Source organism: Marinobacter albus (assembly GCF_030238305.1).
Taxonomy (GTDB): Bacteria; Pseudomonadota; Gammaproteobacteria; order Pseudomonadales; family Oleiphilaceae; genus Marinobacter; species Marinobacter albus.
This window is the reverse complement of the sequence record NZ_JASSQD010000002.1, coordinates 1-115343: the sequence shown is the minus strand read 5'-3', so window position 1 is coordinate 115343 and position 115343 is coordinate 1. Positions and strand designations below refer to the sequence as shown.

At 61.1% G+C, this 115343-nt stretch carries 91 protein-coding genes, 1 tRNA gene and 2 riboswitches (1 of these 94 running past the window's edge); of the genes, 61 read left to right on the top strand and 31 right to left on the bottom strand.

Going from position 1 to position 115343, the window contains the following annotated elements; genetic code table 11:
- Window positions 1-19, top strand: partial view of an ABC transporter substrate-binding protein gene (locus QQF73_RS12060; RefSeq protein ID WP_285368353.1) — the end only. 1091 nt of this gene lie to the left of the window's left edge; 19 of the gene's 1110 nt are visible here — the last part of the coding sequence; its start codon lies off the left edge, out of view; the stop codon is at window positions 17-19.
- Window positions 20-51: 32 nt separating this feature from the next.
- Here QQF73_RS12060 and QQF73_RS12055 read toward each other — a convergent pair whose 3' ends face one another.
- From QQF73_RS12055 to QQF73_RS12025, 7 genes are all read right to left on the bottom strand, one after another.
- Window positions 52-885 (bottom strand): flagellar motor protein MotB, encoded by an 834-nt coding sequence (locus tag QQF73_RS12055; RefSeq protein ID WP_285368352.1) that lies wholly within the window; start codon window positions 883-885, stop codon window positions 52-54.
- A 4-nt stretch (window positions 886-889) separates the two neighbouring features.
- Window positions 890-1663 carry a motility protein A gene (locus QQF73_RS12050; protein WP_285368351.1) on the bottom strand — a complete coding sequence of 258 codons (774 nt, stop codon included), beginning with the start codon at window positions 1661-1663 and terminating at the stop codon, window positions 890-892.
- A 54-nt stretch (window positions 1664-1717) separates the two neighbouring features.
- On the bottom strand, window positions 1718-2545 hold the full coding sequence (gene aroE, locus QQF73_RS12045; protein WP_285368350.1) for a shikimate dehydrogenase: 828 nt from the start codon (window positions 2543-2545) through the stop codon (window positions 1718-1720).
- Window positions 2535-3464: an oxygen-dependent coproporphyrinogen oxidase gene (gene hemF / locus QQF73_RS12040; RefSeq protein ID WP_285368349.1), complete on the bottom strand. Its 930-nt coding sequence runs from the start codon at window positions 3462-3464 to the stop codon at window positions 2535-2537. The genes aroE and hemF overlap by 11 nt, the downstream gene beginning before the upstream one ends.
- 8 nt (window positions 3465-3472) lie before the next feature.
- Window positions 3473-4045: an L-threonylcarbamoyladenylate synthase type 1 TsaC gene (tsaC, locus tag QQF73_RS12035; protein ID WP_285368348.1), complete on the bottom strand. Its 573-nt coding sequence runs from the start codon at window positions 4043-4045 to the stop codon at window positions 3473-3475.
- 43 nt (window positions 4046-4088) lie between these two features.
- Entirely contained in the window at window positions 4089-5273 is a 1185-nt protein-coding gene (dprA, locus tag QQF73_RS12030) for a DNA-processing protein DprA (protein ID WP_219867495.1), read from the bottom strand.
- A gap of 73 nt (window positions 5274-5346) precedes the next feature.
- On the bottom strand, window positions 5347-6363 hold the full coding sequence (locus QQF73_RS12025; RefSeq protein WP_219867494.1) for a LysM peptidoglycan-binding domain-containing protein: 1017 nt from the start codon (window positions 6361-6363) through the stop codon (window positions 5347-5349).
- Window positions 6364-6770: 407 nt separating this feature from the next.
- Here QQF73_RS12025 and def point away from each other — a divergent pair, with 407 nt between their 5' ends.
- The 8 genes from def to QQF73_RS11985 all read left to right on the top strand — a co-directional run bounded on the left by def (window position 6771) and on the right by QQF73_RS11985 (window position 14951).
- Window positions 6771-7274: a peptide deformylase gene (gene def / locus QQF73_RS12020; RefSeq protein ID WP_218636151.1), complete on the top strand. Its 504-nt coding sequence runs from the start codon at window positions 6771-6773 to the stop codon at window positions 7272-7274.
- Between the two features lie 98 nt (window positions 7275-7372).
- Window positions 7373-8308: a methionyl-tRNA formyltransferase gene (gene fmt / locus QQF73_RS12015; RefSeq protein WP_285368347.1), complete on the top strand. Its 936-nt coding sequence runs from the start codon at window positions 7373-7375 to the stop codon at window positions 8306-8308.
- Between the two features lies 1 nt (window position 8309).
- Window positions 8310-9611, top strand: coding sequence for a 16S rRNA (cytosine(967)-C(5))-methyltransferase RsmB (gene rsmB / locus QQF73_RS12010; protein WP_285368346.1), 1302 nt, complete (start codon window positions 8310-8312; stop codon window positions 9609-9611).
- Window positions 9608-11011 carry a Trk system potassium transporter TrkA gene (gene trkA / locus QQF73_RS12005; protein ID WP_219867491.1) on the top strand — a complete coding sequence of 468 codons (1404 nt, stop codon included), beginning with the start codon at window positions 9608-9610 and terminating at the stop codon, window positions 11009-11011. The genes rsmB and trkA overlap by 4 nt, the downstream gene beginning before the upstream one ends.
- Before the next feature lie 124 nt (window positions 11012-11135).
- Complete coding sequence (gene glyQ, locus QQF73_RS12000; RefSeq protein ID WP_219867490.1) at window positions 11136-12161, top strand: glycine--tRNA ligase subunit alpha; 1026 nt, start codon at window positions 11136-11138, stop codon at window positions 12159-12161.
- A gap of 2 nt (window positions 12162-12163) precedes the next feature.
- On the top strand, window positions 12164-14245 hold the full coding sequence (gene glyS / locus QQF73_RS11995; RefSeq protein WP_219867489.1) for a glycine--tRNA ligase subunit beta: 2082 nt from the start codon (window positions 12164-12166) through the stop codon (window positions 14243-14245).
- Between the two features lie 36 nt (window positions 14246-14281).
- Window positions 14282-14839, top strand: a complete 558-nt coding sequence (gene gmhB, locus QQF73_RS11990) for a D-glycero-beta-D-manno-heptose 1,7-bisphosphate 7-phosphatase (protein ID WP_219867488.1) — start codon at window positions 14282-14284, stop codon at window positions 14837-14839.
- Window positions 14840-14874: 35 nt separating this feature from the next.
- Window positions 14875-14951, top strand: a tRNA-Pro gene (locus QQF73_RS11985).
- A gap of 24 nt (window positions 14952-14975) precedes the next feature.
- Here the strand turns inward: QQF73_RS11985 and QQF73_RS11980 are convergent.
- A complete protein-coding gene (locus QQF73_RS11980; protein ID WP_324124956.1) occupies window positions 14976-16697 on the bottom strand; it encodes a phospholipase D family protein in 1722 nt (573 codons plus the stop codon).
- A gap of 68 nt (window positions 16698-16765) precedes the next feature.
- Here QQF73_RS11980 and QQF73_RS11975 point away from each other — a divergent pair, with 68 nt between their 5' ends.
- Window positions 16766-18049 (top strand): sensor domain-containing diguanylate cyclase, encoded by a 1284-nt coding sequence (locus tag QQF73_RS11975; RefSeq protein ID WP_219867487.1) that lies wholly within the window; start codon window positions 16766-16768, stop codon window positions 18047-18049.
- Window positions 18050-18123: 74 nt separating this feature from the next.
- Window positions 18124-18495, top strand: a complete 372-nt coding sequence (locus QQF73_RS11970; RefSeq protein WP_219867486.1) for a VOC family protein — start codon at window positions 18124-18126, stop codon at window positions 18493-18495.
- Between the two features lie 55 nt (window positions 18496-18550).
- Here the strand turns inward: QQF73_RS11970 and QQF73_RS11965 are convergent, their stop codons facing one another.
- Genes QQF73_RS11965 through ptsP form a run of 3 tightly spaced genes read right to left on the bottom strand, consistent with a single transcriptional unit; the run spans window position 18551 to window position 24110 of the window.
- Window positions 18551-20308 (bottom strand): PTS fructose-like transporter subunit IIB, encoded by a 1758-nt coding sequence (locus QQF73_RS11965; RefSeq protein WP_219867485.1) that lies wholly within the window; start codon window positions 20306-20308, stop codon window positions 18551-18553.
- Window positions 20305-21279, bottom strand: coding sequence for a 1-phosphofructokinase (gene pfkB / locus QQF73_RS11960; RefSeq protein WP_285368345.1), 975 nt, complete (start codon window positions 21277-21279; stop codon window positions 20305-20307). The genes QQF73_RS11965 and pfkB overlap by 4 nt, the downstream gene beginning before the upstream one ends.
- Window positions 21279-24110, bottom strand: coding sequence for a phosphoenolpyruvate--protein phosphotransferase (gene ptsP, locus QQF73_RS11955; RefSeq protein ID WP_285368344.1), 2832 nt, complete (start codon window positions 24108-24110; stop codon window positions 21279-21281). The genes pfkB and ptsP overlap by 1 nt, the downstream gene beginning before the upstream one ends.
- 131 nt (window positions 24111-24241) lie before the next feature.
- Between ptsP and cra the strand changes: the two genes are divergently transcribed.
- Entirely contained in the window at window positions 24242-25273 is a 1032-nt protein-coding gene (gene cra / locus QQF73_RS11950) for a catabolite repressor/activator (protein ID WP_285368343.1), read from the top strand.
- Here the strand turns inward: cra and QQF73_RS11945 are convergent.
- From QQF73_RS11945 to QQF73_RS11935, 3 genes are all read right to left on the bottom strand, one after another.
- Complete coding sequence (locus QQF73_RS11945) at window positions 25200-27476, bottom strand: ATP-dependent DNA helicase (RefSeq protein ID WP_285368342.1); 2277 nt, start codon at window positions 27474-27476, stop codon at window positions 25200-25202. The two genes, cra and QQF73_RS11945, sit on opposite strands and share 74 nt — an antisense overlap.
- Window positions 27473-29179 carry a VRR-NUC domain-containing protein gene (locus QQF73_RS11940; RefSeq protein ID WP_285368341.1) on the bottom strand — a complete coding sequence of 569 codons (1707 nt, stop codon included), beginning with the start codon at window positions 29177-29179 and terminating at the stop codon, window positions 27473-27475. Before QQF73_RS11940 ends, QQF73_RS11945 begins: the two co-directional genes overlap by 4 nt.
- Before the next feature lie 69 nt (window positions 29180-29248).
- Window positions 29249-29686, bottom strand: a complete 438-nt coding sequence (locus tag QQF73_RS11935; RefSeq protein WP_219867479.1) for a DUF4864 domain-containing protein — start codon at window positions 29684-29686, stop codon at window positions 29249-29251.
- Between the two features lie 165 nt (window positions 29687-29851).
- Here QQF73_RS11935 and recC point away from each other — a divergent pair, with 165 nt between their 5' ends.
- Genes recC through recD form a run of 3 tightly spaced genes read left to right on the top strand, consistent with a single transcriptional unit; the run spans window position 29852 to window position 39413 of the window.
- A complete protein-coding gene (gene recC, locus QQF73_RS11930) occupies window positions 29852-33457 on the top strand; it encodes an exodeoxyribonuclease V subunit gamma (protein ID WP_219867478.1) in 3606 nt (1201 codons plus the stop codon).
- Window positions 33454-37182: an exodeoxyribonuclease V subunit beta gene (gene recB / locus QQF73_RS11925; protein WP_285368340.1), complete on the top strand. Its 3729-nt coding sequence runs from the start codon at window positions 33454-33456 to the stop codon at window positions 37180-37182. The genes recC and recB overlap by 4 nt, the downstream gene beginning before the upstream one ends.
- Window positions 37179-39413, top strand: a complete 2235-nt coding sequence (gene recD / locus QQF73_RS11920) for an exodeoxyribonuclease V subunit alpha (protein ID WP_285368339.1) — start codon at window positions 37179-37181, stop codon at window positions 39411-39413. Before recB ends, recD begins: the two co-directional genes overlap by 4 nt.
- Here recD and QQF73_RS11915 read toward each other — a convergent pair.
- Window positions 39400-41226, bottom strand: coding sequence for an ABCB family ABC transporter ATP-binding protein/permease (locus tag QQF73_RS11915; RefSeq protein WP_285368338.1), 1827 nt, complete (start codon window positions 41224-41226; stop codon window positions 39400-39402). The genes recD and QQF73_RS11915 overlap by 14 nt on opposite strands.
- A 101-nt stretch (window positions 41227-41327) precedes the next feature.
- Here QQF73_RS11915 and QQF73_RS11910 point away from each other — a divergent pair, with 101 nt between their 5' ends.
- The 3 genes from QQF73_RS11910 (at window position 41328) to QQF73_RS11900 (ending at window position 45405) form a co-directional block, all read left to right on the top strand.
- The gene (locus QQF73_RS11910; RefSeq protein ID WP_219867474.1) at window positions 41328-43118 is read left to right on the top strand and encodes an ABC transporter transmembrane domain-containing protein; all 1791 of its coding nucleotides are present in this window, start codon (window positions 41328-41330) and stop codon (window positions 43116-43118) included.
- 92 nt (window positions 43119-43210) lie between these two features.
- Window positions 43211-44488, top strand: a complete 1278-nt coding sequence (gabT, locus tag QQF73_RS11905) for a 4-aminobutyrate--2-oxoglutarate transaminase (RefSeq protein WP_219867473.1) — start codon at window positions 43211-43213, stop codon at window positions 44486-44488.
- Between the two features lie 155 nt (window positions 44489-44643).
- Window positions 44644-45405 carry a VC0807 family protein gene (locus QQF73_RS11900; protein WP_219867472.1) on the top strand — a complete coding sequence of 254 codons (762 nt, stop codon included), beginning with the start codon at window positions 44644-44646 and terminating at the stop codon, window positions 45403-45405.
- Window positions 45406-45510: 105 nt separating this feature from the next.
- On the opposite strand, the gene gyrB is transcribed toward QQF73_RS11900, so the two are convergent.
- The 5 genes from gyrB to dnaA all read right to left on the bottom strand — a co-directional run bounded on the left by gyrB (window position 45511) and on the right by dnaA (window position 53141).
- Window positions 45511-47925 carry a DNA topoisomerase (ATP-hydrolyzing) subunit B gene (gene gyrB / locus QQF73_RS11895; RefSeq protein ID WP_219867471.1) on the bottom strand — a complete coding sequence of 805 codons (2415 nt, stop codon included), beginning with the start codon at window positions 47923-47925 and terminating at the stop codon, window positions 45511-45513.
- An 80-nt stretch (window positions 47926-48005) separates the two neighbouring features.
- Window positions 48006-49133 (bottom strand): DNA replication/repair protein RecF, encoded by a 1128-nt coding sequence (gene recF / locus QQF73_RS11890; protein WP_219867470.1) that lies wholly within the window; start codon window positions 49131-49133, stop codon window positions 48006-48008.
- 123 nt (window positions 49134-49256) lie between these two features.
- Window positions 49257-50528, bottom strand: a complete 1272-nt coding sequence (locus tag QQF73_RS11885) for an ABC1 kinase family protein (protein ID WP_285368337.1) — start codon at window positions 50526-50528, stop codon at window positions 49257-49259.
- A 10-nt stretch (window positions 50529-50538) separates the two neighbouring features.
- Window positions 50539-51642, bottom strand: coding sequence for a DNA polymerase III subunit beta (gene dnaN, locus QQF73_RS11880; RefSeq protein ID WP_285368336.1), 1104 nt, complete (start codon window positions 51640-51642; stop codon window positions 50539-50541).
- Between the two features lie 56 nt (window positions 51643-51698).
- Complete coding sequence (gene dnaA, locus QQF73_RS11875) at window positions 51699-53141, bottom strand: chromosomal replication initiator protein DnaA (RefSeq protein ID WP_228743508.1); 1443 nt, start codon at window positions 53139-53141, stop codon at window positions 51699-51701.
- Window positions 53142-53798: 657 nt separating this feature from the next.
- Between dnaA and rpmH the strand changes: the two genes are divergently transcribed.
- The 6 genes from rpmH to QQF73_RS11845 all read left to right on the top strand — a co-directional run bounded on the left by rpmH (window position 53799) and on the right by QQF73_RS11845 (window position 58685).
- Window positions 53799-53933, top strand: coding sequence for a 50S ribosomal protein L34 (rpmH, locus tag QQF73_RS11870; protein WP_008940054.1), 135 nt, complete (start codon window positions 53799-53801; stop codon window positions 53931-53933).
- A gap of 12 nt (window positions 53934-53945) precedes the next feature.
- Window positions 53946-54353 (top strand): ribonuclease P protein component, encoded by a 408-nt coding sequence (rnpA, locus tag QQF73_RS11865; protein WP_219867466.1) that lies wholly within the window; start codon window positions 53946-53948, stop codon window positions 54351-54353.
- Entirely contained in the window at window positions 54353-54643 is a 291-nt protein-coding gene (yidD, locus tag QQF73_RS11860; RefSeq protein WP_285368335.1) for a membrane protein insertion efficiency factor YidD, read from the top strand. The genes rnpA and yidD overlap by 1 nt, the downstream gene beginning before the upstream one ends.
- A 4-nt stretch (window positions 54644-54647) precedes the next feature.
- On the top strand, window positions 54648-56351 hold the full coding sequence (gene yidC, locus QQF73_RS11855) for a membrane protein insertase YidC (RefSeq protein ID WP_219867464.1): 1704 nt from the start codon (window positions 54648-54650) through the stop codon (window positions 56349-56351).
- 73 nt (window positions 56352-56424) lie between these two features.
- The gene (mnmE, locus tag QQF73_RS11850) at window positions 56425-57795 is read left to right on the top strand and encodes a tRNA uridine-5-carboxymethylaminomethyl(34) synthesis GTPase MnmE (RefSeq protein ID WP_219867463.1); all 1371 of its coding nucleotides are present in this window, start codon (window positions 56425-56427) and stop codon (window positions 57793-57795) included.
- A gap of 143 nt (window positions 57796-57938) precedes the next feature.
- Entirely contained in the window at window positions 57939-58685 is a 747-nt protein-coding gene (locus QQF73_RS11845) for a substrate-binding periplasmic protein (protein WP_285368334.1), read from the top strand.
- Between the two features lie 29 nt (window positions 58686-58714).
- Here the strand turns inward: QQF73_RS11845 and thpD are convergent, their stop codons facing one another.
- Together thpD and QQF73_RS11835 are read right to left on the bottom strand one after the other, a co-directional pair.
- Complete coding sequence (gene thpD / locus QQF73_RS11840; RefSeq protein ID WP_219867462.1) at window positions 58715-59650, bottom strand: ectoine hydroxylase; 936 nt, start codon at window positions 59648-59650, stop codon at window positions 58715-58717.
- Window positions 59651-59808: 158 nt separating this feature from the next.
- Window positions 59809-61629, bottom strand: a complete 1821-nt coding sequence (locus QQF73_RS11835; RefSeq protein WP_285368333.1) for an acyl-CoA dehydrogenase C-terminal domain-containing protein — start codon at window positions 61627-61629, stop codon at window positions 59809-59811.
- Window positions 61630-61877: 248 nt separating this feature from the next.
- On the opposite strand from QQF73_RS11835, the gene QQF73_RS11830 reads away from it, so the two are divergent.
- Genes QQF73_RS11830 through QQF73_RS11820 form a run of 3 tightly spaced genes read left to right on the top strand, consistent with a single transcriptional unit; the run spans window position 61878 to window position 66717 of the window.
- Window positions 61878-62438: a DUF3833 domain-containing protein gene (locus QQF73_RS11830; protein ID WP_219867460.1), complete on the top strand. Its 561-nt coding sequence runs from the start codon at window positions 61878-61880 to the stop codon at window positions 62436-62438.
- A 35-nt stretch (window positions 62439-62473) separates the two neighbouring features.
- A complete protein-coding gene (locus tag QQF73_RS11825) occupies window positions 62474-63568 on the top strand; it encodes an efflux RND transporter periplasmic adaptor subunit (protein WP_219867459.1) in 1095 nt (364 codons plus the stop codon).
- Between the two features lie 2 nt (window positions 63569-63570).
- On the top strand, window positions 63571-66717 hold the full coding sequence (locus tag QQF73_RS11820) for an efflux RND transporter permease subunit (protein ID WP_219867458.1): 3147 nt from the start codon (window positions 63571-63573) through the stop codon (window positions 66715-66717).
- A gap of 7 nt (window positions 66718-66724) precedes the next feature.
- Here QQF73_RS11820 and QQF73_RS11815 read toward each other — a convergent pair whose 3' ends face one another.
- The gene (locus QQF73_RS11815) at window positions 66725-67999 is read right to left on the bottom strand and encodes a sensor domain-containing phosphodiesterase (RefSeq protein WP_285368332.1); all 1275 of its coding nucleotides are present in this window, start codon (window positions 67997-67999) and stop codon (window positions 66725-66727) included.
- A gap of 634 nt (window positions 68000-68633) precedes the next feature.
- Between QQF73_RS11815 and mnmG the strand changes: the two genes are divergently transcribed.
- The 16 genes from mnmG (at window position 68634) to QQF73_RS11735 (ending at window position 85325) form a co-directional block, all read left to right on the top strand.
- Window positions 68634-70520, top strand: a complete 1887-nt coding sequence (mnmG, locus tag QQF73_RS11810) for a tRNA uridine-5-carboxymethylaminomethyl(34) synthesis enzyme MnmG (protein ID WP_219867456.1) — start codon at window positions 68634-68636, stop codon at window positions 70518-70520.
- Between the two features lie 9 nt (window positions 70521-70529).
- On the top strand, window positions 70530-71174 hold the full coding sequence (rsmG, locus tag QQF73_RS11805; RefSeq protein WP_285368331.1) for a 16S rRNA (guanine(527)-N(7))-methyltransferase RsmG: 645 nt from the start codon (window positions 70530-70532) through the stop codon (window positions 71172-71174).
- 21 nt (window positions 71175-71195) lie between these two features.
- On the top strand, window positions 71196-71990 hold the full coding sequence (locus QQF73_RS11800) for a ParA family protein (RefSeq protein ID WP_219867454.1): 795 nt from the start codon (window positions 71196-71198) through the stop codon (window positions 71988-71990).
- Between the two features lie 60 nt (window positions 71991-72050).
- Window positions 72051-72926 (top strand): ParB/RepB/Spo0J family partition protein, encoded by an 876-nt coding sequence (locus QQF73_RS11795; RefSeq protein ID WP_219868112.1) that lies wholly within the window; start codon window positions 72051-72053, stop codon window positions 72924-72926.
- Window positions 72927-73196: 270 nt separating this feature from the next.
- On the top strand, window positions 73197-73598 hold the full coding sequence (locus QQF73_RS11790) for a F0F1 ATP synthase subunit I (RefSeq protein ID WP_219867453.1): 402 nt from the start codon (window positions 73197-73199) through the stop codon (window positions 73596-73598).
- Window positions 73599-73617: 19 nt separating this feature from the next.
- Complete coding sequence (gene atpB, locus QQF73_RS11785) at window positions 73618-74490, top strand: F0F1 ATP synthase subunit A (protein ID WP_219867452.1); 873 nt, start codon at window positions 73618-73620, stop codon at window positions 74488-74490.
- 73 nt (window positions 74491-74563) lie between these two features.
- Entirely contained in the window at window positions 74564-74821 is a 258-nt protein-coding gene (gene atpE / locus QQF73_RS11780; protein WP_012138088.1) for a F0F1 ATP synthase subunit C, read from the top strand.
- Between the two features lie 64 nt (window positions 74822-74885).
- Window positions 74886-75356: a F0F1 ATP synthase subunit B gene (locus QQF73_RS11775; protein WP_219867451.1), complete on the top strand. Its 471-nt coding sequence runs from the start codon at window positions 74886-74888 to the stop codon at window positions 75354-75356.
- Window positions 75357-75371: 15 nt separating this feature from the next.
- Window positions 75372-75908: a F0F1 ATP synthase subunit delta gene (locus QQF73_RS11770; protein ID WP_285368330.1), complete on the top strand. Its 537-nt coding sequence runs from the start codon at window positions 75372-75374 to the stop codon at window positions 75906-75908.
- 28 nt (window positions 75909-75936) lie between these two features.
- Window positions 75937-77481 (top strand): F0F1 ATP synthase subunit alpha, encoded by a 1545-nt coding sequence (gene atpA, locus QQF73_RS11765; protein ID WP_219867449.1) that lies wholly within the window; start codon window positions 75937-75939, stop codon window positions 77479-77481.
- 75 nt (window positions 77482-77556) lie between these two features.
- Window positions 77557-78420, top strand: coding sequence for a F0F1 ATP synthase subunit gamma (gene atpG, locus QQF73_RS11760; protein ID WP_219867448.1), 864 nt, complete (start codon window positions 77557-77559; stop codon window positions 78418-78420).
- A 56-nt stretch (window positions 78421-78476) separates the two neighbouring features.
- Window positions 78477-79871 (top strand): F0F1 ATP synthase subunit beta, encoded by a 1395-nt coding sequence (gene atpD, locus QQF73_RS11755; protein ID WP_219867447.1) that lies wholly within the window; start codon window positions 78477-78479, stop codon window positions 79869-79871.
- A 47-nt stretch (window positions 79872-79918) separates the two neighbouring features.
- Window positions 79919-80341: a F0F1 ATP synthase subunit epsilon gene (locus tag QQF73_RS11750; RefSeq protein WP_041341952.1), complete on the top strand. Its 423-nt coding sequence runs from the start codon at window positions 79919-79921 to the stop codon at window positions 80339-80341.
- Window positions 80342-80490: 149 nt separating this feature from the next.
- Window positions 80491-81858 carry a bifunctional UDP-N-acetylglucosamine diphosphorylase/glucosamine-1-phosphate N-acetyltransferase GlmU gene (gene glmU, locus QQF73_RS11745; RefSeq protein ID WP_219867446.1) on the top strand — a complete coding sequence of 456 codons (1368 nt, stop codon included), beginning with the start codon at window positions 80491-80493 and terminating at the stop codon, window positions 81856-81858.
- Between the two features lie 27 nt (window positions 81859-81885).
- Window positions 81886-83718 (top strand): glutamine--fructose-6-phosphate transaminase (isomerizing), encoded by a 1833-nt coding sequence (gene glmS / locus QQF73_RS11740; protein ID WP_219867445.1) that lies wholly within the window; start codon window positions 81886-81888, stop codon window positions 83716-83718.
- A 97-nt stretch (window positions 83719-83815) separates the two neighbouring features.
- Window positions 83816-83914, top strand: a riboswitch (glycine riboswitch).
- A 166-nt stretch (window positions 83915-84080) separates the two neighbouring features.
- Window positions 84081-85325, top strand: coding sequence for a D-amino acid dehydrogenase (locus QQF73_RS11735; RefSeq protein WP_219867444.1), 1245 nt, complete (start codon window positions 84081-84083; stop codon window positions 85323-85325).
- Window positions 85326-85349: 24 nt separating this feature from the next.
- Here QQF73_RS11735 and QQF73_RS11730 read toward each other — a convergent pair whose 3' ends face one another.
- The 5 genes from QQF73_RS11730 to QQF73_RS11710 all read right to left on the bottom strand — a co-directional run bounded on the left by QQF73_RS11730 (window position 85350) and on the right by QQF73_RS11710 (window position 90342).
- Entirely contained in the window at window positions 85350-85817 is a 468-nt protein-coding gene (locus QQF73_RS11730) for a MarR family winged helix-turn-helix transcriptional regulator (RefSeq protein ID WP_219867443.1), read from the bottom strand.
- Between the two features lie 83 nt (window positions 85818-85900).
- A complete protein-coding gene (gene aliB, locus QQF73_RS11725; protein ID WP_285368329.1) occupies window positions 85901-87040 on the bottom strand; it encodes a cyclohexanecarboxyl-CoA dehydrogenase in 1140 nt (379 codons plus the stop codon).
- Window positions 87041-87061: 21 nt separating this feature from the next.
- Window positions 87062-87844 (bottom strand): enoyl-CoA hydratase-related protein, encoded by a 783-nt coding sequence (locus QQF73_RS11720; RefSeq protein WP_219867441.1) that lies wholly within the window; start codon window positions 87842-87844, stop codon window positions 87062-87064.
- 32 nt (window positions 87845-87876) lie between these two features.
- On the bottom strand, window positions 87877-88644 hold the full coding sequence (locus tag QQF73_RS11715; protein WP_219867440.1) for an SDR family NAD(P)-dependent oxidoreductase: 768 nt from the start codon (window positions 88642-88644) through the stop codon (window positions 87877-87879).
- A gap of 33 nt (window positions 88645-88677) precedes the next feature.
- The gene (locus tag QQF73_RS11710; RefSeq protein WP_285368666.1) at window positions 88678-90342 is read right to left on the bottom strand and encodes an AMP-binding protein; all 1665 of its coding nucleotides are present in this window, start codon (window positions 90340-90342) and stop codon (window positions 88678-88680) included.
- Window positions 90343-90540: 198 nt separating this feature from the next.
- Between QQF73_RS11710 and QQF73_RS11705 the strand changes: the two genes are divergently transcribed.
- The 3 genes from QQF73_RS11705 to QQF73_RS11695 all read left to right on the top strand — a co-directional run bounded on the left by QQF73_RS11705 (window position 90541) and on the right by QQF73_RS11695 (window position 93399).
- Entirely contained in the window at window positions 90541-90714 is a 174-nt protein-coding gene (locus QQF73_RS11705; RefSeq protein ID WP_219867439.1) for an enoyl-CoA hydratase-related protein, read from the top strand.
- A 259-nt stretch (window positions 90715-90973) separates the two neighbouring features.
- On the top strand, window positions 90974-92479 hold the full coding sequence (nhaB, locus tag QQF73_RS11700; RefSeq protein WP_219867438.1) for a sodium/proton antiporter NhaB: 1506 nt from the start codon (window positions 90974-90976) through the stop codon (window positions 92477-92479).
- Window positions 92480-92568: 89 nt separating this feature from the next.
- Window positions 92569-93399 (top strand): substrate-binding periplasmic protein, encoded by an 831-nt coding sequence (locus QQF73_RS11695; RefSeq protein WP_219867437.1) that lies wholly within the window; start codon window positions 92569-92571, stop codon window positions 93397-93399.
- Between the two features lie 15 nt (window positions 93400-93414).
- On the opposite strand, the gene QQF73_RS11690 is transcribed toward QQF73_RS11695, so the two are convergent.
- The 3 genes from QQF73_RS11690 to QQF73_RS11680 form a co-directional block, all read right to left on the bottom strand.
- The gene (locus QQF73_RS11690) at window positions 93415-94044 is read right to left on the bottom strand and encodes a DUF3047 domain-containing protein (RefSeq protein ID WP_425607960.1); all 630 of its coding nucleotides are present in this window, start codon (window positions 94042-94044) and stop codon (window positions 93415-93417) included.
- Between the two features lie 184 nt (window positions 94045-94228).
- Window positions 94229-95134 carry a response regulator transcription factor gene (locus QQF73_RS11685; protein ID WP_219867436.1) on the bottom strand — a complete coding sequence of 302 codons (906 nt, stop codon included), beginning with the start codon at window positions 95132-95134 and terminating at the stop codon, window positions 94229-94231.
- On the bottom strand, window positions 95121-98504 hold the full coding sequence (locus QQF73_RS11680) for a hybrid sensor histidine kinase/response regulator (RefSeq protein WP_285368328.1): 3384 nt from the start codon (window positions 98502-98504) through the stop codon (window positions 95121-95123). Before QQF73_RS11680 ends, QQF73_RS11685 begins: the two co-directional genes overlap by 14 nt.
- Before the next feature lie 398 nt (window positions 98505-98902).
- Here QQF73_RS11680 and urtA point away from each other — a divergent pair, with 398 nt between their 5' ends.
- From urtA to QQF73_RS11605, 15 genes are all read left to right on the top strand, one after another.
- Window positions 98903-100081, top strand: a complete 1179-nt coding sequence (gene urtA / locus QQF73_RS11675) for an urea ABC transporter substrate-binding protein (RefSeq protein ID WP_416383209.1) — start codon at window positions 98903-98905, stop codon at window positions 100079-100081.
- Between the two features lie 83 nt (window positions 100082-100164).
- The gene (urtB, locus tag QQF73_RS11670; protein ID WP_218636084.1) at window positions 100165-101091 is read left to right on the top strand and encodes an urea ABC transporter permease subunit UrtB; all 927 of its coding nucleotides are present in this window, start codon (window positions 100165-100167) and stop codon (window positions 101089-101091) included.
- Between the two features lie 9 nt (window positions 101092-101100).
- The gene (urtC, locus tag QQF73_RS11665; protein ID WP_285368326.1) at window positions 101101-102333 is read left to right on the top strand and encodes an urea ABC transporter permease subunit UrtC; all 1233 of its coding nucleotides are present in this window, start codon (window positions 101101-101103) and stop codon (window positions 102331-102333) included.
- Window positions 102333-103091: an urea ABC transporter ATP-binding protein UrtD gene (urtD, locus tag QQF73_RS11660; protein WP_219867433.1), complete on the top strand. Its 759-nt coding sequence runs from the start codon at window positions 102333-102335 to the stop codon at window positions 103089-103091. The genes urtC and urtD overlap by 1 nt, the downstream gene beginning before the upstream one ends.
- 2 nt (window positions 103092-103093) lie before the next feature.
- A complete protein-coding gene (gene urtE, locus QQF73_RS11655) occupies window positions 103094-103783 on the top strand; it encodes an urea ABC transporter ATP-binding subunit UrtE (protein WP_285368325.1) in 690 nt (229 codons plus the stop codon).
- A gap of 14 nt (window positions 103784-103797) precedes the next feature.
- Window positions 103798-104844 carry an aliphatic amidase gene (locus tag QQF73_RS11650; protein ID WP_285368324.1) on the top strand — a complete coding sequence of 349 codons (1047 nt, stop codon included), beginning with the start codon at window positions 103798-103800 and terminating at the stop codon, window positions 104842-104844.
- A 15-nt stretch (window positions 104845-104859) separates the two neighbouring features.
- A complete protein-coding gene (locus QQF73_RS11645; RefSeq protein WP_285368323.1) occupies window positions 104860-105903 on the top strand; it encodes an AAA family ATPase in 1044 nt (347 codons plus the stop codon).
- A 101-nt stretch (window positions 105904-106004) separates the two neighbouring features.
- Window positions 106005-107237 carry a formamidase gene (gene fmdA / locus QQF73_RS11640; RefSeq protein WP_285368322.1) on the top strand — a complete coding sequence of 411 codons (1233 nt, stop codon included), beginning with the start codon at window positions 106005-106007 and terminating at the stop codon, window positions 107235-107237.
- Window positions 107238-107242: 5 nt separating this feature from the next.
- Window positions 107243-107596 (top strand): zinc ribbon domain-containing protein, encoded by a 354-nt coding sequence (locus tag QQF73_RS11635; RefSeq protein WP_219867428.1) that lies wholly within the window; start codon window positions 107243-107245, stop codon window positions 107594-107596.
- Window positions 107597-107680: 84 nt separating this feature from the next.
- Window positions 107681-107894: riboswitch (cobalamin riboswitch) on the top strand.
- A 110-nt stretch (window positions 107895-108004) separates the two neighbouring features.
- Window positions 108005-110782: a ribonucleoside-diphosphate reductase subunit alpha gene (locus QQF73_RS11630; protein ID WP_219867427.1), complete on the top strand. Its 2778-nt coding sequence runs from the start codon at window positions 108005-108007 to the stop codon at window positions 110780-110782.
- 31 nt (window positions 110783-110813) lie between these two features.
- Window positions 110814-111887: a ribonucleotide-diphosphate reductase subunit beta gene (locus QQF73_RS11625; RefSeq protein ID WP_285368321.1), complete on the top strand. Its 1074-nt coding sequence runs from the start codon at window positions 110814-110816 to the stop codon at window positions 111885-111887.
- 307 nt (window positions 111888-112194) lie between these two features.
- Window positions 112195-112536, top strand: coding sequence for a hypothetical protein (locus QQF73_RS11620; protein ID WP_285368320.1), 342 nt, complete (start codon window positions 112195-112197; stop codon window positions 112534-112536).
- A 96-nt stretch (window positions 112537-112632) separates the two neighbouring features.
- Window positions 112633-113094: a hypothetical protein gene (locus QQF73_RS11615; RefSeq protein ID WP_285368319.1), complete on the top strand. Its 462-nt coding sequence runs from the start codon at window positions 112633-112635 to the stop codon at window positions 113092-113094.
- Window positions 113095-113188: 94 nt separating this feature from the next.
- The gene (locus QQF73_RS11610) at window positions 113189-114109 is read left to right on the top strand and encodes a hypothetical protein (RefSeq protein WP_285368318.1); all 921 of its coding nucleotides are present in this window, start codon (window positions 113189-113191) and stop codon (window positions 114107-114109) included.
- 74 nt (window positions 114110-114183) lie between these two features.
- Window positions 114184-115206 (top strand): hypothetical protein, encoded by a 1023-nt coding sequence (locus QQF73_RS11605; RefSeq protein ID WP_285368317.1) that lies wholly within the window; start codon window positions 114184-114186, stop codon window positions 115204-115206.
- The last annotated feature ends 137 nt before the right edge of the window (window positions 115207-115343 follow it).

The window sequence follows — 115343 nt, the reverse complement described above, 5'->3', positions numbered from 1 at the left end:
GAACTGGCTGGATCAGTGACGGCCGGCACCCACAATCACTAGGGCCAATCACTAGGGCAGAATTTCCACCGGTAGCTCGCCTGTCGCTGCCGATTCCTGGCACTCGGGGTCGCGGATGGCAATCTCCACCCTGCGGTTCAGGGCCCGGTTTTCCGGGGAATTGTTGGGCACCAGTGCGTTGGTTTCGGCCCGGCCGGCTGCCACCACCCGTTTCGCCGGCACCTGACGGTTCAGCACCAGCTCATGCACCACCGAGACGGCCCGGGCCGCCGACAGATCCCAATTGGACCGGAACCGACTGCTGGAAATGGGCCGGTCGTCGGTATAGCCGGACACAAAGACATTGCCCGTGCATTCGGCCAGCACATTCACCACCCGTTCGATGATCGGAATCATCTCCGGCTTGATATCGGCCTCGCCCGAACGGAAGGTCGCCTCCTCGGAAAACCGGATAACCACCTGCTGGTCGTCGTAGTTCACGCTCAACGCTTCCGAGGCCACCTCCGATTCCAGCTCGCGGATCAGACGACTGGCCAAGTCGATAACACCACCGGGTATCCTGGTCTCTTCCACCGAGTCGTCGCGTTCGTCGATGAACTCCGGTTGCCGGGCCTGCCTCTCGGCAGGTTCGGGCAGCGACACAGTGTCCGATTGGATCAGGGTGATCGGAGAGCCCCCGACATCCTGACCCACGACGTTGCTGGATCCCAGGGCCACGGCCATGGAGTTTGCCATGGCGCGGTACTTGTCCACGTCCATTTCAGCAAACGACAGCAACAGGATGAAGAAGGTCAGCAGCAGCGTCGCCAGATCGGCAAAGGTGACGATCCAGGCCGGCGTCGAGGTCTTCAGGCGGGTGCGGTTTTTGTGCTGAACAACTCCCAAGGCCTCAGGCCTCCCGCTCCGGCACCAGGCCAGTACGCTGATCCGGGTGGACGAAGGACGATAACAACTCGGTCATGACCCGGGGATTCTCGCCGCGCATGATGTTCTTGATCGAGGTGATGATCAGCATCTGATTGCGGGTTTCATCTTCCGCCTTGAGCTGCAGCTTGTCCGCCAGGGGCAGGGCGATCAACTGGGCAAGGAACGCGCCGTAGAGAGTGGTCAACAGGGCAATGGCCATGGCCGGACCGATGGAGGAAGGGTCGTCCAGGGTGTTCAGCATCTGGACCAGCCCCACCAGGGTGCCCAGCATGCCGATGGCCGGCGCCGATTCGCCAATACCCCGGAAGACCCGCTCGGCCACTTCGTAACGCTCAACGGACTGGCGGGCTTCCTGGGCCAGGGCTTCTTCCACCAGTTCCGGGGGATGGCCATCGACACACAGGTTGATGGCCTTGCGGAGGAAGCCGTTGTCGGTCTCGTGGTTTTCCAGGCCCAGGATACCCTCCTTGCGCACCACCATGGCGAGCGCGCCAACCTCCCGGATCAACTCCGTCGGACGGTCAACCCGATCGATGAATGCGGCGCTGAAGGCCAGCCGGAAGGCGCTCATGACCGAGGGCATGCGGAACTTGATCAGGGTCACGGCAAAGGTGCCGCCCAGAACGATGGCAAGGCCGGGCAGGTTCAGGAAAGTCAGCAGCGAGGCATTGGCCAGCATGGCCATGCCCACAATCAGAACACCTGCGACAAGCCCGACGAGGGTAAGAATATCCATGGAAAACCCTTAGTAAATTTGACCCTGAGCATAGCCCAAACCCCGGCCACCGGCTCAGTCGTTACGCAATTCTTCAATGACCGGTACGGTATCTGGACGGACTCCCCGCCATACCCGGAAGGACTCCGCTGCCTGCTCCACAAGCATGCCCAGGCCGTCGAACACGTGGCGGGCGCCCTGGTCCAGCGCCCACTGGTTGAAGGTCGTTGTCTGCAGAGAGTACATCATGTCGTAGATCACGGTGTCGGCGCCGATCACATTTGCCGAAAGCGGCGGCAGATCGCCCTGCAGGCTGGCACTGGTGCCGTTGATGACGAGGTCGTAGGGCTCGTCGGGCTGATCGAAACCACAGGCGCTCAACTCGGTTCCGTGGGCGTCTGGCGTAAACAGTTGCACCAGCCCTTCCGCACGGGCAACCGTACGGTTGGCGATGGTCAGCGACGCCGGATGCTGGGCCAGCAGCGGGCCGATCACACCTCGCACTGCACCGCCAGCGCCCAACAGGAGGATGCGTGCCTTCGCCAGAGTGACACCGTGGTTCCGGGTCAAATCCTGCACCAGACCCTGGCCATCGGTATTGTCGGCTGTCAGCTTGCCGCTCTCGTCCCGATACAGGGTATTGGCCGCCCCGGCCTTCTCCGCCCGTTCCGTTCGGCAATCCGCCAGCCGCCAGGCCTCTTCCTTGAAGGGGATGGTGACGTTCAGGCCTTTGCCCCCTCGGGCGAAGAAGTCGTGGACGGAGCCGGCAAAATCCGCCAGCGGCGCCTGGAGCGCCGTGTATTCCACCGCCTCACCGGTTTGGCTGGCAAACAGGCTGTGGATTCTCGGCGATTTGCTGTGACTGATCGGGTTGCCAACCACGGCGTACAGGTCATTGTGCATTCTGCGTCTCCAGCCAGTCTCGTCCAGTCAGGAAGAACTCGGTCAGTCGGGCTTCCTCGGTGCCAGGTTCCGGCACGCGGCTGTAATCCCAGCGCACCAGGGGCGGCAGCGACATCAGGATGGACTCGGTCCGTCCGCCGGATTGCAGCCCGAACAGCGTGCCACGGTCGTACACCAGGTTGAACTCGACATAACGACCGCGCCGATAGAGCTGGAAATCCCGCTCACGGTCGCCAAAGGGGTGCGACCGACGCCGCCGGACGATCGGCTCATAGGCATCAATATAGCTGTTGCCCACCGATTGCATCAGACCAAAATCCTGATCGAAATCACCGGTGTTGTGATCATCGAAAAACAGCCCGCCAACGCCGCGCGGCTCGTCCCGGTGTTTCAGATAGAAGTAATCGTCACACCAGTGCTTGAAGTGGTCGTAGAGACCGTCGCCAAACGGATCGCAGGCGGCTTTGGCAGTTCGGTGCCAGTGCACACAGTCTTCCTCGAAGCCATAGTAGGGGGTCAGGTCGTAACCTCCGCCAAACCAGTACACCGGCTCGGCGTCTTTGGGGGTGGCGATGAAGAAACGGACGTTGGCGTGGGAGGTGGGCACGTACGGATTGTTGGGATGCATCACCAACGACACGCCCATAGCCTGCCAGGGTGCACCCGCCAGGTGGGGCCGATGGGCGGTAGCCGATGCGGGCATGGTCTCGCCCATGACGTGGGAGAAATTCACGCCGCCCTTTTCAAATACGGCGCCATCGGCGATGACCCGGCTGACACCGCCGCCGCCCTCGGGCCGGTCCCAGGCGTCGCGCGCGAAGACGGCACCATCTTCCAGGGCTTCGAGACGGGCGCAAATGCGCTCCTGAAGGCCCAGAAGGTAGTCTTTCACGGCCTTGATGTCGGGTTGCTGAGACATGAACTCTCCTAACGAAGCTGCTGACCACTGACAATATCAATAATGCGGCTCGGGTTGCGACGCCCGCCCAACGCCCCCGGCACAAGCCAGTCGAGCTGCTGGCCGAAGTACCGGCGCACCTGCCAGGAATAACGCGCTGGTTGACGCCCTGCCGGGTTGCACGATGTCGAAACCAGGGGCATACCGGCAGCGTCGCACAGGGCACGAACCACCGGATGGCTGCTGACCCGGACTGCGATGGCACTGTGACGTCCCCGCACCCACTCCGGAATCTGCTGTTCCACGTCGGGCAACAGGCAGGTCACAGGCCCCGGCCAATGCCGCTCGGCCTCGCGTTGCAAGCCGATGGGCAGGGGGTCGAGCAGGAAACGGATCTGGTCCAGGGAGCTGGCCACGAGGATCATACCCTTCTCCATGGGCCGGTTCTTCAGCTCAAGAATACGCTCAACCGCCTGGATGTCCCAGGGGTCGCAGCCCAGGCCCCAGACCGCTTCCGTTGGGTAGGCGATGACGCCGCCGCCGAGAAGGGTTCTGCGGGCGCAGTGAAGCTGCCAGTCGCTGAGGGGGGAGGGAACTGTCATGTTGGTGTCTTGGGCTACTGTCGGGTGGACTCTCACACCGGGTTCAGGCGAGTCGCTGGAAGCCCCCCGGGGCCGAACCCGCCAGGCCCTGCAGCTCCAGAAGCAGCAGCGCCTGCATGAGCTGGTCCGCGGGCAGGCCGGTCACTGAACTCAGTGCATCTGTTGACTGCGGATCATACCCTAAAGCCTCGTATACCGCGATTTCCCGATGCTCCAGACCAGCGAGTTCCGGGCGCCGGACGTCCGGCTCTGAACCTGACGATGCACCTGGACAGACAGGCTCCGAGAAGGACCACCAGGTGCCGAGTTCCTCAAGAACGTCGTCCACCGTCTCCACCAGGCGCGCACCCTGCTTGATCAGGTGATGACAGCCACGGGAGACCGGGCTGTGCACCGAGCCCGGAATGGCAAAAACCTCCCGGCCCTGTTCCAGCGCCAGCCGGGCGGTGATCAGCGAACCGCTTTTCAGCCCGGCTTCCACCACCAGAACACCCCGGCTGAGGCCACTGATGATGCGGTTGCGCTGGGGGAAGTGGGCGGCCCTGGCCGGCGTTCCCGGCGGATACTCCGACACCATCAGGCCTCGCTCGATGACCCGTTGCCCGAGCCGTCGATGCTGGCTCGGATAGATCCGGTCGAGTCCACTGCCAATGACAGCCAGAGTCGGAAAGTCGCTGTCCAGGGCGCCGGCGTGAGCGGCGCCGTCAACGCCGAGGGCCAGGCCACTGGTCACCAGCAGGTGTCGGGCACTGAGTTCCGCGGCGAACTTGCGGGCATGATCCAGGCCCGCGCGACTGGCGTGTCGACTGCCGATGATACCGATCTGGTCCCGGTCCAGCAGGGTGGTGTCGCCCCGGGCATAGAGGACCAGCGGCGCATCGTGAATGTGGCGCAGGGCCTCGGGAAAGCCGGGGTTCTCGCAGGTGATGATCGTGATCGCCAGGCGCTCGCAGTCCCGCTGAATCTGCCGGACGCCCGCCACCACCGGATGATCGGAATCACCCTGTTGCCAGGCGCGGATAGCTTCCCGGGTCTCGGCCGGGAGGCCGCAGGCCCTGAGCGTGGCCGGATTCAGCCAGAGCAGATCGGTCAACCGGGGATAGGCAGAGGCCAGCTTGCGCCGGCGTCGCAGCCCCAGGCCGGGCAGGTTCGCCAGTGCCAGCCAGCGGGCAGTGTCATCAGGAACGGGGCCCGGATTCCGGGCATCGGGAACGGGTAGGTCGGTCACAATATCATCCTTGAAAACGAAAAAAGCCGGACCTTCCTGGCCCGGCCATCATCAGAACCCGACGCTTAGTGCATCAGGGGTTGGTTACCTGGTCGCCCACCGACAGGGCGCGGGTGGCCTGCAAGACCAGGCCATAGCTCATCTTTTCATAGGACCTGAAAACCATCATCAGGCCGGCACGCTCAGACGGCAATTCGATGGTTTCCCCGGTGATCGGATCGCGAACCATGTTGCCGCTCTTGAGCACAGCCATGACGTTGCCCGGCTTCAGGCCATCACGCTCGCCCCGGTTGATGGTCACCACGTCAAACTGGCCAATCTGGCTGACACCGCCATCGACGGCGATCATCACGCCTTCAACCTGCTGGTCGGGCGCACTGGGCACGAAACTGGTGGAAATCGGGCGATTGACGTTGGTGAGCAGACGATCACCAATACGGATCTCCTGATTGGACTTCGTCAGCCGCAGAGTCAGCACATCGCCGTTTTCCGCCGTGACATTGCCGGCACCAATGCTGCGGGCCTCCAGACCGAGAAACTCGCCGGTTTCCGGGTCAATAAATTCCTTGGTGCGGCGGAAGATCCCCACTTTATCCGCGGGCTTGTCGCCACGCGCGTAGATGCGATCACCGGCGCCGGTGATGATTCGGCCGTCTTCACCTTCCAGCACGTAAGGTGCACCGTTCAGTTCTTCGGGTGTCACGATGCGTGTGTCGGTCAGGAAGCTGCTGATGGCGTCCAGCGGAATGGCAGGAATCGGCGTATCAATTGGCTCGGAGCGAACCTTTGGCGACAGCTTGACGACATCGCTGGAAGCCACCTTGGTCACGCGGGGCTGGCCGTCGATGTAGACCAGAGCAAGGCGATCGCCAGGGTAGATCAGATGAGGATTCGCAACCTGAGGGTTCACGTGCCAGATTTCAGGCCAGTACCACGGGTTATTCAGAAAACGCCCCGATATATCCCAGAGGGTGTCACCCTTTACGACAGTGTAACGCTCGGGATGATCCGACCGCAGCTCCGGTGCAGCCTGGGCCCAGGAGGTGAACAGCAGCGTAAATGCTGCCAGAGCGTACAGCAGTTTCCTCATTGTGTAAGTCCTTGATCGCGTGCCTTGAGTCTTTGCATTCTTTTTGGATGCAGCCAGTTATCCGCAGCTTATTACGTTGTTATTCCTGATACTATAGAAGAAGTCCCGGAATTTGTGATGTTATCTTTTGTTCTTCCAGTAAATTCTATCCTTCCGGCGAGAGATTTTAACTATTAACTGATCAGTTTGTACTCAATCGACGAATTGTTGGATAATAGAGAAATCGCGTTAACGCTGCTGGCAGCCGTTGAATCCTACGGTTCCGTCCCGATCATCTTAGGTAAAGGGTGATTTTTTGCGCAGTACGCTGTCGCATTTTGGCGATCAGTTTCACTCGCTTGCAGAAATTTACAAGGGATACAAACGTTAACACTGCACTCAGATATACAGGTCAATAAACGAGCGTCATGATACTAGATATTCTCGAATACCCGGATCCCCGTCTGCGCACCATCGCCAAGCCGGTGGACGAGGTTACGGACGATATCCGCAAGCTAATCGACGACATGTTCGAGACCATGTACGATGCGCCCGGCATTGGTCTGGCGGCCACTCAGGTGAATGTTCACAAGCAGATCATCGTGATGGACTTGTCGGAGGACAAGAGCGAGCCGCGGGTGTTCATCAATCCCGAGGTCGAGGTGCTTGATGGCGAGCTGGAGGACATGCAGGAAGGCTGCCTGTCGGTACCGGGCTTCTACGAAGACGTCAGCCGCATCGAACACTGCATGATCCGGGCCATTGACCGCGACGGCCAGCCCTACGAGCTCGAAGCCCGCGGATTGCTTGCAGTGTGTATCCAGCACGAGATGGATCACCTGAACGGCAAGCTGTTTGTCGATTATCTCAGCGCCCTGAAGCGTAACCGGATTCGCAAGAAGCTGGAAAAGCTGCACAAGAAGAGCGCCTGACCGGGCAAGCGTGGAACACTGCCAGGACAGGTAAACAGACTTCGGACCGGGTCGCGACCCGGTCTTTTCGTATTCAACGGAACAGAGACTTCAGCACCGTGCGACTCGTTTTTGCTGGCACCCCGGACTTTGCAGCCACCGCCCTGACAGCCCTGCTGAACACCCGCCATACCGTGGTCGGTGTCTATTCCCAGCCGGATCGACCCGCCGGCCGCGGCCGCAAGTTGATGCCCAGCCCGGTCAAACAGGTGGCCCTCGACGCCGGTATTCCGGTGTTCCAGCCGGAAAGTCTGAAAACGGAAACTGCCCAGCAGGAACTGGCAGACCTGAAACCGGACGTGATGATCGTTGCGGCCTATGGCCTGATCCTGCCCAAAGCCGTGCTCGACATTCCCCGGCACGGCTGCCTGAACATTCACGCCTCGCTGCTGCCGCGCTGGCGCGGCGCCGCACCGATTCACCGGGCGATTGCCGCCGGTGACACCGAGACCGGCATCACCATCATGCAGATGGATGAGGGCCTCGACACCGGCGCCATGCTGCTGAAATCCATGACCGTGATCGAAGCCGATGACACCGGCGGCAGCCTCCATGACCGTCTGGCGGCGCTCGGCGGCAATGCCATTGTGGAAGCCCTGCGGCTGCTGGAAAAAGGCGAACTGAAAGCCGAAGCCCAGAATGATGATTTCGCCTGTTACGCCCGAAAGCTGACCAAAGACGAGGGCCACATCGACTGGTCGAGCGACGCGGCGAGCATCGAGCGCCTGATTCGAGCGTTCAGTCCCTGGCCTGGCACCTACACCGATCTGGACCAGCAACGACTCCGCATCCACTCGGCCACAGTCCTCCCCGATGATAGCCGGAAGCCCGCAGGCACCGTCCTTCGCCGGGAACGGGACGGCATTGACGTGGCCTGCGGCACCGGTACCCTGCGCATCACTCGCCTACAATTGCCGGGCTCCAGGGCCCAGAGTTCGAGCGACCTGATCAACGGTGGCAAACAGTTGCTGCTTCCCGGTCAGGAGCTGCACTGACATGGGGGGGCACAGCCAGCCCGTGAGAGCCGTTGCCGCCGATGTACTGCTCGCGGTGGAAAACGGTCAGTCCCTTTCCCAGTGTCTGCCGCCGGCGCTGGCCCGGCTTCCCATCAACGAACGCCCGGTCCTCCAGGCGCTGTGCTATGGCACCTGCCGATGGTTTCACCGGCTCGACGGCGAACTCCGGGGCCGGCTGAAAAAACCGCTGCGTAGCCCCGATCGCATCGTTCACCACCTGATGCTGGTGGCGCTGTTTCAACTCCGGTTCAGCCAGCACGCCACCTACGCGATTCTCAATGAGACCGTGGAAGCCTGCCGGGCACTGGACAAGCCGCACCTCACCGGTCTGGTCAATGGGGTGCTGCGGGCCGCCGAAAGGGAAGGGGCCCCGGCGCCGGCCAACGACGCGGACCGGTTCAGCCATCCGGCCTGGATGGTGGAGAAACTGCGCCACAACTGGCCGGATGACTGGCAACGGATTCTCGATGCCAACAACGCCCAGGCCCCCATGACGCTGCGGGTCAACGCCCTCCGCTTCACCCGCGAGCGCTACCTGGCCCTGCTGGCCGAGGCGGGTATTCAAGCTGCACCCACCCGGTATGCGCCCTGCGGTATCCAGCTGGATCAGCCGGTACCCGTGGAGCACCTGCCCTGGTTTGCCGATGGCGCCGTCAGCGTCCAGGACGAAGCCGCCCAGCTGTGTACGACGCTGCTGGATCTGGCCCCGGGCCAGCGGGTGCTGGATGCCTGCGCCGCGCCCGGCGGCAAGACCTGCGCCATTCTGGAAGCCTGCGGCGATCTGGCCGAAGTGGTGGCGATCGACGAATCGGCCGCACGCCTGCCACGGGTGCAGGAGAACCTCGACCGGCTGGATCTTGAGGCCACGCTGATCCAGGCCGACGCCGCGGACATTGACCAGTGGTGGGATGGCAACGCTTTCGACCGGATTCTGCTCGACGTGCCCTGCAGTGCCAGCGGCGTCATCCGGCGCCACCCAGACATTAAGCTGCTGCGTCGGGAAACAGATATCGTGCCCCTGGCCGGAATTCAACTTGGCCTGCTGGAGGCCATGTGGTCTATCCTCAAACCCGGCGGGCGGCTGGTGTATGCGACCTGTTCGGTGTTCCCCCAGGAAAACCACCGTATAATCCAGCGATTCCGTAAACAGCAGGACACCGCCGTGCTCGTGGAACCGGAGGTTTCATGGGGACGGGATATGGGCGCGGGGCGGCAGCTGCTCCCCGATCCGAACAGCCATGACGGCTTCTTCTACGCCGTACTGGAGAAACCCGAAGCATGAAGATCATGATCCTCGGTGCCGGCCAGGTGGGTGGCACACTGGCCGAAAACCTGGCGAACGAAGCCAACGACATCACCATTATCGACAGTGACGGTGCCCGGCTACGCGAGTTGCAGGACCGGCTCGACATCCGGACGGTCCAGGGCGAGGCGTCGTATCCGACGTCGCTCCGGCAGGCCGGGGCGGAAGACGCCGACATGCTGATTGCCGTCACCAGCAGCGACGAAACCAACATGGTGGCGTGCCAGGTCGCCAAGCTTCTGTACAAGACCCCGACCACCATCTGCCGGGTTCGGGCCAACGCCTACCTCGCAAAATCGGATCTGTTCTACCAGAGGGACCGGAAGAAAGACCTCGACAGTCTGCGCGGCTTCCCCATTGACGTCCTCATCAGCCCGGAACACCTGGTTACCAAGCACATCACCCGCCTGATCGAAAACCCAGGCGCTCTGCAGGTGCTCGAGTTCTCCAAGGGCCTGACCCGGCTCGTGGCGATCCGGGCCATGAAGGGTGGACCGCTGGTCGGCCATGAGTTGTCGTACCTGCGCACCCACATGCCCCGTATCGACACCCGGGTGGCAGCCATCTTCCGGAAGGACCGGGCGATCATGCCCCAGGGCGACACGGTGATCGAGGATGGCGACGAAGTGTTCTTCATCGCCGCGTCCGACCACATCCGGTCGGTCATGAGCGAATTGCAGCCCCTGGTCAAGAACTACAAGCGCATTTTCATCTGTGGCGGCGGCAACATCGGCCAGCGCCTGGCGCACACGCTGGAGAACCGGTACCAGGTCAAGCTCCTTGAGCGGAACCACGAGCGCTGCGTGATGCTGTCGGAAAACCTGCGCAAGACAGTGGTGCTGGAGGGCAACGCTGCCAACAAGGACATCCTGCTGGAAGAGAACATCGAGAACACCGACGTGTTCTGCGCCGTCACCAACGACGACGAGGCCAACATCATGGCCTCACTGCTGGCCAAGCGGCTTGGCGCGCGCAAGGTGCTCACGCTGATCAACAACCCGGACTACGTGGACCTGATCCAGGGTGGCGACATCGACGTGGCCATCTCGCCCCAGCAAACCACCATCGGCAGCCTGCTGACACACGTGCGCCGGGGCGACGTGGTGAACGTTCACTCCCTGCGCCGGGGCGCTGCGGAGGCCATTGAAGCCATCGCCCACGGCGACCACCGCTCCTCCAAGGTGGTCGGCAAGCGACTGGATGAAATCAACCTGCCGGAGGGGACCACCATTGGTGCCATCGTGCGGCACAACGAAGTCCTGATCGCCCACGATCACCTCCGGGTCCAGCCCGATGACCACGTGATCCTGTTCCTGGTGGACAAATCCCGGATCCGGGATGTGGAAAAACTGTTCCAGGTGGGGCTGACGTTCTTCTAGTTCAAAATCAACGCAGTGAACTCCTCTTAGAAATACCGCTTTGGCAAGCGTATAATGCGCCTTTTTTCAGAGTGCCCCGGCGGAATCGGGGCGCCACACTCAGACCGATCAGTAGGCAAACGTCGTGACAGACAAGGCAACGAAAAATACCGCTCCGGACATCAGGACCTTTCAGGGCCTGATCCTGGCTCTGCAGAATTTCTGGGCGCAGCACGGCTGCGTGGTACTCCAGCCACTGGACATGGAAGTGGGTGCCGGTACGTTTCACCCGGCGACCTTCCTGCGAGCCATCGGGCCGGAAACCTGGAATGCCGCGTACGTCCAGCCCAGTCGTCGCCCCACTGATGGCCGCTACGGCGAAAACCCGAACCGCCTCCAGCATTACTACCAGTTTCAGGTGGTGCTGAAGCCGTCCCCGGACAACATCCAGGAACTCTACCTCGAGTCGCTGAAGGCCCTGGGCCTGGACCCGCTGGTCCACGACATCCGGTTTGTGGAAGACAACTGGGAATCCCCGACTCTGGGCGCCTGGGGCCTGGGCTGGGAGATCTGGCTAAATGGCATGGAAGTGACCCAGTTCACCTACTTCCAGCAGGTCGGCGGTATCGAATGCTATCCGGTAACCGGCGAGCTCACCTACGGTCTTGAGCGGATCGCCATGTACCTGCAGGGCGTGGACAGTGTCTACGACCTGATCTGGACCGAAGGTCCGGACGGCGTGGTCACCTACGGCGACGTCTTCCATCAGCAGGAAGTAGAGATGTCCACCTACAACTTTGAGCACGCGGACACCGACTTCCTGTTCCACAGCTTCGATGTTCATGAGCGCGAGAGCTCCCGGCTAATCGACGCTGGCCTCGCCCTGCCGGCCTACGAGCAAGTGCTCAAGGCCTCCCATACGTTTAACCTGCTGGACGCCCGCCACGCCATCTCGGTGACCGAGCGCCAGCGATTCATCCTGCGGGTACGTACCCTGGCAAGGGCCGTGGCCCAGGCCTACTTCGACAGCCGCCGCAAACTCCGCTTCCCGCTGGCGCCCGAGGCCCTGCGTGAGGAAGTACTGGCCGCGGCGGACGCCGCCGATGACAAGGCCAACGGCAAGAAAGGCAAAAAAGCGAAGAAGGCACAGCAGGAACAGGGGAACGCATAACCATGGCAACACAGGATTTTCTGGTCGAACTGGGCACCGAAGAACTGCCCCCGAAAGCGCTCAAGCCGCTGTCTGATGCGTTCACCCAGGGCATTGCCCGGGGCCTGGAAGACGCCGGCATCGAGTTCGGCAAGGTTGAAGCCTTTGCCGCGCCCCGTCGTCTGGCGGTCCGGGTTCGGGATCTGTCCGACGCCCAACCGGACAAGCCCGTCGAGAAACGCGGCCCGGCGGTGAAAGCCGCCTTCGATGATGCCGGCAACCCGACCCGCGCACTGACGGGCTTTGCCACTTCGCTGGGCGTCACCCCGGACCAGCTCGACACCCTGGAAACCGACAAGGGCGCGTGGGTGGTCTACCGGACCGTCGAAAAGGGCAAACCCACCGTCGAACTGATGCCGGAACTGGTCGAACAGTCACTGGCGGCGCTGCCCATCCCAAAGCGCATGCGCTGGGGCGCACACCGGACCGAGTTTGTCCGCCCGGTGCACTGGGTCGTCATGCTGTTCGGCAACAAAGTCATTGATGCGCCGATCATGGGCCTGGCGCCCGGCAACAAGACCCGCGGCCATCGCTTCCACTGCCCGAAAGCCCTGATCGTGCCGACCCCCGGCGATTACGAGGTGGTGCTCAAGCAGGAAGGCTTTGTCATTGCCGATTTCGCCGAGCGCCGGGAGCTGATCCGGGCCGGCGTGGCCGAGCTGGCCGAGCGCGAGGCCGGCGGCAAGGCCGTGATTGACGACGACTTGCTCGACGAAGTCACCGCCCTGAACGAATGGCCAGTACCATTGATGGGGCGCTTCGAGGAACGCTTCCTGGAGGTTCCTGCGGAAGCACTGATTTCCTCCATGAAGGAACATCAGAAATACTTCCACGTGGTGGCCGCCGACGGCGAGATGCTGCCGCTGTTCATCACCGTGGCAAACATCGATAGCAAGGACCCGTCCCAGGTTATCTCCGGGAACGAGAAAGTGATTCGTCCACGCCTGTCGGATGCCGCGTTTTTCTACGAAACCGATCGCAAGACCCGGCTGGAAGACCGTATCGACCAGCTCAAGCCCATCGTATTCCAGGAAAAGCTGGGCAGCATCTATGACAAGTCGGTCCGGGTGGCCGCCCTCGCAAAGAAAATTGCGGATGCCATCGGCAGCGATCCGGCCCTGGCCGAACGTGCCGCCATGCTGGCCAAGACCGATCTGGTCACCGAGATGGTGCTGGAGTTCACCGACCTGCAGGGCATCATGGGCCAGTACTACGCGGCGAACGACGGCGAAGCCGCGGACGTTGCCAAGGCGTTGAACGAACAGTACATGCCCCGCTTTGCCGGTGATGACCTGCCAACCACCCTGACCGGCTGTGCGGTCGCCATTGCTGACCGGATCGACTCCCTGGTCGGCCTGTTCGGCATCAACCAGCCGCCATCCGGTACCCGGGATCCGTTTGCGCTGCGCCGCGCGTCCCTGGGCGTGCTGCGCATCATCGTTGAACGGGAGCTGCCGCTGGACCTGCAGACCTGCTGCCAGTGGGCCGAGGAGAACTTCACGGTGCTGACCGAGCAGAACACCGCCAGCACTGTGGTGGATTACATGCTCGAGCGCTTCCGGGCCCACTACGATGAGCAGGGCATCGGTGCCGAAGTCTACCTGGCCGTGCATGCCCGCCGTCCGACCCGTCCGCTCGACTTCGACCAGCGCGTCAAGGCGGTCGAGGCCTTCCGCCAGCTGCCCGAGGCCCGGGCCCTGGCCGGCGCCAACAAGCGGGTGTCCAACATCCTGACCAAACAGGGCGGCGATCAGATCGGTGAAACCGTGGATACCGCTTTGCTGCAGGACCCCGCCGAACAGACGCTGGCAGACCGGGTCGATCAGCAGGCCCGGAAAGTGCTGCCGCTGTTCGAGCAGGGCGACTATGCCAGCGCTCTGAGTTCGCTGGCCAGCTTGCGGGAGCCGGTGGATAACTTCTTCGACGAGGTCATGGTGATGGCCGAGGACGAGGCCATCCGCAACAACCGTCTGGCTCTGCTGAACCGGCTGCGCAACCTGTTCCTCCGGGTCGCAGACATTTCGCTGCTGCCGACCGCCGGCTGACAGTGAGTTAAGAGAGGCAGGGGCGAACGGGAAACGATGCTGATCATCCTCGACCGGGACGGGGTCATCAATGAGTACGATGGCAACTACATCTGCTCTGCAGATGAATGGCACCCCATTCCCGGCAGCATTGACGCGGTGGCACGGCTTTGCAGCGCCGGCCACCGGGTCGCCATTGCCACCAACCAGTCCGGCATCGCCCGGGGCTACTACGACACCGACGAGCTGGATGCCATGCACGAGAAGCTTGAGCGGATGGTCGAGGCGGCCGGGGGCTGCATTGATTTCATCGCTTACTGCCCCCACCACCCGGACGATCACTGTGACTGTCGCAAGCCCCTGACCGGCCTACTGGAGCAGATCCGTTCCCATTTCCACCTGACGTCGCTCCAGGGTGCCATTATGGTGGGGGACAGCCGGAAGGACCTGGAGGCCGGTTTCGCCGGGGGCTGCCAACCTGTGCTGGTACGTAGCGGCAACGGAAAAGAGACGGAGCGGCACCTGGACGCCCGACCCATACCCGGCGCGCGGGTCACGATCTACGATAATCTCAGCGCTTTTACGGATGCGCTTTTGTCGGCCGAGGGCTGGTAAAACCAGAGTGAATCCGTATAATACCGGCCGTTGATCGGCGTGTGGCGCAGCTTGGTAGCGCACTTCGTTCGGGACGAAGGGGTCGCAGGTTCGAATCCTGCCACGCCGACCATTTTCCCGTTTTGCCTTTACTTCGTTACAGAAGCCCCTCGATAGGCAACAAAGAAAACACAAACACCATCCCCCGTTTGAACGCCCCGGCCTCCGGATCATGACTGTGGCGGACGACCTCATCGCCATTACGCTCGATCCACTGAAGATCGCCGTCATCATCCAGCACCACCTCGTAGGCAACTGACGCGACCTGTTCGTCAAATAGGGTATCCAGCATGCCCGCCAGCTCTCGGCTTTCGATGATGAATCCCAATTCGGTATTGAGGTGGGTGGAGCGCGGATCGAAATTGAAAGAGCCAACAAACAGGGTGTCGCCATCCACGGCAAAAGTCTTGGCATGAAGGCTGGAAGAGGAGCTTCCCGACAGGCCCGACTGCAGGCCCCGTTCCAGGGATTTGCCTTCATCCAGCTTACGCATCTCGAACAGTTCGACCCCCGCTTCCAACAGGGGTTTCCGGTACTTCGCATAGCCCGCATGAACCAGGGCCACGTCGTTGGCTTCGAGGGAATTGGTCAGTACCCGTACCTCGACCCCCTTGCTTTCGAGGTCACGAAACAACGCTAACCCCGCTTTCCCGGGTATGAAGTAGGGTGATACCAGGGTAAAGGAAGAAGTGGGCTCGCCCAGCGCCTGGACCAGCTGCCGGCTCATCAGCTTGTCATCATCGCTATCGCCCAGGGCCTTGGCGGGATCATCACTCACCATGGTCACCGGCGCCCAGGTAAAGCGCAGATTGCCTTCGAAGAGCCTGGACATGAAACCCGAGTCCGCCACCGAGCGCACGTATGCAGTCGCCTCCGGGCTCTGCTCCAGCGCCTGGGCCGACTCAATGAGCTTCGTGAGTTCCTCCATTTCCACGTCCGGCAACAGCAACTCGGCCGGGTACGCCGACGCACTGGACCAATACCTGTCAAAATCCGCAGAGAGATCATCAACCACGGGGCCAATGGCGAGAATGTCCAGGTCGGCAAACAGCGCCCCGTACCCGGCTCCGAAATACTCATCCGCGACGTTTCGACCGCCGATGATGGCGGCCTGGTTATCCGCCGTGAAGGATTTGTTGTGCATTCGGTGATTCAGGCGCGAGAAATCGCTCAGGTAACCCAGCCATTTGGCACTGCGCGTGGGGAAAGGATTGAACAAACGCACTTCAATGTTCGGGTGGCCATCCAATGCAGACAGGGGCTGATCCAGGTCGGCAATGCCGTTGTCGTCGAGCAACAGCCGGACCCGGACACCCCGCTGGGCGGCCCGGTACAAGGCATTGAGCAACAACCGGCCGCTGATGTCATAACGCCAGATGTAGTACTGCACGTCCAGCGAGGCATCGGCCCCTTCCGCCAGCAGGACGCGGGCGGCGAAGGCATCGTAGGGATCCGCCAGGGTCACGATCCCGCTTTTGTCGCCGTGCTCTGCCAGCGCCGGGGCAATGGCCCGCCCCAGCCGGGTATCTTCGGTCTGCTGGATCGGGAGTGCTGCGCTTTCCGTGCGTTCGGACATGGCGGGCAGGGCACAGCCAGTTACACCTGCAATGACCATGGTCAGGATGGCGATGCTCTTGAGACGTAGAACTGTGTTGTCGGTCACCGCAATTCCCTTCTGGTGAACCCAGGAGACCCGGACCAGTTGGTCCGGAACGTTGGACTCCAGTGCAATGTTTTCAAAATAGTCCCAACAGACCGGTTTGTCATGACCGAGGTTCCGGAACAGGCCGGTCCCCGGCAGAGGGATGGGCGGGGCCAAAGCTGATTCACGGGGGCCGCCGCATGTGCTTAACTAGCTAGGCAAGCACCCATGAGGTAGAGGAACCCATGCAGCTATCCGCGGAAACCCGATTGAAAGCCATCCTGGAAGGCACCGGAGCAGGTACCTGGGAGTTCAATCTGGACACCGGGGAGATCATCTTCAACGACCGCTGGGCTTCCATGCTGGGTTACACCCTCGACGAGCTGTCACCGGTCTCCTTCCAGACCTGGGAACGGCTGTGTCATGCCGACGATGTTCAGGCCGCCCACCAGGCCTTGGCCCGGTATCTTAATGGCGAGGATCCGCTGTACGAGTGTGTGGTCCGGATGATGCACCGGAGCGGCGAATGGCGGTACATCCATACCCGGGGCACCCTGCTTACCGACCACGACGATCTCGGTGGCCGATGGCTGATGGGTACCCATCTGGATGTGACCGATGAGAAGGTCAGTCAACACCAGCTCCAGAAACTGGCCGAATCGCTGCCGGGCGTCATTTACACCTTCGTGATGGAACCGGATGGCAGTTTTCACTTCCCGTACCTGAGCCAGAAGACCGAGGACTTCTATGGCGTTTCCGCGGAAGACGCCAGGGCCAATCCCAACCTGATGTTCGACCCGATCCACCCGGACGATCTGCCACGGCTTCAGGCATCCATCGGCGAGTCCGCCCAAACCCTGTGTCAGTGGGTGTGCGACTTCCGTATCGTGCAAGGTGACCGGATACGCTGGCTTCGAGGGGTGTCGCGACCGGAGCGGGATATCGATGGCAGCATTACCTGGCACGGCGTGATCACGGACATCGACGACCGCAAACTTCTGGAGCTGGAACTGGAACAGCTATCCATTACCGACGAACTCACCGGCCTGTACAACCGCCGGTACATGCTCCGGAAACTGGAAGAACTGGCCGCCGAGACCGAGCGCTACGGCCACACTTTCTCGCTTGTCTCCCTGGATATCGATTTCTTCAAGGCCATCAACGATTCCTGGGGCCATCCCATGGGCGACAGCGTGCTTCAGACAATTGCCCAACTGATCGAATCCCGCACCCGGAAGGCCGACATCGTGGCCCGGACCGGAGGCGAGGAATTCATCGTGCTGATGCCCAACACCACCCTGGGCGATGCCCGGCATGTGGCGGAAGCCCTCCGGACCGGCATGGAATCCCTGGCGTTCGTCAGTGACGAGGGGGAGTCCTTCAGTGTTACCCTCAGTGCCGGTGTGGTCAGCTGGTCGACCAACGTTCCGTCCGTGCGCGACCTGCTGGCGATGTGCGACCAGTCGCTGTACCAGGCCAAGCGGGCCGGACGGAACCGGGTGGTGGTCAGCGGTGCCGAAGACAAATGAACCACACCCATTGATCCCGGCAGGAAACTGCCCGTATTTATGCCAGAACCCCAACCTCAAACGGAGCAAGCACTATGATCGGATACGTCACCATCGGTGTCAGTGATATGAACAAGGCGAAGGCATTCTACTCGGACCTGCTCGCCGACCTGGACGCCAGAGTCCTGCTGGACATGGGCCGGATTGCCTTCATCGGCAAGAGCATGGGCACCCCCATGCTGGCGGTGTGCGAGCCCTTCAACAAAGAGCCCAATCACCCCGGCAACGGCAACATGGTGGCGATCAATCCCGGTTCCAAAGAGGCCGTGGATGCCCATTACCGCAAGGCCATTGAACTCGGAGCCAGCTGCGACGGTGAGCCGGGGCAGCGGATTCCCGATCAGTTTTACGGGGCCTACGTGAAGGATCCGGACGGCAACAAGCTGGCGTTCTTCCACTTCGGGTAACGCAAAAGGCCCTCTGTCGAGGGCCATTTGCCATTACCGGTTACCCGGGGCCACCTCAGGTGACCGCCGGCACCACCTCGGCCTTGCCCACCTTGACCAGGGCGTAGCCAAAACCAATCACCAGTGATCCGACCGCAATCGCGATGAGGTAGGGCAGCACGGCGCTGACCGCGTGGGGAATCGCCAGCACAAACAGGCCGCCATGTGGCGCCATCAGCTTGACCGAAAACAGCATGGACAGCGCGCCGGTGATTGCACCGCCCACCATGCACACCGGAATCACCCGTAAGGGGTCCTTGGCCATGAACGGAATGGCGCCCTCCGAAATAAAACACAGGCCCAGCACGAACGAGGCGCGGCCGGCCTGACGCTCGGCCTCGGCAAACTTCCGGCGGGCAACGAAGGACGCCACCCCCATACCGATCGCCGGCACCATGCCTGCCGCCATGATCGCCGCCATGGGCGCCGAGCCACCGCTGCCTTCGGACAGCAAGCCAACCCCGAAGGTGTAGGCAGCCTTGTTCACCGGCCCACCCAGGTCGAAACACATCATGGCACCGAGGATCCCGCCCAGCAGGATGGCGTTGGTGGTACCCATGCTCTCCAGGAACCCGGTCAACGCCCCCATGATTGCGGCCATGGGTTCTCCGATCACGTAAATCATGCCCAGGCCGGTCACCAGGCTGGCGAACAGGGGAATGATCAGGATCGGCTTCAGCGACTCCACACTTTCGGGTAATGGCAATTTCTGGCTGATGAAACGCGCGACGTAACCGGCCAGGAAACCGGCCACAATCCCGCCAAGAAAGCCGGCCCCCAGTTCCCCGGCCAGGAACCCTCCGATCATTCCGGGCGCCAGACCGGGGCGGTCGGCAATGGACCAGGCAATGTACCCGGCCAGTAACGGAATCATCAGCTTGAAGGCGGTACCGCCGCCAATCTGCATCAGCGCCGCCGCCAGTGTGCCCTGCTCCTGAAACGCCTCGATGCCAAAAACAAACGACAGGGCAATCAGGAGACCACCGGCCACCACCATGGGCAACATGAACGACACCCCGGTCAGCAAGTGCTTGTACGGACCCCGGTTCTCACCACCGGCGCTGGCCGCCTTTTGCTGGCCAACGTCCAGGAGCGTCGCATCGGCCAGGGCCTGACGCACCGTGTCCGCCGGCTTTTTCAGGGCTGCTCCGGTTGAGGTCCGCCAGACCCGCTTGCCGGCAAAACGGCCAGGGTCCACCTCAATGTCACAGGCCAGGATAACCACATCGGCCGCGGCAATCTCCTGCTCGGTCAGCGGGTCCTGGGCCCCCACGGAGCCCTGGGTTTCCACCCGGATACAATGACCGGCCGCTTCGGCCGCGGCCGTCAGTGCCTCTGCTGCCATGAACGTGTGGGCCACGCCGGTCGGGCAGGCGGTCACCGCGACAATGTTTCGGACTCCAGGGGCGGGGCCGTCGCTGCCGCCATCAGTTCCGGATACCACGGGCGCGTCATCCGGCGACCACGGGCTGGCCTGCTGTTCGGCGGCATCAAGCACGGCGGCCGGATCCGGCAAGGCCGCGGTAACGGGAATCTGGTACAGGGGTTTCCCGGCATAGGCGTCCAGCCCAACCGGGACGCCCAGCGCGGCGATCACCAGATCGGCCGCGGCAATCGCCGAGTCCCCGGGGGGATTCGGCGACTGGCCACCGGGACCCCGGACATCGGTGGTGACCTGCCAGCCGCGCTGGTGGGCGGCCCGTTCCAGGGTCCGGGCCGCCAGGAAACAGGTGGCGAACCCCTGAGGGCAGGAAGTCACAATAATCAGGTTCATAACGGCATCTCCCCATGGTTGTTATCCCCGGGCCAGGGGTACACCCGGGTGTTGTCGAGCAAGGTGGTGAAATCAGGCGCCGCCGGATCGCCCACACCTGCATGGCGCACGCACTCGGCGGACAGGGCGGTGGCAAACTGCAGGCGCTGGGTCGGGTTGCGCTGCTCTCCAGGCAGCAACTGGCCGTGAAGCATGCCGGCCAGCAGGGTGTCGCCGGCGCAGACGGTGCTCAGTACGGAGACCGGCGGCGGCAGGGAGCGGTAACGGCCCTCGGGCCCGAACCAGAGCACCCCGTCCGGGCCCAGGGAGACAATCACCTGCGTTATGCCCTGAGCCTGAAGCCGGGCCGCCACGTCAGCGACCTCACGGCGGGACGTCAGCGCGCGACCGGCCCAGGCCGACAGTTCCTCGAGGTTGGGCTTGATGGCGTCAGGCGTCGCCGCCAGACCATGGACAAGAGCCTCCCCGCTGGTATCGAGCCAAACCGGCTTGCCCGCCTGCCGGACCATGGTGACCAGCTCCGCCACCGCCGACGGAGGCATGTTGGCCGGAAGGCTTCCGCCAATCACAATGACATCATGCTCCGGGATCAGGGGCGCCAGCCGGAACTCCAGGCACTTCAGGGCATCGGCGGGTATCTGGAACCCGGCTCCGTTGAGGTCGGTGACCCGGCCACCCTGTTCGGCGATCTTGATGTTGATGCGATTCTCGCCCGGAATCCGGACGAAACTGTCGTCCAGTCCGGCATCCGCAAACAGCCGCTCAAACGGCGCAGCATTGTCCTCACCCAGCAATCCGGTCACAGTAACCCGGTGGCCCAGGCGTGCCAGCACGCGGGCCACATTGAGCCCCTTGCCGGCGGCATCCAGGCTGGTGGCGGTGGTCCGGTTCACCTGGCCGGGCGTCAGGGTCTGAAGGTCCGCGTTCAGATCGAGTGCAGGGTTCAGGGTAATGGTCATTATCCGGGCCATCAGAACGACTCCAGGGCATCGCGAACCTCGGCAGCAGAGGCCTTGGTCAATGCCAGTTCTGCCTGGGCCCGGGCCTCGTCCAGGGTGAGCTCGCGAATACAGGCCTTGACCAGGGGTACCCGGCGGCTGGTCACCGACAGTTCATCCACTGCCAGACCAACCAGAACCGGAATCGCCTGGGGATCCGAGGCCAACTCGCCACAGACGCCGACCCAGCGCTGGTGGGCGTGGGCGGCCTCCACCGTCATCTGGATCAATCGCAGCACCGCCGGATGCAGGGCATCGGATTCGGCGGAGAGCTGGCCATGCCCGCGGTCAATGGCCAGGGTGTATTGGGTCAGGTCGTTGGTGCCGATGGAGAAGAAGTCCACTTCCGGCGCCAGGGTTCCGGCCAGCAGGGCGCAGGACGGCACTTCAATCATCACGCCCACCTGCACATCCGCGGCAGCCACTTCCGCCTGCACCCGCTTCACAATCTCCCGGGCGGCCCGGAACTCTTCCAGATCCTTCACCATGGGAAACATGATGCGCAGCGGCCGGTCCCCGGCAGCCGTCAACAGGGCCCGGACCTGAGTTTCCAGGATTTCCGGCCGGGTCAGCGATAACCGGATACCCCGCAGGCCCAGAAACGGGTTGTCCTCCTGGGGCAGGGGCCAGTAGTCCAACGGCTTGTCGCCACCCACGTCCAGGGTGCGGGCCACCAGGGGCAGACCGTTCAGGGCATCGAAGGCGTGCCGGTACTCCCAGACCTGGGTGTCGAGATCCGGCGCCTCCGGATGCGCCATGAAAATGAACTCGGTCCGCAACAGGCCGATGCCATCGGCACCTCGTTCCACGGCATCCGGGGTATGGGCCGTATTACCCAGGTTGGCGCACACTTCGATGGAGTGCCCGTCCCGGGTCGTGGCCGGCCGATGACGGTGGTCGTAGGCGGCGGCCTGAAGGGATTCCAACTGATCGATGCGCCGGAGGACCCGTTCCCGGCGTTCACTGCCCGGATTCGGCACCAGGCAGCCACGCTCGCCGTCCACCACCAGTTCGGCGCCCTCGGCGATCGCCAGCACCGCCTCGCCGGCACCCACCACGGCGGGCAGACCCAGCGCCCGGGCCAGAATCGCGCTGTGGGAGGTGGCACCACCACGGGCCGTCACCAGCCCCCGGACCCGGGAAGTATCCAGCCGGGCGACATCGGACGGACCGAGATCTTCGGCCACCAGCACATAGGGGGTGTCCGGCGGCGTCGGCATGGCCACACCGCAGAGATTGGCCAGCACCCGGCGCCCAACATCCCGCAGGTCCGCCGCGCGCTCGGCCAGCAGCCGATCGGCCAGGGCCTCCTGGCCCTTCGCTGCAGTGTCGATGGCCCGCCACCAGCCGGCTTCGGCCGAGGCGCCCTCGTTGATCGCTTCCAGGGTGGCCTGGTACAGGTCCTCGTCCTGCAGCATTTCCACGTGCACAGACAGTATGGGTGCCGCCTCGCCCCCTTCCGCCTGACGGATCAGGGTCCGGAGCTGGCCATCCGATTCGTCGATGGCACGGTTCAGGCGCTGAATTTCGGCTTCGGCATCCGCAGCGGTTTCCAGGTACGTCAGTCGGGGCTGACGCATCACGAACGCCGGAGCCAGGGCAAGTCCTGGCGATGCCGCAACAGCCTTGAGAGGTTCGTCGTCCACCAGCGGCTCAGGGTCGGTTGCACCGGCCTCGGCCAGGTTCGGGGCACCCTCACGCAGGGGCGAAACCTGTTCACCAAGGCCTTCGGAGATGGCCCGGGTCAATGCCGTCACCGCCTGTTGCGCTTCATCGCCGGTGGCCGACAGCACCAGGGTCTGGCCACGGCGGGCCCCCAAGCCAATGACCCGGGTCAGGCTGGTGGCCGAGACGGCACTGCCATCGCCTTCCCGCAGACGCACCCGGATACTGGCGTTGTGACGACGGGCCTCCTGAACCAGCTGTTTTGCCGGCCGCGCATGCAGGCCGTGGGTGTTCAGCAGGGTGACGTTGGCGGTGACCGCATCCGACGCTTCGCCGGAAAGTCGTGCCAGCAGGGCATCAATGCCCAGGCCATCAATGCCGCCATCGCCCGCCAGGAAGTTATCCATGCGCTCCAGAAGTTCGTGGCACTCGTCACCCGGACCGGCCAGACAGAATACGCCCTGGAGCTCCGGCCCCGGTTTTTTTGGCGTCGCCAGCGACAGCGCCGGACGGTGGGCCCCCAGAGTGTGATGGACCAACCAGAAGCCCCGCCCCAGGGCCACCGGCGGCTGGGTTATGATCTCGGTCAGAAAATCGGCGTCGATACAGCGCAATCGCTGGAGCCGGGCCGCCGCCGCCAGCGCCAGCTCCTGCGCCGTCGTGGCCTCGATACCCAGGCACAGGGTATCGCCGTCGCACTTGGCCACCACCGGCGGTTTGGAGAGCAGCGCCACCAGTTCACCGGCATTCCCGGCTTGCGCCAGCTTTTCCGCCAGCCCCGGCTTATCCAACACCCGGGTCAGATGACGAAGGATATCCAGATGCTCGTCGGACTGGGCCGCGATTGCCACCAGGACATGCACCCGGGCGCCGTCGTGCCAGGTGACCCCGTCGGGGAACTGAAGAATCCGGATGCCGGTCTCCAGGACCGCCTCCCGACTTTCCGGCGTGCCGTGGGGAATGGCGATGCCGTTGCCCAGCACGGTGGACGACTGCTGTTCACGGGCGTTCATGCCAGCCAGGTAAGCGGAAGAGGTTCGGCCGGCCGTTTCCAGGTCCCGGCCAGCCTGGGTCAGGGCATCCTGCCAGTCACTGGCGGTAGCCCCGAGTCGTATGTCGTTGGCGGTCAGCGTCAGCATGGGTGTTTGCCTCGCTTTGTTGTTGTGGTGTTCCGTGGTTTATAGTTGCTGAATCGTGTCAGCATGCTTAAAATCGATGATGGATCAGATATGCTCAGAAATCAAGCAATCCTTGAACAGGGAAGCAACCCATGACACTCGCTGAACTTGCCCGGCTGGCCGGGGTGTCGAGAACCACCGCCAGCTATGTCATGAACGGTCAGGGCGTGGCCCGGCGCATCAAACCGGACACCATTGACAAGGTCCTGGCCATTGCCCGCGCCCACCATTTCCAGGTGGATGCCCAGGCGGCGGCCCTGCGCGGTGGCGCCAGCAAAACCCTCGGTTTTATTCTGCCGGACCTGGAGAACACCAGTTACGCCCGGCTGGCCAAGCTGCTGGAACAGCGCGCCCGGAGCCACGGCTACCAGCTGCTGATCGCCGGTTCCGATGACGACCCGGCAACGGAAAAATCCCTGGCCCGGGCCCTGAAGGCGCGACGCTGTGATGCCCTGATCGTGGCAAGCGCGCTTGGCGCGGACGACCCCTTCTATCCGGAACTGCAAGCCAATGGCCTGCCGGTGGTGGCGGTTGACCGGGCCCAGTCGCCGGGCGTCATCCGCTGTGTGGTCAGTGACAACCAGAGCGCGGCGGACACCCTGACCCGGTCGGTTCTGGGCGACGACACAGGCACCGTGGCCTGGCTGGATGCGGTGCCGGAAATCGCCATGACCCGGGAGCGCCGGGCCGGATTCGAGGCGGCGGCACGCCGGGCCGGCTGTCACGTGCTGGTGCAAAGTGGTGCCCGCTACGATCGCGAGACCGGCGCCACCCTGATGCGGGCGCTGCTGACCGAGACCGGGTTGCCGGATGCCCTGGTCACGGCCTCCTACACGCTGTTGCAGGGGGTGCTGGATGTGCTGCTGGAACAGCCCGGCGGCTTGCCCGGGAACTTGAAACTCGCCACCTTCGGCGATGACCGTCTGCTGGACTTCCTGCCGGCGCCGGTCAATTCCCTGCCGCAGAACCACGAAGCAATCGCCGCCGCCGCGCTCGATCAGGCGCTGGCCGCGATTGACGCCCCCGAAGGGCCGGCACAGCTGGTGACCATCAACCGGTCGTTGAAGGAACGCTCGGCGCCTCAAACCACCAGCCGGGGAGCAGATTCCGCACCGGTGGCTTGAGGAACCGGTCGTCGATCAGCCAGATCACACCCTCGTCCTCCGGTGTACGGATCACCCGGCCCGCCGCCTGGGCCACTTTCTGCAACCCAGGGATCAGGTAGGTGTAGTCGTAGCCGGCACCAAAGCGCTCCTCCAGTCGGTCCTTGAGAATCTCATGCCAGGCATCAAACGGGGGCAGGCCTAGGGTGGCGACAAAAGCCCCGATCAACTGGTTCCCGGGCAAATCAATGCCTTCGCTGAATACCCCTCCCAGAACCGCAAACGCGACGCTGCCAGTGCCTTCCCGGAACTCCGCCAGAAACTCAACGCGTTGTTGTGGGCTCATGCCCGGCTTCTGAGACCGTTGCGGCACCTCCGGTGCCTCCCGGGCAAGCACCTCGCTTACCTCGTTCAGGTATTTGAAACTGCTGAAGAACGCCAGATAGTGACCCGGTCGCTGCCGGAACTGCTGGGCAATGAGTTCGGCAATGGGTTGGGCCGAGGCGTGCCGGTGCGCCTGTCGGGTACTGATCCGCGGGGTAAAATGCACCTGTAGTTGATTAGCGGTGAACGGGCTGGGCAGCGAGGTAAACCGACTGTCCTCGGGCAGGCCCAACAGGTCCCGGTAATAGACCCCGGGGCTGAGGGTCGCCGAAAACAGCAGTACCGAACGGGCGGCCGCAAACCGCTCGCGCAGGAAATCCGCCGGCACCAGGTTCTGAATGGTCACGCTGGCCCGGCCCCGGCCGGTGCGCCGGAACTCGCACAGGGAATGATCGCCAAAAGAATCCGCCAGTTTCATGAACGCCACCGATTCGAACAGCAGTTCCTGCAGCGCCAGGTCCGGCGGGTTGTCGGCCAGAAAGTCGGTCAATGCCGAGACCAGCCCGAGCAGACTGCCGACCAGCGCCAACGGCAGGCTGTCGAGGAACACCGGCGTGTCGCCTCCCTCCCCATGGTCCCGGATAACGCCTTGCCAGGCCCTGGCCGTCCGGTCCAGGTGCGGTTTCAGGACCCTTGGCGCGGTTTTCCGAATCCGCAGCAGGCGCTGCTGGTCCAGGCGCACCGAGTACATACCCCGGGCCCGGTCCACCAGATTGTGGGCCTCATCCAGCAGCACGGCCGCCTGCCAATGGTTCTGGCGGATCAGGCCATGGAGCAGGGCAGACTGGTCGAACATCCGGTTAACGTCGCCCACCACCACATCGCTCCAGCGTGCCATCTCCTGCGCCAGGAAGTAGGGACAGATGCCATGCCCGGCAGCGATTCGCGCCAACGCCTCCCGGGTCAGGGTGGCGCCGGTCTGAACCGCTTCCGCCCGGGCGTCCGGCAGGCGATCGAAGAACCCCTTCGCGAGAGGGCAGGAATCACCGTGGCAGGCCTTGTCCGGATGCTCACAGGCGTCGTCCTTGGACACCAGTTCGAGGGTCCGCAACGGCCAGTGTCCCGGGTTTTCCTGAGCCACCCGCAGGCGCTCGATGGCATCGACCGCCAGCTGCCGGGCGGTGTTGCGACAGGTGAGGTAGTACAGCCGATCCTGGCCTGCACTTGCCATCGCCATCAGTGACGGAAACAGGGTCCCCAGGGTTTTGCCCAGGCCGGTGGGCGCTTCCAGCAACAGTGTGCCGGCGTTCATGGCATTCTTATAGACGGTTTCGGCCAACCGGCGCTGGCGCGGCCGGAAATCCGGAAACGGAAACCGCAGGCCGGAGAGGCGTGCGTCCCGCAGTTCCCGATGATGCTCCTCCTGCTCCGCCCAGGCCCGGAACTGAGCACACAGGGCTTCCAGTTCCTGCCAGAGTTGCACCGCTGTGGCGGTTTCAGTCACCGGCGTCTCCTTGTCCTTGCCGGTGTCGTAATACACCAGGGTCAGTTCCAGTTTCTTCAGATTCTCCTGACGACAGAGCAACGCACCGTAGGCCCGTAACTGGGCCCGGTGCAGTCCCCGCTGGTGTTCCCGGATGCGGGACAGATCGCCCCGGTGGGTCTTGATCTCTTCCAGCCGGCCGCGATGCGGATGATAGCCGTCGGCTCGCCCGGAAAGCTGTAACCCCAGACACTCCCCGGTAAGTAAGTATTCGCTTTTATAGCCATACCCACGTCGGGCCTGGATCGCCTGGTGACCGGCAATGCCCTCGTCGGAACTGGGTGCCGGGGTGTAGCGAAAGTCCAGGTCACCGTGGCGGGCGGCAAACTCACACAGGGTACGAACCGCAACCTTCACCCGCACTCTCCATCGGATTGCCAGCGCACGTAACAGACGCTGGCTGCAATGTCGTTACTGGCGAAAAATGCCAGCCACCGAAGCTGGTGGTCCTGTAACCGATCCCCCGGGCCTTTGACCTCAATCATCCGGTAACGACGGCCGGCATCCGGTGCATCGGGAAAAAACTGGATCAGGTCCGGGAACCCGCTGCGGTGTTCCCGGATGTTCAGCAGCAGGCGCTCGAACAACACGCGAAGATCCCGGGCGGGAATGCAGTCCAGGGCCAGGGTCAGCAGTTCCTCGGTCAGTACCGGCCAGATCACGAACGGGTTGGCAACCCCCTGCTTATCCGCAAAGTTGTCCCGGATGACCCGGCGATAGCCACCGTCTTCCAGCAGTGCAAAGCATCGGTCGAACGACGACTGGCGGCGGGCGACGAAATCCTCCCGGGTGAGGTCCGCCGGGCCGACATGAAACGGATGGAAAAACGCCCCGGGGATGGCCTGGAAGATGGTTTGCCAGCACAAAAGGCCGAATAGTCCGTTGATCAGGGTGTTCTCCACGTAGAACGCCGGCGCGTCCTCCCGGCTCAGGTCGTCCCGCGCCGCCATTTCCACCGAGCCGGACGACGGCGGTACCAGGGTGCGGGTGAACTCCTGTATCGGTGGTGCCGGGGTGACCCGGGGAATTGTCGCTCCCATCCGGGACGCTAGCCGCTTCAGGATTCGGCCCAGGCCCTGGGCCTCGGCGTCGCTCAATTCCCCGGTCTGCCAGTCCCGGGCCAGGTCCCAGGCTTCGTCGAAGCGCTTCATGCGTTCGAGCAGCCGCAACCGTTTCAGCCGGGCTTCACGATGGCCGCTGGAGGCGAGCGCCTCGAGGGCGAGATCCCGGTCACCCTGGCGTTCGGCCTGTCGGCCCAGCTCCAACAGCAACCGGTCCCGGCGGCTGGTCAGCCAGGGATTGTCCGACGCAGCGGGCACATCGGCCCAGACTGCGTCGGCCGGAACGCCCTCGTCCAGCCGTTGTCGGCAGTCGTGCATCGCCAGGTAGCAGTCCACATCCTCGCGCCGGTGGAACGCCCGGGAGTCCGGCGCCAGGGACACCTGTTCGTAGCGTTGGTGCCCGAGTTCCACCAGCACGAAATCGGACCAGCTCTGGCGCAGGTTGCCAAAGAACATCAGTCGCGTGCGGTCGAACAGGGCCATGTGCCGAACCCGGACCACCGGTGCCCGGTCGTGGCCCAGCCACTCCGCCACCGGCAGGACGCCGGCAAAGTCCGGTTGCACCGCCTCGCGCAGCCGGGCCTTGGGCAGGGTTTTCGGCAGTCCCAGGCGCGCCAGCTCGTCGGCAAAGACCGGCCTCAGTTCCGCCAGGGTATAGAGCCGGAACAGGTCATCCAGGCCCAGCCTCGGCTCGCTCTCCAGCCAGCCCCGGTCGGCCAGTTCTGCCAGGGCCTCGGCTTCGGGTACGGTCAGCTCTGGGTACCGCAGTTTGTCGGCTCGAAACAGCTCACCGGCGCGCATCACCATCCGGGTGAGCAGTGCCCGTGCGGACCGGGACAGGTCGAAAAAGCCAATCAGGCGGGCGTATTCGGTCGTCAGCAACAGGTCACGGTGGTGGGTGGTGACCCAGCGCAGGACGGTTTCCATGTTTTCCAGGTAGTACAGGGGGTTCTCAAGATCCGCGGTCTGGGGCCGTGAGTCCTGGGGCTGTGTGCTCATAGGGGATCTGGGCGACCTTGACGCTGAGGGTTAACCGGCCCCCAACTCTACGACGACCGGCGCGATCGCTCAAATCCCCATTTCGGCAGGCTGTACCCGAACGCCGGCCACTTTCCATTCGCCCTCGATCAGTACCATCCGGTAATAGGCATCCCAGCGCTTGCCCTCGGGGCCTTGCAACCGGACAACCTGAATCTCGAACGGACCGTGGGGAACCCGTTCCGCAAACTCGATGGTGCTGGCGCGATGGACGGCCGGGTAGGCTTCCCGGACCATGCTCAGGAACACATCGGACGAACCGAAACGCCGTTTGATGCCCTCGGACGCAATGGTCCAGGCGGCCTCGTCATCGTCGTTGGCAAAGGCCTCGATCTGCAGAAGGATGGCGTTGCGAATGGCAGTATCCTTGTCCTCGGCCCGCAGCGATACCGACGTCACGACAGCCAGGGCGGCAAGCACAATCACAAGCGGCCGAACGGGCCGGGTGCAGAACAATCTGGTTTTCATGAGAGGAACCCTCCTCAATAACCCCTGTTACAGCTTACGCCCTTTGCGGGGGGACGGATGCCTTTTTGGTTAAAATTTGGCCACCCGAAATGGCAGTCTGAATCTCGCGCCACATGCGGTAACCTGTGGCATCAGGATTGAACTGATCACCCGACAAGGATCCCCATGGCCGAGCACGCCGCCATCGAACCCGGCTTTCACGCCATCCACGCCAATCACCTGGAAGACCTGCGACGGGCCGTGGTGTTCCTGTGCCAGCAGACGCCGCTGCCCCCCCTGGAAAGCGAGACCTTTCTGGTCCAGAGCAACGGCATTGCCCAGTGGCTGAAACTGGCACTGGCCGAGAAGCGCTCGGAGGACGGCGACATCGGTGGGCTTGGTATTGCCGCCGGCATGGATTTCCTGTTTCCCGCCCGGTTTATCTGGCAGGCCTACCGGGCGGTGTTGCCGGCGGGGGATGTTCCGGAGCAGTCGCCGTTCGACAAGCGCCGGCTGGTCTGGCGCCTGTACCGGCTGTTGCCGGAACTCGTCGGTGAGGACTCGGTGTTCACCCCCCTGGCCCGATTTCTCGAGGGCTCCGATCCGGACCTGCGGGATTTCCAGCTGGCCGAGAAGGTGGCCGACCTGTTCGACCAGTATCAGGTGTTCCGGGCGGACTGGCTCAGTGCCTGGGAGCAGGGCCGGGATGTGGTGATCACCGCCCGCAACGAGGAGAAGCCGCTGGACGAGGAACGACGCTGGCAGCCCGTGCTGTGGCGGCGCCTGGTCGAGGACATCGGTGCCGACGCCCACACCAGCCGCTCCCAGATCCACACCCGGTTCATGGCACTGGGGCAGTCCGCGACGTCCCCGGCCAACCCGGCCCGGCTGCCCAAACGCATCGTGGTGTTCGGAGTCTCCTCCCTGCCGCGCCAGGCGCTCGAGGCCCTGTCCGTGCTCAGCCGGTTCAGTCAGGTGGTGCTGTGCGTGCACAACCCCTGTCAGTTCTACTGGGCCGACATCATCAGTGACCGGGAGCTGCTCAAGGCCGAACGCAAGCGCGGGGTCGCCCACCCGGCGCTGTCGCAGATCGGCGATCCGGACCAGCTGCACCAGCACGCCAATCCGCTGCTGGCGGCCTGGGGCAAGCAGGGCCGGGACTACATCCGGCTGCTGGACGAATTCGACAATCCGGACGAGTACCGTGACCGGTTCCGGACCCCGGACCAGAAGATCGACATCTTTTCCGAACATGGCGAGGCGGCCAGCCCCCGTCTGCTGCACCAACTCCAGAACGACATCTACAACCTGACCCCGCTGCAGGACATCCGCAACGAGCAGCGCGAGGTGAACCTGACACAGGACCACAGCCTGGTCTTCCACGACGCCCACAGCCCCCAGCGGGAAGTGGAAATCCTGCACGACCAGCTGCTGGCGGCCTTCAACGCCGATCCGGGCCTGCGTCCTCGGGACATCATCGTCATGGTGCCGGACATCAATGTCTACGCCCCTCACATCCAGGCCGTGTTCGGGCACTACCAGGCCGGTCGCAAACGCCACATTCCCTACACCATCTCGGACCAGGGCCAACGCCATCACGAGCCGGTGCTGATTGCCCTGGAAACCCTGATGTCGTTGCCACGCAGCCGGTTCGCCGTGAGTGAAATCGTGAGCCTGCTGGAAGTACCCGGCATCCGTGACCGCTTCGGCATTACCGAGGAAGAGATTCCCCTCGCCCGGCGCTGGGTTGAGGGCGCCAATATCCGCTGGGGCCTGCACGGCCAGCACCGGGAAAGTCTGGCCTTGCCCGGGAATCTGGACCGCAACACCTGGCAGGCGGGACTGCGGTCGATGTTGCTGGGCTACGGCATGGGTGACGAGGAGCCCTGGGCAGGGGTCCAGCCCTATGGCGAGATTGGCGGCCTGCAGGCGAGCCTGGCCGGTCGGCTGAACGAGTTTGTGCACCAGCTCGAGACGCTCTGGCAGGAACTGCAGGAGCCGCGCTCACCGACGGGATGGGAGACCCTGTTCTCGCAGATGCTGGGGCAGTTTTTCGAACAGCTGGAAGGCACCGATCTTTTGCTGCTGAACCGGTTCCGCCGACAGCTGGAGCAGTGGCTGGACGACGCCCTTGCCGCAGGTCTTGATCACCAGTGCCTACCCCTGAACATCGTCAAGGACGTGCTGCTGCAGGGCCTGGATGAGGGCGGCCTGAATCAGCGGTTCCTCGCCGGCAAGGTGAACTTTGCCACCCTGATGCCCATGCGCGCGATTCCCTTTCGCCGGGTGTGCCTGCTGGGCATGAACGACGGCGATTACCCCCGGTCGCGGCCGCCGGTGGACTTCGATTTGATGGCGGAGGACTACCGTCCGGGTGACCGGTCCCGCCGGGAGGACGACCGCTACCTGTTCCTCGAGGCCCTGCTGTCGGCCCGGGAGCAGCTCTATATCAGCTGGGTCGGCCGCAGCATCCGCGATGACTCCGAGCGGCCGCCATCGGTTCTGGTCGGGCAGCTTCGGGATCACCTCGACGACCTCTGGCAGTTACCCGACAGCGACCGGACCCCGGTCACCCGGGCCCTGACCACGGAGCACCCGCTGCAGCCGTTCAGCCGGGCCTACTTCCCGCCGACCAATGGCCAACACAACGGGGCCGACAGTCCTCCGAAGCCGGTTGCGGAGGTTCTCCGGACACGCAGTCTGTTCACCTACGAACGTGAGTGGCGCAGCGCCCACACCGAGGAGGCGCCGTCGGCGACACAAGCGCCGCTGCCTTACCAGGCACCGGAGGAACCCATCAGCCTCAATGACCTGGCGCAGTTCCTGAAAAAACCCGTCGACACCTTTTATCAGCGCCGGCTCCAGGTTCGGTTCGAGGCGGTGGAAGAGGCCGACACGGACAACGAGAACTTCGATCTGAGCGGCCTGGATCGCTGGCGCCTGGACAACGAACTGATCCAGGAAAGCGTGCTGAAGGCCGCCTCGGAGGACGAACTGTACGACCGACTCGAGCACACGCTGGACCGGATGGCCCGGCGCGGCGATCTCGGCATGGGCGTCACCGAACACCGGTTGCGTTCGGAGCTGTCGGGCCGGCTGCCGGACCTGTTCGAACGCTACCGGGCCACCCTGGCCGACTGGCCCGAGGCCCTGGCGGAGCCCCGGGTCCTTGACTACCGGTACAGCAACGACACCGGGGCCGTTGAGCTGGTGGATCTGGTCGACGGGCTACGCGCCAATGACCGGGGCGACCTGTGCCGCCTGGTTATTGCCCGGTCGAGCCTGCTGTCGGGCTCGGCCGGTGGTCGACGGGTACGCTACGCCAACCTGCTGCCGGACTGGATCCGGCACCTGGCCGGCCAGCTCACCGGGCAGTCCTTCAAAACCCTGGTCCTGGCCAAGGAGGAGGGCAGGCAATTCCACTTCTCGCCGCTGCCGCCGGATGTGGCGCGGGGTCACCTGGATACCATCCTGGCCCGCTGGATGGAGGCCACCACCCGCGTCCTGCCCCTGCAATGCGACGCCGGCTTCGCGTGGATCTACAGTTTCTACCAGAGCAAGAAATACCGGGGTGATCACGACCGGGCCATCGCCGATGCCGGGCAGGCCTACGCTAATGCCCTCGACCGGGACACCGGCTACCTGCGGGGCGCCTTTGAATCCCCGGCCGACCTGTTCGCCAGCGACGAATTCGAAGCACTGCTGCACGCGCTGTATGTCCCCCTCTGGGAAGCCGAACAGGACACCACCGCGGCGGCCGCCATCGAGGCCCTGGCAGGAGTAACGAGATGACCAATCGCAATCCGAACCTGGATCCGCTAGCCCTGCCCCTGAACGGCAGCACCCTGATTGAAGCCAGCGCCGGGACCGGCAAGACCTTCACCATTGCCATCCTGTACGTGCGTCTGGTACTGGGTCACCAGCAACCGGAAGGCAGCCCGCTGGCCCAGGGCATGTTGCCACCCAACCTGCTGGTGGTGACCTTCACCGATGCCGCCACCAAGGAACTGCGGGACCGTATCCGGACCCGGCTGACCCAGGCCGCCGAGGTGTTTTCGGGCTCGGGGGACAGTGCGGCAGCCTCACCGGAAACCGCCCTGATTTACCAGTTGCGGGATCACAGCTATCCGGAGCCGGCCAGCTGGCCGGAGTGCCGCAAGAAGCTGCTGCTGGCCGCCGAGTGGATGGACGAGGCGGCGGTGTCCACCATTCACGCCTGGTGCAACCGCATGCTCAGCGAGCACGCCTTCGACAGTGGCAGCCTGTTCAAGCTGACCCTGGAAACCGACCAGAGCGATCTGCTCGACGACGTGGTCCGGGATTACTGGCGCACGTTTATCTACCCCCTCCCGAGCCATCTCATGGAGGAAGCGCTGGGTCACTGGAGCACTCCGGCCGACCTGCGCCAGGCCGTGCGCAACCTGATCCCCGACGCCAACAGCCTGGGAACACCGGACGGCGACGTCACCGGCGCCATTGAGGCGATCCAGCGCCGGCGCCTTGACCGTGCCCGGGAACTGAAAGCCTACCCCTGGGCACACTGGAAGGACGAAGTGCTGGCGCTTCTGGATACCCTGCACCAGAGCAAACGCCTGCACGGCGGCAGCAAGAAACCCATGGTCGCGGCCTGGGACACCCTGCTGGCCTGGCAGGCCTCCGATGCCCTCTATCCGGACGGCCTGGACAAGGCGGGCTTCCAGAATCAGACACCGGCAGTGCTGCCCGCCAAACTCAAGGGCGACCAGCCGGCGCCCGAGCACCCGGCCTTCGACGCCATCGCCGAGCTGATCGCCTTCAGCCAGAACCTGCACAGCGCCGAAGCCGACATTCTCAGACACGCCACCGGCTGGATTGCCCAGCGCCTGGAAGCCGAGAAACAGCAACGCTCGGAAATGGGCTTCGACGATCTGCTGACCCGGCTCGACGACGCCCTGCACGGCCCCCGGGGCGACCAGCTCGCCGCCACCATTCGCCGGCAGTTCCCGGTGGCCCTGATCGACGAATTCCAGGATACGGATCCGGTCCAGTACCGCATCTTCAATCGCATATATCGGGTCGCGGAGAACGATCCGCACACCTGCCTGTTGATGATCGGGGATCCCAAGCAGGCCATCTACGGCTTCCGGGGGGCCGATATCTACACCTATCTGGAAGCTCGCCAAGGCGCCCGTGAGCGTACCTATACCCTGGGCCGCAATTTCCGCTCGGCCGAGCCGATGGTCAGGGCCGTAAACCGGATTTTCGGGTACGCCGACCAGACCAGCCGCGACGGCGCCTTCCTGTTTGGCCAGGGTGATACCTCACCGTTGCCATTCCAGGGCGTGGACGCCAACGGCACCAAGCGGCTCTGGGCGGTTGACGGCGAGGTCCGACCCAGCCTGACGTTCTGGACCCTGGACAGCGACGACACGGCCGGCGGCAAAGCGCGGAGCCTCGCCAAGGGGGCGGCGACGGCCGATCTGGCCGAGACCTGCGCCAGTGAGATCGCCCAGTTGCTGACCCTGGGCCAACAGGGCCGGGCCGGCTTTGCCCTGACCGGCGATCCGGCGGATGTGCAGCCGGTCACGCCCGGCGACATCGCCATCCTGGTCAACAACCGCACAGAGGCCAGCGCCGTGCGTCAGGCCCTGGGCGAACGGCGGATCAAGAGTGTCTACCTGTCTGACCGGGACTCGGTACTGACCTCGCCCGAGGCGGCCGAAGTGCTGTGCTGGCTCCGGGCCTTTGCCGAACCACGCCAGCTCGGCCTGGCCCGGGCGGCCCTGGCAACCCCGACGCTGGCCCAATCCTGGCAGTCCCTGAACCGGCTGCTGACCGATGAGATCGCGCTGGAGCGGGAAATCGAACGCTTCATGGGCTATCAGCAGCAGTGGCAGAACCAGGGGGTGCTGCCGATGCTGCGCAGCTTCCTGATGGATTTCGACGTGCCCGGGCGTTTGTTGCAGCGGCCGGATGGCGAGCGGCGTCTGACCGACATCCTCCACATTGCCGAGCTGCTGCAGCAGGACAGCCTGCAACTGGACGGCGAACACGCCCTGGTCCACCACTTCACCCAGATCCTGCGGGCCGCGGACGACGAGGACGAGCATCGCACCCTGCGCCTGGAAAGCGACGCCGGACTGGTGCAGGTCATTACCGTGCACAAATCCAAGGGTCTGGAGTACCCACTGGTGTTCCTGCCCTTCGGTACCTCGTTCCGGGCCCAGAGCGACAACCAGGCCTGGGTGCGCTACCACGATGCCGGTGGCCAGCTGGTCACGGTTTTCGACCCGACTCCGGCTGACATCGCCCAGGCTGACCGGGAGCGGCTGGGCGAGGATATCCGAAAATTGTACGTGGCCCTGACCCGGGCCCGGTTTTCCACCTGGGTCGGAGTGGCCGCCATCGATCAATGGTCCCGGAGCGGACTGGGCTATCTGGTGACGGGCCAGGCCGTTGGCGACAGCGGTGGCCAGCCGGCGGTGGCCGGATGCCTGGAGCCGCTGGCTCGGGGCGAGGCGGCCATTACCGTGACCCCGATGCCGGAATCGACCGATACCTGCTACCACCAGCCCGAACCGGAAGCCCTGGGTCCTGCCCTGGTTTCCGGCCGGGAGGCGAGGGAAGACTGGTGGATAGCCAGTTACTCCTCCATTGAGTACACCGGGATGACCGGAACCGGCATTGTCTTTACCGGCGAGGTCGAAGACGCCGAGACCCAAAACCTTCTGGAAGAAAGCGCCCAGGCCCGGGACGAAACCGTCCCGGAAACCGGGGCCGCGGGGGATCATCACCAGTTTCCCCGGGGAGCCGGCCCCGGGACCTTCCTGCATGACGTGCTGGAGTGGTGCAGCCAGCAGGGGTTTCAGAGCATTGTGGATAACCCGTCGCTGTTGCGGGACTACCTGACCCGACGCTGCGTTACGCGCGGCTGGAGCGACTGGGTGACACCGCTCGAGCGCTGGCTGCTGGGCCTGATTCGGCAACCTTTGCCGCTGCAGCGGGGATCGTCCGAGCGAGCGAGTCTTGCCGACCTGACCCAACTGCGACCGGAGCTGGAATTCTGGTTCGAAAGCCGAAACGTCAGCATCCGGACCCTGGACTGCCTGGTGAAGGAACGCACCCTGAACGGGGCCGACCGGCCCCAGGCCGAACCCGGCCGGTTCAACGGCATGCTCAAGGGCTTTATCGACCTGGTGTTCGAGCACCATGGGCAGTATTACGTGCTGGACTACAAATCCAATACCCTGGGCGAGGACGACCAGGCCTACACCGACCAGGCCATGGGCGAAGCGATCCTGGACAAGCGCTACGACCTTCAGTATGTGCTCTACCTGTTGGCACTACACCGGCTGTTGAAGGCAAGGCTGCCGGACTACGATTACGATCGCCACGTCGGTGGCGCCGTCTACCTGTTCCTTCGAGGCTACCGGGCGGCCAGTGTCGGTACGTTCACGGACAAACCACCCAGAGACCTGATTGAGCGGCTGGACGCGCTGTTCGACGGTCAGCACGGAACCGGGGAGGCCGCCGCATGAGCAGAACCCGCCATTCCGACCAGCAGTTCGCGCTGGACCTGGATACCGAACCCCGGCAGCCGACCGCATCCGCCATTGATACCCGGCACCTGTTCTCCCGCGCCGAGACCATGGACCATTTGCTCGACCAATGGCAGCAACGGGACTGGCTACGGCCACTGGACGTCGGCTTTGCCCGGCTGATCCGGACCCTGTCGGAAGAGCAGGGCGAACCGGCCCCGCCGCTGGTGCTCCTGCTCGCCGCGCTGGTGTCCCACCAGGTAGGTCGGGGCCACGTCTGCGTGGATCTCGCCAACCTGTTGCAGGATGCCGACGCCACCCTGGCGCTGCCGCCGGACGAGGCGGACCCGGTCGGCACCGACGAGGACGCGACCACCGCCGCGCCTCCGGCGCCGGGTGAGGTCCTCAGCCGAACCAGCCTGAATGATTGCCTGGAGGCGTTGGCAGAGTCTTCCGCGGTAAGTGATGGCTCACTGACTACCCCCTTGGTGCTGAGCGGCACTCGCCTGTACCTGCGCCGGCTCTGGCAGTACGAGCGGCAGATTGCCGACGGTATCCACGCCCGGCTGGCGCTGACGTCACCGCTGGCCGATCCCGATTCCGAAGCCACAGCCACCCTGGCAGAGGCCCTGGAAGTCCTGTTTGGCAGTCGGCCCGGGGTGGACTTCCAGAAGCTCGCCTGTGCGCTGGCCGCCCGAAACCGGTTTGCCGTGATCACCGGTGGGCCCGGCACCGGCAAGACGACCACGGTGGTCAACCTGCTTGCGGCCCTGCAGGCCGTCGCCAGCCAGTCTGCTCAACGCAACGGACGGAAATACCGGATCCGGCTGGCCGCCCCGACCGGAAAAGCCGCCGCCCGCCTGAACCAATCCATCGGCGACGCCACCAGCCGACTGCCGCTGGACCGGCTTCCCGGTCAGGTCACACTTGACGATATTCCGACCCGGGTGACCACCTTGCACCGATTGCTCGGCAGCCGGCCCGATACCCGCCGGTTCCGCCACAACCGGGACAACCCGCTGCTGGTGGATATCCTGGTGATCGACGAGGCGTCGATGGTGGACGTTGATCTGATGGCTTCGGTGTTCGAGGCCCTGCCGTCGACTGCCCAGTTGATCCTGCTCGGCGACAAGGACCAGCTGGCGTCGGTGGACGCCGGCGCGGTGCTGGGTGAACTCTGCCAGCGTGCAACGGCGGCCCATTACACACCGGATACCGCCGGCTGGCTGGCCTCGGTCGTCGGCGGTACCCTGCCGGACGAGCTGCTGGATCCCGTGGGTCAACGGCTGGACCAGGCGGTGGCCATGCTGCGCACCAGTTACCGGTTCGGTGACGGCAGTGGCATTGGCAAACTGGCAGAGGCGGTCAACACCAACGCCCTGGATGGGGCCATGCTCGCGGCGTGTCGCGACGGGGGGTTCGACGACGTGATCTGGCTCAACGGCGACACCCGGAGACCGGCCACGGACGAAACCCTGGCCCGAATCGCCGACCATGCCATCTCGGGCAGCCCTGGCGCCTTCCGCAACCGGGGGGAGGGGCGCCGGGTGAACTCACAGCTACTGCCGCCGCCGGTGGGGTATGGCCACTACCTGTCGTTGCTGAACAATCACAGCCTCACCGAAGCAAGCGGACGGGACGCCTGGGATGAACTGGCGCGGCAGACGCTCAGGGCGTTCTCGGACTTCCAGGTGCTCTGTGCGTTGCGCAAGGGCCCCTGGGGCGTGGAGGGCATCAACGACCTGGTGGCACGCCAGCTGCTGGCCCACAAAGTGATTCCGAGGGCCGAAGGCTGGTATTCGGGCCGACCGGTGCTGGTGACCGGCAACGACTACAACCTGGGCCTGATGAACGGGGACATCGGCATAACCCTGTCGGTGCCCTGGGATCAGGACGACGAAGGGCGACCGGCGCATACCCTGCGAGTCGCCTTTCCCGCCGCCGACGGCACTGACGACATCCGCTGGATCTCGCCCAGCCGGCTGCAACAGCTAGAAACCGTGTACGCCATGACCGTTCACAAATCCCAGGGGTCGGAGTTCAACCACACCTGCCTGGTGCTGCCGGACCGGATCAGCCCGGTGATGACCCGTGAGTTGATCTACACCGGCATTACCCGGGCCCGCAACTGGTTCAGCCTGATCACCGGCGACGCCGGGGTCTTCCGAGACAGCGTAAAACAGCAGGTGGTGCGGGCCTCAGGCCTGGCCCAGGGACTTATCGAGCAGTAGTACCGGGGTCGTCCGGGCCGGCCTCGACCTCACTCTGGTGCTGTTGCTCCCAGAGCCGGGCGTAGTGCCCCCGGCGCACCAGCAGGTCGTTGTGGTGACCGCTTTCGACGATCCGGCCACCATCCATCACCAGGATGGTATCGGCGTCCCGGATGGTGGACAAGCGGTGGGCAATCACCAGGGTTGTCCGCTGCCGGCTGACTTCTCGCAACGCCCCGAGAATGGCCTGTTCCGAGAGCGAATCCAGCGATGAGGTCGCTTCGTCCAGAATCAACAGTGGTGGATTCTTCAGGATGACCCGGGCAATGGCGACCCGTTGTTTTTCGCCCCCGGACAGTTTCAGGCCGCGTTCACCAACCCGGGTCTCGTAACCTTCCGGGAGGCTGTGGATAAAGTTTTCCAGGTGGGCCATGCGGGCGGCCTGATGTACCTCCGCTTCGGTGGCGCCGGGCCGGCCATAGGCCAGGTTACGGTAAAGGGTGTCGTTGAACAGAACGGTATCCTGGGGCACCACGCCAATCGCGGCGCGCAGGCTATCCTGGGTGACGGTGCGGATATCCTGGCCGTCAATGCGGATGGCGCCGGCATCCACATCAAAGAACCGGAAAAACAACCGCGCCAGGGTGGACTTGCCCGCGCCACTGGCGCCGACAACCGCAACGGTGTGGCCGGCGGGGATGCGGAAATTCACGTCGTTCAGGATGGGCCGATCCGGCCGGTAGGCAAAATGGACGTGATCGAACACCACCTCCCCGTCGGTAACCGCCAGGGGCTTTGCATCCGGCGCATCCTCGATGCCGGGCTTGTCCCCAAGCAGACCAAACAGGCGCTCGACATTGACCAGGGCCTGGCGGATCTCGCGATAGACGAAACCGAGTGCATTGAGGGGAATAAACAGCTGGAGCAGATAGGCGTTGATCATGGTGAAATCGCCCAGCGTGATAGCCCCGCTGGCCACCTCGCGTACCGCCATGGCCATGATCACAATCAGCGCCACCCCGATGATCAGGGCCTGACCGGCATTCAGCACCGCCAGTGACAGACGGTTTTTCAGGCGCGCCTGCTCCCAGTCCTGCAGGTCGCGGTCGTACAGCTCCGCCTCGAAGGCTTCGTTGTTGAAATACTTGACGGTCTCGTAGTTGAGCAGACTGTCCACCGCCCGTGAGTTGGACTGGTTGTCCCGGGCATTGGCTTCGCGCACAAAGTGGGTCCGCCATTCGGTCACCCGGATGGAAAAGAGCACGTACACCACGACCGATACCAGGATGGCAACGACGTAGCCGACGTTGAACACCACCAGCAGAATGCCGGCGACCATCAGGATCTCCAGCAGGGTAGGGACGATGTTGAACAGTGTGAAGCGCAGCAGGAAGCTGATGCCGTTGGTGCCCCGTTCAATGTCCCGAGCCAGCCCGCCGGTCTTTCGATCGAGGTGGAACGCCAGCTCCCGGTTATGCAGGTGCCGGAAGACCCGCAGCGATACCCGGCGCATGGCGCGTTCGGCAACGCGGGCAAACACCGCGTCCCGGAGCTCGCTGAACAGGGTGGCGCCAAATCGCAGCAAACCATAGGCGACCACCAGTAATACCGGAATCCACAGCAGCAGCTCAGCACCGCGGTCCTGGTCGAGATAATCCACGATGTACTTGAGTGCCACCGGTGTCGCCACCGTTGCGACCTTGGCGAGCACCAGCAGTGCCAAGGCCAGGATCACCCGTCCGCGAAACTCCGCGAGGTAGGGCCAGAGTCCGGCGATGACTTTCCAGTCCGGTTTGTGATGGGCGGGATAATCGTTGTCGGCGTAGGCGCGCACAGAAAATTCCTTGTCTGACAGGGCAAAGCAACGGCAGGGGCCGTATGATGAACGTCGGCAGTAGAGTGTACCGCAATACCCGCCCGGTTCGTTGAGGCGGAATGTACGTTGAACCCAGGAGGCAGATCATCAACACCCGTCATCGCCAGGCCCTGAAGCTGGTAATCGAATTCATCGGCCCGTATCGCAAGGCCGTGGCCGGAGCCCTGGTGGCTCTGGTGCTCACGGCTGGTATCACGCTGGGTCTGGGGCAGGGGCTGCGAATCCTGGTGGACCAGGGGCTGGCGACCGAATCGCCGGCCATGCTGGCCCGCGCCATTGGCCTGTTTTTTGTGCTGGTGCTCGGGCTCGCCTTCGGCTCGTTCGCCCGCTTCTACCTGGTGTCCTGGATCGGGGAACGGGTGGTGGCAGACATCCGCAAGAAGGTCTTTAACCACCTCATCGACCTGCACCCGGGATTTTTCGAACAGAACCGGGCCCTGGAAATCCAGTCCCGGTTCACCGCCGACACCACGGTGCTGCAATCGGTGATTGGCTCCACCGTCTCCATCGCCCTGCGCAACGCGCTGATGCTCGCAGGGGGCCTGATCCTGCTGTTTGTTACCAACGCCAAACTGGCCAGCATTATCCTGCTGGGTTTTCCCCTGGTGATTGCCCCAATCCTGTTTTTCGGCCGGCGGGTACGACAGCTGGCGCGCCTGAGTCAGGATCGGGTCGCCGATGTGGGCAGCTATGTGGGTGAGAACCTGACCCAGATAAAGACCGTGCAGGCCTTTAACCATCAGCCCCACGACCGGCGGTTTTTCGCCGAGGTCTCGGAGAAGGCCTTCGCCATTGCCCGGGAACGCATCCGCCAGCGGGCCTGGCTGACCACCCTGGCGATCTCGCTGGTGATGGGTGCCGTTGGCGTCGTGCTCTGGATCGGGGGCCTGGACGTGATCCACGGCCGGATTTCGCCGGGCGAGCTGGCCGCATTCGTGTTCTACAGCCTGCTGGTCGGTGTTGCCGCCGGGGCCATCAGCGAGGTGATCGGCGAACTGCAGCGTGCGGCCGGCTCCGCCGCACGCCTATTCGAACTGCTCAGAACCGAGCCCGCCTTCGCCGGCCGAGCAACAGGCGGCGGCAGCCTGCCCGACCGGGTGAACGGCGCCATCGCAATCGAAGAACTGACCATGCATTATCCCGGGCGTCAGGCACTGCCGGCACTGGTGGATTTCTCATTGACCGTCGAAGCCGGGGAAACCCTGGCGTTGGTGGGCCCCTCCGGCGCCGGCAAATCCACCCTGTTCGACCTTTTGCTGCACTTCTACCAACCCGACCAGGGCCGCATTCTGATTGATGGTGTGGATACCAGTACCTGGTCGTTGGCGGACCTGCGCCGGTGCTTTGCGCTGGTTCCCCAAAACCCCGCGCTGTTCCATGGCACAGTGGCCGACAACATTCGCTACGCACGCCCCGACGCCAGTCTCGAAGACGTGATGCAGGCCGCCCGGGTGGCCCACGCCCACGAATTCATTAGGGCCCTCCCCCTCGGGTATGACACCCGGCTTGGGGACGCGGGTCTGGGGTTGTCAGGGGGCCAGAAGCAGCGGCTGGCGATTGCCCGTGCGCTTCTGGCCAATGCGCCTATACTGCTACTGGATGAGGCCACCAGCGCCCTGGATGCAGAGAGTGAGCACCTGATCCAAAGGGCCATGCCGGCGTTAACGGCAGGTCGCACCACGCTGGTGATAGCCCACCGGCTGGCCACGGTAAGGGATGCCGACCGGATCGCGGTTCTCGACCAGGGCCGGCTGCTGGCCGTCGGCAGCCACGAGGAGCTGATGCAGACAAACGACCTCTACCGGCGCCTGGCGAAGCTGCAATTCCGGGACGAGGCGACCTCAGCCTGAGCAACCTCCACGTTGGTCGGTTTGTGGTTCCAGCCCGTACTCCTTACACTGTTTAATGAACGATTCGAACCTGAACTCAGGGAGAAGGCAAAGTGAGCAATAAAGAATTGCAGGCACTCAAAGAACGCTATGTTGCAGCGGGCGCAGCAAGTCCCAATGAACAGTTTGCCGATCACGCAACCAACGCAGAACTCTGGGATGCGGATGGCAAGCGGATGATCGATTTTGCCGGTGGCATCGGTGTACTCAACATCGGCCATCGCCACCCAAAGGTGGTGGAAGCCGTGAAGGCACAGCTGGACAAGCTGATGCACACCTGCCAGACGGTCATGCCCTATGAGGGTTACGTCAAGCTGGCAGAGAAGCTCAGCGGTGTGGTGCCGGTGCGTGGTCACGCCAAGGTGATGCTCGCCAATTCCGGTGCCGAGGCTCTGGAAAACGCGATCAAGATCGCCCGCGCCGCCACCGGCCGTACCAACGTGATCTGTTTTGACGGCGGTTACCATGGCCGGACCTTCTACACCATGGCCATGAACGGCAAGGCGGCGCCCTACCAGACGGATTTCGGTCCGATGCCAGGTACGGTGTTTCGTGCGCCCTATCCGGTTCCGTATCACGGCGTCAGCGAGGATGAAGCGCTCCGTGGCCTGAAGATGGCCATGAAAGCCGATTCCCCGGGCAAGGACACCGCCGCCATCGTCATCGAGCCGGTCCTGGGCGAGGGCGGTTTCTACGCCGCACCCGCCAGCTTCCTGAAGGAAATCCGCAAGATCTGCGACGAGAACGGGATCCTCATGATCGTGGACGAGGTCCAGAGCGGCTTTGGCAGAACCGGGAAGATGTTTGCCATCGAACATAGTGGCGTCGAGCCAGACATGATGACCATGGCGAAGAGCATGGCCGACGGCATGCCGGTCTCGGCCATTGTCGGCACCGACAAGCATATGGACGCGTCCGGCCCCAACTCCCTGGGCGGCACCTACACCGGTAGCCCGACGGCCTGCGCCGCGGCCCTGGCTGTGTTCGAGGTGTTCGAGGAAGAAGACATCCTGGGCAAGGCCCAGCGTCTTGGCGACAAACTCCAGCAACGGTTTAGCCAGTGGCAGGAGCAATTCGAGCATGTGGACAACGTCCGAAACCTCGGCCCGATGGCGGCATTCGAGCTGGTGGAAAGCAAGGACAGCCGGATCCCCAAACCCGAACTGGCGGCGGCGGTCACCAAAAAGGCCAAGGAAAAAGGGCTGATCCTGCTGAGCTGCGGTATGTATGGCAACACCCTGCGTTTCCTGATGCCGGTCACCATCGAAGATGCGGTGCTGGAAGAAGGTCTGGCGATTGTTGAGGAAAGCCTGAAAGAAGTAGGCGCCTGAGCCGGGCCCTGCCCAGCAGACCTGATAAAAACCGGACCCCCTGGGTCCGGTTTTTTTATGCCTTCGGAAGCCCTCCGAATTGTCGTATACTGCCGGCATACCCCGTTCCAAGCAGCACGTTCGGACCTGCGGCAGTTCATCAACCAGGCTGATTTATGACTTCTCCGACTACCCCGACGCACCCTGACCACAAGCCCCGTCCGTGGGTCGACTTGCTGGTCAGCATTGTGATTCCCTCCGTAATCCTGATGAAATTCAGCGGCGACGAGCACCTTGGCAGTGTCAACGCCCTGATTATCGGGCTGGCATTTCCCCTCGGCTGGGGCTTGTTCGAGCTGGTCCGTTACCGCAAGAAGAACTTCATTGCGGTGCTCGGTCTGATCAGCGTGGGCCTGACCGGGGGCATCGGCCTGCTGGAACTCGATGCGGGCTGGCTCGCGATCAAGGAGGCGGCGGTGCCGGCGGTCATTGGCCTGGCGGTGCTGATCTCGACCCGCACCAGGTACCCGCTGGTGCGAACCCTGCTCTACAACCCCAACGTGCTGGATGTGCACAAGATCCACGAGTCACTGGAGGAAAAGGGCAGGGTTGACGAGTTCGAGGCGCGCCTGCTCAAGGCCAGCTACTTTTTTGCCGGTACCTTCCTGTTCTCCTCGATCATGAACTATGTGATTGCCCGCTGGATTGTGACCAGCCCCTCCGGGACCGAAGCGTTCAACGAGGAACTCGGCCGGATGACGCTCGTGAGCTACCCGATGATCGCGATCCCGTCGATGATTATGATGATGCTGATCTTCTACTACCTCTGGCGAACCATCCGGCGGTTGACCGGCTATACCCTGGAAGAAGTCATGGCGCCTCATCTGGCGGAAAAAGAAAAGCAGAAGCGGAACTCGGGCAAGCAAACCGGGGGCTGACCGCCCCCGGAATCGGACTTTCAATACACCAAGGGCCGAGCAAAAAAAAAGCGGCGAGGATGAATGTCCTGCGCCGCTTTTTTTATGGCTGGTTCAGCCGGGGAGTTACACGTCCAGGTTGGTCACTTCCAGCGCGTTGGTCTGGATAAAGACCCGACGTGGCTCGACGTCGTCACCCATCAGCGTGGTGAAGATCTGGTCCGCGGCAAAGGCGTCCTCGATGGTCACCTTCATCATCCGGCGGGTTTCCGGATCCATGGTGGTCTCCCATAGCTGTTCAGGGTTCATCTCGCCCAATCCCTTGTAGCGCTGGATGTTCAGGCCACGCTGCGCTTCCTTCATCAGCCACGCCAGCGCGCCTTCAAAGGACAGCACTGCCTGCTTGCGCTCGCCGCGCTGGATGTAGGCACCGTCTTCGATCAGGCCCTCGAGGGTTTCGCCCATGCGGGCGATGGCGGCGTAGGAGGAAGAATCGAAGAACTCGTGATTGAACACGTGCTCATGGGGCATTCCGTGGACATAGATGGTGACCTTGGGCAGGAACAGATCCCGCTCCGGGTCCTTGGTAACCGAGAAGGTGTACTTGGTGCCGGTACGGGTATCCAGGGTCAGACCCTCGCCCAGGCGCGCTACCCAGCGGGCTACCGCGGCCTCGTCCTTCAAGTGCTCGGACTTGAGGGTGACGTTATCGAGCATCTGCTCCAGAACCTTGGCCGGATAGGCCCGCGACAGACGATCAATCATCGCCATCACCGCCTGGTAATCCTTGACCATGGTCTCCAGGGCCGACTCCTTGATAGCCGGCGCGTCCGGATTGACGAACAGCTGGGCCCCTTCCAGAGCGGTCTGGGTCAGGTAAGCTTCCTTGGCCTTCTCATCCTTCAGGTACTGCTCCTGCTTGCCGCGCTTGACCTTGTACAGCGGCGGCATGGCGATGAAGACGTGGCCACGCTCGATGATTTCCCGCATCTGGCGGAACAGGAACGTCAGCAGCAGGGTCCGGATGTGGGAACCGTCAACGTCCGCGTCCGTCATGATGATGATGGAATGATAACGAAGCTTGTCCGGGTTGAATTCCTCCCGGCCGATCCCGCAACCGAGGGCGGTGATCAGGGTCCCCACCTCCGCAGACGACAGCATCTTGTCGAATCGCGCCTTCTCGACGTTCAGGATCTTACCCTTCAGCGGCAGGATGGCCTGGGTCTTGCGATCACGGCCCTGCTTGGCACTGCCGCCGGCCGAGTCACCCTCCACAATGAACAGTTCGGACAGGGCCGGATCTTTCTCCTGGCAGTCCGCCAGTTTGCCGGGCAGGCCGGCGATATCCAGGGCGCCTTTCCGACGGGTCATGTCCCGTGCCTTGCGGGCCGCCTCGCGGGCCCGGGCCGCCTCGATCATCTTGTTGACGATCAGCTTGGCCTCGTTGGGCTGCTCCTGAAGGTAGTCGGCAAAGCTCTGGTACAACTCCTGTTCCACCGCAGTTTTCACTTCCGAGGAAACCAGCTTGTCCTTGGTCTGGGAGGAGAACTTCGGATCCGGCACCTTCACACTGATGATCGCGGTCAAACCTTCCCGGGCGTCGTCACCGGAGGTGCTGACCTTGGCTTTCTTACCCAGGCCTTCGTGCTCAATGTAATTGTTCAGGGAGCGGGTCAGGGCCGCCCGGAAGCCGGCAAGGTGGGTACCACCATCCCTCTGGGGAATGTTGTTGGTGAAGCAGAAGATGTTCTCCTGGAAAGCATCGTTCCACTGCATGGAAACCTCAACGACGATGCCATCTTCACGCTCACGGGTGAAGTGAAAGACCCGGTTGATCGGCGTCTTGTTGCTGTTCAAATGCTCGACGAAGGCCCGCAGGCCCCCTTCGAACTCGAACACCTCTTCCTTGCCGCTGCGTTCGTCGGTCAGCCGGATGCGCACACCACTGTTCAGGAACGCCAGTTCGCGCAGGCGCTTGGCCAGGATGTCGTAATGGAACTCAATGTGAGTGAAGGTTTCCGAGGACGGAATGAAATGAACCTTGGTGCCGGAGGCATCGGTTTCACCGACCGCGGCCAACGGCGCATTGGGCACGCCGTGGGTGTAGGTTTGTTCGTAAACCTTGTTGTCGCGGCGAATGGTCAGGGTAAGAGAGGAGGAGAGGGCGTTTACCACCGACACACCAACACCGTGGAGACCACCTGAGACCTTGTAGGAGTTGTCATCGAACTTACCGCCGGCGTGCAGCACGGTCATGATAACTTCGGCGGCGGAGACCCCTTCCTCTTCATGGATATCCACCGGAATCCCCCGGCCGTTATCCTTCACGGTAACGGATTCATCCGGGTGAATGATCACACCGATTTCGGAGCAGTAGCCTGCCAGAGCCTCATCGATGGAGTTGTCCACCAATTCAAAAACCATGTGATGCAAACCTGTGCCGTCGTCGGTATCCCCGATGTACATGCCAGGCCGTTTCCGTACCGCATCCAGTCCTTTCAAGACCTTGATACTGGAGGAATTGTAGTTCGATTCGCTCATTAGAGACTCCTGAAGGGGTGTACCGGTGTAGGAGACCTGGGCGCCAAACTTAGCGAACGCAGGTCCGGCCCTGGCCGGTTTTATTCTTCCGTCAATTTGCCATGTTCCACGTGGAACATTCTGTACTCTGGTGCATCGCCCGCCGGCCACAACACTCCGGGTTCCGGGTGTTCGATGGAGGTTATAAAGACCTGGCAACGCAATGCCTGTAATTTTCTGGCCAGCATGGCCCGATGCCCCACATCCAGCTCGGCATTGATATCGTCGAGCAAAAAGGTCACCTGCTTGCCCAGTCCACTCAGCACCATGCCCTGGGCAATCTTCATCAAGATAACAAGGGTCTTCTGCTGGCCTCTGGAAAACGTTTCCGATACGGGCCGGCCTTGAAATTTTAAGCGGATGTCTGCGCGATTGGGGCCATACAAGGTGTGCCCCATTCGCCGCTCCTGCTCCCGGTGGTTCGCCAGGATATCCACCAAGGACTGGCTGGTATCCCAGCCGGGATAAAACTCCAGTTTCAGCCCCTGTGTCCAACCCACGTCCACTTCCCGGACCAACGTTTCAAAGGCTGTTTTGAACCGGTCAAAGGTCGTTTGCCGAGCTTCGCTGATCCGCTCGCTCAGGCCAGTATACTGAGTATCCCAGACCCGCAGCAGTGCTTCGTCTAGTCTACCATTTCTGAGCGTTTGATTCCGCTGTGATGTGACCCTCTGGCACTGTTGCCAAATCCCGGCGAACGAAGGTTCCACGTGGAACACTGCCCAGTCCAGAAATTGCCGACGCTTGCCCGGACCACCCGCCACGATGTCGAAGACGCCGGGATCTATCACCGACACAGGCAGGTGCATGGCCAGCGACGAAAGACTTCTCACACTTTCCCCATCCACGCGCAAGGTCGTCTCTTTCTGCCCTACATCCCGGGCGATGCCGACCCGATGGGCGATGCCACTGCGGTCACGCCCGGGTTCGCCATCCAGGCCTCGGTCGAGCCCCCCAAACACCGTGAACCGCTGCTCGCCATGGCTTACCACTGCCTGGTGCCGACTGACCCGAAACGACCGTCCCAGCCCCAGATACGCGATGGCCTCGAGCACACTGGTCTTGCCACTGCCATTTTCACCGTACAGCAGGTTAAAGGAAGGAGAGAAGCTTACCGGCGCAGACGACAGATTACGGAAGTGCTGGGTCTGGAGTTTCACTAGCGCCATAGAAACGGGAACTCGAGAGGGAGGGTGGGGGATATTTTCAAACGCCCACAAAAAAGGCAGCGTTACCCTTGGTGCAACGCCGCCCTAGTGTACAAAAGCACGCCCCGGAAGGCGAGGCATCACTCAGTGAAGCATATTCAGGCGCTCGTCCATGAACACGTCCATTTCCGGCGCAAGGATGTGCACGTAACGGTCAAAGTACAAGAACTGTTTCAGCAGCAAGGCAAATTCCCGCGGAAAATGCAGGCCATGGCCTTCGCCAATCTTCACCATGTCCATAAGAATGTGATTGACGTCGTCTTCTGCCTGGTCCGCCTCGTAGGGGATCTCGTCCGGCACCATCTTGTCCATCTGCTGATACAACCGACGAAGATCACCCGCCAGTTGATCAACTTGAACAGTCTGGTGGGTGACCCCGATGCGAATCATGGCATCCGCCATGCCTTCGAAATTGCCCACCATCACGGCCGAGATGAAATCACTCACGGCCTGCCAGGTATCCGGTTTGATCCGACCGACAATCCCGAAATCGATAAAACCGACCCGACCGTCCTTGAGCACCATCAAATTGCCGGCGTGCACATCGGCATGGAAGAACTCACACTGGGTGAGACTGGCAAACCAGGTGTTCATGGCCGTGATCAACGTCCGCTCCGGGTCACGGGCATACCCGCGAATGCTCTCCAGATCCGTCAGCGGGACACCGTGGAAACGCTCCATCGTCAGGATCCGCCGGGTACTGCAATGCTCGTACACCAGCGGTACGGTTGCATCGTCGTTGTGGGAATCGTGCAGGAAATTCCGGAACACCTTCAGGTTATTCGCTTCCTTGATGAAGTCGCATTCCTCCATCATGGTGCGCTGGATTTCCTCCACGATGCCGGAGAGGGAAGTCCAGGACAATTTGGGAGCCAGGGTTTCCAGAATCCGGGCCGACAGATACAGGAAATTCAGGTCGGTCAGCAGGATGTTTTCCACCCCCGGCTTCTGCACCTTGATCACCACGTCCTCGCCGGTAACCAGACGTGCCGCATGCACCTGGGCGATCGAGGCAGACGCCAGAGCAACCGGATCAATGTCCGAGTACACCTGATCCAGCGGCCGGCCCAATTCGTCGCGAATAATTTTTTTGATCACACCGAAAGGCAGGTTCGGGGTTTTATCCAGGCAAAACTGGAACTCTTCCACGTACTCTTTCGGGAAAAACGTGGGGGAACTGGCGATGAACTGGCCCAGTTTGATGTAGGTTGCGCCAAGCGATTCAAAGGTTTGCCGCAGCAACCGGGGGGTCGGGGGCCGGTCACCCCGAACCCAGTTGACACCTGTGCGCCCCAACACGGACAGGGTCTGTCCGATTCTGAATGCGCCTTTGATTCCGTTCGTAACGGTGCCCATGTTTTTCCTCCTATAGCCTCATTGGCATAACCACATACAAGCAGCGATTATCGGTCTGGGATTCAATCAAGGCACTGCTGTTCGGGTTCGACAGGGTGATCTTCACCTGATCATCATCCAGTGCGTTCATGACATCCACCAGATAGCCTACATTAAACCCGATCTGGAGGGATTCGCCCTGATAGTCCACAGGCAGCGCGTCTTCGGCCTGTTCCTGATCCGGATTGTTGGCAAACACCTGAAGCTCGTTCGACGCCAGGTTCAATCGCACGCCCCGAATGTTCTCGTGAGAAAGAATTCCCGCCCGCTGCAACGTGTTTTTCAGGGTGGCCCGGTCCGCCATAACGATCTTGTCGCCGCCCCGAGGAATAACGCGGTTATAGTCCGGGAACTTGCCCTCGATCAGCTTGGAGGTAAATGTGTAGGCACCGACTGTTGCACGCAGGTGGTTGTCGCCGATCACCAGGGTCACCGGGGTTTCCACGTCATCCAGCAACCGGGCCAGTTCCAGCACGCCTTTGCGCGGCACAATTACCTGACGTGGATCGGGGCAGCCGGTCGGAAGCTCCAAATGGGCCATGGCCAGGCGGTGGCCGTCGGTCGCCACGGTACGGACATGGCCCTGGTCGACTTCCAGCAACAACCCGTTCAGATAGTAACGGACGTCCTGCTGGGCCATGGCAAACGCGGTTGCGTCCAGCATCCGACCCAGTTCCTTTTGCGGCAATTCCAGCCGGAAACTCTCCGCTTCGTCTTCCACGTTCGGAAAATGCTCCGCCGGCAACGTCGACAGAGTAAAATGACTCTTGCCGCAGCGCAGGTGCAATCGGTCACCTTCGAGCGCCATTTCGATGGGGGCTTCTTCACCCAGCGCCCGACAGATATCCGACAGCTTTCGCGCGGGCACGGTAATCTTCCCCGGCTGATCGACGTGCACCGGTGTCACCCGGCCCACCAGTTCAACCTCCATATTGGTCCCGGTCAGGGTCAGGGTATTGTCTTCCGCCACCAGCAACACGTTGGACAGCACGGGCATGGTCTGTTTCTTTTCCACCACGCCGGCAATGCTTTGCAGTGGGGTAAGCAGGGATTCACGGCTGATCGTCAGTTTCATGGCACTCAGCATTCTTTTAGGTTGGAAGGGTGAATGTTATGCGCTACCGCCCGGTATCAGGTGGTTAGCAATCTCATAAAGTTCTGATAATCCTCGCGGATACCCGGATCAGTCTCCTGCAGTTCCACGATCTTCTTGCACGCGTGCAGCACGGTGGTGTGGTCCCGGCCACCAAACGCGTCGCCTATCTCCGGCAGACTGTGATTGGTCAGTTCCTTGGACAGCGCCATCGCCACCTGGCGGGGGCGGGTCACCGTCCGGGTCCGGCGCTTGGACAACAGATCCGCCACCTTGATCTTGTAGTACTCCGCAACCGTGCGCTGGATATTATCGATGCTTACCTGTTTCTCGTGCAGCGCCAGCAGATCTTTCAGACTTTCCCGGATAAACGGCGGGGTAATCTCAGAGCCGGTGAAGTGAGCATTCGCTATCACCAGACGCAACGCGCCTTCAAGCTCACGGACGTTCGAGCGGATTTTCTGGGCAATAAAAAACGCCGCCTCACTGCTGAGTTTGACGTTCACCTGCTCGGCCTTTTTCATCAGGATTGCTACCCGCGTCTCCAGCTCGGGTGGTTCCACCATCACCGTCAGGCCCCAGCCAAACCGCGACTTGAGCCGCTCCTCCATATCCACAATTTCTTTCGGGAACCGGTCACAGGTGACGATCACCTGCTGCCCGCCCTCAAGCAGCGCGTTGAAGGTGTGGAAAAATTCTTCCTGTGAACGCTCCTTTCGGGCGAAGAACTGGATATCGTCGATCAACAACGCATCTACCGACCGATAGTACCGTTTGAACTCGTTGATCGCATTCAGCTGGAGCGCCTTTACCATGTCCGCCACGAACCGTTCCGACCGCAGGTAAGCCACCTTGGCCCTGGGGTTCCGGCGCACGATCTCGTTGCCGATCGCGTGCATCAGGTGAGTCTTGCCCAGACCCACACCGCCATACAAAAACAGCGGGTTGTAGGCACCACCCGGGTTTTCCGCGACCTGCATGGACGCCGCCCGGGCCAACTGGTTGGATTTACCTTCCACAAAGGTTTCAAAGGTGAACCCTTCGTTCAGAAAGCTCTGATGTTTGATATCGCCTTCGACCTGCACCGGCCGACGCTCGTTCGCGGATTTTGGACGCACCGCGGAGTTGTTGCCAACACTGACCGCAACCCCTTGCTCCTCCTCCGTAACCCGACTGCCGGCTTCTTCCTGGACCGCGCCATTAACCCTTACCGGCACTTCCGAACGGGTTACGGGTTCGCTTTCTCGGGGCGCAGACCCGACCTTCATGTTTACACGGGGCGCTTGACCTCCATTCAGGTCTTTAAGCACCTCTTCTATACGTCTCAAATACTTCTCGTTCACCCAGTCCATCACGAACCGGTTAGGTGCGAACAGCATCAACTGCCCTTCGCGGTGATCGGACTGAAGGGGCCTGAGCCAGGTGTTGAACTGTTGTGCGGGAAACTCATCCCGGAGTACTTCAAGACATTGATGCCACATACTGTTCGGCACGACAGCCTGCTCCCGATAACCCAGAAATGTCTCAGATCAGAATGAGGAGACATCCAATCCAAAGAGGTGACTCCGGATTCTAACCCGACGGTCCCACCAGTGAAAGGGTAAAACCGGTTTCATGAACAGCCTGTGGAAATTAAATTATTTATTTTTCCGCAGGTTACAGACTTACCTACAGGCTTGTGTACAGATTTTTTTTCTTTTGAACTTACCCACACCCCTGTGTGTACACCCTGCGCTTAACCCTGTGCGAAACCCCGGTCGAATCGGTGGATAACTGGCTTCCGAATTCCCCAGGCGACTTATTCACAATTCATAGTGTTCCCGTCCACAGGGCTCATTGGTATTTGTCACAACCCTTATCAATGCCATAACTCCCTGCTTTAAAGAGCCTTTCTTGGATTATCCACAGAAAACAGCCTCAGTAATAACAGTAATAAGTAATCTTTAAAAAGAATTCTAAAAAGACCTATAGATATAATTACTGGCTCGCCACCAGGGATCGGGCGACGAATCCGCACAAGCTCCTAGCAATAACCATTGAATTTCCTCCGGCATTTGCATAGAATGCCGCTCCTGTTTTGGCTGTACATTTTCCAGCCAATTACGAATTCCCAACTTACGAATTGTGAGATCATCACCATGAAAAGAACGTTTCAACCAAGCGTCCTGAAGCGTAAGCGCGTTCACGGTTTCCGTGCCCGTATGGCCACCGCCAACGGCCGCAAGGTACTGTCCCGTCGTCGTGCCAAAGGCCGCGCACGTCTGTCCGCGTAACCAGCTCGCCTCATGAAGGCTTTGAGTTTCCCGAAATCGCACCGGCTTCTGCGCCCGGCCGATTACGGCAAAGTCTTCGATGACGTACAGCTGAAAGTTCCGCACCGGAATTTTCTGATCCTGGCAACACCGAACAATCTCGGTCACGCCAGGATCGGTTTGATTTTTTCCAAGAAAAACCTGAAGCTTGCGGTTCAGAGAAATCGGATAAAACGTCAGGTCAGGGAAACTTTCAGGCATCAGACCGATTATCCGGATCTGGACATCGTGGTACTCGGGCGCCAGGGGCTGGCGAGTCTCGACAACCATGCCATCCGGGCATCGCTGACTGAGCTTTGGCAACGTCTGAAGCGTAAACATCAGCAATCCCAGCCATCCCGGGCGAACTCATCAAGGCCTGCCGGTAGAGGAACGGGTTAATGCGCAAACTCCTGCTCTTGCCCATTCGCTTGTACCAGTATGCAATCAGCCCTCTGATGGCGAGTCATTGCCGCCACACCCCCACCTGCTCGCAATACGCTGTCGAAGCCATTAGTCACCATGGCGCGGGAAAAGGACTTTTCCTCGCGGTCCGGCGCTTATTGAGGTGTCATCCCTGGGCTGAAGGCGGTTATGATCCGGTTCCCGGCCTGGCAGAATCCGCGACCACCCAAACAGCACCCGGCCGGCAGGCTGACCATTCTCAAACCACAACCCAGACCAGACAGTAACTCTATGGATATTCAACGCATCGTATTATTTGCCGGCCTGGCTATTGTCAGTTATCTGATGGTGCTTTCCTGGAATGAGGATTATCACCAGCAGCCGGCCACCGAGCAGGTCGCGGAAACCAGTACCCCCCAGGCCAATACCGGAACCGACTCCATGGTGCTTCCGGAAAAGGCGCAATCCGGACAGGCGGGTGAAGAGTTCACCACACCGGATTCCGGACAGCAGATCACGTCCTCCGCCGACACCAGCGTCGCCGTCGATGACCAGTTCGTGACCGTGAAGACCGATGTCCTGGACCTCACCATTGATCGGGTCAGCGGTAATCTCGTCCAGAGCTCCCTGACTCATTACGACAAGTCCCTGAACAGCCGGGAACCGCTGACCCTCCTGACCAACACCGAGTCCCGCACTTACGTCATGGAAAGCGGCCTGATCGGTCAGGACGGTCCGGACAGCCGAGCCAATGGTACCGCCCCGGTCTACGACACAACTGCCGACAGCTACCAGCTGGATGAAGGCCAGGACCAGCTTACCGTGGATCTGACGTTCACCACGGGCTCCGGGGTGAAGATCACCAAGCGCTATCAGTTCGAGCGCGACAGCTATGAAATCGGTGTCCGTTACCTGATCAACAACGAATCCGGCGAGCCCTGGAAAGCCAACTTCACCGGCAAGATCGTGCGTGACCAGGCTCCGGACCCGACCGCGCAGACCAGCATGGGCATCAAGGCGTTCCTCGGCATGGTGATGAGCTCCCCCGAGGATCCGTACGAGAAGTTTGATTTCGGCGACCTGTCTGAAACGCCGATCAACCAGTCGGTAACCAACGGCTGGCTGGCCTTCCTCCAGCATTACTTCCTGGCGGCCTGGGTGCCTGAACGCGACCAGCCGGCCCAGTTCCAGACCACCCGCCGCGGTCCTCTGTACGTCATGGGGTTCGTCTACCCGGCCACCACCGTCGCCCCGGGGGAAACCGTGGAAGTCGGCGCCCGTGCCTACGTCGGTCCGAAAATTATCGATCGCCTGGAAAATGTGGCACCGAACCTGGATCGGACCGTCGATTTCGGCTGGCTGTTCTTCATCTCCCTGCCGCTTTTCGTCATCATGGAATGGTTCCATAGCCTCGTCGGCAACTGGGGTGTGTCCATCATCCTGCTGACGGTGCTGGTCAAGGCGGTGTTCTTCCACCTGTCCGCAACCAGTTACAAGTCGATGGCCAAGATGCGCGCGGTTGCGCCTCAGCTCACCCGTCTGAAGGAACTGTACGGCGACGACCGTCAGCGTATGTCCCAGGAAATGATGGCCCTGTACAAGCGGGAAAAAATCAATCCGCTGGGCGGCTGCCTGCCGATCCTGGTGCAGATGCCAGTGTTCATCTCGCTGTACTGGGTCCTGTTTGAGAGCGTTCAGTTGCGTCATGCGCCGTTCATGCTCTGGATTCAGGATCTGTCCCAGATGGATCCCTACTTCATCCTGCCGATCCTGATGGGCGCCAGCATGTTCCTGCAAATGCACCTGAACCCGACACCGCCGGATCCGATGCAGGCCAAGATCATGAAGATGATGCCACTGATCTTCACTGTGTTCTTCCTGTGGTTCCCGGCCGGTCTGGTTCTGTACTGGCTGGTGAACAACATTCTGTCGATCAGTCAGCAGTGGTACATTACCCGCAAGATTGAAGCAGAGACGGCAGCCAAGAAGCACTGACCGGTGCGCCTGAACTGACCCAGACAGAGGCTCCTTCACGGAGCCTCTGTTGGTTGTGCCCCGAGGAATCCAGATGAGCCAGACTTCAGACACCATTGCCGCCATCGCCACCGCCCCCGGCCAGGCCGGTGTTGGCATCGTGCGGGTTTCGGGCCCGGCGGCTGCGAGCATTGCCCGGCACATGCTCGGCTTTGCACCGAAACCCCGTTACGCTCATTACGGCCCGTTCCTCGACCAGGACGGTGGCCTGATCGATGAGGGAATCGGGTTGTTCTTCCCGAACCCCCATTCGTTCACCGGCGAAGACGTATTCGAGCTTCAGGGCCATGGCGGCACCGTGATCCTGGACCTGCTGCTTCGGGAAGTCTGCAGCCGCGGAGCCCGTCTTGCGCGACCGGGGGAATTCTCCGAACGCGCGTTCCTGAACGACAAGCTGGATCTGGCCCAGGCCGAGGCCATCGCGGATCTGATCGAGAGTAGCTCGGAACAGGCGGCCCGCTGTGCGGTCCGGTCCATGCAGGGTGTTTTCTCCCGGCGCATTGACCAGCTGGTGGATGCCGTCACCCATCTGCGCATCTACGTTGAGGCGGCCATTGACTTCCCCGAGGAGGAGATCGATTTTCTGGCCGACGGCAAGGTCGCCGGCGATCTGCAGGACCTGCTGGACCGGCTGGATACCATCCTGGCCGAGGCGCAGCAGGGTACGATCCTTCGGGATGGCATGAAGGTGGTTATCGCCGGCCGCCCCAATGCCGGAAAATCCAGCCTTCTCAATGCCCTGGCCGGCCGCGAGGCAGCCATCGTCACCGCCATCGAGGGCACCACCCGGGACGTACTGCGGGAACATATCCACATTGACGGCATGCCCCTCCACATCATCGACACCGCCGGTTTGCGGGACAGTCCCGACGAGGTGGAGCAGATCGGCATTGCCCGGGCCTGGGATGAAATCGGCCAGGCCGACCGTATCCTGCTCATGGTCGATGCCACCACCACGACCGAAACCGAACCCCACGAGATCTGGCCGGACTTCATCGACCGGCTGCCTGCCAATGCGCCGGTCTCAGTGATCCGCAACAAGGTGGATCTGTCCGATGAACCGGTCGGGATCGAGGAGGGCGAGGGCCAGACCGCGCCGGTGATCCGGCTTGCGGCAAAGTCGTCCGAGGGCGTGGAGGTGCTCCGCGACCACCTGAAACAGTGCATGGGCTTTGCCAGCACCACCGAAGGCGGATTTCTGGCCCGGCGCCGGCATCTGGATGCCCTGGAGCGAGCCCGGGATTCCCTGTTCCAGGGCCAGGGTCAGCTGGAAGGCTATGGTGCCGGCGAGCTGCTCGCGGAAGACCTGCGGGCGGCCCAGGATGCCCTGGGGGAAATCACCGGGCATCTGAGCCCGGACGAGCTGCTGGGGAAGATCTTCTCCAGTTTCTGCATCGGCAAGTAACCCGGTACCGCTACGGTTGCCGCTTTAGATCCGGCCGGTTACCAAATAAAACGTTTTTTCCGATACAAATCATCGGTCAGGGCGCGAATCTTGCGTCCTGACCGCGGCACATCCGTGTAGTTTCCAATTGGGAGTGATAAGCCGTGGTAAAGAAAGTCTTGGGTTCTGCGTTGGTTGGCCTGGTCCTGGCGGGGTCGTCCGCACAGGCGGCTGAACGCCTGTACCTGTACACCGAAAATTTCCCCCCTTACAACATGAGTGCCTCCGGCCGGGCGTTCGAGCACAACGCCGAAGACATTGACGGCTTATGCACCGAATTGGTGACCGCCGCCCTGAAACAGACCGATCTGGAATATCGCATCAAACTGCGTAACTGGGATTACGGCTATAACCGGGCGCTGAACAAACCGAATCACGGCATTTTCTGCACCACCTACACCGAGGAACGGGCTCCACAGTTCAGGTGGGTTGGCCCGCTGACCCAGAACCTGTGGACCATCTTTGCACCGGCAGGATCGAAGTTCCAGATGGACAGCCTCGACGATGCCCGCAACAAGGTCTTCGGCGGCTACCGCAACGACGTCAAATCGGAATATCTGATCAAACGGGGCTACGAGGTCTCGGCCCTGGACAGCGATGACCTGAACCCCAAACGCCTGGAGCTGGGCCAGATCGATCTCTGGCTCGCCGATCGCCTTGGTGGTCCCTACCTGGCGTCCCAGCAGAACGTTGAGGGCTTGGTGCCGGTGTTTTCGTTCAACGATACGGAACTGTTCCTGGCGTTGAATCTGGACACCTCAGACGAGGTGGTGGACAGCCTGAACGCGGGCCTTAAAACCATCCGGGAATCCGGCATGTTCGAGGCCATACAGACCAAATACGGCCTGTGATTCCCGGATCGGCTGCCCCGGGACGGGGTTTATCCGGTCCGTTGCAGATTGTCGCGGGTGTGGGGCTGGAGGGCGCCGGTGGCCTCGCGGTTGCCGAGAAATCCGGGCCGCGGTTTGTTGCCGCAGAATGGCTGTACCAGCTGGTTTTCCACACTGTTGTAAACAAAAAACAGATTGCTGCGGGGCCAGGGCGACATGTTGGCGTTGGACGCGTGCAGGGTGTTGCACTCGAAAACGATCAGTGAACCCGCGGGGCCGGTCGGGGCCTTGATGCCGTGCTGGTCGACAATCCGGGCCAGGTCCTGGTCACTGGGTACCCCAAGTTCCTGTTTTTTGAGGGACGACTGGTAATTGTCCTCCGGGGTGCGACCAACGCAGGGCACGAAGGTTTGGTGCGAACCCGGCACCAGCATCAACGGGCCGTTGAACGGGGTATTGTCGGTCAGCGCGATGGAAAAACTCACGGCCCGCATGCGCGGCATGCCGTCCTCGGCGTGCCAGGTTTCAAAGTCGGAGTGCCAGTCGAAACCCTTGCCGTGAAAACCGGGTTTGAAGTTGATCCGGGACTGGTGCACATACGCATCGCTGCCCAGTAACTGCCGCACCATGGCAAGAATGTTCGGGTCCCGGGTCAGCCGGTCGAAACGTTCCGACAGTTCATGGATGCCGAATATGGAACGGATTGCCTGCTTGCCGGGTTCGGTGATCGTGCCCTCGGACCGGAGAATGGCCTCATCGTCTTCGTAGGCGCGCAGATCCTCGCGAAAGTTTCGGACGGTGGCCGGATCCAGGAAGTTGTTGAACACCAGGAAGCCGTCGCGTTCGTACTGCGCCAGATCGGTCTCGCTGAGCGGACCTTCCCTGCGGACCTGGCCGGTGCTGTGGACAACCGGTTCCAGCCGGTCAAAGACCGGGGTGGGGCGTTCGAGTCGGGTGGGATAAAAGTCGTCAGAACGAGTCTCCATATTCGAACCTCCTTCTTTTACGCTCGATGGGTTTTGCTTACCTCATTGGCCGAAAAGTGTCCGGTTAACAAAGCCATCGAAGAGATTGGGATGGCTCCAGGGCAATTCAAGGGAAAAAATCCCTGGATTACCCGGGACTTACGTTTCGGCCTGATCGTTTACCCGATGAACGCCATGTCCTCGGCATCCAGTTGCATCAGGTTTTCGGTGGGGCTCAGCATGCTGGTGGCATGGGCCTGCGCCCGCGGCAGCAGCCGCTCGTAGTAGAACTCGGCGGTGGCCAGCTTGGCCCTGTAGAAGGCCTCGGATTCCTCACCACCCTTGCGCACCCGGTCTGCGGCCACGGCCGCTTGCCGGGCCCAGATGTACGCCATGGTGACGTAGCCGCTGTACATCAGGAAGTCGTTTGCCGCCGCACTCACCACGTCCCGGTCCTTGCGCGCCGCAAGCATGACCCGGACCGTCAGCAGGTTCCATTGGGCGCTCAGCTTCAGCAGTTCCACCGCGTAGGGCCGCAGGCGTTTGTCGGTGAGGTGCTTGCGGGCGAAGTTGGCAATCTTCAGGGTAAAATCCCGTACCGCACCGCCCTGGGTCATCAACAGCACCTTGCGCCCCAGAAGATCCAGGGCCTGGATGCCAGTGGTGCCCTCATACAGGGTGGCAATCCGGGTGTCCCGGACAATCTGTTCCATACCGTGCTCGCGGATGTAGCCGTGGCCGCCAAACACCTGCATACCGAGGTTGGCGGCCTCACAACCCAGTTCCGTCAGGAAGCCTTTCAGGATTGGCGTCAGGAAGCCGAGTTTGTCGTCGTACTTTTCGGCTTTCTTCTGGTCGCCCGCGGTGTGGCCCTCCACCATGTGGTCCGCCAGTCGGGCGGCGTAATAGAGCATGGCCCGTCCGCCTTCGGCGATGGCTTTCTGGGTCAGCAACATCCGACGCACGTCGGCGTGGTAGATCAGGGCATCGGCGATCTGGTCCGGTTCCTTCTTGCCGGACAGCGCCCGCATCGACCGCCGTTCCCGAGCGTAGGCGAGCGCCCACTGGTAGGACAGTTCCGCGGGCCCCACGCCCTGGATGGCGGTGCCGATGCGGGCGGTGTTCATGAAGGTGAACATGCAGTTCAGGCCTTCGTTTTCCGGCCCGATCAGGAATCCGGTGGCGCCGTCGAAGTTCATCACGCAGGTGGCAGAGGCCTTGATGCCCATTTTCTTTTCCAGGCTGCCGCAGGTTACGGCATTACGCTCGCCAACACCGCCTTCCTCCGTCGGCAGGAACTTGGGTACGATGAACAGGCTGATCCCCCGGGTGCCCTTGGGCGCGTCCGGCAGGCGGGCCAGCACGATGTGGACAATGTTCTCGGTCAGGTCATGGTCGCCCGAGGAGATGAAAATCTTGGTACCGGTCAGCCGGTAGCTGCCATCGGCCTGGGGCTCGGCCCTGGTTTTCACCTGGCCAAGATCGGTCCCACACTGGGGCTCGGTGAGGCACATGGTGCCGCCCCAGCGGCCTTCAGTCAGCGGCGTCAGGTAGGTGTGCTTCTGTGTCGCGCTGCCGTGCAGGAAAATGGTGTTCATGGCACCCAGGGACAGACCCGGGTACATGGAAAATGACCAGTTCGCGGTGCCCATCATCTCCTGTTTGAGCAGGCCCATGGACGCCGGCAGTCCCTGCCCCCCGAATTCCTCGGGCGCGGACAGTCCCTGCCAGCCGCCCATAGCGTACTGAACGTAGGCCTCTTTGTAACCGCGCGGCGTGGTGACGATTCCGTCCTCCAGCTTGCAGCCCTCATCATCCCCGGACTGGTACAGGGGGCTCAGCACTTCCTCGCAGAACCGGCCGCATTCGGTGAGAATGGCGTCAACGATGTCCGGCGTGGCGTTGCCTCCGCTGGCAAGGGCCTCGTAGTGTCCGGGATAATCAAACACCTCATTGAGCAGAAATTTCATGTCGCGCAACGGCGCCTTGTAAACCGGCATAACGGTTCCTCGTGTTCTCTTGGTGACAGGGTTGGGAGGTTCGTCCGGCCTCCGTTGCTTTCAGTATTACGGTATTCCCCGTGCCCTGCCATTGACGAAAAGCACTGGTGCGTCTGTCAGGAAAGACAATTGGCTGAAATGACGAAACAGCCGCAAGGCGTTGAGACAGGCTGATCGGAGTCCACGTAAGTGGCGTATGTTCCGGAACAGATGTTCCATCCACGTTTCGTTGTGCGAGTGTAAAAGTCATGCAAATCCCCCTTGTTAGCGTTGCTGTCACTGGTCTGGTCCGGGTTCTCTGGGTATTGTTCGGGGTGTGGCTCCTCGCCGGTTGCGCAGGTCCCTCGCTGGAGGATTACAGTGATCGCGGCCCGGCACTGATTCCGGACCAATTCTTCGCCGGTAACCTGTTGGCCCGAGGCGTCGTCAAGGATTATTCCGGCGAGGTGATTCGCACCTTTGACGCCGATATCACCGCCTCCTGGGATGAGGATGGCACCGGCACCCTGGATGAGGTTTTCCGTTTTGACGACGGCGAGGTCCAGACCCGGGTCTGGACGCTGACGCCCGTCGAACAGGGCTATCGCGCCACCGCAGGGGATGTGGTCGAGCCCGGACTGATGGAATGGCAGGGCAACGCCATCCACATGAACTATGTCCTGCAGGTGGCCTACGGTGATGGCACCCTGGATGTGCGCATGGACGACTGGATGTATCTGGTAACGCCGGACACCCTGATCAATCAGACCACCATGAGCAAGTGGGGGATTGAGGTCGGGGAAATCGTCCTGGTGATCCAGAGGCAGTAGACTCACCTCACGATTGACAGACGCTGGAAGTTCTTATGTGGAAGCAATGGCTGGTTGCACTGATGTTGGTGGTAGTGGCGGCAGGTGCTGCGGTGGGTTACCAGAATCTGGAGGGTGACACCAAGGCACAGGCCGGCCGTGAGCGTCCGGCCAGCGTCGTCAATACCCGGTCGCCGGAGCAGGATACCGTTCGGGATGTGGTCAAATCCGTGGGCAATCTCCGGGCCGTGAACGCGGTGGCGTTAACCCCCGAGGTCAGCGGCCGGGTGGTTGCCTTGAACCTTCAGCCGGGCGCCCGGGTGAGTGAGGGGGATCTACTCCTGCGACTGGACGACCGTCAGGCCCGGGCCGATATTCAGGTAATTGAATCCCAGTTGGCGGACAGCCGCCGACAGTTGGAGCGGGCCCAGCGGCTGCGTTCGAACAACAGCATTTCCCAGGCTCAGGTGGACGAATTGCGGACCGCCGTGAACGTCGCCGAGGCCCAGCTTGCCGCAGCCCGGGTGCGATTGGAAAACCACCGGATCTTGGCGCCGTTTGACGGTGTGGTCGGGCTCAGCGACATTGCCATCGGGGCCTATGTCACTGCCGGAACCCCGTTAACCACCCTGGATTCCACCGACCGCATGGAACTGAACTTTTCCATTCCGGAGCGGTTCCTGGGGCAGCTCGGACTCGGCCAGCCGGTAACCGGGGTGTCACCCGCCTTTCCCGATGTCCGGTTTTCCGGCGAACTCGCCGAGCTGGGTACCCGCATCAACGAACTCAGCAGGACCCTGCCGGTGCGGGCTCTGATCAATAATCCGGACGGGATGTTGCGCCCGGGCCAGTTCATGTCGGCGACCCTGACCTTGAGGGAGCGCCAGGCGCTGGTGATCCCGGAACAGGCGGTGATGATCCGGGGTGATGAACAGTACGTGTTTGTTGCCGAGGATGGCATCGCCCGGCGGATCTCCGTGACCCTGGGGTCGCGGATGCCGGGCAGGGTAGAAGTGGCCGACGGGCTGACCCTGGAGGATGCGGTTATCGTTACCGGCCAGGACCGGATCAGTAGCGGTGACCGCATCGAAGTGGTGGATGGCGAAAATGCCATTCCGGACAACCGCTTCAGCCAGTCCCTGGAGTCCTGACCGTGATCCTCTCCGACGTCTCCATCAAGCGACCGGTATTCGCGACGGTTCTCAGTCTTCTGATCGTGGTGTTTGGTCTGGCCGCGTTGCTGGGTCTGCCGGTCCGGGAGTACCCGGACATAGATCCGCCGGTGGTCTCCATTTCCACCGACTACACCGGTGCCGCAGCCGAAGTGGTGGACACCCAGATCACTCAGGTAATCGAAGGCGCGATCAGCGGCATCGAGGGTATCCGTTCGATCGAGTCGTCGACCGAGCAGGGCGAATCCCGAACCAGCATCGAGTTTTCCACAGCCCGGGATGTGGATATCGCCGCCAACGATGTCCGGGACGCTGTGTCCCGGGTCGCCGACCAGCTGCCGGACGAAGCCGAGTCCCCGGTGGTTCGCAAGGCCGACTCCGACGCCCGCCCGATGATGTGGGTGACCCTGCGCAGCGATGTCTGGGACAGCGCCGAACTGAGTGATTTCGCCGATCGGGTTCTGGCTGACCGGCTGTCCGTGCTTGATGGCGTGGCCGATGTTTCCATCGGGGGCGAGCGCCGCTACGCCATCCGGGTGTGGTTGGACCGGGAGCGCCTGGCGGCCCGGAACATTACCGTGTCCGAGGTGGAACAGGCCCTGCGCAGCAACAACGTGGAACTGCCGGCCGGTTCGGTGGATTCTTCCACCCGCAATTTCACCGTTCGGGCCGAGGGCCGGTTATCCACCGTCGATGAGTTCCGACGGCTGGTCATTCGTCGCGACGGTAACGACCTGCTGCGCCTAGGCGAAGTCGCGAATGTGGAGATGGGTGTGGAGTCGGACGTCAGCCGATTACGCGCCAATGGCCAGACCGCCATTGGAATGGGCATCATCCGCCAGTCCAAGGCCAACACCGTGGCGGTCTCCGATGCGGTCCAGGCCGAACTGGAAAAAATCCGGGAAACCCTGCCACCGGAAGTGACCATCGCCGAAAGCTATGACGAATCGATCTTTATCCGGGCCTCGATCAAGGAAGTGGTGACTACCCTGGCAATTGCCGTGTCCCTGGTGATTCTGGTGATCTTCCTGTTCCTTCGTTCCTGGCGCGCGACTCTGATTCCGGCCGTGACCATCCCGGTGGCGGTGATCGGCGCCTTTATCGGGCTGGGCTTTCTGGGCTTCTCCATCAACGTGCTGACCCTGTTGGCCGTCATTCTCGCTATCGGCCTGGTGGTGGATGACGCCATTGTCATGCTGGAGAACATCCAGCGCCGGATCGACGACGGTGAACCGCCGCTGCTGGCGTCCTACCGGGGCGCGAAACAGGTCGCGTTTGCGGTGATCGCGACCACGTTGACCCTGGTGGCAGTGTTCGTGCCCATCTCGTTCATGGGCGGCAACATCGGTCGCCTGTTCGCCGAGTTCGGGTTCACCCTCGCAGCCGCAGTGGTGGTCTCCAGCCTGGTGGCCCTCACCCTGGCGCCCATGCTGTGCTCAAAATGGCTTCGCCACAGCCCGGAGTCGGCCGAGGGGCATCGGCTCTGGGCCGCCAGTGAGAAATTTCTGGACGGCCTGACGAACGGGTACCGGCGGTTGTTGCGGTTTTCCCTGAATCAGCCCGGGCTGCTGCTTGGGCTCGGGATCGTGGGCCTGATCGCCGCCGCGGTTGTCTACCCGAAACTGCCCCAGGAACTGGCACCGACCGAGGATCGCGGCATCATCATCATGCCCACCAGCGCACCCCGGGGGTCGACGGTGGAGTACACGGATCATTACGTCCGTCAGGCCGAGGAGCAGCTGCTGCCATATCTGGAATCCGGTGTGGCCGACCGCCTCTTGTCCATCGTCGGGTTCCGGAATGAGGAAGACAACGCCTTCATGATCATGGGGCTGGTGCCCTGGGAGGAACGGGACACCAAACAGCAGCAGATCACCAGTGAGTTGCGGGGCAAGCTGAGCCGGATCTCCGGGATCCGGACCGTGGCAGTGAATCCCCCGGGGCTGGGCCAGCGCGGCTTCAACCAGCCGGTGGAGTTCGTCATCGCCGGCCCGGATTACGAATCGGTGCAGGCCTGGAGCGATGAGCTGGTGGAACGGGCAAAGGACAACGCCAACCTGCTGAACGTGGAAACCGACTTCGAGCTGACCCGCCCGGAACTGCGGGTATCCATTGATCGGGAACGGGCGGCGGATCTGGATATCACGGTCCAGGATGTCGGCCTGACCCTGCAGACCATGCTGGCTTCCCGTCAGGTCACCACCTATCTCGACCGGGGGCGGGAGTACGACGTCATCGTGCAGGCGGCGGACGCTGACCGGGCAACGCCGGCGGATCTGGGCCAGATATTCCTGCGCCCCCGGGACGGCGGAAGCCTGATTCCCCTGCAGGCCCTGGTATCGGTCAGGGAAACCGGGGCCAACCCGGACCTGCGCCGCATCGATCGGCTTCCGGCAGTGGTCATCAGCGCCTCGCTGGCGGACGGATACGATCTGGGCTCGGCCCTGACGTATCTGAACAACCTCGCTGTGGATAACCTGCCGCCGGAGGCCCGAGTCAGTTACAAGGGGCTGTCCCGGGAATTCGAGGAATCCTCCGCGGCCATTTACCTGACTTTCGGGCTCGCGTTCGTGATCGTCTTTCTGGTCCTGGCGGCGCAGTTTGAAAGTTGGATCCATCCCCTGATCATCATGCTACCGGTACCGCTGGCGGTCACCGGGGCTTTGCTGGCACTGTGGTGGGCCGGTATCAGCCTGAATATTTACAGCCAGATCGGGATCATCATGCTGCTGGGGCTAATGGCCAAGAACGGTATCCTGATCGTCGAGTTTGCCAATCAGTTACGCGACCGGGGCCACGAGGTGAGGGACGCGATTCTTGAAGGCGCGAGTCTGCGGCTCCGGCCGGTGTTGATGACCACCATCTCCACCGTGTTCGGTGCGGTGCCACTGGTGATTGCCACCGGCGCAGGCGCCGAGAGCCGCGCTGCCATTGGCATAGTGATTCTGGGCGGGCTGGTGTTTGCCACCACCCTGACGCTGTTCATCATCCCGGTGCTGTACAACCTGCTGGCGCGCTTCGCCAAGTCCACCAACGCGGTGGCAAAGGAGCTGGAACGCCAGGCCACCGGTGCGGCCGGGGGCTCCGGCATGGCGGCGGCTCCGCGGAAACGTGCGGACGAGTTCTGAGCCTCGGTCAGAGTGTGGAGGGGAAGGTCATCTGGCCGTGAAAGACCTCGTCCGGGTGCACGTCGACGCAAAGTACCTGGACACCGGATTGAGTCGGAAGGCTTGTGGACAGAGTGATGGTGCGTTTGGCGTCCGGTAGGGCAACGTAGGGCCGGGAGCTGTTGATGTTCTGGGGCCGTTCCAGGGCGTTTCGAAAATACTCCCGATGGCTCCAGCTCGCGCCGGCGGAATGATACAGGGGGTTGAATTTGCCCCGATTGAGGTCCTGGCTGGCGTGGGCAAGGTTGCCCTGCTGCACGCCGTTGCCGTCCAGCAGGAAGCAGCGTTTGACCCCGTCCAGTTCCAGCAGGCGATGACACGAGTGGCGGAAATCGTTGCCGCGCGCCAGGCCGTGGCAGGCATCCATGATCTCGAAACGCAGCAGGCGCAGGTAGTTTTCCTGATCCCGGTGATCCTGCAGCGTCCACTCGCTGGAGTCGGTCACCACGGAACGCAGTCGGGATTCCGACTTTTCCACAGAAGTGTCGGCAATGGCGGCCGGTCGGGCAAACAGGAAACCCTGCAGCAGGTCGGCTTCGGTGGCCAGGGCGATCCGGGCCTGAGCGCCATTCTCGATGCCTTCAAGCAACACCAGGCTGCCACTTTCCCGGATCATCCGCACCAGACTCTCCAACAGGAGACGGGCGCGGTTGTTGTTCTCCGCGTTGACCAGCAGGCTGCGGTCGAGCTTGACGATCAGCGGGTTGATTCGCCACAGGCGTTCGAAGTTGGAATCGCCCATACCAAAATCATCGATGGCAATCTGAAAACCCAGGGTCCTGGCGTTGTGGATAAATTCCATCAGTGCATCGGGGTCATCCGAGGCGGTTTCCACCAGCTCCAGCACCACTTTCTCGGGATGAATGCCGTTGCGTTTGCATTGGGCGGCCAGACGCTCCAGTGACGCTTCGGGATGCACGCAGGTGTCGGGGTTGATGTTCAGGAACAGCCAGACCGGACTGGCTTGGGCAGAATAGTTGGCCAGGTGGAGGTGCAGCAGGTGCTTGTCCAGTTCCGCAGTCTGACCAAGTTCCTGCGCCCGTTTGAACAGGCTCACGGGCGACACCGGCTGGTGTCGCCGGCTCACCCGAACCAGCGCTTCGTAACCGACCAGTTTCTGATGGGTCGGACTCAGGATCGGCTGGTACACGGACTGAAACTGGTGACTGTGGATAACGCTGGATTCCGGGTTCAACCCGGTCCGGGCATGGCTACGGCGGGAAAGCCGGACTACGCTGCTCATGGTCAGCAACCTCGGGCCTTGCTGTTGTTGGAGCCGTCCTGGCCATGGATTCATATCATTAGGACAGTAACGACTGGCGAAATCCGTGCCAAAGCCCGTGGTTCCAGCAAACACGGGCGGTGCAGGGCCTGCAATCAGCGTCGGGACGATCAAGGCTGCACAGAACCGGTGCGTATCCGGATGTTCCCGGAGTTGTCATGCACTAAAACAGGATGGTTGGCAGCCACTCACTGCCTGTGCCTTGTGATGGCCTGCCTGCGGCGTCGCGATGCCGCCAAATCTGTGGATAATTTATTGGACAACCTTCGGATAAGCTCTGGAAATATTTTATTTAAATTAATAAAAACATTTAGTTAGAAGTGGTTTTGCCTCTTCTGGCCGGATGTTTCGGGTGTGGATAACTGTCTTGAAAACTTTTTTGAAATTCGACTTACAAACGTTTGAAAAACTAAGGATTTCGGTTTTCCACTACACTATTTTCAGGTTCATCCTCCGGGTTTTACCCCTGCTGGCGTGGCATCGGCTTTCAACCTGCCCGATCTCTGGTTAAAATTTGCACATTTCGACTGCAATTTCATGGATCAGGCGTTATACTCGCCGGCCTGTTTTTATCCCCCGATTTCCGAGGTGAGCTGTGGATTTTCCGACCCGTTTCGATGTCATTGTCATTGGTGGTGGCCACGCCGGCACAGAAGCCGCGTTGGCTGCGGCGCGCATGGGTTCCCAAACCCTGCTGCTGACCCACAACATTGAAACTCTGGGCCAGATGTCATGCAATCCGGCCATCGGCGGCATAGGCAAGAGCCATCTGGTGAAGGAAATCGACGCGCTCGGCGGAGCCATGGCGAAAGCGACGGATCTGGCCGGAATCCAGTTCCGGGTGCTCAACAGCCGCAAGGGGCCAGCCGTGCGCGCGACCCGGGCCCAGGCCGACCGGGTGCTGTACAAGGCGGCGATTCGCCACGAACTGGAAAATCAGCCCAACCTGACTCTGTTCCAGCAGGCCGCGGACGATCTGATTGTGGAAAACGAACAGGTCACCGGCGTGGTCACCCAGACCGGCATCCGCTTCAACGCCAGAACCGTCGTCCTGACCACGGGCACCTTCCTGGGCGGAGTTATCCACATTGGCATGCAGGCTCACTCCGGTGGCCGTGCCGGCGATGCGCCGGCGAACGCGCTGGCCCAACGTCTGCGCGAACTGCCGTTTAATGTCGGCCGCCTGAAAACCGGTACTCCACCGCGCATTGATGCCCGCACCGTGGATTTCTCGGTGATGGAGCAACAGTGGGGGGATAACCCCGCGCCGGTGATGTCCTTTACCGGCAGCCGGGACCAGCACCCGGAACAGATCTGTTGCTACGTCACCCGCACCACCGAGCGGACCCATGACATTATCCGCAGCGGTTTTGATCGCTCACCGATGTTCGCCGGCAACATCGAGGGCGTGGGCCCACGCTATTGCCCGTCCATTGAGGACAAGGTCAATCGCTTTGCCGACAAGGACTCGCACCAGATCTTTGTTGAGCCCGAGGGCCTGACCACCAACGAGCTCTACCCGAATGGCATCTCCACCAGTCTGCCATTCGATATCCAGCTCGAGGCCGTGCGGTCGATCCCGGGGTTTGAGAATGCCCACATCACCCGGCCGGGCTACGCCATCGAGTATGACTTCCTGAATCCGCAGGACCTGCGCCATACCCTGGAAACCAAGTTCATCCAGGGCCTGTACTTTGCCGGTCAGATCAACGGCACCACCGGCTACGAGGAAGCGGGTGCCCAGGGTCTGTTGGCAGGTATCAACGCCGCCTTGCGGGCCCAGGAGAAAGAAGAATGGTATCCCCGTCGGGACGAGGCCTATCTGGGAGTCCTGGTGGATGACCTGATCACCATGGGTACCAGCGAGCCGTACCGCATGTTCACCAGCCGGGCGGAATATCGCCTGATCCTGCGCGAAGACAACGCCGACCTGCGCCTGACCGAGACCGGCCGCAATCTCGGTCTGGTGGACGAGGATCGCTGGCAGAAATTCAACGACAAGCGCGAGGCGATTGGCCGCGAGCGCAGCCGTCTGGAATCGACCCGCATTCATCCGAACACCGACGCCGGCGAGCGCGCCAACGATTTCCTCAAGCAGCCGATGAACCGCGACCAGTCACTGGCCGAGCTGCTGCGTCGCCCCGAGATCGACTACAGCCACATTGCCGAGATTGGGGTCGAGCGCGCCGACGACGAGACCGTCGCCGCTCAGGTCGAGATCGAGATCAAGTACGAGGGTTACATTTCGCGTCAGGCCGACGAGATCGAGCGTCTGCGGCGCAACGAGAACACGGCCCTGCCGGTGGACCTGGATTACGACGTCATCGGCGGCCTGTCCAACGAGATCAAGCAGAAACTCAAGACCGTCCGTCCGGAGACCGTGGCTCAGGCGTCCCGGGTCCAGGGGGTTACTCCTGCGGCGGTCAGCCAGATCCTGGTGCACCTGAAGAAACGCGATCTGTTGCGTAAACAGAGTGCCTGATCCGATCCTATGACCAACGAACTCTGGCAGCGCCAGCTCCGGGATGGGCTGGCAGCGATGGATCTGTCCCTGAGCGATGCCCAGCAACAACAACTGCTGGACTTCCTGGCCCTGCTCAACAAATGGAACCGGGCTTACAATCTGACCGCTGTCCGCGATGAACGGGAGATGGTGTCGCGGCAGTTGCTGGACAGCCTGAGCATCCTGCCCTGGGTCACCACCGGCCATCTGCTGGATGTTGGCGCCGGTGGCGGCCTGCCCGGGATCCCGCTGGCCATTGCCCTGCCCGAACGTCGGTTCACCCTGCTCGACAGTAATGGCAAGAAAACCCGTTTCCTCAATCAGTGCGTGCTGGAGCTGGGCCTGTCCAACGTCGAGGTGATCCACGGCCGGGCCGAAGCGTGCGCGCCGGAACAGCCGTTCAGCCAGATCAGCAGTCGGGCCTTCACCGCGCTCGACAACCTGGTGGCGTGGTGTGGCGATTTGCTGGCAAATGAGGGCGAGTTCCTTGCCATGAAAGGCCAGTTTCCGGATGATGAGGTGGCTGCCCTTCCGGCCGGCTGGCGGGTAAAATCCCACCAGTCCCTGGCAGTTCCCGGCGCCGATGGTGAACGACACCTGCTGGTGATCGCCCGGGCACAACATTCCCAGTAACCCGCGAACAGGAGGCGAGACATGGCGCGCGTGATTGCAGTGACCAATCAGAAAGGCGGTGTGGGTAAAACCACCACCTGCGTGAACCTTGCTGCGTCCCTCGCCGCCACCAAGCGCCGGGTCCTGCTCGTGGACATGGATCCCCAAGGCAACGCCACCATGGGCAGTGGTGTCGATAAAAATGCCCTGGACCTTTCCGGTTACGACCTGCTGACCAAGCGAGCGTCTGCTGCCGAGGTGATCTTTCTGGCCGAAGCCTCCGGTTTCGATATCCTGCCCGCCAACGGCGACCTGACCGCGGCGGAAGTGGAGCTGATGAACGAGATTGGCCGGGAGCATCGCCTGCGCCTGGCACTCAACACGGTTCGCGATAACTACGAATACATTCTCATCGACTGCCCGCCTTCCCTGAGCCTGCTCACGGTCAACGCCCTGTCGGCGGCGGATTCCGTGCTGATTCCCATGCAGTGCGAGTACTATGCGCTGGAGGGTCTGGCGGCGCTGATGAACACGGTCGAACAGATCCAGGAAACGGTCAATCCGGAGCTACAGGTCGAAGGCATCCTTCGCACCATGTACGATCCCCGTAACAGTCTGACGCTGGATGTTTCCGCTCAGCTCAGCGAGTACTTCGACGACAAGGTCTACCGGGCCGTCATTCCGCGGAACGTCCGGCTGGCGGAAGCGCCGAGTTATGGCATGCCTGCGCTGAAATATGACCGTGCCTCCAAGGGCGCGGTGGCCTACCTGGCCCTGGCCGGCGAGATGGTTCGTCGCCATGGCTCTAAAAAGACATCCGCGCCGGTTGCGGTGTAACATACCGCCCTGTCACTCAATAACGCACAACGAATTTCAACGGGAAGAATGACTGACACCATGGCGGCGAAGAAACGAGGATTGGGCGAGCGCGGACTGGGCGCCCTGCTGGCGGGCTCCAAGGTTAACCTTGATCAGGAGCTGAAGGGCCACGACGGCGAACTGCGCGAGATTCCGATCGACCTGATCCAGCGTGGCCGATACCAGCCGCGCAGGGATATGGACCCCGCAGCGCTGCAGGAACTGGCGGATTCGATTCGCCAACAGGGCGTCATGCAGCCGGTGGTGGTTCGCCCCATTGCTGAGGGCCGTTACGAGCTGATTGCCGGCGAACGCCGCTGGCGCGCGACCCAAATGGCCGAACTCGACGGCATTCCCGCCATCATCCGTGACGTCCCCGATGAAGCCGCCATTGCCATGGCGCTCATCGAGAACATCCAGCGTGAAAACCTCAATCCTATCGAAGAGGCCTTCGCCCTCCAGCGGCTTCAGGACGAATTCGGCCTGACCCAGGCTCAGGTCGCCGAGGCCGTGGGTAAATCCCGTACCACCATCACCAACCTGCTGCGCCTCATCGGCCTGACCGAAGACGTGCGCCTGATGCTGGAGCACGGTGACCTGGAGATGGGCCATGGTCGGGCCATGCTGACCCTGCCGCCAGAACAACAGATGCTGGTGGCCAAGCAGGTGGTGGCCAAGTCCCTGTCCGTGCGCCAGACCGAGGCCCTGGTTCGCCGGGTCCAGCAGGAGAAGCCGGGGCAGAAAGCCTCCGGTCACACTGCGGTGGACCCGAACATCCGGGCTCTGCAGGACGACCTGGCGGAACGCCTTGGGGCCCGGGTGTCCATTGCCCACGGCCAGCGCGGCAAGGGCAAACTCGTGATCGAGTACAGTTCCCTGGACGAACTCGACGGTATCCTCGGCCATATCAAGTAATTTGGCTCGTTTATCTTATTCTTTCGGACGCCTACGAAAGTTTGTGATCCCTGCGTTACACAACATGTAGTGTTGCCAGTACGCTGACTCGCCTATTTGTGTCCAATCCCGCGCAACGTCAGTCGTTGTGCCCTTTCTTAACGGCTTTTGCGGAATCCGGTTTTGTTGATTCGTGCACATTGAACACATATAATCTGCGGCGCTCGTATCGGTGTATTTGTCTAATTTTTAAACTGCATCGGGTAAAGGCACCGTACTCCCGGGAAGAACATGACGCAGACGACTCCGAGCGGTATCCGCCGCCCGCCTATCGCACGATGGTTTGTCATAGAAAGTGTGGTACTGGTCTGCGTCAGCCTGGCGTTTTTACTGTTTCGGGGCCAGGTTTCCGGTTATTCAGCGCTATTGGGCGGTCTCATTTTTCTTCTGCCCCACGGTTATTTTGCGCTTAAGGCATTCCGCTACTCCGGCGCGCGGTCTGCCAAGAAGATCATGAGTTCTTTTTACCAGGGTGAGGCCGGCAAGCTCATCCTGTGCGCCATCTTTTTCACGATGGTGTTCAAATGGATTCAGCCGCTTGATATAGCGGCACTTTTTTTAACATTTGCGATCATGCTGGTCACCAACTGGTTGACACCGCTTCTGGCGGGCAGCAATACGCAGCAAAGCTAACTGGACCTGGGAAACCGTTATGGCAGGAAGTGCATCCGAATATATCCAGCATCACCTCCAGAACCTCACCTACGGTAAGCTGCCGGCAGGCTATGAGCGTGCCGACGGAACCGTAATCGAAGACACCACCTGGACACTGGCCCATACGGCGCAGGAAGCGTCCGATATGGGATTCTGGGCGGTCCATGTGGACTCTCTGGGCTGGGCTGTCGGTCTCGGCGTCCTGTTCCTGTTTCTGTTCCGCATGGCGGCCAAGCGCGCGACCTCCGATCAGCCGGGCGGGCTTCAGAACTTCGTCGAGGTGATGGTCGAGTTCGTTGATAACAGCGTCAAGGAAACCTTCCACGGCAAGAACAAGGTCATCGCCCCGCTGGCGCTGACCATCTTCTGCTGGATCTTCCTCATGAACTTGATGGACCTGGTACCGGTGGACTTCCTGCCGCAGCTGTTCCATCTGGCCGGTGCCGATTACATGAAGGTCGTACCGACCACCGATGTCAACGTGACGTTGGGCATGTCCCTGTCCGTTTTCTTCCTGATCATTTTCTACAGCCTGAAGGTCAAGGGCGTAGGCGGTTTCCTGGGCGAGCTGACCCTGCATCCGTTCTCGTCTGACAACCTGGTCCTGAAGATCCTGCTGGTGCCGGTGAACTTCCTGCTTGAAGGCGTGAGCCTGATCGCCAAGCCGATCTCACTGGCATTGCGTCTGTTCGGTAACCTGTACGCCGGCGAGCTGATCTTCATCCTGATCGCGCTGCTGCCCCTGTGGGCTCAGTGGACGCTGTCTGTACCCTGGGCGATTTTCCACATCCTGGTCATCACCCTGCAGGCATTCATCTTTATGATGTTGACGATCGTGTACTTGAGCATGGCTCACGAAGACAGTCACTGATCGGACACCATTAAGCCGTAGTTTTAAACCCTAACCGTTAAACTGAAAACCTAACTGAAAACTGGGAGTTATCATGGAAACTGTAGTTGGAATGACCGCGATTGCCGTTGCACTGCTGATTGGCCTGGGTGCCCTGGGTACTGCGATTGGCTTTGGTATCCTCGGTGGCAAGTTCCTGGAAGGCGCTGCGCGTCAGCCGGAAATGACCCCGATGCTGCAGGTTAAGATGTTCATCGTTGCTGGTCTGCTGGACGCCGTAACCATGATCGGTGTTGGTATCGCACTGTTCTTCACCTTCGCCAACCCGTTCGTCGGCCAGATCGCCGGTTAATCGAGTCGCCAGCCGGGGATACCCGGTCAGATGATTCTTAACAACACAGGCGAGAGGTGAAGACGTGAACATTAATTTGACGATGATTGGTCAAGCCATCGCGTTCTTTATCTTTGTCGTCTTCTGCATGAAATACGTGTGGCCGCCTATCATGGCCGCACTGCAGGAGCGTCAAAAGAAGATCGCTGACGGACTGGCTGCCTCAGACCGCGCGGCGCGCGATCTGGAACTGGCTCAGGAAAAGTCAGCTCAGGAACTGCGTGAAGCCAAGCAGCAAGCCGCCGGCCTTATCGAACAGGCCAACAAGCGCGCCGCCCAAATTGTCGAAGCATCGAAAGACGATGCTCGCAAGGAAGGTGAAAAGCTGATTGAGCAGGCCAGGGCCGAAATTGAACAGGAACGTAATCAGGCTCGTGACGCGCTGCGTGCGGAAATCGCCGCTATTGCCGTCGCTGGTGCTGAGAAGATCCTGGAAACCTCTGTCGATGCCTCCAAGCACAACGAAATGTTGGAAAAACTGGCGGCAGAACTTTAAACGACGAGGTTCATCATGGCAGAACTGAGAACGCTGGCCCGTCCTTACGCAAAAGCAGCATTCAAGGCCGCCGAGGAGCACGAGCAACTGGCTGAGTGGTCCCAGGTACTGACGATTGCCGGACAGGTCACCGCGAACAAAAGCATTCGACAGCTTCTCGCGAATCCGGGTCTGGAAGAGCAGAAGAAGGCCGAGCTGATTCTGGAGGTCGCCGAAGAAGGCGTCACCGAACAGGTTCGTAACTTTTTCGCCGTACTGGCAGAAAACCGTCGGCTGACTCTTCTTCCCGAGATTTCAGCGCTCTTCAACACGTACCGGGCTGATCTGGAGCGCACTGTTGATATCGAAGTTACCGCAGCTTTCGAGCTGACGGACGAACAGCAACAGAAGCTCGCCCAGGCACTCTCGACGAAACTCGAGCGGACAGTGTCACTCGCAGCGTCATTGGACAAGTCTCTGATTGGCGGTGCAGTTATCCGCACCGGCGATCTGGTCATTGACGCTTCTGTACGCGGAAAGCTGACCAAGCTGGCCGACGCTCTGGGCTCCTGATTTCAGCACAAGGTTTGAGGATATTGGCATGCAGCAACTGAATCCATCCGAGATCAGTGACATCATTAAGAAGAGAATCGAGAAGCTCGACATCTCTTCCGAAGCAAAAAACGAAGGTACGATCCTGTCGGTTTCTGACGGCATCGTACTGATCCACGGTCTTGCCGACGTTATGTACGGCGAGATGATTGAATTTGCCAACGGCATCTTCGGTATGGCTCTGAACCTGGAGCGTGATTCCGTAGGTGCGGTTGTTCTCGGTGACTACGAAGACCTGGCAGAAGGCCAGAAGGTTCGTTGTACCGGTCGTATCCTGGAAGTTCCGGTCGGTCCGGAGCTGATCGGCCGCGTGGTGGACTCACTGGGTAACCCAATCGACGGCAAGGGCGATCTGGGCACGAGCCTGACATCTCCGATCGAGAAGGTTGCACCGGGCGTCATCGAGCGTCAGTCCGTTGATGAGCCGGTTCAGACGGGTCTGAAAGCGATTGACACCATGGTACCGATCGGTCGCGGCCAGCGTGAGCTGATCATCGGTGACCGCCAGATCGGTAAGACCGCGGTCGCCATCGACGCGATCATCAACCAGAAAGGCAGCGGCATTAAGTGTATCTATGTCGCTGTCGGCCAGAAGCAGTCTTCTATTGCCGCCGTTGTGCGCAAGCTGGAAGAGCATGGCGCCATGGATCACACCATCGTGGTTGCCGCCGGCGCTGCCGATCCGGCCGCTACCCAGTTCCTGGCGCCGTACGCCGGTACCTCCATGGGTGAGTACTTCCGTGACCGTGGTGAAGACGCGCTGATCATCTACGATGATTTGTCCAAGCAGGCTGTCGCTTATCGCCAAATCTCCCTGCTGCTGCGTCGTCCGCCGGGCCGTGAAGCCTATCCGGGTGACGTATTCTACCTGCACTCACGTCTCCTGGAGCGTGCGTCCCGGGTGAACGCGGATTACGTTGAGAAGTTCACAGGTGGTGAAGTGAAAGGCAAGACCGGTTCCCTGACCGCGCTGCCGATCATCGAAACCCAGGCCGGCGACGTGTCTGCGTTCGTACCGACCAACGTGATCTCCATTACCGACGGCCAGATCTTCCTGGAAACCAACCTGTTCAACTCCGGCATCCGTCCGGCGATGAACGCCGGCGTCTCAGTATCCCGGGTAGGTGGTTCAGCCCAGACCAAGATCATGAAGAAGCTTGGCGGTAACATCCGTCTGGCACTGGCTCAGTACCGTGAATTGGCGGCGTTTGCACAGTTTGCTTCCGACCTTGACGAAGCAACCCGCAAGCAGCTGGAACACGGTCAGCGTGTAACGGAACTCATGAAGCAGAACCAGTACAGCCCGATGTCAGTGGCTGAAATGGGTACGGTTCTGTTTGCAGCCAACGAAGGCTTCCTGGACGACGTTGATGTCGACAAGGTTGTTAAGTTCGAAGCGCAATTGCTCGACTGGATGCGCGCCGAACAGAAAGACCTGCTCGCCAAGATCAACGAGAAAGGTGATTTCAACGACGAAATCGCTTCCGGCCTGAAAGCTGCACTTGAGAAATTCAAGACCACTCAGAGCTGGTAAGAAAACGGGCCTGCGACCTTTGTCGCGGGCCGATTTTCGTAGCAACGAGTGTCTAACTTGAGAAGGCAGTGAGTTATGGCCGTCGGCAAAGAAATACGTAACCAGATTTCAAGCATCAAGAGCACGCAGAAAATCACCAGCGCCATGGAAATGGTTGCGGCGAGTAAGATGCGTAAGGCTCAGGAGCGCATGCAGGCAACTCGCCCGTACGCCGAAAAGATGCGTCAGATGATCGGGCACATTGCCAAGGCGAACGCTCAGTACAAGCATCCGTTTATGGTCGACCGTGAAGTTAAGCGCGTTGGCTATATCGTGGTGTCCACTGATCGTGGCCTCTGCGGTGGTCTGAACGGCAACTTGTTTAAAGCGCTTGTCCGTGAAATGCGAGCGTGGAAAGAAAAAGGAGTCGAAGTTGAACTGTGCGCCATCGGGCAGAAAGGCGCCTCCTTTTTCCGGAGCTACGGCGGTAACGTCGTTGCGGCGCTGACCCATCTGGGGGACAGCCCGAGCTCTGAAAAACTCATCGGCAACGTCAAGGTCATGCTCGATTCGTACTCTGAAGGCAAGATTGATCGCCTTTATGTAGTGAGCAACGAATTCGTTAACACCATGACCCAAAGCCCGAAGGTGGAGCAGCTTCTGCCCCTGCCTGAGAGCGATGACGAAGAAGAGATCAAAAACCAGTGGGATTATCTCTACGAGCCCGATGCCAGGCAGATCCTCGATGGCCTTCTGCCACGATTTATTGAATCCCAGGTATACCAGGGTGTGGTAGAGAATCTGGCATGTGAACAGGCAGCCCGGATGATCGCCATGAAGAGCGCAACTGATAACGCCGGAGACATTATGGACGAGCTTCAGTTGGCCTATAACAAGGCGCGTCAGGCAGCCATCACCCAAGAGATTTCGGAGATTGTGAGCGGCGCGGCTTCGGTCTGATCCCGTAAACAATCCAACTGGTTTTATTGACTACTTAAGATAACGAGGAACCGAGCATGAGTAGCGGACAAATCGTTCAGATCATTGGCGCGGTTATCGACGTGGAATTCCCACGTGACTCCGTACCCAACGTATATGACGCACTGCTGCTTGAAGGTGGCGAAACAACTCTGGAAGTCCAGCAGCAGCTGGGTGACGGAATTGTTCGTACCATCGCCATGGGCAGCACCGAAGGCCTTAAGCGTGGCCTGAAAGCAGAAAACACTGGCAAGGCAATCTCGGTACCGGTTGGTACCAAGACCCTCGGCCGTATCATGGACGTATTGGGCCGCCCCATCGACGAAGCCGGCGAGATCGGCGAAGACGAGCGTTGGGCGATTCACCGTAAGGCACCGGGCTATGCTGATCAGGCAGCGTCTGCCGACCTGCTGGAAACCGGCATCAAGGTTATCGACCTGATCTGCCCGTTCGCCAAGGGTGGTAAGGTTGGCCTGTTCGGTGGCGCCGGTGTCGGCAAGACCGTAAACATGATGGAGCTGATCAACAACATCGCGAAAGAGCACTCCGGTCTCTCCGTATTCGCGGGTGTTGGTGAGCGGACTCGTGAAGGTAACGACTTCTACTACGAAATGAAGGACTCCAACGTCCTTGATAAAGTAGCGATGGTCTACGGCCAGATGAACGAGCCTCCCGGAAACCGTCTTCGTGTGGCGCTGACCGGCCTGACCATGGCCGAGAAGTTCCGTGACGAAGGTCGTGACGTCCTGCTGTTCGTCGACAACATCTACCGTTACACCCTGGCGGGTACCGAGGTATCGGCACTGCTGGGTCGTATGCCGTCTGCGGTAGGCTACCAGCCGACTCTGGCCCAAGAGATGGGTGAGCTGCAGGAACGGATCACGTCGACCAAGACCGGTTCCATCACGTCGATCCAGGCGGTCTACGTACCGGCGGATGACTTGACCGACCCGTCACCAGCAACCACCTTCTCGCACCTTGATGCGACCGTGGTACTGAGCCGTGATATCGCCTCCAAGGGTATCTACCCGGCGATCGATCCACTCGATTCCACCTCGCGTCAGCTGGATCCACTGGTTATTGGTAACGAGCATTACGAAGTTGCCCGTGGCGTGCAGACCAACCTGCAGCGCTACAAGGAACTGAAAGACATCATCGCCATCCTGGGCATGGATGAGCTGTCGGAAGAAGACAAGCTGGTTGTATCCCGTGCCCGTAAGATCGAGCGTTTTCTGTCCCAGCCGTTCCACGTTGCTGAAGTATTTACCGGTTCTCCCGGCAAGTACGTGTCTCTGAAGGAGACTATCAGCAGCTTTAAGGGCATCCTCAACGGCGACTATGACGATATGCCTGAGCAGGCGTTCTACATGGTTGGTACCATTGAGGAAGCGGTCGAGAAAGCGAAGGAAATGAAGAGCAAGGCCGAGAAGTAAACTGAGCCGTTGCACTTGTTTCCGGATCGATCAGAGAGGCAACTGACATGGGTATAACCGTGCATTGTGATGTGGTAAGTGCCGAAACAAAGATCTATTCCGGATTGGTTGAAATGCTGATCGCGGCGGGTTCTGAAGGTGACCTGGGCATTGCCCCGGGTCACACCCCGCTGCTGACCGAGCTGAAACCGGGCCCCATTCGGATCATCAAGCAGGGCGGTGAGGAAGAAATTCTTTACGTGTCCGGCGGATATCTGGAGGTCCAGCCCAATCTGGTAACTTTGCTGGCTGATACCGCGGTCCGTGCCAAGGATGTGGACGAAGCCGCTGCTCTCGAGGCACAGAAAGAAGCCGAGAAAGCACTTGCCAACAAGACCGGTGAATTCGAGTACTCCCGTGCCGCTGCAGAACTGGCCGAGGCTGCTGCGCAGCTTCGTACCATCCAGCAGCTGCGTAACAAAATGCGTTAAGCATTTTCGTTTCGGGTTTGCCGAACACCAACGCCGCATCCTGAGCGGCTGGAAATCCAACGCCTACCGTTGGAACTCCGGCCATCCGGGTTGCGGCTTTTTTCGTTTAATGACACAAAATCCAGAGACTCCGGGGGTCTGATTTGTCCATGAGCCCGTTACACGTTGTGATTCTGGCCGCCGGTCAGGGTTCGAGAATGAAATCCGCGTTGCCGAAAGTCCTGCACGCTGTGGCAGGTAGGCCGATGCTCCACCACGTGATCGGGACTGCCAAACAGCTCGGTGCGGAAAAGATTCACGCCGTAATTGGACATGGCGCGGACCAGGTCCGTTCAGTTACCGCTGAAGCGACCGTAAACTGGGTGGTCCAGAGCGAACAGCTGGGCACCGGCCATGCCGTCGCCCAGGTGTTGCCGGATCTGCCGGACGACGCGCGGGTGTTGGTGCTTTATGGGGATGTACCGCTGACTCGCCGGGATACCCTGGAGGCCATGGTTGCAGGACTGGACGACGAAACCCTGGGCCTGCTGACCGTCACCCTTGAGGATCCAAATGGTTACGGGCGGATTGTCCGGGATGCCTCCGGCAACGTCACGTCGATCGTAGAGCAGAAGGATGCCAGCGAGGCCCAGCAGGCGATCCGCGAGGTGAATACAGGGATTCTTGCGGTCTCTGCGAAGCATCTGAAAGCCTGGCTGCCGGCGTTGTCGAATGCCAATGCCCAGGGCGAGTACTACCTCACTGATATCATTGCCATGGCGGTGCAAAACGATCTAGCGATCTCGGTGTCCCAGCCGCGGGATCCTTTCGAGGTTCAGGGTGTTAACAACCGGCTTCAGTTGTCGGAGCTCGAACGTTGGTACCAGCGCCGGGAAGCCGAGCGGCTGATGGCCGAGGGAGCGACCCTGGCCGATCCGGCCCGGATTGATGTCCGGGGTGAACTGACCATCGGCAACGACATTCTGATTGATGTGAACGTCGTGTTTGAGGGCAAAGTGGAGCTTGGCAGTCAGGTCACCATCGGTCCCGGGTGTGTGATCCGGGATGCCCGCATTGCCGATGGCACCCAGATCAAGGCCCACAGCGTCATTGAAGGTGCCAGCATTGGCGCCAACGCCCAGATCGGACCGTTTGCCCGGCTGCGTCCCGGCACCGACCTCGCCGCCGACACCAAGGTTGGTAACTTTGTAGAAACCAAGAAGGCCATCGTAGGTGAGGGCAGTAAAATCAACCACCTGAGCTACGTTGGCGATGCCGCCCTGGGCCGTAATGTGAATGTGGGTGCAGGCACCATCACCTGCAACTATGATGGAGTTAACAAGTTCCAGACGGTGATCGGCGACGGCGTGTTTGTTGGCTCTAACAGCTCCCTCGTCGCTCCGGTCACTGTTGCCGCGGATGCCACCATTGGTGCCGGCTCGACCATCACCAGGGACGTGGCCGACAATGAACTTGCAGTGGCCCGTGGTCGCCAGCGTAATATTTCCGGCTGGGAACGGCCGAAGAAAACCGATTGATTAGCTTACAGGACAGGTGAAAGCAGCATGTGTGGGATTGTAGGTGCGGTTTCGGAACGGGACGTTCAGGGCATTCTTCTGGAGGGACTGCGTCGTCTGGAGTACCGGGGCTACGACTCCGCCGGAATGGCGGTGATCGATGGCGGAACCGTGGTGCAGAGGGCACGGGAAGTGGGCAAGGTTGCGTCCCTGAGCGATGCCATCAACACAAACCCGCTAACCGGGCACCTGGGCATTGCCCACACCCGCTGGGCAACCCACGGAGAACCTTCGCAGATCAATGCCCACCCGCACATGTCCGGTGAACGCCTGGCCATCGTACACAACGGCATCATCGAGAATTATCAGGATCTGCGTGAGGAGCTGAAGAGCGAAGGCTTTGAGTTCTCCTCCCAGACCGATACCGAAGTGGTTGCCCACCTGATCGAGAAGTACTATCGGGAGATGGACAACCTGTACGCCTCGGTCAAGGCTGCGATTGCCCGCCTGCGGGGGGCCTATGCCCTCGCCGTTGTGCATTCGGACGAGCCGGACCACCTGGTGGTGTGCCGGGAAGGCAGTCCCCTGGTAATCGGTGTCGGTATTGGCGAGAACTTCATTGCCTCCGACCAGCTGGCTCTGCTGCCTGTAACGGACCGGTTCATGTTCCTGGAAGAAGGCGATATCGCCGACATCCACAAGGACAAGGTGGTCATCCACGACCGTGAAGGGACCCCGGTGGAGCGCAAGGTCACCCGCTTCGAACACGGTGCCGATTCCGCCGACAAGGGCGAATACCGCCACTTCATGCTCAAGGAAATATACGAGCAGCCAAAAGTGATCAAGGCCACCATGGAAGGCCGGATTACCGACAGCCGTGTCCTGGAACAGGCCCTTGGCACCGAGGCGGCCAACCTGCTGGAGGACGTGAACCACGTTCAAATCATCGCCTGTGGCACCAGCTACCACGCCGGTATGGTCGCCCGGTACTGGATTGAGGAGCTGGCCGGTGTGGCGTGCTCCGTTGAGGTGGCGTCCGAGTTCCGGTATCGCAAGCACGTGATCCAGCGGGACACCCTGTTCCTGTGCATTTCCCAGTCCGGAGAAACGGCCGATACCCTGGCAGCTCTTCGCCAGGCCAAACAGGCCGGTTTCCGGGCCGCGCTCGCCATTTGCAACGTTCCCGGCAGTTCCCTGGTCCGGGAATCCGATCTGGTGATCATGACCCAGGCGGGCCCGGAGATTGGTGTGGCTTCCACCAAGGCCTTCACTACCCAGCTCACGGCGTTGCTGATCTTCACCCTGGCCCTGGCCCGCCATAATGGCCTGGATGAGCAGCGGGAAGCCGACATCGTGAAAGCGATTCACCAGCTCCCGGGTCAGGTCGATCAGGTGCTGGCCCTGGATGGGGACATTGCCGAGATGTCCAAGGCGTTCATGGACAAGAACCACAGCCTGTTCCTCGGGCGGGGATCGCAGTTCCCGGTTGCTCTGGAAGGTGCTCTCAAGCTCAAGGAAATCTCCTACATCCACGCGGAAGCCTACCCGGCGGGCGAGCTGAAGCACGGACCGTTGGCCTTGGTGGACAGTGAAATGCCGGTCGTGACCGTGGCCCCCAACAACGACCTCGTGGAGAAGCTCAAGTCCAACCTGGAAGAAGTCCGGGCCCGCGGCGGTGAACTCTTTGTGTTTGCTGACCAGTCGGCTGACGTCAGACCGGAAGAACATATCCACGTCATGCAGTTGCCGTCGGTGCATGAAATCACCGCCCCGATTGTTTACACGGTTCCGCTGCAGTTGCTGTCTTACCACGTCGCCGTCCTCAAGGGTACGGACGTGGATCAGCCGCGCAACCTGGCCAAGAGCGTGACGGTCGAATAGCTTCACCGCTGTCCGGTGCCAAATCGGGTTGTCGCAGCTAAAGGTTTTGTAGAACCGCGTTTTTTGCTATTTTGCAAAGCAGACTGGCTCATAGCCAGACTTGTTAGCGGGAGAGACTGTGTTGCACTGCTGTGCGACCGGCGCCGAAGGAGCAACTGCCCCGGAAACTCTCAGGCAAAAGGACCGCTAACTTGAAAACTTTCCGAAGAGCTGTCGACGACTGCGTCAGTCGGCACACCGAAGGAGCAAGCCGCCGATTCCGTTGAATCGGCGCGTGAATCTCTCAGGTTCCGTGACGGAAGGGGTGCTTTCTACCACTGTGGGTAGGAAGGAAACCCTGGACGCCTCCTGGAGATGGTTGTATGAAGCGAATTGCAGTAATTGGCGGTGGTATCACCGGTATCACGACCGCCTATACCCTGGCCAAGCGCGGCCTTGATGTCACCGTTTACGAAAAGCACCGCTATGCCGCGATGGAAACCTCCTTCGCCAATGGTGGCCAGTTGTCAGCCTCCAACGCCGAGGTCTGGAACAACTGGCAGACCATCATGAAGGGCATGAAGTGGATGCTCCGAAGTGATGCCCCCCTGCTGGTCAACCCCAAGCCGTCCTGGCACAAGCTGAGCTGGTTCGCGGAGTTTATCGCCGCCATTCCCCAGTATGAGCAGAACACCACCGAAACTGCGCGCATGGCCATTGCCGCCCGGGAACACCTGTTCCAGTGGGCGCAGGACGAGGGCATTGATTTTGACCTGAAGAAGCAGGGCATCCTGCACATCTATCGTGACAAGGACGGTTTTGATCACGCTGCCAACGTCTCCAAGCTGCTGGCTGCCGGCGGTCTCGAGCGCCGGGCCGTCACCCCGGAGGAAATGAAGTCGATCGAGCCCACCCTGGCCGGAACCTATTACGGTGGCTTCTTCACCGAAAGCGATTCAACCGGTGATATCCACAAGTTCACCAATGGCCTGGCCGAGGCGATCCTGCGCCTCGGCGTCAAGACCTGCTACGGGCACACCGTAACCGAACTCAGTGCAGATCAGAACAACGCCTGGGTGACTGCCTACGACGGCGAACAGCAGAATCGCGACACCTTTGACGGAGTGGTGATCTGCGCGGGCACCGGCAGTCGGGCACTGGCGGCGAAGCTGGGCGACCGGGTGAATATCTACCCGGTAAAAGGCTATTCCATCACCGTCCAGCTGGATGACGAGGCTTCCCAGAAGGCTGCGCCGACAGTCAGCCTGCTGGACGACGCCACCAAGCTGGTGACCAGCCGGCTCGGCGATGACCGCTTCCGCGTTGCGGGGACGGCGGAATTCAACGGCTTCAACCGGAATATCCGGGATGACCGGATCAAGCCGCTGACCCGCTGGGTCGAGGAATGTTTCCCGGGGGTCAGCACCCGCCGCGTTGTGCCCTGGGCCGGACTGCGCCCCATGCTGCCCAACATGATGCCGCGCGTGGGTCCGGGTCGCCTGCCGACCGTGTTCTACAACACCGGTCACGGTCACCTGGGCTGGACCCTGTCGGCGATTACCGCCGAGATGCTGGCCGAAGCTGTTGAAAGGTCGTCGTCTGGCGTTACCGTCAGCGCTGCCGGCTAGTCTGGGTTGTTGGCCCGGCCATATTCATTGGCCGGGCTTATCGCCAAGCGAAATCCCGCTCAGGTCCCGTTGCAGTTTTTTCAGAAGGTGCAGCAGACTCACTCCGTCATCGAAGCTCAATCCCTGCAGGGCTTGCTGGTAGAACTCGGTGATGGTGTCCTGCAGCTTGTTCCAGAATTCCCGACCGGATTCGGTAAGCACCACCAGTCGGGCGCGCCGGTCCTGGGGATCGGTAATTCGCACCACATGACCATCCCGCTCCATGCGTTTCAGTACGCCGTCGAGGTTCTGCCGGCTGACGTGCAGGTACTCCTTGAGCTGGTTGAAGGACGTTCCGTCTTCAAACCCTTCCCGTGACAGCGCCCCCAGCACCGCCCACTGCACCGCGCTGATCCCCATTTCATTCTGAACCTGCCGCTGGAGGATGTTTCCGGTCTGGAACAGGCGGAAAAACAGCCGGTTCGGAATACCGCCGGATTCGTTGACGATCATCTGAGCTCCTGTCTGTCCCTTCCCGGCCGGATGCCCAGGAAGGTATGCATCGGCGCCCCGAATCGCGTCGGTCAGGGGGCGCATTACTTGGGTAGGTACTCGCGAGCAATGATATTCTTCATGATCTGCGCGGTGCCGTCACCTATTTGCAGGCCCAGAACGTCCCGAAGCCGCTGGGCAAACGGCAGATCCTCGCCCCAGCCGGTGTGGCCATGGGCCAGCAGGCACTGCTTGACCACATCAAATGCCAGCTTCGGCCCCCACCACTTGTTCATGGCTGCCTCGGCATTGTGGGGCAGGTTGTTGTCCTTGAGCCAGAGCGCATGGTAGCACTGCAGGCGCGCCGCCTGAACGTAGGTCTGGTATTCCGCCAGCGGATGCGTCAGGCCCTGGAACGCGGACAGGTTCTGACCGAAGGCCGTGCGTTCGGTCAGCCACTGCCAGGTCTCATCCAACGACTGCTGGGCCACGGCCAGGCACTGCAGGCCGATCAGCGCCCGGCTGTAGTCGAACCCCTGCATCACCTGTTTGAAGCCTTTACCCTCGACACCCATCATGTTGCTGGCGGGCACTTCCACGTTGTCGAAGAAGATGGAGCCGCGGCCGATGGCACGCTGGCCATTGTCCTCGAACCGGGTAGTGGTGATGCCCGGGCTGTCCATCGGGACCAGGAAAGCACTGATGCCAGAGGCCCGCTGCTCCACCGTGCCCGTGCGGGCAAACACCACCGCCACATCGGCCTGGTCGGCCATGGAAATGGAGGTTTTCTCGCCGTTGAGCAGGTAGGCGTCGCCTTTCTTCTCGGCCTTCAGGCGCAGGTTGGCGGCGTCCGAGCCACCATGGGGTTCGGTCAGGGCGATGCAGGCCACCTTCTGGCCAGCGGTTATGCCGTACAGCCACTCTGTTGCCAGGGCCGGGGTCGCGTGGCTGGCGATGATCTGGCCATTCAGGGACGCCAGCAGGGGGATGTAGCCCACGTTGAAATCCCCTTTCGAGATCTCCTCGATGATCAGGCCGCTGGTGACACAATCCATGCCGCTGCCCCCGAACTCTTCGGACAGCTCACCGCCCAGAAGGCCCATCTCGCCAAGCTGCCGGATGACATCCCGTTCGATGACACCCGCCTGATCCCGCTTGCGGTAGCCCGGCGCCAGCACCTCGGTGCTGAAGCGGGCGACCACTTCGCGGATCGCCTTCTGTTCTTCGTTGAATGCGAAATTCATGGTGGTCTCCGGGCCTTCGGCCTACTTGTAGTACTTGCGGAACTCGGGCTTTCGCTTTTCCTTGAAGGCGCTCACGCCCTCTTTGGACTCGTCGGTGTCGTAGTAAAGGCTCAGGGCCTGCATGCCGAGGGCGCCGATGCCGGCGATGTTGTCGCTGTCGGCGTTGAAGGACCGCTTGGCGATGCTCAGGGCCGTGGGGCTCTTTTCGAGGATCTCGTCGCACCATTGGCGGACTTCCTCATCCAGCTGCTCCGGCGGGACCACCGCATTCACCAGCCCCCATTCCAGCGCCTGCTGGGCGGAATACTTGCGGCACAGGTACCAGATTTCCCGGGCCCGCTTTTCGCCCACCACCCGTGCCAGGTAGGCGGTACCGAACCCCGGATCAACCGAGCCCACCTTGGGGCCGACCTGGCCGAAGATGGCGGTTTCCGAGGCGATGCTCAGGTCGCAGATCACATGCAGGACATGGCCGCCGCCGATGGCGAAGCCGTTCACCCGGGCGATGACCGGCTTGGGCACTTCCCGGATCAGGCGTTGCAGTTCCTCCACCGGCAGGCCGATCAGTCCGCGGCCATCGTACTGGCCTTCGTGAGCACCCTGATCGCCGCCGGTACAGAAGGCCTTCTCGCCGGCGCCGGTAAAGACGATCACCCCGATGTCCTTGTTCCAGCCAGCGCGATTGAAGGCGTCGATCAGTTCCATGCATGTCTGTCCGCGGAAGGCGTTATAGCGTTCCGGGCGGTTGATGGTGATGGTCGCGATGCCGTCGGTTTCGTCGTACAGGATGTCTTCGTAGGTCATGGTCGGTTCTCCGTATTTGTGAAAAAGGCCGTTCAGCCGGCCATGGTCAGGCCACCGGATACACTGATGACCTGGCCGGTAATAAAGTTGGCGTCATCACTGGCAAGCAGGGCAATCACCCCCGGGTAGTCCTCCGGCTGCGCCAGCCGCTTCATGGGTACCGCGTTGCGAAAGGCTTCCAGCAGTTTTTCCGGATTCGGGGCGCTTTCGGCGACGCCCTTGAGCAGGGCGGTATCGGTGGGGCCGGGGCAGACCACGTTCAGGCACACGTTCTTGGTGGCCAGTTCCCGGGCAACGGTTTTGCTGAAGCCCACCAGGCCGGCCTTGCAGGCGGCGTAGACGGATTCGCCGGAGGAGCCGACCCGGGCGGCGTCCGAGGCCACGTTGACGACCTTGCCGCCACCGGCCGCCACCATCCGGGGCAGCACCACGTGGTGCATGTTCAGGGCACCGGTCAGGTTCACCGCAATCAACTGATCCCAGAGTTTGGGGTCTGTCTTGAGGAAGGGCAGGAAGCGGTCGAAACCGGCGTTGTTGACCAGAACGGTGGGCACGCCCAGGTCATTCTCGATGGCTGCGACGGTTTCGGTGATGGCGGCGTAATCGGTGATGTCCGCGGTGTAGGCCCGGCCCTTTCCGCCGGCTTCGGTGATCCGATCGACGGTGGCCTGAGCCGCCCCCTCGTCCCGGTCCAGAACGGCCACCAGGCTGCCTTCCTCGGCAAAGCGCAGGCATACGGCGCGGCCAATGCCGCCGCCGCCACCGGTGACGATGACTGTTTTTCCGTTGAGGCCTCTCATGATGGTGTGCTCCTGTGTGTGTCGGTAAACGGGTTAGCTGCGCCTGGCCGGCTCCGGGTGAACCGCTCTGGCCTGTTCACGCAGCTTGAATTTCTGGATCTTTCCAGACGCGGTGCGAGGCATGGCGTCGATGACCTCAAGGAATTCGGGCAGGTAATTCCTGGACAGTTTCTGTTCGAGCAGGTACCCGTTGACCTCGTCCAGGGTGACGCCCGTGGCGTTGTCGTCGAGGGTTACGTAGGCGCACACCCGCTCTCCGAGCCGGTCGTCCGGGCAGCCCACCAGGGCGACATCGACGAGGCCGGGGAATTTGTAGAGCAGGTTTTCCACTTCAACCACGGGAATGTTTTCGCCGCCGCGTATCACCACGTCCTTGGTGCGACCGGTGATACGGATGTAACCGTCCTGGTCCATGCCCGCCAGGTCGCCGGTGCTGAACCAGCCGTCCTCATCGACGCCGTAGAGTTCCGGACGCTTGAGATAGCCGACAAACAGGCTCGCGCCGCGGACCAGCAGGTTACCTTCTTCGCCGGCGGGCAGGTCATTACCCTGGAAGTCGGTGATTTTCACTTCCATCCAGGGCAGGGCCTTGCCGTCGGACTGGCTTGCCCGCTCGGGGCGATCTTCCGGGCAGGTCATGGTGACCGCGCCGTTCTCGGTCATGCCCCAGGCCGAAACGATCTTTGCCTTCAACACCTTGCCGGCCTGTTCCACCACCGCGCTGGGGATCGGGGCACCTGCCGATACGAAGATGCGCAGGGAATCCAGTTCGCCCTCGTGCCTGGGGGCCGCTTTCACCAGGTCCGCCAGGAAGGGCGTGGCCGCCATAGTGAAGGCCGGCTGCTCGGCGGCAATCACTTTGCACACGTACTCGGCGTCCCAGATGTCCTGGAGGATGGCGGTGGTACCCAGGTAGATGGGCATCATGATGCCGTACATGAAGCCGGTCTGATGGGCCAGGGGTGAGGCCATCAGGACCTTGTCGTCCGAACCCAGGTGCAGCCGGTCCGCGTAGGGACGGACATTGGAGAACAGGGTGTTGGAGGTGTGCATCACCCCCTTGGGCTCGCCGGTGGTGCCGGAGGTGTAGAGGATCTGGATGACATCGTCGGCACCGAGCTGGCGCTCCCGGAACAATGCGTCGGTGTCCTGCTGTTCTTCCCAGGCGGTGTCGAGCAGGCGTTGCTCGAAGCTGCGATCGCCCTCGCCGCCGATCACCAACAGGGTTTTCAGGTCAGGCAGTTCGGCCCGGATGCCATCGACCATGGCTTCGTAGTCGAAGTTGCGGAACAGCTTCGGAATGACCAGCAGGCGGGCCTCCCCGTGCTTGAGCATGAACCGCAGTTCGCGCTCGCGGAAGATGGGCATCAGCGGATTCAGGATGGCGCCGATGCGCATGCAAGCGAGGTGCAGGGCGGTGGTTTGCCACCAGTTGGGCAGTTGGCAGGCCACCACATCACCCTTCCCGATGCCCAGGCCGGCCAGGCCAGCGGCCATGCGGGTGACGGTGTCATTCAGTTCCCGGTAGGTGAGAGCGGTTCGGGTGTCCCCGGTAACTTGATATCCGACAATGGCTTCCCGGTCCGGGGTATGGGTGACCGCCTGGTCCAGGTAGTCGGTAATGAGTTTGTCGTTCCAGGCTCCGCTTTGAATCATGGGGGAGCGGCGGTCGGGTTGGTGGGTCAGGCCAGTTTCCATGTGATTCACCTGTTGTTGTCGGTTTTTGCTGGTCATTGGCGATCGGTCCAATAAGGACCACTACGGTGTCATTCAACATACGCCTCTTGAAAATTATATGTCAACATATTGCTTTATAATTGGATTGGCTAAGACTCCTTGGATACCTTTTACAAAGGTATTTGGGGTTTTATTTTGATTGGGTGATCCGGAGATGTCATGACATACAACAACATATTGCTAGAGAGGGACGGTGCGGTTGCGTTGATCAGGCTGAATCGCCCGAAAGTGCACAATGCGCTGAACAACGCCCTGATGTCGGAGCTGTCGGACGCGTTGAAAGCGCTGGATGCGTTCCTGGAAAAACGAACCCCGGAGTGGAAGCATCGTTAGGCGGTTCTGTTTTATTTTTTGACCCCGGTGCCCGCATGGCGCTAGAAATCGGTTAAAATGCGGCCAGCGTTTTCACTGTATTCCTGTAATGGTACGAATGTCTTGCGGGTGGCTGACCCCTCCGTGCGTTCTTGTTGCCAGGACCAAAAGTGGTCGCAAAGCGTACCTTCGGACCATACCCCGGTACACAAATATCAAGGAAGATGCGGGCTTTCTGCCGCACCCTTCCAGTAACCCGTTTTTTTAGAAGAAACCCGCAATGCCCACAACCGTCATCTCCGGCTTTACCCACAATTTCCTTGGCAAGGCGCCAGTCTGGTACAAACAGGTCATCCTGCTGTTCCTGATCGCCAACCCTATCGTGATGTATCTGTTGGGGCCGGGGACCGCCGGCTGGCTCCTGATCGCAGAGTTCATTTTCACCCTCGCCATGGCGCTGAAATGCTACCCGCTGTTGCCGGGCGGCCTGCTGGCGGTGGAATCGTTGCTCATCGGCCTGACCACGCCGGACGCGGTGTACCTCGAAGTGCTCACCAACTTCCCGGTGATTCTGCTGTTGATGTTCATGGTGGCCGGCATCTACTTCATGAAAGAGTTGCTGCTCGTGACCTTTACCCAGATCCTGGTGGGGGTGCGCTCCAAGTCGGCGTTGTCCCTGCTGTTCTGCAGCGCCGCTGCCGTGCTGTCCGCATTTCTGGATGCCCTGACCGTCACCGCGGTGATCATCAGCGTGGCCGTGGGTTTCTACTCGGTCTACCACAAGGTGGCGTCCGGGAAGGGCTATCACCACAAAGACCACAACGCCGGCAGTGACGAGGAGGTGGTCGAACTGCACCGGGAGGATCTGGAAAACTTCCGGGCCTTCCTGCGCAGCCTGTTGATGCACGGTGCCATCGGTACCGCCCTGGGCGGGGTTGCCACCATGGTGGGTGAGCCCCAGAACCTGTTGATTGCCAAGGTGGTGGATTGGGATTTCGCCGGTTTCTTCCTGCACATGGCGCCGGTCAGCCTTCCGGTGCTCGCGGCCGGCCTGTTTACCTGCTGGGCCCTGGAGAAGCTGCGCTGGTTTGGTTACGGCGGGCGTTTGCCCAGGCCGGTCCGTCAGGTGCTGGAAGAATTTGCCGAGAACGAACGGGCCAAGCGCACCAAGGCCGATCAGGCCGCGCTCTGGGTGCAGGCCATCGCCGCCGGCATTCTGGTGGTCGGTCTCGCCTTTCACCTGGCCGAGGTTGGCCTGATCGGCCTGTTGGTGATCATCCTGATCACCTCGTTCACCGGCATCACCGATGAACACCAGATCGGTAAGGCGTTCCAGGAATCCTTGCCATTTACCTCCCTGCTGGTGGTGTTTTTCGCCGTGGTGGCGGTGATCCACGAGCAGCACCTGTTCAAGCCGATCATCGATTACGTCCTGTCCCTGCCCGAGGGTCAACAGCCTGGCATGTTCTTCATTGCCAACGGGGTGCTCTCCATGATCAGCGACAACGTCTTCGTGGCCACCGTGTACATCAGCGAAGTAAAACAGGCGCTGGATGCCGGCAGCATCAGCTACGAGCATTTCCAGGACCTGGCCATCGCCATCAACACCGGCACCAACCTGCCCAGTGTCGCCACCCCCAATGGCCAGGCTGCGTTCCTGTTCCTGCTGACCTCGGCCATTGCGCCCCTGGTTCGCCTGTCGTACGGGCGCATGGTGATCATGGCTTTTCCCTATACCCTGGTGATGGGTGGTGTCGGCCTGTACATGGTGGTCAACCACATCTGAGGGCCCTTTGTTATTTTGAGGCAGCTGTCCGTGCACAATTTTTCCGGTCTGATAAGCTCTGCTAAAAGCGATCACATGAACTGGAAGCCATGAACAGCTGCTGTATCCGTCGCCCCGCATCGAATCCTGCTGGCTTCGCCACCTTCGCCCTGTGGCTCCTGGTGTCTGTCCTGGCCTGGCCATCGATTGCCTCGGGCGAAGAGGCCGCATCGAAAACCCTGCGCATCGCCTACGTGGAGTTTCCGCCGCTCTCGTACCGGAATGAAGCCGGTGAGGCGGACGGGGCGATGATGGAGATCACCCGGAAGGTCGCCATCGAAGCCGGTTACACCCCGGAGTTCATTTACCTGCCGGTAAGCCGGGTCTACCTCTACCTGCGTAACGGCTTGATCGACCTCTGGCCGGGGCCGACGGATATCCCCACCCTCGATGGCGAAGTGCTGGAAAGCTGGGCCAGCCCGATGCCGATCCAGCTGAGTGCCTGGTACAGTCAGAACAAGATGCGTCCACTGGAGAATTTCAACCAGCTCCGGGGCAAGACCGTGATCGTGATCGGCGGTTACACCTACGCGGGGCTGATCAACTGGCTGAATGACGTCGAGGACATTCGCATCACCGAAGCCCCCAACCACCGCTCAGCCATCGATATGCTCAAGCGTAACCGGGGAGACTATCTGCTCGACTACCGGGAGCCGGTGCTGGAAATCCTGGATGGGCCCGCTGATGAGAAGATTGGCGAAACGGAAGTGCGCAGTCGCAACGTGGCCTGGCTGTTTTCCCTCGCCCGCCCACGCGCGGCGATCCTGAGGGAGGAGTTCGACGACGCCTATCTGCGACTGGCCGAGAAAGGCGAAGTACCCGGGGTGCGGACCGTCATGCCGGCGTACATCATTCCCGGCTTTCCGGAACAGTACCGCTAGCTTGGGCCGTCGACCTCATTCGGTCGACAGCCCGATGTCGCCGTACCAGGCCGTGGCCGTTTCCCCGGTGTTGTCCGAATCCGACATGATGGCAATGCCGACCACGGGTGGGGGCGCCTCCCCGAACGCTCGGTGGTAATCCGCGACGATATCCCGTTCTACCGTGACCCATGCACCCGCCCGTTCGCTCCCCGAATTTACCGCCACCATCATGGTCTTGTCGGTGTAGGGGTTGGGGACAAACTCGCCCTCGGGCAGGGTATTGGCCCAGATGTAGTTGAGGGCGTTGCCCGGCAGGCTTTCACCAAACAGTACCTCGACGGCCTTGCGCTTGGCCCGTTCAAAAAAACCGGCTTTCTCGGGCTGGAATTTGAACGCCACGTAGATCCGTGCCGGGTAGTCGTCGCCGGACTTTTTACGGGCATTGCCCTGCTCAAATACGTTCGATACCTTCCAGCGCCAGCGCAGAACCAGCGAATCCCCTGGCTGCAGTTCCAGCCGGGTGATCATCCCGGAGGCCCCACCGGCCGTCCGGGCCCGGACCACCTGTATGCCCTCGTCGGTCACCAGTTCGTAGCGGGAATGCCGGTCAATCTTGGGGAATTCCAAGGGCTCCCAGCCGGAGTTGCCCCCCAGGGTTTCGATCTCGGAGAAGGCAGGTAAGTCAGTGCCTTCTGCCTGTGCAGCGGGGGCCAGCCAGGGGCTGGTGGCCAGGGCCAGTGCGGGAATCAGTGATTTCAGTGCCGTCAGACGCACATGGGTCTCCTCTGCGGAATTCGCGTGGGTTACCGGGGAGACAGCCCGAGTGCTTAAAAGTGCCCGAACGCGCCTACTGGGTTGCCAGCAGGCGGATGGCGCTGGCGGCTGCGGCGGTCCGGTTTTCCACACCCAGCTTCCGGAAGACCTGTTCCAGGTGCTTGTTTACCGTGCGTGGGCTCATGTCCAGAATCTGCCCGATTTCCCGGTTGGTCTTGCCATTGGCAATCCACAGTAGCACGTCCGATTCCCGCAGGGTCAGCTGGAATCGCTCCCGCAGGGCCGCAGCGGCGCTGTTCTGGTTCTGCGGTGTCTTCAGCCGGAGCAGGTACTCGCGGCCGTCCACCAGCGCCAGGTACTCCACCGACCGGGGGGTATCCAGGGCCCGCAACGGCATGACATGCCCCGGCTCCAGATTGTGGCTGAGCCACTCTTCCAGCCGTGCCCGGACATCCGGGAACTCCGGATGACTGCTGTCGGGCAGGCACCGGCAGACCTGCGGCGTGCCCCAGAGCAGGTTGCCTTCCCGGTCCACCGCAAACAGGTTCTGGCCGGCCGTGTCGAGGGCATTGCGGGCGCTGCGGGTCATCCGGGCATTGGTCAGGTGCACGTCCATGCGCGCCAGCAGTTCCGTGGTGTTGATGGGCTTGGTGACATAGTCCACCCCGCCGGCGTTCAGACCCATGACCACGTGTTCGGTGTCACTCAGGCCGGTCATGAAGATGATGGGAATGTCGGTGAACGCCGGGTTCTCCTTCAGCCGCCGGCAGGTTTCAAAACCGTCCATGTGAGGCATGAGCGCATCCATCAGCACCACATCCGGTGTGATGTTCTGGCTGATGGTGAGGGCCTGATTGCCTTCCAGCGCCACCAATACGGTCATGCCCGCTTCCTCGAGGGCATCGTTGATCATGCGAATGGAGTCGACCGCGTCATCCACGACCATCACAACGGTTTTCCGGTCCTCATGAAGCTTCATGTTCGGCTACCTCGAGTAATTCCAGAATTTTTTCAAACTGAAAATCATTGGTGAGTTGGGTCAGTTCGTCGGTAAAGCGTTCTTCGGCCTCGCCCCGATGCTTGAGGCCATGCAGCGCCTCCAGCAGCCCCTTGCGGTGCCCGATTCGGGCCAGGTCCGCCAGAACTTGGCGATGTGCCATGGCGGGCAAGGGCAGGTCACCGGTGTCCGACACCGGGATGGCGGCCAGCGGTTCGGCACTCTTCTCAAACCGCCACTCCAGGTCCAGCACCCGGGCGATGGTGTCCAGTAACAGGTTCAGACGCACCGGCTTGATGATGTAGCCGTCGTGCAGGCGCGGTGAGTCCACGGCATGATGGCCCTCGTTGGCATCGGCGGACACCATCACCACCGGCATGGCGTGTTTGTCCGCCCGCAGCTGCTGGAGGACCTCCCAGCCGGTACGGCCCGGCATGGAGACGTCCAGAAGCACCAGGTCCGGGCGTTCGGCGGCCACGGTTTCCTCGACCCTGAGGGCATTGCCGATGTCGATAATCTCGAAACCCAGCGGCGACAGCATGGCGCGGATGACCTGGCGGTGGGAGATATCGTCGTCCACCAGCAGGACCTTGCGCCGGGTGCCGTGATAGCCATAGATGCGCCGAGCCGGGGCGCTGATCGATCGGGGACTGGAGCTGTGCAGGCTGGAGAGCATCAGGCTGACCTTGAAGGTGCTGCCCTGGCCGGGTTCACTGGCCACCGAGATATCGCCGCCCATGATCTCGGTGAGCAGGCGGGTAATGGTCAGGCCAAGCCCGGTGCCACTGCGGCTCTGGCCCGGGGTACGGATACGCTCGAACGGCCGGAAGATCCGTTCAATGTTCTCCTGGGCGATGCCTTCACCGGTGTCCCGGATGGTGAACTCCGCCACCTGGCTCCGGTAGCGCAGGGTCAGGGATACCTCGCCCCTGTCGGTGTACTTGATCGCGTTCGACAGCAGGTTGATCAGGATCTGGCGCAGGCGTTTCTCGTCCGTGGTCACCATTTCCGGCAGCGGGTAGGGGCAGTGGTAATCGAACGCCAGGCCCTTCTCCTCGGCCTGCAGCTGGAACATGGTGACCAGCTGTTCCATCAGCAGCCCGATTCGCACCTGGTCCCGGTGCAGGTCCAGCCGCCCGGCCTCGATCTTGGAGATGTCCAGCAGCCCCTCGATCAGATCGGCCAGGTATTCACCGCTGCGGCGAATCACCCCCAGGGCCTCCTTCCGGTGGGGTGGGACTGAGTCATCGTTCTCCAACAACTGGGCGTAACCGAGAATGGCATTCAGTGGTGAGCGGAGTTCGTGACTGATGCCGGTCAGATAGCGGCTTTTCGCGCCATTTGCTGCCTCCGCTTGCTCTTTGGCCTGCTGCAGGGCCTGATCGGTGCGCTCGTGAGCGACAATTTCCTCCATCAGCAGCCGGGTCTGACGACCGGACTCTTCCTCCGCCACCACCCGGCTTTCGTGGGCCAGCACAAACAGCCAGCAGATCACCCCGGTGACAATCACCAGGATGAAAAATACCTTCCACAGGGTGACGGACAGCAGCAGGGCTTCGGGTGCCGAGGCCACCGGCGTCTTGAAGTAGATCAGCGATAGCAGCAGGCCGGACAGGCCATTGATCAGAAACAGCAGGCTCAGGAAGTGACCGAGGCGGGAGTGGAGCCGGCTCAGGAGCGCACCGGGCATCAGCTTGCCGAGAAATTGCTGGAGCTGTTCCTGGTAACCGGCGCCGGGTTTGCAGGCGTCGCCGCAGCGGGCATCGAGCGAGCAGCACAGCGAACAGATGGTGCCGGCATAGGCCGGGCAGCTGGTGACATCCTCCGGTTCGAATCTGTGTTCACAAATGGTGCATTTCACCAGCTGGTGGTCGGTGGCGAGGGGCGTGAACGGGCGCGCAGTGTAAAACCGGCCGCCGGTCTTCCAGGCGATCAACGGCGCTGTAATCAGCGCCACCGCCATGGCAATGAAGTGAGACAGGGCTTCGGCGTAGTCGCCGAGGACGCCGGTGTGGCAGGTAATGCCCACCACCGAGGCGGTGATCATGGCACCGACGCCCACCGGGTTGATGTCGTAGAGGTGCGCGCGCTTGAACTCGATGTGTTTGGGGCTGAGCCCCAGCGGCTTGTTTATCACCAGGTCCGCCACCAGCGCGCCGACCCAAGCGATGGCGATGATGCCATAGAAGCCGAGGGTTTCCTCCAGTGCCCGGTAGACCCCCAGCTCCATGACCAGCAGGGCAATGGCGACGTTGAAGAACAGCCAGACCACCCGGCCCGGGTGGCTGTGGGTGAGCCGGGAGAAGAAGTTGGACCAGGCGATGGAGCCGGCGTAGGCGTTGGTGACGTTGATCTTGAGCTGGCACAGGATCACGAAGATACCCGCCATCGCCAGGGAGATCTCCGGCGAGTGGGTGATGTAGTTGAAGGCGACCACGTACATCTGGGTCGGATCCGCCGCCTCCGTGGCCGATATGCCCTGGTTCAGGGCCAGTACCGCCAGGAAGGAGCCGGCCAGGATCTTGAGCATGCCGATCACGATCCAGCCCGGCCCACCGGACATCACAGCCACCCACCACCGGCGTTTCTCCTCCCGGTTCCGGGGTTCCGGAATGAACCGCAGGAAATCCACCTGCTCGCCAATCTGGGCAATCAGCGAGAACACCACGGCGGCGGCCGCGCCGAACATCACCACGTTCAGGCCCTGGCCGGCGGCCTCTCCCAGGCCCTCGAATTTTGTCCAGTCGCTGATGGACGAGGCATCGGCGTAGATGATGAACACGAACGGCGCCAGCTGCAGCAGGATCCACACCGGCTGGGTCCAGACCTGGAACCGGCTGATAGTGGTGATGCCGTGGGTCACCAGCGGGATGATCGCGACCGCACAGATCAGGTAGCCCAGCACCAGCGGAATGCCGAACAGCATCTCCAGGGCCATAGCCATGATGGCCGCCTCGATGGCGAAGAAGATGAAGGTGAACGAGGCGTAGATCAGCGAGGTGATGGTGGAGCCGATGTAGCCGAAGCCCGCGCCCCGGGTCAGCAGGTCAATGTCCACGCCGTAGCGGGCAGCGTAGTAACTGATCGGGATGGCGGTCAGGAAGATCACCAGGCTGACCACCAGGATGGCGGCGACCGCGTTGTCAAAACCGTAGTGCAGGGTGATGGAGCCGCCGATGGCTTCCATGGCCAGGAACGAGATTGCACCCAGGGCGGTGTTGCTGACCCGGGCCGCCGACCAGCGGCGGGCGCTCTTGGCGGTAAACCTCAGGGCGTAGTCTTCCAGCGTCTGGTTGGCGACCCACTGATTGTACCTGCGCCGAACCCGGAAAATATTCTGTCGTGCGGCCATCGCTGCCTTGCCTGTGTAACCTGGGAGTGCCCGGTTATGGGGCGGTTTTGGGGTTCCGCGCACCGGACCTGAAAGCTTCAACAAGTTCCGTGCCATAGTTCGGCGCGCAGAGAGATGCGGTGACATCTAATTCGTGTACCTGCGTTTTAGCCGTTTGGGCCGGGGACCGGAATGCGTCAAATGACGTAGTGCGCTGGGGTGATTGCCGAATGGGCACCCGGGAGGGGGCTGAGCAGAATGTTTGACGTGGGCGCTGTGCTTTCGCAAGGAAGCGCGGTTCCGGCTTTCAAACACTGCGAGGAATCACCATGGGTACGACAGAGATAACCGCCGGTGGGCGGTCGATAGGCAAGGGACTAGGGTTTCGCAAGAGCCTGATGACACTGGCGGCGTCGGTCATGCTGGCCACCTCCGCGCAAGCGGCAGGGCCAAGCACCGCCGAGGTCAATACCACAGGGCTGGCGGTTACCGATGACACCGTCACGGTCGGCATCCTGCACTCCATCACCGGCACCATGGCGATCAGTGAGATCGGCTCGGTGCAGGCGGAAAAACTGGCCATTGAACAGATCAACGCCTCCGGCGGCGTGCTCGGCCGTGAGATCAAGTACGTTCAGGAAGACGGCGCCAGTGACTGGCCGACGTTTGCCGAGAAGTCCCGCAAACTGCTGCGCCAGGACGATGTCGCCGCCATTTTCGGCGCCTGGACCTCCGCTTCCCGGAAGGCCATCCTGCCGGTGATCGAGCAGTACAACGGCATGCTCTACTACCCCACCTTTTACGAAGGCCTCGAGCAGTCCCCGAACGTCATCTACACCGGCCAGGAAGCCACCCAGCAGATCCTGGCGGGTATCGACTGGGCGGTGAAGGAGAAGGGCGCCAAGAGCTTTTACCTGCTCGGCTCCGACTACATCTGGCCGCGCACCTCCAACAAGATCGCCCGCAAGCACATCGACAAGCTGGGCCTGAAGGTCGTGGGTGAGGAGTACTACCCGCTGGGCCACACCCAGTTCAACTCCGTGATCAACAAGATCAAGCTGAAGAAGCCGGATGTGATCTTTGCCTCGGTCGTGGGCGGCTCCAACGTCGCCTTCTACAAGCAGATGAAGGCCGCCGGTGTTGATTTCACCGAAGAAAAGCCCCTGCTGCTGACCATCTCCGTGACCGAGGACGAAATCCGCGGCATCGGTGGTGAGAACGTGGAAGGCATCTACGCCTCCATGAAGTACTTCCAGAGCCTCGACAACCCCAACAACCAGGAGTTTGTAGCGGCCTTCAAGGAAACCTACGGCGATGACATGGTCATCGGCGACGTCACCCAGGCCGCTTACCTTGGCCCGTGGCTGTGGAAGGCCGCGGTTGAAAAAGCCGGCTCTTTCGACATCGACAAGATCCGCGAAGTCTTCGCCGGCATCGAGTTCAAGAAAGCGCCGGAAGGTTACGTGCGCATCCACGAGAACCACCACCTGTGGTCCAAGACCCGCATCGGCCGCGCCCAGACTGACGGCCAGTACCAGGTTGTCTACGAGACCGAAGAGCTGATGGAGCCGGACCCGTTCCCGGAGGGTTACCAGTAAGCATGGATTGCCGGCGCCTGCGCGCGCCGGCAGCCATTACCTCCAGAACGTAAAGCATGTTGGTTTGAAGGGGAGAAAGGGTCATGTTCGATGGCTACACCAGCAGTGAATTGATGTCGATATTTGCCATGCAGGGGTTTGCCGGGCTCTCCCTGTTTTCAGTGTTCGTACTGATGGCAATGGGCCTGGCCATCATCTTCGGTCAGATGGGTGTCATCAACATGGCCCACGGGGAGTTCATGATCCTCGGCGCCTACACCACCTACCTGACCTCGGGTTTCTTCCAGAGCTACCTGCCCAGCCTGTTTGGCGGGTATTTCTTTGTGGCCATGATTCTGGCCTTCCTGATCTGTGCCGCATTGGGAGCGCTCGTCGAGTGGCTCATGATACGGCGACTCTACCACCGACCGCTCGACACGCTGCTGGCCACCTGGGGCCTGAGCCTGATCATGCAGCAGGCCTACCGCTCGATCTTCGGTGCCCGTGAAGTGGGCGTGGAACTTCCCGAGTGGATGATGGGGGCGTTCCAGGTGACCGACCTGGTGGAACTCCCCATCAACGGCCTGTTCGTGATGATCATCGCGCTCTCGATTGCCGTCGGCGTCTACCTCCTGATGTACCGCTCCGGCTACGGCAAGAAAGTCCGGGCCGTGGTCCAGAACCGCCCCATGGCGGAAGCGGTGGGCATCAACAGCGCCGGCATCGACCGCGCCACCTTTGCCCTCGGGTGTGGCATCGCCGGTATCGCCGGGGCCGCGTTCACCATGATCGGCTCCACCGGCCCGTCCTCCGGCCAGGCCTACATCGTCGACACCTTCCTGGTGGTGGTGTTTGGCGGTGCCCAGAGCCTGATCGGCACCATTGTCTCCGCCTTCGGCATTTCCCAGGCCCAGTCCACCATGGAGTTCTTCCTGAGTGGTTCCATGGCCAAGGTTCTCACCCTGCTGGTGGTCGTGGGCATTCTCATGTTGCGCCCCGAAGGCCTGATGGCCCTCAAGGTTCGTCGCTAGGAGCTCGTCATGAAAACACCGTCTAAAACACCATCGATAGTGAACTGGTTTACCTCCCGCGAGGGGCTGTATTACCTCGCGCTGGCCGCGCTGCTGGTGGTCATTCTGCCGCTGGCGCTTGACCCCTTCCGCCTGAACATGGTGGGCAAGTACCTGACCTACGCCTTCGTGGCCATCGGCCTGGTGATGTGCTGGGGCAAGGCCGGCATCCTCAGCCTGGGCCAGGGCGTGTTTTTCGGCCTCGGCGGCTACTGCATGGCGATGTTCCTAAAGCTGGAGGCCTCCACGCCGGAGGCCACGGCCATCCAGTCCACCCCGGGTATTCCGGACTTCATGGATTGGAACCAGCTCACCGAGCTGCCGTGGTTCTGGGAACCGTTCCACAGCTTCTCCTTCACCCTGCTGGCGGTGATCGGGGTGCCCATGCTGCTGGCCTTCGTCATTGGCTTCGCCATGTTCACCCGGCGGGTGGGCGGCGTGTACTTCGCCATCATCACCCAGGCCATTGCGGCCATCCTGACCATCCTGATCATCGGCCAGCAGGGCTACACCGGTGGCGTGAACGGCATCACCGACCTGCAGACCCTGATGGGCTGGGACATCCGGACCGATGCCGCCCGGACCACCCTGTACTTCGTCTGCGTGGCGATGCTCTTCCTGTGCCTGTTCGTGGCCCGGTTCGTCCAGAACCGCAAGCTCGGCCGCATCCTGGTGGCCATGAACGCCCAGGAAAACCGGGTGCGTTTCTCCGGCTACGACGTCGCCGCCTTCAAGATCTTCGTGTTCTGCCTGGCGGCGGCCTTTGCCGGCATCGGTGGCGCCTTGTTCACCCTGATCGTCGGCTTCATGTCGCCGTCGTTCATCGGCATCGTCGCCTCCATCGAGATGGTGATCTTCTGCGCCCTCGGCGGCCGGTTGTCGATCCTCGGTGCGGTCTACGGCGCGCTGCTGGTGAACGCCGCCAAGAGTGGCTTCTCGGAATCCTTCCCGGAACTCTGGCCGTTCGCCATGGGTGCCCTGTTCATCGGTGTGGTGCTGGCGTTCCCGAACGGTCTGGCCGGGCTCTACCAGAGCTACGTGATGCCGCTTGAAGAGCGCCTGTTGAAGCGCAAGCCCAAGGCCGAGGCCCAGCCGGTATCCGAGCCCGAGCCGACCCCCGAGGCGCGCAAGCCCGCGGTTGAGGCGAAGGAAGCGCGCGAATACGACCCGATGATTGAACACTACAGCCCGGAGAAATCCTGATGAACGCAGCCAAATCCAAGAACAGTGATTTCCTGCTGGCGGTGGAAGGTCTCACCGTGTCCTTCGACGGCTTCAAGGCAGTGGATGACCTCTCGTTCTACCTCGATCCCAAGGAAATCCGGGTCATCATCGGCCCCAACGGTGCCGGCAAGACCACGGTGCTGGACCTGATCTGCGGCAAGACGAAGGCTACCTCCGGGTCCATCAAGTTTGCCGGCAAGGAGCTCACCAGGCTCAAGGAGCACCAGATTGTCCATTCCGGCGTGGGTCGGAAATTCCAGACCCCCTCGGTGTTCGAGGACCTGACCGTGTTCGAGAACCTGGAGCTGTCATTTCCAAAGGGCCACAGCGTCGGCGGGGCGCTGGCGTTCAAGCGCGATCCGGCGGTGATCGAGGCGGTGGAAGAGGTGGCAGCGACCATCTTTCTTACCGATGCCCTGAACGAGCCGGCGGCGTCCCTCAGCCACGGCCAGAAGCAGTGGCTGGAGATTGGCATGCTGCTGATCCAGAAGCCGGACCTGCTGATGTTGGATGAGCCGGTGGCCGGCATGTCCGTGGCCGAGCGCAAGAAAACCGCCGAGCTGCTCAAGGTGATCACCAAGGATCACACGGTGCTGGTGATCGAGCATGACATGCAGTTTGTCGGCGACATCGCCGACCGGGTCACCGTCATGCATCAGGGCAAGGTTCTCTCGGAAGGGTCCATCGAGCACGTGAAATCGGACCCGAAAGTCATCGAAGTCTACCTGGGGCACTGATCATGCTGAGCGTAAAACATCATTCGGTGGCCTATGGCCAAAGCACCATCATCGACGACCTGAACCTCGATGTGGCAAAGAATGAAATCGTGGCCGTGGTCGGCCGCAACGGTATGGGCAAGACCACGCTGATGAAATCCCTGGTGGGGATGACGCCCACCAGGGGCGGCGAAGTCAGCCTGGACGGTACCGATCTGTCCAGCCTGAAGAGCTTCCAGCGGGTGCGCGCCGGTATCGGTTTCGTACCCCAGGGGCGGATGATCTTTCCCACCCTGACAGTGCGGGAAAACATCGAGACCGGTCTGGCCGCGGTGGGCGAGAAGAAGGTGCCGGAGGACCTGTACGAGCTGTTCCCGGTGCTCAAGGAAATGCAGAACCGCCGGGGAGGCAACCTGTCCGGCGGCCAGCAGCAACAGCTGGCCATCGCACGCGCCCTGGCTACCCGCCCCAAGGTGCTGCTGCTCGACGAACCCACCGAGGGCATCCAGCCCAACATCATCAAGGACATCGCCCAGACCCTGCGGCGCATCCGCGATGAGCGGGGCCTGTCGATTGTGGTGTCGGAGCAGGTATTGAGCTTCGTGATGGATGCGGCCGACCGGATTCTGGTGATCGAGAAGGGCGCCATCGTGCACGAAGAGAGCCGGGCGGAAGCGGACCAGGACAAGATTGCCAGCTATCTGGCGGTGTAACGAGGAGTAGAGTAATGAGACACGGTGATATTTCCAGCAGCAACGACACCGTCGGCGTGGCGGTGGTGAACTACAAGATGCCCCGGCTGCACACCAGGGACGATGTGCTAGCCAACGCCCGCCAGATCGCGGACATGATCAAGGGCATGAAGGTGGGCCTGCCGGGCATGGACCTGGTGGTGTTCCCGGAATACAGCACCATGGGCATCATGTACGACAACGACGAGATGATGGAAACCGCGGCCACCGTGCCCGGCGACGAGACCGCCATCTTTTCCGCCGCCTGTCGCGAGGCCAACACCTGGGGGGTGTTCTCCCTGACCGGCGAGCGCCACGAGGAACACCCGAAAAAGGCGCCCTACAATACCCTGGTGCTGATCAACAACGAGGGCGAGATCGTCCAGAAATACCGAAAGTGCATTCCCTGGTGCCCCATCGAGGGCTGGTATCCCGGCGACACCACCTACGTCACCGAGGGCCCCAAGGGCATGAAGATCAGCCTGATCATCTGCGACGACGGCAACTACCCGGAAATCTGGCGCGACTGCGCCATGAAGGGCGCGGAGCTGATCGTGCGCTGCCAGGGCTACATGTACCCGGCCAAGGAACAGCAGATCATGATGGCCAAGAGCATGGCCTGGGCCAACAACTGCTACGTGGCCGTGGCCAACGCCTCCGGTTTTGACGGCGTGTATTCCTACTTCGGCCACTCGGCACTCATCGGCTTTGACGGCCGCACCCTCGGTGAGTGCGGCGAGGAGGACATGGGTGTTCAGTACGCCCAGCTCTCGGTGAGCCAGATCCGCGACGCCCGTACCAACGACCAGTCCCAGAACCACCTGTTCAAGCTGCTGCACCGGGGCTACACCGGCGTGCATGCCTCCGGTGACGGTGACAAGGGCGTGGCCGACTGCCCGTTCGAGTTCTACCGCACCTGGGTGATGGATGCCCAGAAGGCGCAGGAAAACGTGGAGGCGATGACCCGCAAGACCGTCGGTACCGCCGAGTGCCCGGTCGGGGAGCTGCCGTTCAACGGCAAGGAAAAATCCGCAGGGGCCTGAGCCCGGGAGGCACTGATGCCGTTTATCAACGAACGGCTGGAAGCCAACCGGGAGTCCATAGTAAAGAACCGGGCCCCTTCAGGCCCGGTTCGTGTTTCCCGGTTCCGCTTCGAGCCAGTGGCCGTGATGGCCCGCCTTCGGGACAACATCGTCGGCCAGGACCACGCCCTCACCGCCATGGAAGCCATGCTGGTGCGGGTGAAGGCCGACATCGGCGAGGACAACCGGCCGCTGGCGGTGCACCTGTTCCTGGGGCCCACCGGCGTCGGCAAGACCGAAACCGTGCGCCTGATCGCCGAGGCCATTCACAGCAGCCGCGATGGTTTGTGTCGCATCGACATGAACACTCTGGCCCAGGAGCATTACGCCGCCGCGCTCACCGGTGCACCGCCGGGGTATGTGGGCAGCAAGGAAGGCCACAGCCTGTTCGACCTGGACAAGGTGCAGGGCTCGTTCAGCAAACCCGGCATTGTGCTGTTCGATGAGATTGAAAAGGCCAGCAAGGAAGTGGTCCGCACCCTGCTCAACGTGCTGGACACCGGCCGGCTGGTGTTTCCCTCCGGTAACCGCGAGATCGATTTCCGCAACACCCTGATTTTCATGACCAGCAACGCCGGGGCCCTGGAGGCCGAGGCGTACGAACAGCGTTACCGGCGGGGCTGGCGGCGCTGGCTCGGGTTATCGCCCGGCAACGGCGAGGGTATTCGCGATGCCGCCTTGCGCCGCCACTTTGACCCGGAATTCCTCAATCGGATCGACCAGATCCTCACCTTCAATCCTCTGACCGAGAACTGGCTGGAGGCCCTGCTGGACATCGAGCTGGCGGGCCTCAATCGCCGCCTGTCGAAAAAACACGCGGAGCTGAGCCTGTCGCCGGAACTGCGCACCGAACTCTGCCGCGGCTACGACGCCCGCTATGGCGCCCGGGAGTTGCTGCGAGTATTTCGCCAGCGTCTGGAGCCGGCGCTGGCCCGGGCGTTGCTGACCTATCCGCACTGTCACCGGTTCGAGGCTTCGCTGGAGGGCAGGGCCGTCACGGTTCACCAATACGTCGAATGACGTAGGTACCGGGGGCATTTCGCGAATACCTCCCCGGCACCGGATTTCGGATAGTAAAGCCGTTACCTAAACGTGTAAGCCAAGACCAAGGAGCGCCCGTTATGGCTGAAACCATAATCAAGATTGATCTGAACAAGTCGGCCTATGAGAACGACAAAATCCACAACCGCTGGCACCCGGACATTCCGCTGGTGGCCACCGTCAAACCCGGCGACGATTTCATCGTCGAGTGCTACGACTGGACCGGCGGCCAGATCAAGAACGACGACAGCGCCGACGACGTGCGAGATGTGGACCTCAGCCAGGTGCACTTCCTGTCTGGCCCGATCGGGGTTGAGGGCGCGGAGCCCGGCGACCTGCTGGAAGTGGACATTCTCGATATCGGCACCTTCGAAGAGAGCCAGTGGGGCTTCAACGGCTTCTTTTCCAAGCAGAACGGCGGTGGCTTCCTGACCGAACACTTCCCGGAGGCCCAGAAATCCATCTGGGACTTCAACGGCATGTTCACCAAATCCCGCCACATTCCGAATGTGGAATTCGCGGGCCTGATTCACCCGGGCCTGATCGGCTGCCTGCCCTCCAAGGAACTGCTGGAAACCTGGAACAAGCGGGAAGCCGGCCTGGTGGCCACCGACCCGGAGCGGGTGCCCGAGCTGGCCACCCTGCCCTACGGCGAGACCGCCCACATGGGCCAGATGCGCGGCGAACAGGCCAAGGCCGCCGGCGCGGAAGCCGCCCGGACCGTACCGCCCCGTGAGCACGGCGGTAACTGCGACATCAAGGATCTGTCCCGGGGTTCCAAGGTGTACTTCCCGGTGTACGTGGACGGCGCGGGCCTCTCCGTGGGCGACCTGCACTTCAGCCAGGGCGACGGTGAGATCACCTTCTGTGGCGCCATCGAGATGGCCGGCTGGATCCACCTGCGGGTGAACCTGATCAAGGACGGCGTCAAGAAATACGGCATCAAGAACCCGGTGTTCAAGCCCAGCCCTATCAAGCCCCGCTACGACGACTACGTGATCTTCGAAGGCATCTCGGTGGACGAAGACGGCGGCCAGCATTACCTCGACGTGCACGTGGCCTACCGCCAGGCCTGCCTGAACGCCATCGAGTACATGACCAAGTTCGGTTACACCAAGGCCCAGGCCTACGCGATCCTCGGCTGTGCGCCGGTGGAAGGCCACATCAGCGGCGTGGTGGATATCCCGAACGCCTGCGCCACGCTCTGGCTGCCAACCGGCATCTTCGACTTCGACATCAACCCGTCGGCCGATGGCCCCCAGAAGAAAGTCAGTGGCGGCATGGACGTACCCCTGTCGAAAGATAAGGAGTAACCGCCATGCCCGTGTATGACTACAAGTGCCGCGAGCACGGCCTGTTCAACACACTTGCCACCATGGACGACGCCGCCAAGCCGGCGGAATGCCCCACCTGCAAGGTGTTGTCGCCCCGAGTGATTGTGTTGCCACCGCACATTGCGGCCATGGACCCGGCCAACCGGGCGGCCCAGGACCGGAACGAAAAATCCCGGCATGAGCCGGTGTTTTCCACCGCTGACCGCCGGGCCCACGACCAGGAACACAGCCGCAGTTGCGGTTGTGGTTCCCCGAAGCCTGGCAAGTCGATGCTGTTCTACACCGCCGACGGGAAGAAAATGTTCCCCTCCATGCGGCCCTGGATGATCAGCCACTGACGTTCAGTACAGAGTCTGTCACGTGTTTGGCCCCTTCGGGGGCCTTTTTTGTTGCCCCGCCTTGTTCCGTCTGAATATCGTGTATATAGTGTTTTCATCCTTGGTTAACTACCAGATGTTGTTTTTTTGAGCATCTCGGTATCGGGAATCCGGTGAGAATCCGGAACTGACGCGCAGCGGTATTGGAGAACGAGCGTGGCATGAAGACACTGGCGCAAGCCGGGAAGTCGCCACGCGAGGCCGAATCGAACGATTCATGCTCCTGAGTCCGAAGACCTGCCAGGGATACAACTGCACCTTCGCGTCTTAAGGTGAGCAGATCGGTAGTGCCTGCCCGTCCCCCGGGCAAGGTGCGCCCCTGCGTACGCGAAGGTGAAAGGAACCCAACGCGTATTCAGGAGTACAGACATGTCCACCTCTGCCCTGGCTGCACCCCAGCCGTCCGCCCCAACTGAAACCGAATCCCTGCAGGTCATCAAACGCAACGGCACCCTCGTGGGTTTCAATCCGTCCAAGATAACCGTCGCCGTGACCAAGGCATTTCTGGCGGTGGAAGGCGACAAGGCCGCCGGCTCGGCCCGCATCAACGACGCCGTGCACCGGGTCACCGAGCAGGTTATCCAGGCCATCGGCCGGCGCCTGAAAGCCGGCGGCAAGGTTCACATCGAAGACATCCAGGACCAGGTGGAGCTGGCGCTGATGCGGGCCGAGGAACAGAAAGTCGCCCGCGCCTACGTGCTCTACCGGGAAGACCACGCCCGGCAGCGTGCCCACCATCATCCGATGGAAGCCCACCCGCACCTGACCGTGAAAAAAGCCGGTGGCGAGATCGCCCCGCTGGACCTGGGCCGCATGAAACTGCAGGTGGAGCAGGCGGCTACCGGCCTGGACGGCATCGATGGCGACTCCCTGGTAGAGGACGCCCTGACCAACCTGTACGACGGCATTGCCGAGGAAGATGTGCTGTCGGCGCTGGTGATGACCGCCCGCGGGCGCATCGAACAGGAGCCGGACTACAGCGCCGTCACCGCCCGGCTGTTGCTGGAGCAGCTACGGCTGGAGAACGCCTCGGCCCTGAACTTGTCCACAGAGCTGCCACTGGCGGAAATTTATCCACAGGCCCTGAGAGCCTTCATCGCCGCCGGCATCCGCTACGAGCTGCTGGACGAAGCGCTGGCGGCCTTTGATCTGGAGCGCCTGGGCACCGCCCTGAAACCGGAGCGGGACCGGCAGTTCGGCTTCCTTGGCCTGCAGACCCTGTACGACCGTTACTTCCTGCACTGGAACAAGGCCCGCCTGGAACTGCCGCAAGTGTTCTTCATGCGCGTGGCCATGGGCCTGGCGCTGCGCGAGGATGACCCGAACACCCGCGCCATCGAGTTCTACAATCTTTTGTCCTCGTTCGATTACATGGCCAGCACGCCCACGCTGTTCAACAGCGGCACCCGGCATTCCCAGCTGTCCTCCTGCTACCTGACCACCGTGGGAGATGACCTCGAAGATATCTACGGGGCTATTCGCGACAACGCCATGCTCTCGAAATGGGCCGGTGGCCTGGGCAACGACTGGACTCCGGTGCGCTCCCTCGGGGCTCACATCAAAGGCACCAACGGCCAGAGCCAGGGTGTGGTGCCGTTCCTGAAAGTGGTCAACGACACCGCCGTGGCCGTGAACCAGGGGGGCAAACGCAAGGGCGCGGTGTGCGCCTATCTGGAAAGCTGGCACCTGGACATCGAGGAATTCCTGGAACTGCGCAAGAACACCGGTGACGAACGCCGCCGCACCCACGACATGAACACCGCCAACTGGGTACCGGACCTGCTGATTGAGCGCATGCGCGAGGACCGGGACTGGACCCTGTTCTCTCCCAGCGACGTGCCGGACCTGCACGACCTCTACGGTAACGAGTTCCGGGAGCGCTACGAGCATTACGAGGCGCTGGCGGAGCAGGGCGAAATCAGGCTGTTCAAGACACTTCCCGCCAAGCAGCTCTGGCGCAAGATGCTGACCGTGCTGTTCGAGACCGGCCACCCCTGGATCACCTTCAAGGACCCCTGCAACCTGCGCTCGCCCCAGCAGCATAAGGGCGTGGTGCACAGCTCCAACCTGTGTACCGAGATCACCCTGAACACCAGTGCGGACGAGATTGCCGTGTGCAACCTGGGCTCGGTGAACCTGGCCGCCCACATCGAGAACGGAGAGCTGGACGTGCAGCGGCTGGAGCGCACGGTGACCACCGCCGTGCGTATGCTCGATAACGTCATCGACATCAACTACTACGCGGTGCCCCAGGCGAAGAACTCCAACCTCAAGCATCGGCCGGTGGGCCTGGGCCTGATGGGCTTTCAGGACGCGCTCTACCAGCTGGGCCTGCCCTATACCAGCCCGGAAGCGGTGGCCTTTGCCGACGTCGCCATGGAGCAGCTCAGCTACTTCGCCATCCGTGCCTCCGCCACGCTGGCGGGTGAGCGAGGTGCCTATGAGAGCTACGAAGGTTCACTGTGGCAGCAGGGCATTCTGCCCATCGATTCCATCAGCCTGCTGAAACAGGCCCGCCGGGAAGGGGACCTGTCCGTGGATACCAGCGCCCGCCTGGACTGGACCCCGGTGCGCGAGCTGATCGCCCAACACGGCATGCGCAACAGCAACGTGATGGCCATCGCGCCCACGGCGACCATCTCCAACATCGTGGGCGTGTCCCAGTCCATCGAGCCGGCGTACCAGAACCTGTTCGTGAAATCGAACCTCTCGGGCGAGTTCACGGTGGTGAATCCGTCGCTGGTCCGCGACCTCAAGGTCGAGGGCCTGTGGGACAACGTGATGGTCAACGATCTGAAATACTTCGACGGCTCGGTGCAGCAGATCGACCGCATCCCGGCCGAACTCAAGGCCCGCTACGCCACCGCGTTCGAGATTGACGCCCGCTGGCTGGTGGAAGCCGCCGCCCGCCGCCAGAAATGGCTGGACCAGGCCCAGAGCCTGAACCTGTACATGGCCGAACCCAGCGGCAAGAAGCTGGATGCCCTGTACCAGCTGGCGTGGGAGAGGGGCCTGAAAACCACCTATTACCTGCGCTCGCTGGGTGCCACCGGGGCCGAGAAAACCGCGCCCGTATCAGCGCCTTCTATGGCACCCCAGCCCCAGGTATGCAGCATCGACGACCCTGACTGCGAAGCTTGTCAGTAACCACTTACTTTCAATTTAAGAGGCACAGACCATGCTCGACTGGGACGACGAACCAGCAACCACCAGCACGCCGGCCGCTCATGCCGGCGCCAACCCCAACGCACCGGCGCCGGTCAACGCGGACGACAAGCGCGTGGTCAACGGCGAGACGGACATCAACCAGCTCGCCCCGTTCAAGTATCCCTGGGCCTGGGAATACTTCATGAACGCCAACAAGAACCACTGGACCCCGCTGGACGTGAACATGGCCCAGGACGTTCACGACTACCACCACCGGCTGACCGCGCCGGAAAAGCACGTGTACGAGAACGTGCTGGCCTACCTCACCACCTCCGACATCCTGGCCATGCGCAACATCGGCCTGGCGGTGATGGAGAAGATGAGCGCGCCGGAACTCCAGATCTACCAGGCCCGGCAGGTGTACGAAGAGGCCATGCACACCTGGGCCTACCAGCACTGCATCGAAACCCTGAACCTGGACCAGAGCGAGATCTATAACCGCTACCGGGTGGTGCCAGCCATCAACGGCAAGATCCAGATCGCCAACCGCCGGCTGGACGCGGCCATGCGCCCGGACATGAACCTGCGCAACAGGGATGACCTGCAGGAATTCATCATGTCCTACCTATTCTTCGCGGCGGTGTTCGAAGGCACCTGGTTCTACAACGGCTTTAGCCCCATCTTCGCCCTGCAGCGCCGCGGCCTCATGCGCGGTACCGGTGAACAGCTGCAGTACATCCTGCGGGATGAAGCCATGCACTTCTCCTTCGGCCTGAAAGTGGTGAACCAGATCGTGGAGGAGGAAAACATCCGCTTCGACCCGAAAGCCGTGCGCGAGATGTGGAACGAATCCGAAGCCGCCGAAACCAACTACGCCAACTACATCCTGCGCGACCCGATCCTCGGCTACTCTGCCGAGTACCACAGCGAACAGTTCCGCTTCGTGGCCAACCGCCGCGCCCGCACCGTGGGCCTGGACGAGCCGTTCCCGGGCGCGAGGAATGTATCACCCTGGCTGGATGAGCAGGCCACCCTGCGCAAGGAAAAGAACTTCTTCGAGACCCGGGTGATCGAGTACCAGACCGGGGCTCAGCTGGAGTGGTAAGCCCGCCCGAACGGCCGGAGTTATACGAACGCGTTCGCAAAAGTCCGGCGAACTCTCGCGCAAAACCTGTAACTCTCTGATACGGTTAAGGTAGTGGATTTGAAGGTCTGGAATTATACGCCCTGAAACGCAAGGGTTCGTGCGTTGCGAGGGGCGTATAACTCCGGCGGTAGCCGTTATAGGTTCTGGTAACGTACTGGTTTAATGGCGGTTTATGAAATCAGACAGGCGGCTAAAACTGGAATTATACGAATGCGTGTTATACGAACGGGTTCGTTGAATACGCTGTTAAATGGGGGAGAAAACTATGAATCTTGAGGTGTTACAGCACATTGTGCGAAATGAGCCTGAACGAATTGAGTCTTTAGCCAACGAGAATGGCTTGGACGCATCGGCATCAGTTGGCGTGGCCGAGTTCTTGGCGGGCAACGATGGAGATGTTTCGTTGCTGTCCTCGAAGCAGCAATACCATTACGACAATGCGATAGAGCCACTACTCGAAAATGTGCCATGTGACGGGGTGTTCGGCGATGACACATGCACAGGGAATGGTGTCATTGATGATGAGTCGCTATTGGGTTGTTACCTCGAAGACAATTTCCTCTGTCAGCACTGCCGATTTGACTCTGATCGGATAAAGGCCGAGTGACATTTAACCAATCGCTCAAGTACGTTCCCGGCCTGGCGGCCGTCCACCGGACGACCCTGACGGGCCGCCGCTTAGCTTTGCGTTAGAGGTTTAAATATGCGGCACGATCCTGCTCGGACGACGCCGGTCGGTCTATCCAAGTACGCGAAAGAGTTTCTTGATTGCGCTCTCGCGGCAGATGAAACCATAGGCGAGCGCCCCGGCTATGAGATAATCGCGCCGGTACCGGTCATGTACCTCATAGGACATGCGATCGAGCTTTCGCTGAAGGCTTTCTTGTCCTCCAAAAACATTTCTCTCTCGGATTTAGCGTCTAAGAGATATGGTCACGACCTTGTTAAATGTTACGACAAGGCATGCGAGCTCGGCCTTCGCGATCTAGTTGCTTTCGAGTCTGGGGAAGTTGAGGGAATGAGAGTTCTCAACAAACTGTATTGCACAAAGCAGCTCAACTACATTGTGACCGGTGAAAAGATATTCCCTGTTTTCGGTCCGATTCAAAGTTTCGCAGAGCGCCTTCTTGGCGTGGTTGGTCCTGAAGTTGGCTTCCAAGGGTAGTTGCTCTAACCAGTGCAGGCGCTGCGACGCCCATTTCATCGCGCCTTCGGCTTCATTCCATGGGCGCGCGTTACTTTTAAGAGGGAGCTGAAGTTTGTCAGTAAGTGATATGAGTTTTGAGAGATGGACGTCTAGAGAATCGTCAACCTGGACATTTCAAGTCTTTCAGAAGTACAACCGCGAGTTAAGCCGGATGTACATTTCACACATTGCGGCAAATGAATTTATTTATAGGAATTTAGGGAAAAATGCCCAGTGGGAAGATCCAGTATCAAAGCATTTTAAGTTTAGAGATGAAACACACGAGCACACCTTCGGCAGCATCAAAGGGTGGTCGGATTCATTCAATGATTTTGATAACTGGACTAATTTGAATTCAGTAATGGCTATGAGTTCAAATCTAGAAACTTATCTTTCGACCGTTATCAAACTTGCCCTAGAATCAGATGTTGGCGTCTTGTTCGGTGCAAAGAGACGCATCGATGGAATTGAGATTATTAAACATGGTAGGTCGCAGCCATTTGATTTTGAGGACAAGATAGTTTCTTGCACAAAAGGTGAATGGGGAAGCAGAGTTAACGCATTTAAAAAAATATTTGGGCAGGCTCCCGAGGTTCTGGAATCAAATATATCACGGCTTGAAAAGCTCAGGAAGTTGAGAAATAACGTAGGTCATGCATTCGGTAGAGACATCGAATTAAGTCGAAGTCACAACGTGATAGATGCAATGGATATGCACAAACTAAAGAGAGAAAAAACATTAGAATATCAGAAGTTAATTTATGGGATTGCCAGGGCTATAGACAAGCAGCTTCTCAACGATCATATTGGTGAATACCAAACCTTGTACTTCTACCATAATTTGAGGCCAAGCTTAAAACACGACGACTCGAATCATCAGAGAAAGGTTGGTAATCATATGGCCATTCTGAAGAAGAAGCTTGGGCAATTTGGAGCTGCTAAGGCGGGGAAGAAGTTTTGTAGAGAGCTCATTGTTTACTATGAAGCACTGTAAATGTAACAAATAAAAGCCTCGGACCTCGCAAGCTCGGCCGGTGTTTTGGGCGTGAGGAAGGAATCAACAGATCCATGGAAAAATTTGCTAGAAAAGAGCTCGGCTGGGTAACCTACATAAACCCCTTCAGGATCGTGGTTCCAGAACACGAGGAGCCCTTGGAGGTCGATCTCAAAGAAATCAATTCAAATACTTATAATCACGGTAAGTTATGCCAGATCGTTAGCTCGGTAGCTTTGGATGAGCTATCTGGGTATAAACTTTTGGTTTGTTATGATGGTGCCTTAGTTATCCCCAAGATTGGAAAGTATAGGAATAAAGAAGAGGCAGTAAATCTATTTAATAGAATTATTTCCTGTCTTATCCTTTCTGGAATTTTCTGTGAGGCCATTGACCAAAGAGATATTGTTTGGGGCAACTTGCTTGATAGAGTGCAAATATGGCCAGTTGATCTAGGAAAAAGCGCCTCGTCGATTTTTCATGGCAAGCTGAGAATGCGAATTGCCAGTAATTTGGACAGAATTATTCTTAGTAGTCCTAGAAGCATCAAGGTTGGCGAATTTTTGTCAGCGCTGAGTGATGGCGAGAGTATTTTAGGTGAAATAAGTAATTTGACTCCTTCCTTTTTCGCTCGCGGAATAACTGAAATAACATACAAGAACTGGTCGTTGGCATTATCAAGTTTATGGATCACTGTTGAGCAGCTTACAGACCATTTGTGGGAAAACCAGTTCTTAAAAAACTCTGCCAAACAACCAGATAATGAGATCAGTGGACGTTTGAAAGCGATGAGACAGGATAACCGTACATGGTCGAGCTCTGTTAAGCAGGAGTTGCTTTACCAAAGTGGGGTTATTGATGGATATATTTTCGAGAGACTATATCCGGCTCGCCAAGCGAGGAATAGATTAGTCCATGATGGAAAGGATGTAGACGAAGATACCGTAAAAGGGTTGTTTTCTGCTTTGGTCATACTGTTAGAAATGAGCGTCACTCGCTCTAGTATTGGTATCTCCCGACTTCAGCTGCCGAGTGGAGATCGAATGGAAACAACTATGGATGCCTCTGATGAGTATATTGATTGGAAAGAGGTCTAACCAGAAAGTTCCTAACAAATGCAGACAAGGGACGCTCCTGACGTCGCGCCCCTGCTGCAAGCGTTAGGGCATCAAGGCATTAAGAATGAGAGTAAGAGTAGAAATTGGAAACCCAGAAACCGAAGAATGGGGCGAAT

Excerpts from the sequence above, each read along its gene's own strand:
- QQF73_RS11970 (WP_219867486.1), top strand. The coding sequence starts at position 18,124 with ATGATCGGATACGTCACCATCGGTGTCAGTGATATGAACAAGGCGAAG.
- fmdA (WP_285368322.1), top strand. The coding sequence starts at position 106,005 with ATGGCTGAAACCATAATCAAGATTGATCTGAACAAGTCGGCCTATGAG.
- QQF73_RS11975 (WP_219867487.1), top strand. The coding sequence starts at position 16,766 with ATGCAGCTATCCGCGGAAACCCGATTGAAAGCCATCCTGGAAGGCACC.
- recB (WP_285368340.1), top strand. The coding sequence starts at position 33,454 with ATGACCAATCGCAATCCGAACCTGGATCCGCTAGCCCTGCCCCTGAAC.
- QQF73_RS11720 (WP_219867441.1), bottom strand. The coding sequence starts at position 87,844 with ATGACCTACGAAGACATCCTGTACGACGAAACCGACGGCATCGCGACC.
- QQF73_RS11620 (WP_285368320.1), top strand. The coding sequence starts at position 112,195 with ATGAATCTTGAGGTGTTACAGCACATTGTGCGAAATGAGCCTGAACGA.
- nhaB (WP_219867438.1), top strand. The coding sequence starts at position 90,974 with ATGCCCACAACCGTCATCTCCGGCTTTACCCACAATTTCCTTGGCAAG.
- hemF (WP_285368349.1), bottom strand. The coding sequence starts at position 3,464 with ATGTCTCAGCAACCCGACATCAAGGCCGTGAAAGACTACCTTCTGGGC.
- rnpA (WP_219867466.1), top strand. The coding sequence starts at position 53,946 with ATGAAGGCTTTGAGTTTCCCGAAATCGCACCGGCTTCTGCGCCCGGCC.
- glyS (WP_219867489.1), top strand. The coding sequence starts at position 12,164 with ATGGCAACACAGGATTTTCTGGTCGAACTGGGCACCGAAGAACTGCCC.
- QQF73_RS11795 (WP_219868112.1), top strand. The coding sequence starts at position 72,051 with ATGGCGGCGAAGAAACGAGGATTGGGCGAGCGCGGACTGGGCGCCCTG.
- QQF73_RS11730 (WP_219867443.1), bottom strand. The coding sequence starts at position 85,817 with ATGATCGTCAACGAATCCGGCGGTATTCCGAACCGGCTGTTTTTCCGC.
- QQF73_RS11825 (WP_219867459.1), top strand. The coding sequence starts at position 62,474 with ATGTGGAAGCAATGGCTGGTTGCACTGATGTTGGTGGTAGTGGCGGCA.
- recD (WP_285368339.1), top strand. The coding sequence starts at position 37,179 with ATGAGCAGAACCCGCCATTCCGACCAGCAGTTCGCGCTGGACCTGGAT.
- gmhB (WP_219867488.1), top strand. The coding sequence starts at position 14,282 with ATGCTGATCATCCTCGACCGGGACGGGGTCATCAATGAGTACGATGGC.
- urtA (WP_416383209.1), top strand. The coding sequence starts at position 98,903 with ATGCTGGCCACCTCCGCGCAAGCGGCAGGGCCAAGCACCGCCGAGGTC.
- QQF73_RS11770 (WP_285368330.1), top strand. The coding sequence starts at position 75,372 with ATGGCAGAACTGAGAACGCTGGCCCGTCCTTACGCAAAAGCAGCATTC.
- recF (WP_219867470.1), bottom strand. The coding sequence starts at position 49,133 with ATGGCGCTAGTGAAACTCCAGACCCAGCACTTCCGTAATCTGTCGTCT.
- QQF73_RS11605 (WP_285368317.1), top strand. The coding sequence starts at position 114,184 with ATGGAAAAATTTGCTAGAAAAGAGCTCGGCTGGGTAACCTACATAAAC.
- QQF73_RS11735 (WP_219867444.1), top strand. The coding sequence starts at position 84,081 with ATGAAGCGAATTGCAGTAATTGGCGGTGGTATCACCGGTATCACGACC.
- atpG (WP_219867448.1), top strand. The coding sequence starts at position 77,557 with ATGGCCGTCGGCAAAGAAATACGTAACCAGATTTCAAGCATCAAGAGC.
- gyrB (WP_219867471.1), bottom strand. The coding sequence starts at position 47,925 with ATGAGCGAATCGAACTACAATTCCTCCAGTATCAAGGTCTTGAAAGGA.
- QQF73_RS11910 (WP_219867474.1), top strand. The coding sequence starts at position 41,328 with ATGTACGTTGAACCCAGGAGGCAGATCATCAACACCCGTCATCGCCAG.
- rsmG (WP_285368331.1), top strand. The coding sequence starts at position 70,530 with ATGACCAACGAACTCTGGCAGCGCCAGCTCCGGGATGGGCTGGCAGCG.
- QQF73_RS11830 (WP_219867460.1), top strand. The coding sequence starts at position 61,878 with ATGCAAATCCCCCTTGTTAGCGTTGCTGTCACTGGTCTGGTCCGGGTT.
- QQF73_RS11940 (WP_285368341.1), bottom strand. The coding sequence starts at position 29,179 with ATGAGCACACAGCCCCAGGACTCACGGCCCCAGACCGCGGATCTTGAG.
- urtC (WP_285368326.1), top strand. The coding sequence starts at position 101,101 with ATGAAAACACCGTCTAAAACACCATCGATAGTGAACTGGTTTACCTCC.
- QQF73_RS11965 (WP_219867485.1), bottom strand. The coding sequence starts at position 20,308 with ATGAACCTGATTATTGTGACTTCCTGCCCTCAGGGGTTCGCCACCTGT.
- QQF73_RS11800 (WP_219867454.1), top strand. The coding sequence starts at position 71,196 with ATGGCGCGCGTGATTGCAGTGACCAATCAGAAAGGCGGTGTGGGTAAA.
- aroE (WP_285368350.1), bottom strand. The coding sequence starts at position 2,545 with ATGCACAATGACCTGTACGCCGTGGTTGGCAACCCGATCAGTCACAGC.
- yidC (WP_219867464.1), top strand. The coding sequence starts at position 54,648 with ATGGATATTCAACGCATCGTATTATTTGCCGGCCTGGCTATTGTCAGT.
- QQF73_RS11750 (WP_041341952.1), top strand. The coding sequence starts at position 79,919 with ATGGGTATAACCGTGCATTGTGATGTGGTAAGTGCCGAAACAAAGATC.
- rpmH (WP_008940054.1), top strand. The coding sequence starts at position 53,799 with ATGAAAAGAACGTTTCAACCAAGCGTCCTGAAGCGTAAGCGCGTTCAC.
- QQF73_RS11615 (WP_285368319.1), top strand. The coding sequence starts at position 112,633 with ATGCGGCACGATCCTGCTCGGACGACGCCGGTCGGTCTATCCAAGTAC.
- yidD (WP_285368335.1), top strand. The coding sequence starts at position 54,353 with ATGCGCAAACTCCTGCTCTTGCCCATTCGCTTGTACCAGTATGCAATC.
- urtB (WP_218636084.1), top strand. The coding sequence starts at position 100,165 with ATGTTCGATGGCTACACCAGCAGTGAATTGATGTCGATATTTGCCATG.
- QQF73_RS11630 (WP_219867427.1), top strand. The coding sequence starts at position 108,005 with ATGTCCACCTCTGCCCTGGCTGCACCCCAGCCGTCCGCCCCAACTGAA.
- thpD (WP_219867462.1), bottom strand. The coding sequence starts at position 59,650 with ATGGAGACTCGTTCTGACGACTTTTATCCCACCCGACTCGAACGCCCC.
- rsmB (WP_285368346.1), top strand. The coding sequence starts at position 8,310 with ATGGGGGGGCACAGCCAGCCCGTGAGAGCCGTTGCCGCCGATGTACTG.
- QQF73_RS11685 (WP_219867436.1), bottom strand. The coding sequence starts at position 95,134 with ATGAAGCTTCATGAGGACCGGAAAACCGTTGTGATGGTCGTGGATGAC.
- atpD (WP_219867447.1), top strand. The coding sequence starts at position 78,477 with ATGAGTAGCGGACAAATCGTTCAGATCATTGGCGCGGTTATCGACGTG.
- QQF73_RS11935 (WP_219867479.1), bottom strand. The coding sequence starts at position 29,686 with ATGAAAACCAGATTGTTCTGCACCCGGCCCGTTCGGCCGCTTGTGATT.
- QQF73_RS11650 (WP_285368324.1), top strand. The coding sequence starts at position 103,798 with ATGAGACACGGTGATATTTCCAGCAGCAACGACACCGTCGGCGTGGCG.
- glmS (WP_219867445.1), top strand. The coding sequence starts at position 81,886 with ATGTGTGGGATTGTAGGTGCGGTTTCGGAACGGGACGTTCAGGGCATT.
- def (WP_218636151.1), top strand. The coding sequence starts at position 6,771 with ATGATACTAGATATTCTCGAATACCCGGATCCCCGTCTGCGCACCATC.
- QQF73_RS11790 (WP_219867453.1), top strand. The coding sequence starts at position 73,197 with ATGACGCAGACGACTCCGAGCGGTATCCGCCGCCCGCCTATCGCACGA.
- dnaA (WP_228743508.1), bottom strand. The coding sequence starts at position 53,141 with ATGTGGCATCAATGTCTTGAAGTACTCCGGGATGAGTTTCCCGCACAA.
- QQF73_RS12025 (WP_219867494.1), bottom strand. The coding sequence starts at position 6,363 with ATGAGGAAACTGCTGTACGCTCTGGCAGCATTTACGCTGCTGTTCACC.
- pfkB (WP_285368345.1), bottom strand. The coding sequence starts at position 21,279 with ATGGCCCGGATAATGACCATTACCCTGAACCCTGCACTCGATCTGAAC.
- tsaC (WP_285368348.1), bottom strand. The coding sequence starts at position 4,045 with ATGACAGTTCCCTCCCCCCTCAGCGACTGGCAGCTTCACTGCGCCCGC.
- aliB (WP_285368329.1), bottom strand. The coding sequence starts at position 87,040 with ATGAATTTCGCATTCAACGAAGAACAGAAGGCGATCCGCGAAGTGGTC.
- atpE (WP_012138088.1), top strand. The coding sequence starts at position 74,564 with ATGGAAACTGTAGTTGGAATGACCGCGATTGCCGTTGCACTGCTGATT.
- glmU (WP_219867446.1), top strand. The coding sequence starts at position 80,491 with ATGAGCCCGTTACACGTTGTGATTCTGGCCGCCGGTCAGGGTTCGAGA.
- QQF73_RS11710 (WP_285368666.1), bottom strand. The coding sequence starts at position 90,342 with ATGGAAACTGGCCTGACCCACCAACCCGACCGCCGCTCCCCCATGATT.
- atpB (WP_219867452.1), top strand. The coding sequence starts at position 73,618 with ATGGCAGGAAGTGCATCCGAATATATCCAGCATCACCTCCAGAACCTC.
- QQF73_RS11705 (WP_219867439.1), top strand. The coding sequence starts at position 90,541 with ATGACATACAACAACATATTGCTAGAGAGGGACGGTGCGGTTGCGTTG.
- QQF73_RS11835 (WP_285368333.1), bottom strand. The coding sequence starts at position 61,629 with ATGCCGGTTTACAAGGCGCCGTTGCGCGACATGAAATTTCTGCTCAAT.
- ptsP (WP_285368344.1), bottom strand. The coding sequence starts at position 24,110 with ATGCTGACGCTGACCGCCAACGACATACGACTCGGGGCTACCGCCAGT.
- QQF73_RS11680 (WP_285368328.1), bottom strand. The coding sequence starts at position 98,504 with ATGGCCGCACGACAGAATATTTTCCGGGTTCGGCGCAGGTACAATCAG.
- QQF73_RS11695 (WP_219867437.1), top strand. The coding sequence starts at position 92,569 with ATGAACAGCTGCTGTATCCGTCGCCCCGCATCGAATCCTGCTGGCTTC.
- mnmE (WP_219867463.1), top strand. The coding sequence starts at position 56,425 with ATGAGCCAGACTTCAGACACCATTGCCGCCATCGCCACCGCCCCCGGC.
- QQF73_RS11815 (WP_285368332.1), bottom strand. The coding sequence starts at position 67,999 with ATGAGCAGCGTAGTCCGGCTTTCCCGCCGTAGCCATGCCCGGACCGGG.
- trkA (WP_219867491.1), top strand. The coding sequence starts at position 9,608 with ATGAAGATCATGATCCTCGGTGCCGGCCAGGTGGGTGGCACACTGGCC.
- QQF73_RS11900 (WP_219867472.1), top strand. The coding sequence starts at position 44,644 with ATGACTTCTCCGACTACCCCGACGCACCCTGACCACAAGCCCCGTCCG.
- QQF73_RS11635 (WP_219867428.1), top strand. The coding sequence starts at position 107,243 with ATGCCCGTGTATGACTACAAGTGCCGCGAGCACGGCCTGTTCAACACA.
- urtE (WP_285368325.1), top strand. The coding sequence starts at position 103,094 with ATGCTGAGCGTAAAACATCATTCGGTGGCCTATGGCCAAAGCACCATC.
- recC (WP_219867478.1), top strand. The coding sequence starts at position 29,852 with ATGGCCGAGCACGCCGCCATCGAACCCGGCTTTCACGCCATCCACGCC.
- QQF73_RS11885 (WP_285368337.1), bottom strand. The coding sequence starts at position 50,528 with ATGGGCACCGTTACGAACGGAATCAAAGGCGCATTCAGAATCGGACAG.
- QQF73_RS12050 (WP_285368351.1), bottom strand. The coding sequence starts at position 1,663 with ATGGATATTCTTACCCTCGTCGGGCTTGTCGCAGGTGTTCTGATTGTG.
- QQF73_RS11645 (WP_285368323.1), top strand. The coding sequence starts at position 104,860 with ATGCCGTTTATCAACGAACGGCTGGAAGCCAACCGGGAGTCCATAGTA.
- cra (WP_285368343.1), top strand. The coding sequence starts at position 24,242 with ATGACACTCGCTGAACTTGCCCGGCTGGCCGGGGTGTCGAGAACCACC.
- QQF73_RS11715 (WP_219867440.1), bottom strand. The coding sequence starts at position 88,644 with ATGAGAGGCCTCAACGGAAAAACAGTCATCGTCACCGGTGGCGGCGGC.
- atpA (WP_219867449.1), top strand. The coding sequence starts at position 75,937 with ATGCAGCAACTGAATCCATCCGAGATCAGTGACATCATTAAGAAGAGA.
- QQF73_RS11625 (WP_285368321.1), top strand. The coding sequence starts at position 110,814 with ATGCTCGACTGGGACGACGAACCAGCAACCACCAGCACGCCGGCCGCT.
- dnaN (WP_285368336.1), bottom strand. The coding sequence starts at position 51,642 with ATGAAACTGACGATCAGCCGTGAATCCCTGCTTACCCCACTGCAAAGC.
- urtD (WP_219867433.1), top strand. The coding sequence starts at position 102,333 with ATGAACGCAGCCAAATCCAAGAACAGTGATTTCCTGCTGGCGGTGGAA.